We start from the raw sequence: 115343 nt of genomic DNA, 5'->3' as shown, positions 1-115343 counted from the left end.
CCGCCAGCCCCGCCGGCGTCATCATCTCCTTGTAGGTCCTCCCGGGCAGGTCGTACGGCCCGCCCGTGGTTCCCAGCGCCTGCCACAGCGGCACACCCAGGCCCGTCATGCGCTTCAGGCTCGTCGGCTCGAAGGACTGCACGACGCACTCGCGCCGGCCGAGCCGGTAGCGGCGGATCGCGGCCGCCAGCTTCGGCTCCAGCGGCAGCCCGACGGACCGGAAGTACGTCGGGTGCTTGGTCTCGGGGAAGACGGCGATCGTCCGGCCGTGGGTCCGCGACAGCCGCCGCGCCAGCTCCACGACCTCCTGGAAGGTCATCACCTGCTCACGGCCGTCGAAGACCGTGTTGCGGTCGCGGACCTGCGGCAGCCGCTCCACCGCCCGCAGCGTCTTCAGCTCGGCGAGGGTGAAGTCCTCCGTGAACCATCCCGTCACGGCCCGGCCGTCGACCGTCTTCGTGGTACGGCGGTCCGCGAACTCGGGGTGGCCGGCCACGTCGGTCGTCTGGGAGATCTCGTTCTCGTGCCGGACGACGAGCACATGGTCCTTCGTCGGCACCAGGTCCGGTTCGATCCAGTCCGCGCCCGTCTGCACGGCGTACGTGTAGGAGGCGGCCGTGTGCTCGGGGCGCCAGCCGGCCGCGCCGCGGTGGCCGATGACCACCGGGCGCCGCTGGGCGGGTGCCGCGTGGGCGGGTACGGCCGCGACCGCCGGCGTGGCGGCGGCCGCGAGCAGAAGAGATCGCCGTCTCAGGTGCATCCAAGTCCCTCTCGTCGTACGGGTGTTCAGGTCCTCGCGCGGGTCCGTGCCGCGGCGAGCCGGTCCAGGTGCTCCTCGTAGCCCTTCGTGTAGTACGCGGCCCGCCCCGGATCCGGCTCGACGACCTCCGTCGGCCGCGTCCACACCTCCGCCTCCAGCGGCACCCCGTACCGCTCCGCCGCCGCCAGGACCGCGCCCCGCGCGCCCACCTCGCCCTCGACGACCCGCAGGGGCCTGCCGAGCACGTCGGCGAGCAGCCGCATCCAGGCGGGGCTGCGGGTGCCGCCGCCGCAGACGGCCAGGTTCCCGTCGAGGCCCGCCGCCTGAAGGCAGTGCCGGGCCGCGTACCCGATGCCCTCGCAGGTCGCGCGGACCAGATCGCCCCGGGTCGACTCCAGGGAGACACCGAGGAGTTCGGCCCGCAGCCGTGGCTCCACGAACGGGGCGCGTTCACCGGAGGGTGCGAAGTACGGCAGCACCCGGACGCCGTTCGCGCCCGGCGGGGTCTCGGCCAGCAGGCCGTCCACCTCGTCGTGTGCCACCCCGGTCGTCGACAGCACCCAGTCCAGCGCCGCCGTGCCGACCATCGCGGGCATGGCGCGCAGCCAGTGACCGGGCCGGTCCGTGGAGATGTACAGACCCGCCGGCTCGCCGGTCAGGTCCAGCTCGGTCGTGGCGACCAGGCTGGCCAGACAGGTGCCGACGATCAGCAGACCGTCGCCCGGGGACGTCACCCCGGCGCCCAGCGCGCAGGCCGGCAGATCGTAGGGGCCGTTCGCGATCCGGGTGCCGGAGGGCAGGCCTTCGCCGAGCGCCTCGGCCGTCGCGACCGGGTCGCTCACCGGGGCGAGCAGACCGCGCCGGTGCGTCAGCCCCAGCAGCTCGACGACCCGGTTGTCGTAGGTCCGGGTGCGCGGGTCGAGGAAGGGCATCGAGGCGTCCGAGACATCCGTCGTCGGACCGGCCCCCGTCAGCCGCTGGAACACCATGTCCTTGCAGTACAGGGCGGCCTTCGCGGCATCCAGCGCCTTCGGTTCGTTGCCGTCCAGCCAGGCCAGCAGCGGCCCCGGACAACCCGGGAACATCGCGCTCCCCGTCCGCCGGAACACCGCCTCGAACGTGCCGTCCGCCAGCCACCGGTCGACCAGTTCGTGCGCCCGCCCGTCCATCCAGGAGGCCGCGGGTCGCACGGGCCGCCCCTCGCCGTCGACCAGCCACACCCCGTCGCCCTGCCCGGTGAGCCCGGCCAGCTCGACCGGTTCCGGGACCCGTTCGGTGACCTCGCTCAGGACGGCCACGACCGCCCCGTACACCTCCTCCATGTCCTGCTCGACGACCCCGCCCCGCAGCGACAGGGCCACCGACCGGGACGCCACGGCCAGTTGGCGGCCCGCGGAGTCGAAGGCCGCCGCCTTGACCATGGACGTGCCCACATCGATACCGACGTACATGCGGCTCTCCTCCCGGTCCTCAGGTCAGGCAGTGCGCGAGCGGCTCCCCGCGCACCCAGCGGCCCACCTCTTCGGCGGCGATCCGCGCGGCCTTCTCCGCCACCGCGCGCGACGCCCCGCCCAGGTGCGGGGTCAGCACGACTTGGTCACCCAGCCCCAGCAAGCGGGACTCGACGGGCAGCGGCTCCCGCTCGTAGGTGTCGAGCGCCGCCGCCGACAGCCGCCCGCTCTCCAGTGCGTCGCACAGCGCGCCCTCGTCCAGCAGCGGGCCCCGGGCCACGTTCACCACCACCGCGCCGGGCGGCAGCAGCCCCAGCTCCCGGGCGCCGATCAGCCCCCGGGTCTCGGGGGTGAGCCGGGCGTGCAGGGTGATCACCTGGGAGGAGCGCAGGAGATCGTCGAGGGAGTTCACACGCAGTCCGTGGATCTCCCCGTGCACATACGGGTCGTACACCATCACCCGCGCCCCGAACGCGCACAGCACCCGGGCGACCCGGCTGCCGACGGCCCCGTATCCGACCAGACCGACGGGCAGGTCCTCCAGCTCCAGACCGCTCCGCTCGTACGTGTAGTAGGTCGCGCCCTCCCAGCTGCCCTGCCGGGCCAGCGGCTCATGGGCCTGCGGGATGCGGCGCAGGGCGGACAGCATCAGGCCGACGGTGAACTCGGCGGTGGCGGCGGCGTTGCGGCCCGGCGCGAAGCACACCCGCACATCACGGTTCTTGGCCGCGTCCAGGTTGACGTTGACCGGCCCGCCCCGGCAGACCACGACCAGCCTCAGATCCGGGCAGGCGGCGAGCACCCGCTCCGTCACCGGCCCCATCTGCGTGACCAGGACCTCCGCCCCGGCCAGCGCCTCGATCATCTCGTCCTCGGCGTCACTGGCCTCCTGCACCTCGGCGACCGGCCCGAACGGCTCCAGCGGCCAGCCGAGTTCCAGCTCCTTGATCTGCGCCCGCTCCACCTCGTGCTCCACCGCCCGCGCGATCAGCGACGGCAGTACGAAGTGGTCACCGGCGGCCACGACACGCACGTTCTCTTCGGAGGTCATCGCAGTGTGGCTCCCGTCTCGGCGTCGAAGACATGGGTGTGCTGGGGATCGGCGGCGACCCGGACCCGCTCGTCGTGGGCGAGCCGTACCTCGGGGTCGGTGAGGACGACCAGATGCCGTTCGACCCCTTCCAGGGCGAGGGTCGCCAGGCCCGACTCCAGGAGCGGTTCGTGGGCGACGACCCGGGCGGGCAGGCCGCCCTCGGCGGTGAGCGAGACGTCCTCGGGGCGGATCCCGACGACCACCTCCCGGCCGGCCTCCACGGACACCGGCAGCGTGATGCGCACCGAGCCGGAGAGGCGGGCCTCGCCGTCGCCGGTGGCGATTCCGGGCAGCAGGGTGATCGCGGGCTCGCCGACGAAGTCCGCGACGAACAGGTTGGCCGGGCTGTCGTAGATCTCGTAGGGGGTGCCGAGCTGCTGGATCACGCCGTCCTTCATCACGGCGATCCGGTCGGCGAGCGAGAGGGCCTCCTCCTGGTCGTGGGTGACCAGGATCGTGGTGTGGCCCAGGTCCTTCTGGATGCGCTTGAGTTCACGGCGGGTGGTGTCACGCTGGGCCGCGTCCAGATGGGACAGCGGCTCGTCGAGGAGCAGCACGTCCGGTTCACGGATCAGGGCCCGGGCCAGGGAGACGCGCTGCTTCTGGCCGCTGGAGAGGCCTGCCGGGCGGGCACCGAGGAGGCCGGTCAGGCCCACCCGCTCGGCGATCTCCTTCACCTTGCGGTCGACGTCCCCCCTGGAACCCCGGGCGGCCTTCTTGCGCGCCTTCAGCCCGAACGCCAGGTTCTCCGCCACCGACAGCGGTGGATACAGCGCGTAGTTCTCGAACGCGACCCCGATGTTCCGCTGCTGAGCGGGCCGTTCGACCACCGAGTCCCCGCCGACCAGGATGTCCCCGCCGGTCACCGACTCAAGACCGGCGATCATCCGCAGCGTGGTCGACTTGCCGCACCCCGACGGCCCGAGCAGCCCCAGCAGTTCCCCGGACCGCAGGCTCAGGTCGATCCCGCGAACGGCGTCCACCGACGGCCGCCCCCGCGACTGATACGTCTTACGGAGTTCACGTAGCTCCAGTCCCGTTCCGCTCGCCATGGCCGCCCTTCGTCGCGCAAACCTCGTAACGGACCTTGTGCTCGTCCAGATCCCGCAGCGCCTCCGGCGACGCCCCGTCGTCCACCAGGAGCGTGTCGAAGCGGGACAGCGGGACGACCCGGTGCAGGGCGACCCGGCCGAGCTTGGTGTGGTCGATCAGCAGGACGTTGCGTGCCGCCGCGTCGAGCATCGCCCGCTTCACGGACACGATGTGCTGCTCCTGGTGGTAGGCGTAACCCCCGTGCACGGCCGACGTCGACGCGAAGCACACGTCCACGCGCAGCTGCTCGACCGCCTCCACGCAGGACACCCCGAGGAAGGAGGAGTGCAGCGGGTCGTAGTCGCCGCCGAGCGCCATCAGGTGGATGCCCCGCTGGTCGGAGAGGAGGTTGATGGCCTCAAGGAAGTTGGTGACGACCGTCAGCGGCGTGACCTCGCCCGTGCGCAGCCGCCTGGCTATCTCCAGGGTGGACGTGGAGTCGTCGAGCAGGATCGCCATGCCGGGCTCGACCATCCGCAGCGCGTGCTCGGCGAGGGCGGCCTTCTCGGCCCGCATGGTCTTCAGCCGGTACTGCACGTTCGACTCGAAGACCCCCGACGGCTGCGCGGTCACCCCGCCCCGGGACTTGCGTACGATGCCCTGCCGTTCGAGCTCGTCGAGGTCGCGGTGGATGGTCATCAGGCTCACCCCGAAGCGCTCGGCCAGCTCCGCCGCCGTCGCCGAACCGTCGGCCAGCACCTGCTCGGCCATGGCGGCCTGCCGTGCCGCGGGCCCCTGCTGTCCACCGCTGCTGCTCATGATCGTGTCTCTATCCGTCGTCCCGGGCGCTCCGGCCGGTCGGCCTCGAACAGCAGCAGGTTCTCAGGCCGGACCGCGAGCCGTACGGGATCGTCCGCACGAAGGCGTGCCGCGTCCGCCCGGGGCGCCACCAGCGACACCCGCTGCTCCCCGGTCCCGAGCCGGACGGTGACCTCGACGGACCGTCCGAGGACCTCGGTGACGTACACGGTCCCGGTGAGTTCGTGACCCTCGCCGCGCAGGGCGATGTCCCGGGGCCGCAGACCGACGAGGACGTCCGTGTCCGGCGCGGCCTGTGCCCGGACCGGCAGCTCCACCCCGCCGTCGGCCCGCACCCCGCGCTCCGTCACCACCCCGGGCAGGAGGTTGATCCGGGGCCGCCCGAAGGCCCGCGCGACCTCCGTGTCGTACGGCTGGTACCAGATCTCCTCCCGGGTGCCCGTCTGCACGATCCGCCCCTGACGGATGACCCCGATCCGGTCGCCGAGCGCCAGCGCCTCGACGGAGTCATGGGTGACGTACAGCGTGGTGGTGTGCTGCACGGCCCCGATCGCCTTCAGCTCGGCCCGCATCTGCTGGCGGAGTTTGGCGTCCAGGTGGGAGAGCGGCTCGTCGAGCAGGAAGGCCCGGGCGGGCCGGACCAGTACCCGCCCGAGGGCGACGCGCTGCCGCTGGCCGTTGGACAACTGGCCCACCGGGCGGTCCAGCAGTCCGGAGATGCCGAGCAGTTCGGCGACCGCGCCGATGCGCTGCTTGGCTTCGGCGGCGGGGAGCCGGTGCCGGGGGGAGCGGAGCGGCGAGGCCAGGTTGTCGTAGGCCGAGCGGTGCGGGTAGAGCGCGTAGCTCTCGAAGCACATGGCCACGCCCCGGTCGTAGGGCTCCACGCCCCGCATGTCCTTGCCGTCGAGCACGACCGTGCCGGAGTCGGGCGGTTCGAGCCCGGCGATCGTCTTGAGCGTCGTCGTCTTGCCGGCCCCGGACGGGCCCAGCAGACAGAAGAACTCGCCTTCCCGTACGTCCAGTTCGAGTTCGTCGAGCGCGACGGTCTTGCCGTACGCCTTCCGTATCCCGCTCAGCGTGATCACGATTTCACCGCCCCGAACGACAGGCCCCGCACCAGATACCGCTGGATCGTCAGCGCCAGCAGCAGCGGCGGTACGACGGACACCAGCGCGGCGGCGGCCGTCAGGTTGTACTTGGGCCGGTCCCCGCCGAGGAAGGACAGCGCGCCCACGGTCACCGTCTGGGCCTCGTTGGAGGTGAGGATCAGCGGGAAGACGAAGTTGTTCCAGGCGAAGATGAAGGCCAGCAGCGACACGGCCGCGATGCCCGGTTTGACCAGCGGCAGGGCGACGCGGAAGAAGGCCTGCTTGCGGGTGTAGCCGTCCAGCAGCGCCGCCTGCTCCAGCTCCGGTGTCAGATCGGCGAAGTAGGACCGCATGATCCACACGATCAGCGGCAGGGTGACCAGTTGCAGCACCCAGACCATGCCGACGTACGTGTCGAACAGGCCGAGCTTCTGGTACAGCACGAACAGCGGGATGATCACGGTGAGTTCGGGCGCGAAGCGGAACGACAGCAGGGTGAACATCAGGTTCTCGGAGCCCTTGAACCGCCACCGCGCCGAGGCGTACGCCGCCGGCAGCCCCACCACCAGCGAGAGCGCCACCGCCCCCACCGACACCACCAGGCTGTTGACGAAGAACCGCACGAACGGGATGCCCTCGCTGTCGCCGAGGACCGTCCGGTAGCCGTCGAGGGTGGGGGAGAAGGAGAAGTAGGTGGAGAAGAGCTGGTCGGTCGGCTTCAGCGACAGGATCACCATCCAGGCGATCGGGAACAGCGCGAAGACGAAGTAGAGGACGAGGGCGGTGTCGCACAACCACCCCACCAGGCGTTTCCTCACGAGGACACCTCCGCGGCCTTCCGCTGGATCTTCCCCAGGTGCTTCACCAGCACCATCGCGGCCAGATACACCACGGCCCACAGCACGATCGTGTAGCTGATCCCGAAGGAGTACCGCTGGAAGCGGATGGCCTCGAGATACGCCCGGATCTGGAGCACCACCGTCGAGTCACCCGGCCCGCCCTCCGTCAGGGCGTAGATGATGTCGAACACCTTCAGCGAGTCCATGAACCGGAAGATCACCGCGACCAGGACGTACGGCCACAGCATCGGCAGCGTCAGCCGCCGGAAGGTGTACCACCACCCCGCGCCGTCCACGGCCGCCGCCTCGAACGGGGAGGCGGGCAGCGACCGCAGACCGGCGAGGGCGAGGATCGCCACGAACGGGGTGTACACCCACACGTCCACGGCGATCGACGACAGCAGCGCGCCCGTCGGGGTGTCGGTCCACTGCACCCCGCCGAGACCGAAGGGCCTCAGCAGGTAGTTGACCACCCCGACCGACGGCTGGAGCATCAGCTTCCAGATGATCGCCGCGATCACCGGGGCGATCATCAGCGGCAGGATCAGGATCTTCTCCAGGACCCGGCCCAGCAGGGTCGAGCGGTGCAGCAGCAGGGCGACGGCCACCCCGAGCACGGTCTCGGCGAGGGCCGCCCCGACCGCGTACAGCACCGTCACCCACGCCGAGTTCCAGAACGCCTCCTGCGTGAAGACGGTCGAGTAGTTCTCGAACCGCACCATGTCCGGCTGCGGTTTGCTCGCCGAGAAGTCGAACAGCGTGTAGTACAGCCCGAGCCCGAACGGGTAGAGGATCCCGCAGGTCAGCAGCAGGGCCGGGACGATCAGGAGGTACGGGCGCAGGGCCAGGCGCATGCGCTACCCCACCTTGTCGGCGAGGTCGTCCGCCAGCCCGTCCAGGACGGACTTCGCGCCCTGGCCGCCGTAGATCTCCTGGAGGGCCGCCGCCCAGCTGGTCGTCGCGTCGAAGAACTGCGCCTGCGGGGTGAACTGGATCTTCGTCTGGTCGACGACCGTCTCGAAGGTCTCCAGGAAGCCCGGCAGATGCCGCATCTTGTCCTTGTACGCGGCGTCGTCGGCGACCGACTTGCGCACCGGGTCGATGTGGTTGTGGGTGATCGCGCTCTTGCGCAGATGCTCCTTGCCGGTCGCCCACTGCAGAAACAGCCAACTGGCGCTCTTCTTCTTGCTCTTGGCGTTCATGCCGAGCGACCAGATCCACATGTTGGTGGCCAGCGACCCGTCAGGACCCTTCGGCCCCGGGTGGAAGGCGATCTTCCCGGAGGCGGGGCTGGCGCCCTTCACCGCCTGGAAGTAGGCGGCCGTGTCGGCGTCGAACAGCATCCCGGCCTTCTTCGCGCCCAGGTCACTGGAGCACTGGTACCAGGTGTACGACGTCCAGGACGGCGGCCCGCCCCGCTTGACCATCCGCGCCCAGTCCTCGGTGAAGGCGACGGCCTCGGGGCTGTTCATGGCGGGGGTGAGCTTCCCGCCGTCGACCGTGAAGTCCTTCAGCCCGTTGCGCGCGTACATCGTCATGAAGCCGGGGTGGATGGTGGCCCAGCTCCTGGAGCCGCGTACGGCGATCCCGTACATGCCGTCGTAGCCCGCGCCCGGCGCCTTCCGTTTGATGGTCGCGGCGAGTTCGGTCAGCTCGTCGAAGGACTCGGCGGGCTTCACACCGAGCTTCCTGAACACCTCGGTGTTGTAGGCGACGACGTTGGTCTCCCAGCCCCACGGCAGCGCGTACTGCCCGCCCTGGCCCAGCGGCGCGCCCGCCTTCAGCGACCACTGGTCGGCCTGGAGCAGGTTCGGGAAGAAGTCCCCCTGGTCCCACTCACTGCCCGTCGCCGAGGAGTTGCGCATCCAGGGCCCGAGGTCCTCCAGCCAGTTCGGCGGCCCGTACTGCCACACCATGTACGCGCCGAGCATGAACACGTCGTAGGAGGCACGCCCGCTGGACAGGTCCACGGTGAGCTTGTCGAAGTAGTTGTCCTCGGGGAAGACGTCGTACTCGACCTTGATGCCGGTCTTCTCGGTGAAGGACTTCAGGTCGGCTATCAGGGCGTCCGTGTACGGGTGCTTGTTGAGCAGCGCCTTGACGGTGGTGCCCTTCTCCCGCTTCCAGTCGAAGGAACCGGTGATGTCGTGAGCGGCTGACCCGTCGCTCTTGCTGTCGTTCCCGCCGAACCCGGAGCCGCAGGCCGTGAGCAGCGGGGCAGCGGCAGCCCCGGCGGCGAGGGCGAGGAAGCGCCGGCGGTCGTGCACGTGCGTGTCCATCCGTACCTCCACGTGGAGCCTGGTTAACACGTCGAGTCGACTCGTTAACAGAGGGTGGAACGGCTGAAGTTGGGCGTCAATCCCTCGCGCACGGGAAAATCTCAGGGCAGAGTGTGAAGTTCACGGATTCGTATGTGCGGGAGGCCGTATGACGGACGAGCACGAGGGCTGGCTGGGGATCGACCTGGGCACGCAGAGCGTCCGCGTGCTGCTCGTCACCGCGGACGGCACGGTCCTCGGCAGCGGCTCGGCCGCCCTGGCCGGGCGGCGCGAGGGGGTGCGGCACGAGCAGGACCCGGAGCGCTGGTGGGAGGCGCTGTGCACGGCGTCCCGCACGGCGCTCGGCTCCGCCCCGCCGGGCCTGCCGATCGGCGGACTCGCGGTGTGCGGCACCTCCGGCACGGTGCTGCTCACGGACGGTTCGGGCCGTCCGGTGAGCCCCGCGCTGATGTACGACGACGGGCGCGCGGCCGCGGAGGCGGCGCGCGCCCGGGACGCGGGGCTCGCGGTGCAGGACACCTGGGCGCTGCCGAAGGCGCTGTGGCTGGTGGGGGAGTACGGCCCCGGCCTCCGCCTCGTCCACCAGCCCGACCTGATCGTCACCCGCCTCACCGGCGAACCGCCCCAGGCCGACTCCAGCCACGCCCTCAAGACGGGCTACGACCTCCACCGGGAGGCCTGGCCGGAGGCCGCCCTGGCCCAACTCGGCGTTCCCGAACGCCTGTTGCCCGACGTCGTACGCCCGGGCACTCGCCTCGGCGAGGTCGGCGCACAGGCAGCCGACGCCACCGGCATCCCCGCCGGCACCCCGGTGCTCGCCGGCATGACCGACGGCTGCGCGGCCCAGATCGCCTCGGGCGCGCTGCGGCCCGGCTCCTGGAACTCGGTGCTCGGCACCACACTCGTGCTGAAGGGAGCCGCCCGCGACCCGGTCCGGGACCCCAGCGGCGTGGTCTACAACCACCGCGCCCCCGACGGCACCTGGCTGCCCGGCGGGGCGTCGAGCGTGGGTGCCGGGGCCCTGGCGGCGCACTTCCCGGAGGCCGATCCGGCCGCCATGGACGAGCGGGCGGCGGCCTTCGAACCGTCCCGTGCGATCGCCTACCCGCTGGTGTCACCGGGGGAGCGGTTCCCGTTCCGGGCGCCCGAGGCCACCGGGTTCGTCCTCGGCGACACCGGGGACGACGCCGAGCTGTGGGCCGCCCTGCTCCAGGGCGTGGGCTTCGCCGAACGCCTCTGTCTGGACTACCTCCACCACCTCGGCGCCCCCCTCGACGGCCCGCTCACCTTCACGGGCGGCGGCGCCCGCAGCCCCTACTGGAACCAGCTCCGCGCCGACATCCTCGGCCGCCCCGCCCGCGTCCCGGAGCAGACGGAACCGGCCCTGGGAATGGCGGCGCTGGCCGCGTACGGGGTGTCGGGGGCGGAAGCGCTCGCCGCTGTCGCCGAGCGCATGGTCCGCGTCCGTACGGTGCTCGAACCCCGCGCCGACCGCACGGCGGCCTTCGCCGACCCGTACGCTCACCTCGTCGACGCACTGGAGCAGCGCGGCTGGCTGCCCGCTCCGGTCGCTGAACACGCCCGTACCCGCCTGCACCTGGACACCGGGAAGTCATGACCGCCACCACCCTTCTGCTGGCCCGCCACGGGCAGACCGTCTGGCATGCCGAGAACCGGTACGCCGGTGTCAGTGACATCGAGCTGACCGACACCGGACGCGCCCAGGCCGAGGCCCTCGGCCGGTGGGCCGCCGCCCACCCCGTCGACGCGATCTGGACGTCCCCGCTGTCCCGGGCCGGTGCCACCGCCGAGCCCGCCTGCCGCGCCCTTGGCCTCACCCCGGAGCGCGAACCCGGCCTCATCGAATGCGACTTCGGGGTGGTGGAGGGCCGCACACTCGCCGAGTTCGAGGCGGAGGACCCGGAGTGGGCCGCGGCCTACCGTGCCGACCCGGTGGCCCACTCCTTCCCCGGCGCCGAGGATCCGCTGGCGGCAGCGGCCCGGGGGACCCGTGCCCTGCGGGACATCGCCGCCGCCCACCCCGGCGGACGCGTCCTGGTCGTCGCCCACAACACCCTGCTGCGGCTGGTGCTGTGCACGCTGCTGTCCATCCCGCCCCGGGAGTACCGCAGAGTGCTCCCGCGGCTGCGGAACACCGCGCTCAGCGAACTGCGGATGAACTCCGACGGTTCCGCCGCACTCCTCTCACTCAATGTGCCCTGCGAGGCGGACATGCCATAGGGGGTGTTCGAGAGTCCCGCACAGCATCCACGGCGCCCGGCACGCACCCTCGCCCGGACACCGCGGGCACCGCACGGGACTCTCGAAACACCCCCTGGCACTATGGCCCCATGACGCAGATCGACACCTCGGTGCCGCACTCGGCCCGGATCTGGAACTACTGGCTGGGCGGCAAGGACAACTACCCCGTGGACGAGGCGGCCGGTGACGCCTACACCGCCGTGTTCCCCGGCATCGTCACCATCGCCCGCGGCAGCCGCGCCTTCCTCGGCCGCACCATCCGCCACCTCGTCCAGGAGGCGGGCGTACGGCAGTTCCTCGACGTGGGCACCGGCCTGCCCACCGTCGACAACACCCACGAGGTGGCCCAGCGCCTGGCCCCCGAGTCGCGTGTCGTCTACGTCGACAACGACCCCCTGGTCCTCGCGCACGCCCGTGCCCTGCTCACCTCGACGCCCGAGGGCGCGACGGCCTACGAGCCCATCAGCCTCTACGAGCCGGAGCGCATCATCGAGGCGGCCGGGAAGACACTCGACCTCACCCGCCCCACCGCCCTGATCCTCAGCGGCATCCTGGGCCACGTGGCCGACTACGACCACGCCCGCGACCTCGTCCGCCGCCTCCTGGCCGGACTGCCCGCAGGCAGCTATCTCTCCCTCAACGAGGGCTCCCGCGGCACCGACCCGGCCTACGAGCAGGCTCAGGACGCCTACAACGAGACCGGCGCGGTCCCCTACTTCCTGCGGCCGGTGGAGCAGATCGAGGCCTGCTTCGAGGGCCTGGACCTGGTGGCACCGGGCGTGGTCTCGGTGCCGCTGTGGCACCCCGAGCCGGGCGCCCCCACGGACCCGATCGGCCAGCACGGCGGTCTGGGCCGCAAGCCGTAGCCCAGCCCCTGCACGGGAAAGCCCCCGCGAGTCATGTCCTCGCGGGGGCTTCCTTCTTTCCGCCCGCCGCCGTGAAGGGTGAGAAGACGATCACGAGGCAGGACGCTTCATACGGCGGGCGGCCTCAGGGCGCCAGCAGCAGCACGTCCGCGCGGGACTTGGCGGCCTCGTAACGCCGGGCCACGTCCTGCCAGTTGACGACCTGCCACATCGCCTCGATGAAGTCGACCTTCTGGTTCTTGTACTGCAGGTAGAAGGCGTGCTCCCAGGCGTCGAAGACGAGGATCGGGGTGGCGCCCTGGCCGACATTGCCCTGGTGGTCGTAGACCTGCTCCACGATCAGCCGCCCGCTCAGCGGCTCGTAGGCGAGCACGCCCCAGCCCGAGCCCTGCGTGGTCGCGGAGGCCTTGGTCAGCTGCGCCTTGAAGTTCGCGTAGGAACCGAAGGACTCGGTGATCGCGTCCGCGAGGTCACCCACGCCGTCGGCGGCCAGCGGCTCACCGCCACCGTCCTTCGGGCCCGTCATGTTCTGCCAGTAGATGCTGTGCAGGATGTGCCCGGAAAGGTGGAAGGCCAGGTTCTTCTCCAGCCCGTTGATCGATCCCCACGTCTCCTTGTCCCGCGCCTCCGCAAGCTGCTCCAGGGTGTCGTTGGCGCCTTTCACATAGGCCGCGTGGTGCTTGTCGTGATGCAGCTCGATGATCTCGGGGCTGATCACCGGGGCGAGCGCGGAGTAGTCGTACGGGAGCTCGGGCAGCGTGTAGACGGGCAAGGCAAGATCCCTTCGAACCTCTTATTGCAATTAGCTTGCAAGTGCAGGCTAGCAGCATCAATGCGGCGGAGGTGGGAGGGTCGCAAGCGTTGCGTGAATGCGTTCGGCAGGGCCCGAGGGCGCGATCTACCATCGGTGTGTACGCGACAGGGGGATGCCGTGGGTCCGGAGATGGCCGAGCTCGCCAGAACGGCGGGCACGACGATGGTGACGCTGATGGCCACCCAGGCCTGGGAGTCCACGCGCGAGGGGGTGCTCGCCCTGTGGCAGCGCTTCCAGCCCGACCGCGCCGAGACCGTGGGCGGTGAACTCGAGGCCACCCGCGAGGACCTGCTCCTCGCCCGCGAGTCGGGAGACACCGACACCGAGGCCGAGCTCACCGCCGAATGGCAGGCGCGGTTGCGCCGGCTCCTGGTCGCCCGGCCCGAGGTGGCCGACGAACTCCGCCGGATTCTCGCCGAGTTGAACCCCGAGCCCGCTCAGACGCACACGGCGGTGGATGTCCGGCTGCGTGCCGAGGTCTCCGGCAGCGGCCGGGTCTACCAGGCCGGACGCGACCAGCACATCACCGAGCGATGAGCGAACTCGGCGCCCGGGCCTCGGGTCAGGGGCGGATCTTCCAGACCTCCGGCGATCAGTACATAGAGGAACACCACCATCACTACGACGCCGGCGCCGGCGGACCGCTCTTCGGACGCCTGGTCGTACCCCCGGCGGGGGCCGGGACGGCCGCTCCCGACTCCGTGCGGATGCCGCTCGTCGGCCGGGCGCCGGGCATCCTGCGCGACCGTGCGGAACTCCGCGATGCGCTCGGCGCGGCCGTCGCCGGACCCGGCGGCGAGGTCCACGTCGTGCACGGCATGGGCGGCTGCGGCAAGACCGCGCTGGCGCACTGGCTGTTCAACGAGGCGGTGCGCGAGCACGGCCGCGTCGGCTTCTGGGTCAACGCGTCCGAGCTGATGTCCCTGCGCGCCGGGATGCTGGCGGTGGCCGGGGACCGCGGAGCGGCGGCCGTCGAGCTCGCCGCCGCCGCTGCCGGGCAGCGCGCCGCAGCCGACCTCGTCTGGCACCACCTCGACCGCTCCGCCGACCCCTGGCTTCTCGTCCTCGACAACGCCGACGACCCGACGGTCCTGGAGGGCGGGGCGTGGCTCCGGTCCAGCGACCGGGGCACGGTTCTGGTCACGACCCGGCACGCCACGTCGCCGCTGTGGCGGGGACCCGGCGTGCACCGGCACGCGTTGGGTGTCCTGCCGCTGGAGGAGGCGGCCCAGGTGCTGTGCGACCTGGCGCCGGACGCCGGGGACCTGGAATCCGCACGGAAGGTCGCCGAGCGCCTGGGACGGCTGCCGCTCGCGCTCACGCTGGCCGGATCCCATCTCGCCCACCAACTCCTGGAGTCGTGGTCCATGGACGAGTACGACCGCAAGCTCGGCGAGGAGTCGACGGCGATCGTCGACCGGGGCGCGGCCGGGCACGGCAGCAGCCAGTCCCGTCAACTGGTGGGCCGCACCTGGCAGTTGTCGCTGGACGCGCTGGCGGACCAAGGGCTTCCCGAGGCGACGACGCTGTTGCGGCTGCTGTCGTTCCTGGCCGCGGATCCCCTGCCGCTGAGCGTGCTGGTGCCGGTGGCCCGGGGCGAGGTGACGCTCGACGGACTCGAACTGGCCCTGCGGGCAGAGCAGTTGGAGCCCGCGCTGAAGGGGCTGATCGACCACTCGCTGGCCGAGCTGGTCACCGTGGACGGGGCGCGCTGCGTGCGGGCCCACGGGGTGCTGCTGGACAGCGTGGCCGGGGGAGTGCCGCAGGACCGGCGGGCGATCGTCGCGGACACGACTGCCTCGCTCCTGGAGGCCGCGCTGCCCGACCAGGGCTCCGACTCTCCCGAGACCCGGAGCCGGCTCGCGCTGCTGGCACCGCACGCGACGAGACTGCTCGCGGTGGCCGCGGACGAACGGACCGCGTCCCTCGCGGTGCGGGTCCTGCGGCAGGTCTACGACTCGGGGGACTACGCGGCGGCACTGGCCCTCGCTCCCACGGTCGTCGAGGCCGTCCGGGGCGTCCTGGGCGCAGAACACAGACTGGTACTGGACGCCCGGCACCTGCGGGGCACGGCGCTGTTCCGGATGGGACGGTTCGCCGAGGCCGAGGCATCACACCGCGAGGTCTTCGAACGCCGGGAGACGCTGCTCGGCGCCGATGCCGTGGACACGCTCCACAGCTGTGCCGCCCTCTCCCAGTCGCTCGACCTGCTCGACCGGGACGAGGAGGCCGAGAGCTGGGGCAGGCGAGCACTCGACGGCTACCGGCGGGTGCTGGGCGAGGAGAGCGCGGAGGCGCTGTTCATCTGGTGCGGGCTGATCGAGATCCTGCCCCAGCTCGGCAAGGAAAGGGAGTTCGCGCAGGAGGGCCCCGCGCTCGTCGAGGCCGGTGAGCGCGCCCTGGGCCCGGACCATCCCACGACGGTGCTGGCCCGGCACGACTACGCCGGTGGCCTGTTCCATTTCGGCCGCTACGAGGAGGCCGAGCCTCTGGCGCGCCGGGTGCTGGCCGACCGGACCCGGCTCCAGGGCCCGGAGCATCCCCTGACCTTGTCGGCCACCTCCCTCACCGCCCGCGTCGCCCACGGTCTGGGCAGGACCGACGAGGCCATCGGGATCATGAAGGAGCTGTCCGAACGCCGGGCGCGGGTGCTCGGCCACGAGCACCCGTTCGCCGCCGCTGACCGGGCCAAGGTCGCCACCTGGCAGACCGAGGCCCGGGGCTGATCAGCCCTCGGTCCGGGCGCGCGCCTTCTGCCACGCGTACCCGACGGCCGCCAGGACCAGCGTCATCGCGCCCGTCGAGTACAACTGCACCCGCGTGTCCGGCTCCCGGGCCATCAGGACGAAGACCGCGGCCATACCGGCCAGGGCGACCCACGTCAGCCACGGGAACGCCCACATCCGGACGACCAGCTTCTCCGGCGTCTCGCGCTCCAGACGTCGGCGCAGTCGCAGCTGCGAGACGGCGATGAAGATCCAGACGACCAGGATCACCGCGCCGATCATGTTCAGCAGCCAGGCGAAGACGTCGTTCGGCCGCCAGTAGCTCAGCAGCACGCACAGGAACCCGAAGACGGAGGACGCCAGTACGGCGATCCGCGGTACCCCGCCCGAGACCCGGCCCAGCACCTTCGGGCCCTGGCCGCGCTCCACCAGGGAGTAGCCGATGCGCGAGGCGCCGTAGACGTTGGCGTTCATGGCGGACAGCAGGGCCACCAGCACGACCACGTTCATCAGCTGTCCGGCGCCGGGGATGCCCAGCTCGTCCAGGGCCGCGACGTACGGGCCCTTCTCGACGACCTCCTTGGAGTCCCACGGCACCAGGGTGACGATGACGGCCATCGAGCCGACGTAGAACAGCGCGATGCGCCACATCGCCGTACGGACCGCGCTCGCCACGCCCTTGACGGGGTTCTCCGACTCGGCCGCCGCGATGGTGACCGTCTCCAGGCCGCCATAGGCGAACACCGAGGCGAGCAGGCCGATGACGAGGCCCTCACCGCCGTTCGGCATGAAGTCGGTGAGGTGGCTCGTGCCCGGCGAGTCCGTGCCGGGCAGGACGCCGGCGATCGCCAGGACGCCCAGCACCAGGAACAGGGTGATCGCGCCGACCTTCAGGGCCGCGAACCAGAACTCGAACTCGCCGAAGTTCTTCACGGCCGCGAGGTTCGTGCCGCAGAAGACGACCATGAACAGTGCCACCCACGCCCACTCCGGGGTGCCCGGCAGCCAGCCGCTGACGATCTTCGCGGCCCCGATGCCCTCCAGGCCGACGGCCGTACAGAGGAGGACCCAGAACGCCCAGCCGACGGTGAACCCGGCCCAGGGGCCGATCGCCCGCTCCGCGTGCGCCGAAAACGAGCCCGACGACGGGTGCGCGGCCGACATCTCGCCGAGCATCCGCATCACCAGCATCACGAGGAGACCGGAGAGGGCGTAGGCGACCACGATCGACGGACCGGCGGCGGCGATACCCGCGCCGGAGCCGACGAACAGACCGGCGCCGATCACCCCGCCGAGGGCGATCATCGACAGGTGGCGCTGTTTCAGGCCATGGGAGAGGGAGGCGTCGTCCGTGCTGGGCGGCGTCCCGGTGGTGGTGCTGGGCATGGGCGCGGCTCGTCCAATGCGTGAGAGGCGAGAGAGGGCAAAAACGCCGCCAGTCTGGGCGGTCCCCTCACCCGGGAGGGAGGGTGTCCAGCATGCGGACACCCGGAACGCGCGCCGTGAGGCCCCGGGGACGGAGGGTGGACGCCCGTCGCGGAAGCCATCGGCACCCGTCCTGGCGGGCATTTGGCGAAACCCTACAGTCCGCTTCACCGTCGGGTCCGTGACCGAAGCCTCGCTGCCTCAGTGACCGGCATCACGTCGCGCTCGGTGTAGCGCCCATCCTTTGTCCGGAACCAACCAACCGTGCGTTCCCGCCTTTGTCGAGCGCTGACGGTGATCAGGGCGAGGGCGCTGGGATAGCGTCACCGTGTCCCGCCCGACCCTCACCCTCGCGGAGTCCCACATGAGCACCGCCGCCGTCCCCGCCCGCACCGGACAGGTCCTCGCCGACCTGCTCCCCGCCTCTCGTGTCCGGGACGCGGCCCTCGTGCTCGGTGGCGCCGCGCTCACCGGTCTCGCCGCCCAGCTCTCGGTGCCCGTGCCGGGCTCCCCGGTGCCGGTGACCGGCCAGACCTTCGCCGCGCTGCTCGTCGGCACCTCCCTCGGCGCCGGCCGCGGCCTCCTCGCCCTCGCGCTGTACGCCGTCGCGGGCGTCGCGGGCGTGCCGTGGTTCGCGCAGGGCACCTCGGGTGTCTTGCCCTCCTTCGGCTACATACTCGGCATGATCCTCGCCGCCACCGTCGTGGGCGCCCTGGCCCGTCGCGGTGCCGACCGCTCGATGCTGCGCATGGCGGGCACGATGCTGGTGGGCGAGGCGATCATCTACGCCGTCGGCGTGCCCTACCTGGCCCTGTCCACCGGCATGTCCGCCACCGCCGCGATCGCGGCCGGCCTCACGCCGTTCCTGGTCGGCGACGCGCTGAAGGCGGCGCTGGCGATGGGGGCGCTGCCGACGGCCTGGAAGTTCGCGAACAAGCGCTGAACCCATAGCCGTTACCGAGAGAGGCCCGCCGGGTGTGCTGCCCCGGCGGGCCTCTCGTGCGTGCTCAGAGCGGGCGGAGACTGATTCAGCCCTCCCGCGCTCCCGGCCGCCGCCGCTGCGCCCACCACATTCCGGCCACGCCCGCGGCGACCAACGACGCGCCCGCCGCACCCAGCGGCAGCAGATCGCGTACCGGACCGGTCTCCGCCAGCTCCTTGCCGCCCGGGGACTCCTTGCCACCCGGGGACACCGGCTTGTTGTCGGTGCCGAGCAGCAGGGGCGTGGCCGGGGCGTCAGGCGACGGGTTGGTCGTGCCGAACGGCACCGGGCCCTGCTGCCAGAACGTCTTCTTCCCGTCGGCGGTCTGGACGGGCAGACAGATCTTTCCGGCCTTGCTCAGGTCATAGGTCGCGTCGACGGCGTACGACTTCGACTTACCGGCCGCGAGATTGTCGACGGCGCAGGCGAAACCGCTGTTCGATCCCTCGGGAAGACCGTTCTCGGGTATCGCGGAACAACCCTCGACGTTCTTGACCACAAGCCCGTCGAATCCGACGACCAGCAGCCTGATCTTCCCGCTGTCCTTGCTTCCTTCGTTCTTCACGGTGGCGGTAATCGCCGTCTTTTTCGAACTGTTGTCGACGGAGATCTTCTCGGGCAGCAGCGTGGTGAGCTTCACCCCTGCCGGCGCTTCGTCAACCACCTTTCCACCCTCGCTGCTTGCGGGCCCTCCGTCCTCCGCCCCGGCGGTGCCGGAAAGGATCAGCACCGCCGAGAATGATGCCGCGACCAGCGGCCCCACGACCACGGCCGTACGACGAGAACTCATGTTCGCCCCCCCTTGTGTCCCCCTGGACTGCGCCTGAATTCGCAGCACTGAAAGAGGTACCACAAGATTTCACCGCACTATCCTGGTACGGCGCGAAGTGTGACCGTTGTGTTTCACTGGAGACGGTCGCGGCGTCGTGGAGGGGGTGCAGCGGATTGCCGGGGAATGCGAATAGCGGCGGTGTTCCAGGGATATTGGTGACGGGGCGCTATCGGTTGGTCGAAAGTATCGGCCAGGGGGGAATGGGGCGGGTGTGGCGAGCCGCCGACGAAATGCTCGACCGGCCGGTCGCGGTCAAGGAAATGCGGATCGACGGCATCGACGCGGAGGACAACAGGACGCGCCGCGAACGCACCCTGCGCGAGGCCAGGGCCACGGCCCGGATCGACCACCCCAACGTCGTACGGATCTACGACGTGGTCGACGAGGGCGAACGCCTGTGGATCGTGATGGAGTTGGTGGCCGGCCGCTCCCTCGAGCGGATCCTCGCGGAGGACGGCCCCCTGAGCCCCGGCGAGACGGCCAGAATCGGGCTCGGCCTGGTCGCGGCGCTGCGCCAGGTGCATGCGCGGGGCGTCCTGCACCGGGACATCAAGCCCGGGAACGTCCTGGTGGAGAACGCGGCCGGGTCGGTCGGGTCGGTCGGGCCGGCCGGATCGGCACGCCGCGGCGGCCCGGGTTCCGGTCAGGCCCCGGGCCCCGGCTCCCCTGAACGGCGCGTCGTCCTCACGGACTTCGGTATCGCCGCGATCCAGGACGCCAAGGCGCTCACGATGGTCGGGATGCTGGTCGGCTCGCCCGACTACATGGCCCCCGAGCGCATCTCCGGCCGCCCACAGGGCCCGCCCTCCGACAACTGGTCCCTCGGCGCGACCCTCTGCGCGGCCCTGGGCGGCCGCTCCCCCTTCACCCGCGACACCACGCTGGCAACCCTGCACGCGGTCCTCTACGAGGCACCCGAACTCCCCGCCGCCTCCGGCCCGTTGCACGACATCCTGACGGCCCTCCTGGAAAAGGACCCGTCGACCCGCCCGAACCTGGACGACCTGGAAACGGCCCTGGAGGCAGTGGCGTTCCCGGCTCCCCCATCGACGGTGTCAGTGGGGTGGGGAACGCCGGGCCTCGAGGAGACCTTGGGAGGAGAGGGCCTTGAGCAGGAACGGCCGGAGCGGGAACCGGATCCTGTTCCGGAACCGGATCCCGAACAGGACTTGGGCACAGAACCTGAACCGGACCAGCAAGGCACCCCGGGACCGGAACCCCGGACACCGGCCCTGACGACGGTGCCGCCACCCCTCCCCGCCCCCACCCCACAGCAATCACTCACCCCCACCTCCGCCCACGCGCAAGCCGGGCCGCCGGATCCCCGTCAACCCGCCCCCGTCCTGGACGCGACCCCACGCCAACTCCCCGCCCACCACCCCGCGGCCACCACCACTCATCACGGCCCGAGCCCCGTCTCCCTCACGCGCGCGCAGGCAGCACAGGCGGTCACCGAGTGCCGCCCTCACCCCACCCCGCAGCCCCCGATGCCGTCGGGTGAACTGCCCGGCCCCGCCGTCCCGGCGGTGTCCCGCCCCCGCGCAGGTCACCGTCGTACGGTGCTCGCCGCGGCGGCGGCCACGGTCGCGACCGCGGGTGCCGTCGTGGGAATCCTGCTGGCGACGTCGTCCGGCTCCCCGGACGACAAGAACACCCGCGCAGGCTCCTCGGCCTCCGCACCCCCCACCACAGGCACCGCCCCGAAGCCCGAATCCACACCCACCGTCGAGGGAACAGCCCGGCCGCAGAGCCTGCCGCCGGGCACGCACCGGGAGGCCGGTGGGTTCGCCTGGGCGACACCGGAGGGCTGGCGGCGGGACGTGAAGACGGGCGCTGAGGTGCACTACACCTCCCCGGACGGCGCCCAGGAACTGGTCGGCAAGTCCGCCCTGGCCCGCGGCGACCTCCTGGAGACCTGGCAGACCTCGGAACGCAACGCCCACCAGGGCCAGGACTACCGCAAGGTCCGCCTGGAGGAGACGACGTTCCGCGGCCACCCGGCGGTGGTCTGGGAGTACACCTTCACGCTGGAGGGCGTCCGCTGGCACGCCCGGCTGCTCGGCTTCAACGTGGGCGGCAAGTCGTACCAGATCAACACCTGGTACCAGTCGGGGATCGAGGAGGAGGCCCTGAGCACGTACGAGAAGGTCAAGGACAGCTTCGTGGTGCTGTAGGGACGTAAGAGGGATACATAAGAGGGATACAAAAGGGACCTGCGGCGCGCGTCCTGAAAGAGGAACACGCACCGCAGGCCCCGCACAACAAAGAGGCGAGCGCCCGCTGGTCAGCCGGCTGAGACCTCGTCCCGGTCTTCGTCCGGAACCTGGACCCGCGCGGCCTCGGCGCCCCGACGACCGCCGCCCCGGTGCTTCACGAAGGCGATGACGAGCACCACGGCCGCCACGAGCAGCGACAGCAGAATGGTCCGGCGCCCGTCGTGCTCGGTGTCGGTGAGCATGTAGCCGAGGATGAACACGATCAGTGCGGCCGTCGCGTAGGTCAGATACGGGTACAGCCACATCTTGACGACGAGCTTCTCCGGGGCCTCCGCCTGGATGATCTTCCGCATCCGCAGCTGGGAGAAGCAGATCACCAGCCACACGAACAGGGCGACCGCACCACTGGAGTTCACGAGGAAGAGGAAGACAGAGTCCGGGAACTTGTAGTTGAAGAAGACGGCGACGAAGCCGAACGCGACGGACGCGAGGATCGCCGTCCGCGGCACGCCGTTGCCGGTCGTGCGGGCGAAGGACTTCGGCGCGTCGCCGCGCTGGCCGAGCGAGAAGGCCATGCGGGAGGCGGTGTAGAGACCGGAGTTGAGACAGGACAGCACCGAGGTCAGCACGATGAAGTTCATGATCTGACCGGCGTGCGGAATGCCCAGGGAGTCGAGCGCGGCGACATAGGAGCCGTCGTCGGTGATGGACTTGCTGTCCCACGGCAGCAGGGCCACCACGACGAAGATCGAGCCGAGGTAGAAGACGGCGACTCGCCAGATGATGCTGTTGGTGGCCTTGGTGACGGCCTGCTGCGGGTTCTCGGACTCACCGGCCGCCAGGGTGGCGATCTCGCTGCCCATGAAGGAGAAGACGACGAGCAGCACACCGGTGAGGATCGCGCCGGCCCCATGGGGCAGGAAGCCCCCGTGCTCGGTCAGGTTGCTCAACCCGGCCTGCTCACTGTCCACGCCGGGCAGCAGCCCGAAGACGGCGAGCCCGCCGATGACGATGAACGCGGCGATCGCGACGACCTTGATCCCGGCGAACCAGAACTCGAACTCGCCGTACGAGCCGACGGAGACCAGGTTGGTGGCGGTGAGCACCAGCATCACGATCAGGGCCCAGGCCCACTGCGGCACGGCCGGGATCCAGCCCTCCAGGATCACGGCACCGGCGGTCGCCTCGACCGCGAGCACCACGACCCAGAAGAACCAGTACAGCCAGCCGATGGAGAAACCGGCCCAGGGGCCGAGCGCGCGGTCGGCGTGCGCGGAGAAGGAACCCGAGGTCGGGTTGGCGGCGGACATCTCACCGAGCATCCGCATCACCAGCACCACGAGCGTGCCGACGAGGGCGTACGACAGGAGAATGCCGGGGCCTGCGGTGGCGATACCGGAGCTGGATCCCACGAAGAGCCCGGCCCCGATGACACCGCCGATGGCGATCATCGACAGATGCCGGTTCTTGAGCCCGGCCTGCAGCCCGGAGCCGCCGCCGGGTTCTCCGGGGCCTCCAGGGTCGTTTCCGGTCGTCTTCAGTGTCGGCTGCGAGGTCATGGAACGGATTTCCTTTGCGCCGGGGAGCTGTTCTTCCGTACGGAGCCGCACCAGCCGTACGAACGGGGGTGTGTCGCGGCATGACGGTGTACGGGTCCTCGTACGAGCGGGTGTACGAGCCGGTCCAGTGAATCTGAGGCGAACGTTTTCGAGAACCTTTGAATCCAGATTGTTACTTGAGGTTTCCCTGAGGTTCCGTAATGCGGCTCACATTCGTCTCACGTTTTCATGAGCGCCACCCCGCGCGCCTTCCCCGAAACACCCGTGTCACACTCATCCCATGCGCGTGTACCTCGGCTCGGACCATGCCGGCTACGAACTCAAGAACCACCTCGTCGACTGGCTGAAGGCGGCGGGTCACGACCCCGTCGACTGTGGCCCGCACATCTACGACGCCCAGGACGACTACCCGCCCTTCTGCCTCCGCGCGGCGGAGCGCGCGGCCGCGGACCCCGACGCGCTCGGCGTGGTCATCGGCGGTTCCGGCAACGGCGAGCAGATCGCGGCGAACAAGGTCGAGGGCGTGCGCGCGGCCCTCGCCTGGAGCGAGGAGACGGCGGCCCTCGGCCGCCAGCACAACAACGCCAACGTCGTCGCCGTGGGTGCGCGCATGCACTCGCAGGACGAGGCGACGGCCTTCGTCGAGACGTTCCTCGCAACGCCGTTCTCCGGTGACGAACGTCACATCCGCCGCATCGACATGCTCGCCGAGTACGAGACGACCGGCGCCCTCCCCCCGATCCCGCCGCACCACCCGCAACAGGGACCCGACGCCTGACCCGACCCGGCCCGACCTCGCGGCACACCCGGGCCACACGGCCCCACTGCCCGAGCCCTGCGCGGCACGCAGGTACGCAGTCGCCGCCGGGCGGGACCCAGCGGCGAAGCCCCGCGTGGGGTGCAGGGGACGCAGCCCCCGCCGGGGCCCGGGGTGGAGCCCCGAGGTGTTTCGACTCCGGCCTCTTGGCCAACCGTTTCGGGCGGGTGGGTGGGAAAGCCCCCCCGAGGGGTGCAGGGGACGCAGTCCCCGCCGGGGCCCGGGGCGGAGCCCCGGTGTCTTTCGACGTCAACCTCTTGACGAACCGGTTCGGGCAGGCGGGTGGGCAAGGGTAACGATCACAGGGAGAACCCGTGCCAGAAGGCCACACCATCCACCGCCTGGCCCAGGACTACGCCGCCGCCTTCCTCGGCACAACCCCCCGAACCACCAGCCCCCAGGGCAAGTTCACCGACGCCGCCGCCCTCCTCACCGGCACGGAACTCACCCACACAGAGGCTCACGGCAAACACCTCTTCCTCGGCTTCCGCGGCACCGACTGGATCCACATCCACCTCGGTCTCTTCGGCAAGGTCACCCTCGGCCCGGCCCCCGCACCCCCACCCACCGACACCGTCCGCCTCCGCCTCGCGAACGACACCGCGTACGTAGACCTCCGGGGCCCCACCACCTGCGCCCTGATCACACCCCCGGAGAAGCAGGCGATACACGACCGCCTCGGCCCCGACCCCCTCCGCGAGGACGCCGACCCGGACACCGCGTACCGCCGAATCTCCCGCAGTCGTACGACGATCGCCGCGCTCCTCATGGACCAGAAGGTCATCGCGGGCGTAGGAAACGTCTACCGCGCAGAGGTCCTCTTCCGGCACAACATCGACCCGTACCGTCCCGGAAGGGACATCACTCCCACCGAGTGGGAGTCGGTCTGGACCGACCTGGTCGAGCTCATGCACGAGGGCGTCCGCAACAACCGCATCGACACCGTCCGCCCGGAACACACCCCGGAGGCGATGGGCCGCCCACCCCGCGTGGACGACCACGGCGGCGAGGTGTACGTCTACCGCAGGGCCAACCAGCCCTGCCACCTCTGCGGCGGCGAGATCCGCACCGCCGACCTCGCCGCCCGCAACCTCTTCTGGTGCCCGGCTTGCCAGGGCCGCCCCTGAGGAACCCCCCGCCTCAGAAGCCGTGCGGGAGCCACGGCGCCAGACCGGCCGCCCCGAACCCCAGCGACGCCTCCGCCAACGCCCCCCGCCGTACCTCCCGCACCCGCCCCGCCGCCCCCAACGAGGCCAGCGACACACCCCCGAGATACGCGGAACTCAACTCCCGTACGGACAGAGCGACATCCGCGGCGTCCGCCGTACGCTCACAGGACGCCCCCTTCGCGTCCCCGCTCAGCCGCCAACGCCCGGTGTTCCAGGGGCAGAACGCGTCCTCCACCTCGAACACCACATCCACCGGCGTCTGATACGTCCGCGCCTCCAGCGCGGCCCCCAGCTCCACCGGCCGTACGTACAGCGAATCCCGCACCCACGGCTTGCACCGCCGCATGTCGGACACCCAGTGCCGCCACGCGTCGTCCACCGGCCGCCCCCGCACCACCACCGACGACGTCAGGTCGATGCCGAACAGGAACCGCCACAGCGCCGCGTCCGCCGCGGGGTCCAGCGCGGCCGAGTCCTCCAGAGTCACCGTGCCCTCGGGCCCGGCGGTCTCCCAGCTCGGCTTGACGCGATACCGCGCGTATCCGACCGTCTCGCCGTCCCGCTCGGCGAGGACGCACTGCAGCGGCGACGCCCCCTCCCGGTCGCTCTCCGGATCGAGCAGCCCGAGCCGCTCCCAGCCGGGCCGCCGGGCGAGCATCCCGGGCCGCGACGGAACCAGCCGGGCGTACACCGCCTCGCACGCGTCGAGGACATCGGCCGGGACGGCGTACCGCACGCGTACGTCATCCGTGCCCGTCGGCAGCGATGTGAGCCGCACCCGGGTCGTGTCGATCTCGGCGTTCAACTGGAAGGTGGCGCACCCGTATCCGAACCGGCCGTAGATCGCCGGCTCGGAGGCCGTGAGCACGGCCAGCGGTTCACCCCAGGCACGGACGTCGTCCAGCTGCCGCCGCATCATCGACGTCAGAACCCCGCGCCGCCGATGCGTGGCGGCCACGCTGACCATGGTGACGCCCGCGGCCGGCACCGAGGCCCCGCCGGGCACCGTGAGCCGGAAACCGAACGCCCCGGTCGTCCCCACGCACTCGTCCCCGTCCCATACACCGAGCGAACGGTCGAACTCGGTCAGCGAGTTCCACAACTCCCGTTCCTCGGCGGACTCCGGCACCCCGCCGAAGCCCCGGATCAGGGTGTCGTACCACTTGTCCCAATCGTCCCGCCGCAGCACCCGCAGGTCGGTCGCGGAGCCGGTCGCGTCAGTCGCCATGGCCCATGCCTATCAGGGCAATGCGGGACGAGCGAGGGAATTTCTCCCAGGTGGCGGCGGGGCGGCGCGCGGTGAAGTTCACTGTGAAGTCTGCCCTCGGACGGGGGACAAGTGGGACCTCCCGTGCCAAGCGGCTGGTCCGATGGATAGGGTCCCGAACTAATGGCATCAGGACGAGAGCGGCGCGCGGAAGCCGACACGTTCACGGCCCGGTTGAAGAAGCAGTGGCACCGGGCCCGCGTCGGCGTGCGCCGAGCAGCCGTGGACTACTTCCGCGGGGACGGCTCCGACTGGATCGCCCTGGCCGGTCTGCTCCTGACCGTCCCGCTGATCGCGGCGGCGACGCTGGGGAACTCCGTGTGGTTCTCGCCGGCCGCGCTCGTCCTGCCCGTCGTCGTGGGCGGCCTGCTGCTGCGCCCGGCCAGCTTGCTCGGTCTGTACGCGGCGGCGGCCACGGCGCTGATCGTGGAGTCGGTGCAGCTGGGCCCGTACACGGAGGGGCCCTCCAGGGTCACTCCGGGCATCGTGCTCGTGGTCGCGGCCTGCGGTTTCTTCGGCCTGCTGCTGGCCCAGTTCCGCAGCAGGGTCGGTGTGCCCTGGCGGCGCGGCGGCACCATGCTCTTCGACCTGCGCGAACGCATCCGGGTGCAGAGCCAGCTGCCCGACCTGCCGGGCGGCTGGCACCAGGAGATGGCGCTGCGCCCGGCGGGCGGCCAGTCCTTCTCGGGCGACTTCGTGGTGGCGGCCCGTACCAACGGCGGCCGTACGCTCGAGGTCGTCCTCACCGACGTCTCCGGCAAGGGCATGGACGCGGGCTCCCGCGCCCTGCTCCTGTCAGGCGCGTTCGGGGGCCTGCTGGGCTCCCTCCCGCCGCACGCCTTCCTCCCCGCCGCCAACGGCTATCTGCTCCGCCAGGACTGGGACGAGGGCTTCGCGACCTCCATCCACCTGGTCCTCGACCTGGACTCCGGCGACTACGAGCTCTACTCCGCCGGGCATCCGCCGGGCCTGCAGCTCAGCGCGGGCACCGGACGCTGGGAGGAGAAGGCGGCCGAGGGCCCGCTCCTCGGTGTCTACGACGGCGCCCAGTTCGACCCCGTGAAGGGCTCGCTGCGCTCGGGCGATGTGCTGATGCTGTTCACGGACGGCCTGGTGGAGACCTCCGACCGCGACATCGTCGAGGGCATCGACCGCCTCACCGGCGAGGCCGACCGCTATGTGGCCGGCGGCTTCCACGGCGCGGCCTGGCACCTCATCGAGGCGGTGGCCAAGGACGTCAACGACGACCGGGCCCTCCTGCTGATCTGCCGAGAGGGCCCGACGGCGGCGTCCGCTCCCCGCTGAGCCGGAGTTCCCGGGCCCCGGGCCGGTTCGGCGGTCGTCCTGTGGACCCGGGCGGTGCTGCGCGGGGGACACTGGAGCGGTGACCGAGACACCGCGCATCACCCCGCTGCCCCTGGCCCAGGTCGAGGCCATCGCCCGCGCCGCGCACGACGGCCAGACCGACAAGGCGGGGCGGCCCTACGCCGAACACCTGCGGGCCGTGGCGGAGGGAGTACGGGAACGAGGCGGCGACGAGGACCAGATCGCGGCGGCCTGGCTGCACGACGCCGTCGAGGACGACGCCCTCTCACCCCAGTGGCTGCGCGAGGCCGCGCTGAGCGGCCGTACGAAGGACATCGTCCTCGCGGTCACCAAGCGGGCGGGGGAGCCGCCCGAGGCGTACGCCGCGCGCATCCTCGCCACGCCGGGCGCGCCGCTGGTGAAGGAGGCGGATCTGGCGCACAACGCGGATCCGGCCCGCCTCGCGGTCCTCGACGAGGCCACCCGCACACGACTGACCGAGAAGTACGCACGGATGCGCGCACTTCTCGGTCAGGGAGATGCGATCTGAAGAAGCGCCTAGGCGCTGACCTTCTCGCGGTCCTTCTCGCGCTCGCGCCGCTCGGCGCTCTGGCGCTCGCGGGCGAGCTCGGCCGCGTCCCGCTTGAAGGCCCAATCCATCTTCGGCTCCATCGCGAACCGGAACATGCGCTGCACCGGCTTGGTGCACAGCACCGTCACGACGGCGGCCGCGAGGACGGTCACGGCGATCTGCCCGGCCGGGTGGTGGAACCAGCTCGCCTCGAACCAGCCCTGGTAGTCGCCGGCCTTCACGAGGAAGCCGTGCAGCAGGTAGCCGTAGAGCGTGCCGGCGCCGAGCGCGGTGAACCACATGTGGCGGCGCGGCACCCAGGCGAAGAAGCAGGCGGTCAGCACCAGCGAGCAGCCGAACATCGCGAGCACCATCACCGGGCCGGCCCACCACGGCGCGCCCAGTTCCTGCGCGGAGTCACGGTGGTAGAACCACGCGGTGTTCATGCGCGGCACGGCCCACCAGCTGAAGGCCAGGGCGGCGGCGAACACCGGCACCGAGGCGATCCGCACCGAACGGCGGCGCACCATCTGGAAGTGCTCGGGCTTCATCACCAGGCCCAGCACGAAGAACGGCAGGAACTGCAGGACGCGCTGGAGGTCCAGGTCGTCACCGATCGAGGGCGTGACGGTCGCCAGCATCGCGAGGCCGAGCGCGAGCGGCAGCGGCCAGCGCACCATGTTCCAGATGGGGGTGGTCAGCCGCCAGATGAACAGCGCGACCAGGAACCAGGTCAGGTACCACGGGTCGAGGAGGCTGATGTCCTGCCCCGGGTCGTCGTCGATCCACCGCTTGAAGAGCGGGTAGGCCGTCTCGAAGATGACGTACGGCACCGCCACGCCGGTGAGCAGGCGCTTGAGCCGGTCCGGCCGCATGTCGAAACTGCGCGAGAAGTAGCCGGAGATGAGGATGAACGCCGGCATGTGGAACGCGTAGACGACCTGGTACGCGGCCTCGAGTATCCGGCTGTCGCCCTTGAGCGGCTCCCAGGCGTGGCCCATGGCCACCAGCACGATCGCGAGGTACTTCGCGTTGTCGAAGAACGCGTCGCGCTGCTTGCCGTTCTGCTTCTTCTGGGGGCTCTGCGGCGAGCGCGGGCTCGGCACTCCGCCTGCCGGCGACTGTGCCGGGGGAAGTGGCGCCTTGCGGTCGCCGTTCGGTCGCAGCGAGTTCGTCACAGACCCTCCCACCAGGAACTCGGGGAGACGATCCGGGACCTCGCTGCGCTTGCGGGGGACGAGGCAGCGTGGAACATCTGAGGCACCCTAGCCTTCCCTGCGGCTATTCGTAAAACGCCGGACGTGATTCCTGGCTATTCGCTGTGGGTACCCCGGATTTCGGGTAGTTGACGTCGCTGTCGGCGTGATGACCAACACATCTTCGGCGCCGAGTTGCGCCCGTCACAGGTGCCCTGCTTGTCAGGATACTTCCGGACTAAGCGGTGCATAAGACCAGCAGGCGACTCCAGTGGAATGTCCGCTTCAGCGCTCTTCGGGACTCTCTCCGCAGGGCTGTTGAGGAGCCTTGGGCGGCAATTCGAATTAGCTGCGAACGCGTTGTGTGGAGACGGAAACGATCCGACCGGAATTCCCGCGCGGGTGGCGCATCGAATTGCCGTACGAGTCCCGTCCGTCGGGTCCCCTCCGGCACGCGACGTACACCGGCCCGGACGACACCGGGAGGGATGATGCGTCACCGGCCGCATAGCCCGGCCGCGTTGGTGGCACGATGGTTCTGGCGGGGGTGCGCTGAGGCGCCCCCGGGCCGGGAGAGCGGACCGACCGAGGGTGTGATCAGTTGTGGCCATTTCACTGTCTGTGGTGCTGCTGTTGGCGATCATCCTTGTGGTGTTGCTGAGAGGGGGATCCATCAAGGCGGGCCCCGCGATCGTGGCGATCCTCTTCGGCTTCTTCCTCGCCTCGACCGGCATGGCCCCGTCCATCCAGCGCTTCCTCAACTCGATAGCGGAGACGGTCAACTCCATCAGCTTCTGACCGGCCGCGGTCGCACCCCTCCCGGGCCGGTGCCACGGGCCCGCGGGGCGTGCGGATACCCTCCTCCCGACGGGACGGTGCGTGACGGGGGGAACGTACGGGGATGGCGCTGCGCGATTCTGACCCCGCGGAGGTGGGCGGCTACCGCATCGAGGACCGCCTCGGCTCCGGCGGCATGGGTGTGGTCTACCTGGCCCGCTCGGCCTCCGGCCGGCGTCTCGCCGTCAAGGTGGTGCACGGCCAGTACGCCGACGACGACGAGTTCCGCGCCCGTTTCCGCCGCGAGGTGGCCGCGGCCCGCCAGGTCAGCGGTGCCTTCACGGCCCCCGTCGTGGACGCCGACGCCGACGCCCCCCGCCCCTGGATGGCCACGCTCTACATCCCGGGCTCGGACCTCGGCACCCACGTCCGCGAGCACGGCCCGCTCTCCGCGCCCCGGCTGCGTGAACTCGCCGCCGGCCTCGCCGAGGCGCTGCGCGACATCCACCGCGCCGGAGTCGTCCACCGCGATCTGAAGCCGGCCAACGTGATGCTCGCCGAGGACGGCCCCCGCGTCATCGACTTCGGCATCTCCCGTGCCGCCGAGTTCGCCGCCGCCGACGTCCTCACCCAGACCGGCCGCGTCATGGGCACCCCGCCCTTCATGTCGCCGGAGCAGTTCTCCTCCCCGCAGGACGTCGGCCCGGCGGCCGACATCTTCTCCCTCGGCTCGGTCCTCGCCTACGCCGCCACCCGCCGCGGCCCCTTCGACAGCCCGAGCCCCTACGAGACGGCCGTCCGGGTCGTCGAGGGCGAACCGGCCCTCGCCGGCGTACCGGACGAACTGCTCCCCTTCGTGCGCCTCTGTCTGGAGAAGCACCCCAAGTCCCGCGTGACCGCCCACGAACTCCTGACCCTGCTGCGCGACGGAGACCCGGCCGTCCCGCCCCCGGCCGCCGAGGAATCGATCCCTCTTCCGTCCCAGCGCGTCCCCGCGGCCACGCCGCAGCGCGACACCCCGCTCGCCGACCCGCCGCCCGAGCCCGCCCGGCCGCGAGGCAACCGAAGACGCCGCTACCTCCTCGCCGCGGCGGCCGGGACGGCCGTGGCCGCCGTCCTCGCCGCCACCACCGTCCTCCTCAGCGGCGCCCTCTCCCGCGACAGCGAGCCCGGCCCCGCGGGCTCCGCGGCCCCCAGCGACCTCCCTCACGGCTGGAAGCCCTGGGCCACCGCCGCGAAGGCCCCCGAGGGCCGAGAGCGCCTCGGCGGCGCCGACAGCGCTCTCGCGGGCTGCGCGGCCGTCGACACCTCCCTCGTGTGCGCGGGCTCCGGCCTCATGGCGACCCGCTTCGATCTCGCCGGCGGCCGCGCCACCTGGGGCCGGCCCGTCGACCCCACACCCGACGGCTCCTCCAGCAGCAGCGAGGGCGCGCTCGTCGGCACCACCGACAGCCACGTCTACGCCTACGAGGCGGAGGAGGGGGAGACGGCGGCCGGCCCCCGGTTCAGCTACGCGGTGTACGCCCTGGCCGCCGGCACGGGCAAGGAGCTCTGGCGGACCGTGACGGGCACCGGCGAGTCGGCGTCCGTCCCCGACAGCACGCAGGACGCCGCCACGGCCGTCCCCGAGGGCGTCGTCACCTTCTACGGATCGGCGGGCGACCAGTACGCCCTGCTCGACGCCGAGACCGGCGACGTCCGCTGGAAGCAGCCGAAGCCGGACACCCCGGACGCCCCGGCCGACTGCCTGCTGCGCTCCGCGGCCGACCACGCCTACCTCGTCTGCGTGATCGGTCTGACGGAACGAGGAGCCTCCCGTACCACCGTCTCCCAGATCGACGCGGCCACCGGAAAGGCCCGCTGGACCGTCGAGGCCAAGGGCGCCCAGTACCTGCTCGGACAGCACGACGGGCGTCTGGTCCTCGGGGACGCATTCGCCACGGACCGCGGCCTGACCCTGATCGACGTCTCCTCGCGCGCGCTCACCGTGCGCCGGCTCGCGCAGCCCCGGCCCGAGGACGCGGACGCGTACCTGGTACGCGGCACGGTCTACTTCACGCGCGAAAGCGGCGGCGTCCGCGCGGTCTCGCCCCGCACCGGCCGAACGCTGTGGGAATCCAACTCCACCGTGGAGCAGCAGGGGCCGCCGACCGCCTCCGCCACCCACGTGTACGTCGCGTCCCCCAGCGGCCGCCTGGCCGCCCTGGACGCGAGCACCGGCGAGGTCGAGGCCACCGTGGACGGCCGCGACGACGGCGGCAGAACCGACAGCATGCTCGTCACCTCGGGCGCCCCGCTCGTCCTCGTCGGCGACGCCCTGTACGTCCCGTACGGCGTCCGCTCCGTCTACACGGTGGACGTACGCGACCTCTGAATCCCCGGGAATCCCAGGAACCCCCCGAAATCTTTCAGGCACCGGAAAAACCCCTCGGGCCCGGTTCCGAAGAACCGGGCCCGAGCCGTTCAGAGCGGGCGACGGGAATCGAACCCGCGTAGCTAGTTTGGAAGACTAGGGCTCTACCATTGAGCTACGCCCGCACGGTGCGCGCCGCAGGTCGGGTGACCGCGGCACGCAAGCATCGTAGCGGGTTGTGCGCCCTCGTCGCACACCGCATTCGCAACCGGACCCTCCCGGCGCCGACGCAGCGGAAATGCGGCGGCCGTACGGCCTTGCGCCATGTACCCTACGTGTCGCACCAGACGGGGTGTGGCGCAGCTTGGTAGCGCGTCCGCTTTGGGAGCGGAAGGCCGTGGGTTCAAATCCCGCCACCCCGACCAGCCACCCGATCATCTCGACTCGCCTCGGGTGATCGCCTTCCGGTCACTCATGTGATCGCCTTTTGGGCGGTGTAGTCGCTGCCGTTACTATGCAAGCTGCCGTCCGTGTGTATCAGCGTCTGAAGTCTCCGGGCGGCGAAATCCGCCGGGCCGCTCTGGCCCCGGCAGAACCCAAGAAGTCAGCCACAAGGAGACCGAACCGTGAAGAGCGCCGTGGAGACCCTGAACCCGACTCGGGTTCGGCTCACTGTCGAGGTGCCCTTCGAGGAGCTCAAGGACAGCCTCGACGCGGCGTACAAGAAGATCAACCAGCAGGTCACGGTGAAGGGCTTCCGCAAGGGCAAGGTCCCGGCCCGGGTCATCGACCAGCGGTTCGGCCGCGGTGCGGTGCTGGAGGAGGCCGTCAACGACGCGCTGCCGAAGTTCTACACCGACGCGGTCAACGAGGCCGAGCTGAACCCGCTGGGCCAGCCCGAGGTCGACATCACGGAGCTGAAGGACGGCGAGACGCTGAACTTCACCGCCGAGGTCGACATCCGTCCCTCCATCGAGATCCCGGACTACTCCGGCATCGAGGTCGAGGTCGACGCGGTCGAGGTCACCGAGGAGGACGTCGACAAGGCGGTCGAGGAGCTGCGTGAGCGCTTCGCCTCCACGGCCCCGGTCGAGCGTGCCGCCGAGGACGGCGACGTCGTGACGATCGACCTGGAGGCCAAGGTCGAGGGCGAGGTCCTGGAGGACGGCGTCGCCGACGGCGTCTCCTACACCATCGGCTCCGGCGAGCTGCTGGACGGCATCGACGACGCCGTGAAGGGCGTGGAGGCCGGTGGCGAGGCCACCTTCACCTCCGAGCTCAAGGGCGGCTCGGCGGCCGGCAAGGAGGCCGAGGTCACCGTCAAGGTCACCCAGGTCGCCAAGCGCGAACTGCCCGAGCTGGACGACGAGTTCGCGCAGCTCGCCTCCGAGTTCGACACCATCGAGGAGCTGCGGGCCGACAGCCGCAAGCGCCTGGAGAACATGAAGCAGTACGACCAGGCCACGCAGGCCCAGGAGCGCGTCCTGGAGAAGCTGCTCGAGCTGGTCGAGGTGCCGGTCCCGGACAAGCTGCTCGAGGACGAGGTCAACACCCGCAAGCACAACCTCGAGCACCACCAGCTCGGCCAGATGGGTCTCGACCTCGAGAAGTACCTCGAGATCCAGGGCAAGACGGTCGAGGAGTTCGACGCCGAGACCAAGGAAGCCGCGGTCAAGGGCATCAAGACGCAGTTCGTGCTCGACGAGCTCGTCAAGCAGGAGAAGCTGAACGTCAGCCAGGAGGAGCTCACCGAGCACCTCATGCGCCGCGCCGCCTCCTCCGGCATGTCCCCCGACCAGTTCGCCCAGGCCGTCGTCGAGGGCGGTCAGGTTCCGCTCCTGGTCGGCGAGGTCGCCCGCGGCAAGGCCCTGGCCGTCGTGGTCGAGAAGGCCGCGGTCAAGGACACCAACGGCGAGGTCGTCGACCTGGACGACGAGGAGGACGAGACCGAGGCCTCCACCGAGGAGACCCCGGCCGAGGCCGCCGAGTCCACCGAGGAGAAGACCGAGGGCTGAGCCCCCGGCTCTGACTAGGTCATAGGGAAGGCCCTGGGGTGCGAACCCCAGGGCCTTCTTGCCGTCCGTGGGGCAGCGCACCTCGGGGGCGCGGGGAACTGCGCGACAAGCCCCACGGGCCCGCAGCCGTCCACGGGCGGACCCACCCACGGCGAGACCGCACGGCCCCCGGCGGAGCCCCGTCGCGCTACGCCCCCGGCGAACACTCCCATCTCCGGGATTCCCCGAAGGGACCCGCGCGTTAGGGTCCATGAATACGAGGGCAGTGGAGTCTGCGAACGGCTCCAGCCCCGCAGGGAAACGTGAGACGGCCCGGCGCCGTCGTAAGACGAGCAGGTGGATACGTGACGAATCTGATGCCCTCCGCCGCCGGCGAGCCTTCCATCGGTGGTGGCCTCGGTGACCAGGTCTACAACCGGCTGCTCAACGAGCGGATCATCTTCCTCGGCCAGCCGGTCGACGACGACATCGCGAACAAGATCACCGCACAGCTGCTGCTCCTTGCCGCGGATCCCGACAAGGACATCTACCTCTACATCAACAGCCCCGGCGGTTCGATCACGGCCGGTATGGCGATCTACGACACGATGCAGTTCATCAAGAACGACGTGGTGACCATCGCCATGGGTCTCGCGGCCTCGATGGGCCAGTTCCTGCTCAGCGCGGGCACCCCCGGCAAGCGCTTCGCGCTGCCGAACGCCGAGATCCTGATCCACCAGCCCTCCGCCGGCCTGGCCGGCTCGGCCTCGGACATCAAGATCCACGCCGAGCGGCTGCTGCACACCAAGAAGCGCATGGCCGAGCTCACGTCCCAGCACACGGGGCAGTCGGTCGAGCAGATCACCCGCGACTCGGACCGCGACCGCTGGTTCGACGCCTTCGAGGCCAAGGAGTACGGCCTCATCGACGACGTCATCCCCACGGCCGCCGGTATGCCGGGCGGCGGCGGCACCGGGGCCTGAGAGGTCCCCACGGGGCCTGTGGCGCCCCGTGAGGCCCCCGGAGCCCTCCCGGGCCCCAGCGACCCCAGACAGCCCCAGCCGACCGCCTCAGCCCTTCTCAGGAGACACCGTGAACCAGTTCCCCGGCAGCGGGATCTACGACCGTATGCACGCCGTGCAGGACATGAGCGGCTCGCAGGGCCGCTACACCGGCCCGCAGGCCGAGTCCCGCTACGTCATCCCCCGCTTCGTCGAGCGCACCTCCCAGGGCATCCGCGAGTACGACCCGTACGCGAAGCTCTTCGAGGAGCGCGTGATCTTCCTCGGCGTCCAGATCGACGACGCCTCCGCCAACGACGTCATGGCGCAGCTGCTGTGCCTGGAGTCGATGGACCCCGACCGTGACATCTCGGTGTACATCAACAGCCCCGGTGGCTCCTTCACGGCGCTCACCGCGATCTACGACACCATGCAGTACGTGAAGCCGGACATCCAGACGGTCTGCATGGGCCAGGCGGCCTCCGCCGCCGCCGTCCTGCTGGCCGCCGGTACGCCCGGCAAGCGCATGGCCCTGCCGAACGCGCGCGTGCTGATCCACCAGCCGTACAGCGAGACCGGCCGCGGTCAGGTGTCCGACCTGGAGATCGCCGCGAACGAGATCCTGCGGATGCGCTCGCAGCTGGAGGAGATGCTGGCCAAGCACTCCACCACGCCGGTCGAGAAGATCCGTGACGACATCGAGCGCGACAAGATCCTCACGGCCGAGGACGCGCTGAGCTACGGACTGATCGACCAGATCATCACCACCCGGAAGATGGACAACTCGAGCCTGCGCTGAGGCGAGAGGCTGTATCGTCTGCCGCCCCTTGGCACGGTTTGGCACGGTCCACGTCAAAGTGAACCGCGCCAAGGGGGGCCCGAACGAGGGGCCCGGCAAGGTACCGTCGGACATAAGGCTGCACCAGGAGCCGCTGGACGTGGACGTCCAGTCGTCTCCCAGGCGAAGGGGAAGCACACCGTGGCACGCATCGGTGACGGCGGCGATCTGCTCAAGTGCTCGTTCTGTGGCAAGAGCCAGAAGCAGGTCAAGAAGCTCATCGCAGGGCCCGGTGTGTACATCTGCGACGAGTGCATCGACCTCTGCAACGAGATCATCGAGGAAGAGCTCGCGGAGACCAGCGAGGTCCGCTGGGAGGAACTCCCGAAGCCCCGCGAGATCTACGAGTTCCTCGAGGGGTACGTGGTCGGTCAGGAGGCCGCCAAGAAGGCCCTCTCCGTAGCGGTGTACAACCACTACAAGCGCGTCCAGGCCGGTGAGAACGGCGGGGCGAACGGCCGTGACGACGCCATCGAGTTGGCGAAGTCCAACATCCTCCTCCTCGGCCCCACGGGCTCCGGCAAGACCCTCCTCGCCCAGACCCTCGCGCGCATGCTGAACGTCCCCTTCGCGATCGCCGACGCCACGGCGCTCACGGAGGCGGGATACGTCGGCGAGGATGTCGAGAACATCCTCCTCAAGCTGATCCAGGCCGCCGACTACGACGTCAAGAAGGCCGAGACCGGGATCATCTACATCGACGAGATCGACAAGGTCGCGAGGAAGAGTGAAAACCCCTCGATCACGCGCGATGTCTCGGGCGAGGGCGTCCAGCAGGCCCTGCTGAAGATCCTGGAGGGCACCACCGCCTCGGTCCCGCCGCAGGGCGGCCGCAAGCACCCGCACCAGGAGTTCATCCAGATCGACACGACGAACGTGCTGTTCATCGTGGGCGGTGCCTTCGCCGGCCTGGAGAAGATCATCGAGTCCCGGGCGGGTGCCAAGGGCATCGGCTTCGGCGCGCAGATCCGCTCCAAGCGCGAGATGGAGTCCAAGGACCAGTTCCAGGAGGTCATGCCGGAGGACCTGGTCAAGTTCGGCATGATCCCCGAGTTCATCGGCCGGCTCCCGGTCATCACCTCGGTCCACAACCTCGACCGCGAGGCCCTGCTGCAGATCCTCGTCGAGCCGCGCAACGCGCTCGTCAAGCAGTACCAGCGCCTCTTCGAACTCGACGGTGTGGAGCTGGACTTCGAGCGCGAGGCCCTCGAGGCCATCGCCGACCAGGCGATCCTCCGCCAGACCGGCGCGCGTGGCCTGCGGGCCATCATGGAGGAGGTCCTCCAGGGCGTGATGTACGAGGTCCCGTCCCGTAAGGACGTGGCCCGGGTCGTCATCACGGCGGACGTCGTCCAGTCGAACGTCAACCCGACGCTGATCCCGCGGGATGCGCGGGGCCGCGGTCCGGGCGAGCAGAAGACCGCCTAGTCACCCACTGCACGCGAAGGCGCCCGGCACAGCGTGTGCCGGGCGCCTTCGTCGTTGCCGGCGTCAGGCCTTGACGCGGACTTCCTCGCGGACCTTGGTGGTGAGGTCGATCGCCACGTCCTGGGTGACGCCCTGCGCCGCCTCAGCAGGCGACACGATGGCGATGGTGCTGTAGTCGGCCCACGCGCAGAACCAGTTGACCTTCTCCTTCTTGGTCAGCTGGTCCTGTGACTTGGCCGACTGGCACTTCATGGCCGCGCCGTCGAGGTCGGCCTCCTCGGGCTCCCCGATCAGTTCGGGCTTCGTGGACCCGGACGCGGCCTCCTTCTCGGACGACTTCTTGAAGTTGGCGAAGAACAGGTCCAGCGTCGCCTCCGGGTCGGAGATCTCACCGTAGGCACCCGCCACCGTCAGGGTCTTGGCCGACGCCATCTTCGCCGCGGACGAGGGATCGTCGGGGTCGTAGTTGCTCAGGTCCACCGTGGAGTAGAGGCCCGCAGCGGTCTTGGCGCCCTTGACGCCGCTCTTCTCCAAATCCGAGGCGTTTCCGGCGGTCTGCCCGTCCTTCGTGGTGCGCTTGTACTCGCTGAGCACCGTCGCCGGAGTCGACAGCTTGTGCGGCCCGTCGTCCTCCAGACCGCCACCGCCCCCGCCGATCACGAAGTACGCGCCCACGCCGATGGCCGCGACGACCGCGACCGCGCCGAGGATGATGCCCGTCTTCTTCTTGCCGCCGCCCGGCGCCGGGGGCTGCGGGACGCCGTACTGGGGCTGCTGACCGTAGGGCGGCTGAGGCTGCTGGCCGTACGGGGGCTGCTGGCCGTAGGGGCCGGGCTGCTGGGGCGGGGCGCCCTGCGGGTAGCCGTAACCGGGCTGGGGCGGAGGGGCCTGCTGGGGGTAGCCGTAGCCGGGCTGGGGCGCCTGCGGCGGCTGGCCGTACGGGCCCGGCTGGCCGTACGGACCGGGCTGCTGAGGCTGCTGCCCGCCGTACGGGCCCGGCTGGTTGTAGCTCATGTTCTGGGTTCCCCTCCAGATGCTTATGTGTTCCAGACATCCTGGCGCAGACCCGTCGTGTGCATGGCATCGGGCCCCCCACCGTTACAAAGCAAACGCGTTTCGGGACAGGGGAGTGACACCTCTAAACTGACCCCCGTGACCGAGAACGCTCAGCAGCAGCCACCAGCGCCCCGCACCGACCTGCCGACCCAGTACGCGCCGGCCGACGTAGAGGGGCCGCTGTACGAGCGCTGGGTAGAGCGGGGTTACTTCGAGGCGGACGAGAAGAGCGACAAGCCGCCGTACACCGTCGTCATCCCGCCGCCGAACGTCACGGGCAGCCTGCACCTCGGGCACGCCTTCGAGCACACCCTCATCGACGCGCTGACGCGCCGTAAGCGCATGCAGGGGTACGAGACGCTCTGGCAGCCCGGCATGGACCACGCCGGTATCGCCACGCAGAACGTCGTCGAGCGGGAGCTCGCCAAGGAGGGCAAGTCCCGGCACGACCTGGGCCGTGAGGCCTTCGTCGAGCGGGTCTGGCAGTGGAAGGGCGAGTCCGGCGGCCAGATCAGCGGCCAGATGCGCCGCCTCGGCGACGCCGTCGCCTGGTCGCGCGAGCGCTTCACCATGGACGAGGGCCTGTCCCAGGCCGTCCAGACCATCTTCAAGCGGCTCTACGAAGACGAGCTCATCTACCGTGCCGAGCGCATCATCAACTGGTGCCCCCGGTGCCTGACGGCCATCTCGGACATCGAGGTGGAGTACCAGGACGACGACGGCGAACTCGTCTCCATGAAGTACGGCGACGGGGACGACACCATCGTCGTCGCCACGACCCGCGCCGAGACCATGCTCGGTGACACGGCCGTCGCCGTTCACCCCGGGGACGAGCGGTACAAGCACCTGATCGGCAAGCTGGTCAAGCTGCCGCTGACCGACCGCTCCATCCCGGTCGTCGCCGACGAGCACGTCGACCCGGAGTTCGGCACGGGCGCCGTCAAGGTGACCCCGGCGCACGACCCGAACGACTTCGAGATCGGCCAGCGCCACGACCTCCCGGCCCTGACGGTCATGGACGAGCACGCGGTCATCACGGCGCACGGCCCCTTCCAGGGCCTGGACCGCCTGGAGGCCCGCTCGGCGATCGTCGCGGCCCTGCGCGCCGAAGGCCGGATCGTCGCCGAGAAGCGGCCCTACGTCCACTCCGTCGGCCACTGCTCGCGCTGCAAGACCACCATCGAGCCGCGTCTGTCCATGCAGTGGTGGGTCAAGGTCGGTCCGCTGGCGAAGGCCGCCGGTGACGCCGTCCGCGACGGGCGCGTCAAGATCCATCCGCAGGAGATGGAGAAGCGCTACTTCGACTGGGTCGACAACCTCCACGACTGGTGCATCTCACGGCAGTTGTGGTGGGGCCACCGGATTCCGGTCTGGTACGGGCCGAACGGCGAGGTCGTCTGCGTCGGCCCCGACGAGGAGCCGCCCGGCACCGAGGCCGAGGGCTGGCGCCAGGACACCGACGTCCTCGACACCTGGTTCTCCTCCGGCCTGTGGCCGTTCTCCACGATGGGCTGGCCCGAACAGACCGAGTCGCTCGCGAAGTTCTACCCGAACTCCGTCCTGGTCACCGGCTACGACATCCTCTTCTTCTGGGTCGCCCGGATGATGATGTTCGGCCTCTACGCGATGGACGGCACCCCGCCGTTCCACACCATCGCCCTGCACGGCATGGTCCGCGACCAGTTCGGCAAGAAGATGTCGAAGTCCTTCGGCAACGCGGTCAACCCGCTGGACTGGATGGACAAGTACGGCAGCGACGCCCTGCGCTTCACGCTCGCCCGTGGCGCCAACCCGGGCGTCGACGTCCCGATCGGTGAGGACTGGGTCCAGGGGTCCCGCAACTTCGCCAACAAGATCTGGAACGCGACGCGCTTCGCGATGATGAACGGCGCGACGGTGGACGGCCCGCTGCCTGAGCCGTCTGCGATGTCGTCGACCGACCGCTGGATCCTCTCCCGCCTCAACACGGTCGTCGCCGAAGTCGACGCGTTCTACGAGGACTACCAGTTCGCGAAGCTGTCCGACGCCCTGTTCCACTTCGCGTGGGACGAGGTCTTCGACTGGTACGTCGAGCTGTCCAAGACGACGTTCCAGGCGGGCGGCGAGGCGGCCGAGGTCAGCAAGCGCGTCCTCGGCGAGGTCCTCGACGTCACGCTGAGGCTGCTGCACCCGGTGGTTCCCTTCGTCACCGAGACCCTGTGGACCACGCTCACCGGCGGCGAGTCGGTCGTCATCGCCGAGTGGCCCGCAGACAGCGGCTTCCGGGACGCGGCCGCCGAGCGGGAGATCGAATCGCTCCAGTCGGTCATCACCGAGGTCCGCCGCTTCCGCGCCGACCAGGGCCTCCAGCCCGGCCAGCGGGTCCCGGCCCGGCTGACGCTGGACGGCACGCCGTTCGCGACCCACGAGGCCGCCATCCGGCAGCTGCTCCGGCTCCAGCCGGAGGGTGACGCCTTCACGGCCACGGCGACCCTCCCGGTCGCCGGCGCAGAGGTCGCCCTCGACCTCTCCGGCACGATCGACATCGCGGCGGAGCGCAAGCGGCTGGCGAAGGACCTGGCGGCGGCGGAGAAGGAGAAGGCCCAGGCGACCGGGAAGCTCGGCAACGAGGCGTTCCTGGCGAAGGCCCCCGACCACGTCGTGGACAAGATCCGCAACCGCCTCGCCAAGGCGGAGGAGGACATCACCCGCATCCAGGCACAGCTGGACCGCCTGCCGCAGGCATAGCGGTTCGTACGGTGTGTGAGGCCCCCGGAGCTGACAGGCCCGGGGGCCTCACTCGTAGCTCAGGGGCACGTACCCGCCTCTTTGGGGGCGCGGGGAACTGCGCGACAAGCCACGACGCACCCGCACAAACACCACGACACAAGCCACCCCCGACCATTGTCACTGCCCCTCCGTAGACTGGGCCCCGTGAGCGAGCTCCCTCCAGACCACAACGCCGACGACCAGCCCGACCCCCTCGACAGCTTCGACGAGATCATCGCGGAGGAAACCGACCGCGACCCCGACCTCGCGGTCATCGAGGCCGGCAGCCGAACCCTCCGCACCCAGGGCGGCCCGCCCGAGGCCGACATCCCCACCCGGCCCGCCGACCCCGAGGTGGACAAGGCCCTGCGCGAGGTCGAGGCGGAGCTCGCCACGCGCTGGGGCGAGACCAAGCTGGAGCCCTCCGTCAGCCGTATCGCCGCGCTGATGGACGTGCTGGGCGAGCCGCAGCGGTCGTACCCCTCGATCCACATCACGGGAACGAACGGCAAGACCTCCACGGCCCGCATGATCGAGGCCCTGCTCGGCGCCTTCGAGCTGCGCACCGGCCGCTACACCTCGCCGCACGTGCAGTCGATCACGGAGCGCATCAGCCTGGACGGCGCCCCGATCTCCGCCGAGCGGTTCATCGAGACGTACGAGGACATCAAGCCGTACATCGAGATGGTCGACGCGCAGCAGGAGTACCGGCTGTCCTTCTTCGAGGTGCTCACAGGCATGGCCTACGCGGCCTTCGCCGACGCGCCCGCGGACGTCGCCGTCGTCGAGGTCGGCATGGGCGGCTCCTGGGACGCCACGAACGTGATCGACGGTGACGTCGCCGTGGTCACGCCCATAGACCTCGACCACACCGACCGGCTCGGCACCACGCACGCCGAGATCGCCACGGAGAAGTCCGGCATCGTCAAGCAGGGCGCGACGGTCATCCTGGCGCAGCAGCCGGTCGAGGCGGCGCAGGTGCTGCTGAAGAAGGCCGTCGAGGTGGACGCGACCGTGGCCCGGGAAGGGCTGGAGTTCGGCGTCGTCGACCGGCAGGTGGCCGTCGGCGGGCAGCTGGTGACCCTGCGTGGCCTGGGCGGCGAGTACCCGGAGGTGTACCTGCCGCTGCACGGCGCGCACCAGGCGCACAACGCGGCCGTGGCGCTCGCCGCCGTCGAGGCGTTCTTCGGGGTCGGCGCGCAGCGGGCCGACGCGCTGGACATCGACGCGGTCCGCAAGGCGTTCGCGGCCGTGGCCTCGCCGGGGCGGCTGGAGGTCGTGCGGCGCTCGCCCACCGTCGTGCTCGACGCCGCCCACAACCCGGCGGGCGCCCGGGCGGCGGCCGAGGCGATCGGGGAGGCCTTCCAGTTCAGCCGCCTCATCGGCGTCGTCGGCGCGAGCGGCGACAAGAACGTACGGGGGCTGCTGGAGGCCTTCGAGCCGGTGTTCGCCGAGATCGTGGTCACCCAGAACTCCAGCCACCGCGCGATGGACGCCGACGAGCTGGCCGGTGTCGCCGTCGAGGTGTTCGGCGACGACCGCGTCCAGGTCGAGCCGCGGCTGCCCGACGCGCTGGAGGCCGCGATCACGCTCGCCGAGGAGGAGGGCGAGTTCGCGGGCGGCGGTGTGCTCGTCACCGGTTCCGTCATCACCGTCGGCGAGGCCCGACTGCTCCTGGGGAAGGGCTGAGACCCGTGCGTACGCTCTGTTCCTCGACCCTGATCGGCGAGTTCTTCGTCATCGGCTTCGCCGGCCTGGTCGCCATGAAGGACCCCGATCTGTCCATGGCCACGGTGTGGACGGTCAGCGGTGTCGCGATGTTCCTGTGCCTGGTGCTGTGCGGACTGGTGACGCGCCCCGGCGGGGTCGCGCTCGGCTGGGCGCTGCAGCTCGCGCTCGTCGCGTCGGGCTTCGTCGTGCCGATCATGTTCTTCCTGGGCGCGATCTTCGCGGCCCTGTGGTGGGCGTCCGTGCACTACGGGCGGAAGGTGGACGAGGCCAAGGCGCGATTCGCCGCCCAGGGGACCCAGGCGGGTCCTCCGGGTCCCTCCACACCTGACGCTGCGTAACGAGCGCCCCGACACGCCGGGTAATCTCGTCTTTCCGTAAAACCTTGACGCATACCTTGACGCATAGGAGCCCGTCGTGACCCAGCGCACCCTCGTCCTGCTCAAGCCCGACGCCGTCCGGCGTGGCCTGACCGGCGAGATCATCGGCCGCATCGAGCGCAAGGCGGGCTGGCGGATCACCGCGCTGGAACTGCGCACCCTGGACCAGGACACGCTGGAGCAGCACTACGGCGAGCACAAGGGCAAGCCCTTCTACGAGCCGCTGGTGGAGTTCATGGCCTCCGGCCCGGTGGTGGCGCTGATCGTCGAGGGTGAGCGGGTCATCGAGGGGCTGCGCGCGCTCGCCGGCCCGACCGACCCGATCGCCGCCGCGCCCGGCTCCATCCGCGGCGACTACGGCGTCATCGTCCGCGAGAACCTGATCCACGCCTCGGACTCGGAGGAGTCCGCCGAGCGTGAAGTGAAGATCTTCTTCCCGGGTCGCGCCTAAAGCGCGAAGGCCGAGCAAAGTCCGGGAGCGCCGCTCCCGGACTTTCCTGGCATATACGTGCCGATCGAGGGAACGATCGCCCCCGAACGCCCGTCTCCACAAGCGAACCCGCACAGCATCTGCTGACATTGGCGGAGACCCTCCCGCAGTGTTCGCGAAGGCGCGTCTACGATGGAAGCCTTCACGTCACAGCACCCACCTTTGCCTACCTGAAAAGCCCTCAAAAGCTAGTGGGAAGGCCAGACGAATCCTGATGGGGAACTCAATGTCGTTCATCGGCCGTGACATGGCTGTCGACCTCGGGACCGCCAACACGCTGGTGTACGTCAGGGGTCGCGGGATCGTACTCAACGAACCGTCCGTCGTCGCGATCAACACCAACACCGGTGGCATCCTCGCGGTCGGGGCCGAAGCGAAGAAGATGATCGGGCGCACGCCCGGCAACATCGTTGCCGTACGTCCTCTGAAGGACGGCGTGATCGCCGACTTCGAGATCACCGAGCGGATGCTCCGCTACTTCATTCTGAAGATCCACAAGCGGCGCTATCTGGCTCGTCCGCGGGTCGTCGTCTGTGTGCCCTCGGGCATCACGGGCGTCGAGCGCCGCGCCGTCATCGAGGCGTCGTCCCAGGCCGGCGCCCGCCAGGTGCACATCATCGAGGAGCCCATGGCCGCGGCCATCGGCTCCGGCCTGCCGGTCCACGAGGCCACGGGCAACATGGTGGTCGACATCGGCGGCGGCACCACGGAGGTCGCGGTCATCTCCCTCGGCGGCATCGTCACCGCCCAGTCCATCCGCGTGGCGGGCGACGAACTGGACAACGCGATCATCCAGCACATCAAGAAGGAGTACTCCCTCCTGCTGGGTGAGCGCACGGCCGAGCAGATCAAGATCACGATCGGTTCGGCGTACGACCTCGACGCTGACGAACACACCGAAATCCGCGGCCGGGACCTGGTGTCCGGGCTGCCGAAGACCGTCGTCATCTCCGCCGGCGAAGTCCGCAAGGCGATCGAGGAACCGGTCAACGCCATCGTCGACGCCGTCAAGACGACCCTCGACAAGTGTCCGCCGGAGCTGTCCGGCGACATCATGGACCGGGGAATCGTTCTGACCGGCGGCGGGGCGTTGCTGCGGGGTCTGGACGAGCGGCTGCGCCGGGAGACCGGTATGCCGATCCATATCGCCGAGGATCCGCTGGACAGCGTGGCGCTCGGTTCCGGTAAGTGCGTCGAGGAGTTCGAGGCACTCCAGCAGGTGCTGGACGCCCAGCCGCGCAGATGACATAACTCTTCGATTCCGCCGTACGGGACGATCTCCTCTCGTACGGCGGATCGTTGATATAGAGGCATAAGCTCCCACAAAGCAGCCCCTCGGGTTTCCCTGGGGCTCCCCGAATTCCTATGAGGAAGGGCACGGCCGCCGCACGTGAGGGACACACGAGAGAGTCGGCTGCTCCTGGTGCTGCTGATCGCCATCGCGTTCGCTTTGATCACGGTGGACATCCGCGGTGGAGAGGACTCGCCCGTCGACGGCGCCCGGCAGGGCGCGGCGACGGTCTTCGGCCCGATCGAGAGCGGTGTCTCGGCCGCGGTCGACCCGGTCGGCAACGCGGTCTCCGCCATCCGTGAATCCGGCGAACGGCACGACCGGCTCGCCGTGCTGGAAGAGGAGAACGCGGCCCTCAAGGCGAGACTCGGCAGCGACGACCGCAGCCGCAGCCGCCTCAAGCAGCTCGACAAGATGCTGAAGGTCGCGGGCACCGGCCAGTACGGCATCAAGGGTGCCCAGGTCATCGCGATAGGAGCCGCGCAGGGCTTCTCCTGGACCATCACCGTCGACGTCGGCGCCAACGACGGCATCAAGCGCGACATGACCGTCCTGAACGGGGACGGGCTGGTCGGCCGCGTCACCACCGTCGGGCCCAACACCGCCACGGTCCTGCTCGCCAGCGACCCCGACTTCACCGTCGGCACCCGGATGGAGTCCGGCGACGAGCTCGGCTTCGCCTCCGGGCAGGGCGACCGCCCGCTGCGCGTGGAACTCCTCAACGGCAAGGCGGAGGTGAAGAAGGGCGACCGTCTGGTCACCTTCGGCTCGCAGGCCGACCGGCCGTTCGTGCCCGGCGTGCCCGTCGGCGTGGTCTCGCGCGTCGACCCGTCCGGCGGCGGCCTGACCCGCACGCTCTATGTCACGCCGTACGCGAGCTTCACCAAGCTCGACATCGTCGGTGTCGTCGTCGACGTCCCGAAGAAGGACCCGCGCGACACGGTGCTCCCGCCCAAACCCAAGCCCACCCCCACGCCGACGGTGACGGTGACCGTGACGCCGTCCGCCGAGGCCCCCGCAGACGGCCAGAACCAGCAAGAGCAGTAGGAGCTGTCACCTCATGCGCGTCAACCGGATCCTGCTCTCCTCCGCCCTGGTCGTCGTCGCCCTGGTGATCCAGGTGAGCGTCCTCGCCCGTCTGCACCTGCCGGGCGCCGTGCCCGACCTGATGCTCCTCACCGTCCTCGGCCTCGCCCTGGTGTACGGCCATGTGGGTGGCGCCCTCGTCGGCTTCGGCGCGGGACTGCTGGCCGACCTCGCCCCGCCCGCCGACCACGCCGCCGGGCGGTACGCCCTCGTGCTGTGCGTCATCGGCTATCTCGCCGGCCTCGCGAAGCCGGAGACGGGCCGGCTGAAGTCCGCCACCGGCCCCATGGTCGTGGTGGTCGCCGCCGCCGTCGGCACGACCCTGCTGTACGCCGGGGTCGGCGCCCTCGTCGGGGACACCGCCGCCCGCCATGTGGGCCTGGGCAGCCTGCTGTTCACCGCCGCCCTGTACGACCTGCTGCTCGCCCCGTTCGTGGTGCCGGGGATCATGGCCCTGGCCCGGCGCGCCGAGAACGATCCGCTCGCCGACACCGGCTCCGGTGGCAAGGCCACCGACATCTCCTCCGGCTGGCTCTCCGGCGGCACGGGCCTGAGGATCGGCAGCCAGCGGAACGGGCTGCGGGTGAAGGCGGCCCGGGCCCGGATGGCGCGGGCCGGGCGCATCAAGGGGGTCAAGCGGCTGTGAACGCAGGGAAGTTCACCCGAACGAGGGCCTCCAGTCGGAACGCCGACTCATGGGCCGGCCGTTCATCACTCGTATCCGCACACACGTGCCCGGACATGCCGTCGCACCCGCTGTTCCGTACGCGCGCTGAGAGGGGGAGGCAGCACCCGTGACCAACATTCCCGAGACCGGTCGGAACACACGGGTCCAGATCCGGCTCGTCGTCATCCAGGTTCTCGTCCTCTCCCTCCTGCTCACGCTCGGCGGACGCCTGTGGTACCTCCAGATCCGTGAGGGCGCGGCATACGCCAAGGAGGCGTCCGGGAACCACGTCCAGCAGGTCGTCCAGCCCGCCGTCCGGGGTTCGATCCTGGACGCGCGCGGAGTGGCCCTCGCCGACAACGAGACCCGGCTGGTCGTCTCCGCCTCCCGCACCGACCTGCTGAAGATGCCGGACGACGGCAAGGACGTCCTCGCCAAGCTCGCCAAGGTCCTGGGCATGAAGCCCAAGGAGGTCATGGCGAAGGTCCGGCTGTGCGACTCCGAGACGCCCCAGCCCTGCTGGAACGGCTCGCCGTACCAGCCCATCCCCATCACCGACGAGGCCACGCCCAAGCAGGCCCTGCAGATCCGCGAGCGCGCCGAGGACTTCCCCGGCATCACCGCCGAGCCGGAGGCCATGCGCCGCTACCCGAGCCCGGGCAAGGCCAACACCGCCCAGGTCCTCGGCTATCTCTCGCCGGTCACCGACGAGGAGATCAAGCAGGCGCAGAACACCAACTCGCCGTATCTGCGCTCCGACCAGGTCGGCCGCTCGGGCCTGGAGCGCCAGTACGACAAGGCGCTGCGCGGCAAGGCCGGCGTCACCCGCTACGAGGTCGACAACCTCGGCCGTGTCATCGGCCAGGCCGAGGCCGACCCCACCCACCCGGGCGACAACCTCGTCACCAGCATCGACTCCCGCGTCCAGCGGATCGCCGAGTACCAGCTGAACGAGGCCATGAAGGAAGCCCGCAAGCAGCACGACCGGAACACCGGCGTCAACTACAAGGCCGACTCCGGTGCCGTCGTGGTGATGGAGGCCAAGACCGGCCGCGTCGTCGCCATGGCGTCCAACCCGAACTACGACCCGAACGCCTGGGTCGGCGGCATCTCCGCCAAGGACTACGCGCGGCTCACCGGCAAGAGCTCCAACTACCCGCTGCTCAACCGCGCGATCCAGGGCCAGTCGGCGCCCGGCTCGATCTTCAAGGTCGTCCCGACGGCCGCCGCGATCAACGCCGGCTACTCCTTCGACGGCCCCTACCAGTGCTCCAGCTCGTTCAACCTCGGCGGCCAGGTCTTCAAGAACTTCGAGTCCAAGGGATACGGCCCGATCAGCCTCGGCCGCGCCCTGGAGGTCTCCTGCGACACCGTCTTCTACCGGCTCTCCCACGAGGAGTGGAAGCGCGACGGCGGCGCCAAGCCCAAGAAGAAGACCAACGACTGGTTCTACAAGACCGCCCACCAGTTCGGCCTCGGCAAGGAGACCGGCATCGACCTCCCCAACGAGGTCACGGGCCGCATCCCCGACCGCCAGTGGAAGCTGGACTACTGGAAGGCCAACAAGGACGTCTGGTGCCGCACCGGCAAGCGCAACGGCAGCTACGCCGAGAAGATCGCCTACGAGAACTGCCTCGAAGGCAACCGCCTGCGCGCCGGTGACTCCGTCAACTACTCCATCGGCCAGGGCGACACCCTCGTCACCCCGATCCAGATGGCCACCATCTACGGGGCCATCTCCAACGGCGGCACCCTCTACGACCCCTCCGTCGGCAAGGCCGTCATCAGCGCCGACGGCAAGACCGTCACGCCGATCAAGCCCAAGTCGCACGGCAAGCTGCCGATGACGCGGGAGACGCGCGACCGCATAGACGACGCCCTCGCGGGAGTCGCCACCCGCGGTACGGCCGCCTGGAGGTTCGGCGGCTGGCCGCAGGACAAGATCCCGATGCACGCCAAGACGGGTACGGCCGAGGTCTACGGCAAGCAGACGACCTCGTGGTTCGCCACCTACACCAAGGACTACGCGATCGTCATGACCATCGCGCAGGGTGGTACGGGCTCCGGCGCCTCGGGCCCCGCCGTCCGCAACATCTACAACGCGCTGTACGGCGTCTCCGAGGACGGCGAGATCAACAAGAAGAAGGCCCTGCTGCCCACCCCGCAGGAGGCCCTGCCGAAGGTCAGGACCGACGGCACCATCTCCTCCCCGAAGGTCTCCAAGGACCCGGCCAAGGACCAGCGGGCCGAGAAGAAGGACCCGAACGCCCCGGCCGACCCGCTTCAGCCGGCGACGGCGGCCCCGCCCACGCCGGAGAACCGTGACACCCGAAGGCGGCGGCGCCGCAGGGGAAGCCGGAGGCCGACGACATGACCGGCGGTGTGAACAGCTTCCAGGTATCCGGCTACGGCCCCGAGCGCTCCGGCTGGACGCGGCTCCTCGCCCGTGACTCGGTGGTGCGGCGACTGGACTGGCCGATCCTGCTGTCGGCGCTGGTCCTGTCGCTGCTCGGCACGCTCCTCGTCTACTCGGCGACCCGCAACCGTACGGAGCTCAACCAGGGCGACCCGTACTACTTCCTCATCCGGCACCTGCTGAACACCGGCATCGGCCTCGCCCTGATGGCCGGCACGATCTGGCTCGGCCACCGCGCCCTGCGCACGGCCGTGCCGATCCTGTACGGCGTCTCGGTCCTGCTGATCCTGCTGGTGCTCACCCCGCTCGGCTCCACGATCAACGGCGCCCACTCCTGGATCAAGCTCCCCGGCGGCTTCTCCCTCCAGCCCTCGGAGTTCGTGAAGGTCACGATCATCCTGGGCATGGCCATGCTGCTGGCGGCCCGGGTCGACGCGGGCGACAAGCAGTACCCCGATCACCGCACGGTCGTACAGGCCCTGGGCCTGGCCGCCGTGCCCATGCTGATCGTGATGCTCATGCCCGACCTCGGGTCGGTCATGGTCATGGTCATCATCGTGCTCGGAGTGCTGCTCGCCTCCGGCTCGTCCAACCGGTGGGTGTTCGGCCTGCTCGGCGCGGGCACCCTCGGGGCGGTCACCGTCTGGCAGCTCGGGGTGCTTGACGACTACCAGATCGCCCGCTTCGCCGCCTTCGCCAACCCCGAGCTCGACCCGGCGGGCGTCGGCTACAACACCAACCAGGCCCGGATCGCCATCGGCTCCGGCGGACTGACCGGCTCCGGCCTCTTCCACGGCTCGCAGACCACCGGCCAGTTCGTCCCCGAGCAGCAGACGGACTTCGTCTTCACCGTGGCGGGCGAGGAACTGGGCTTCCTCGGCGGCGGCCTGATCATCCTGCTGCTCGGCATCGTCCTGTGGCGGGCCTGCACCATCGCCCGCGACACCAGCGACCTGTACGGCACCATCGTGGCCGCCGGCATCGTTGCCTGGTTCGGCTTCCAGACGTTCGAGAACGTCGGCATGACCCTCGGCATCATGCCGGTCACCGGCCTGCCGCTGCCCTTCGTGTCGTACGGCGGTTCGTCGATGTTCGCCGTGTGGATAGCGGTCGGGTTGTTGCAGTCGATCCGGGTGCAGCGGCCGATGTCGGCCTAGCCGCCTGAACGGGGGAGGGGAATGTCCGGGGAGTATGTGGCCCAGTGCCCGGTGACCGAGGAGGTGGCGGGTCAGCTCCTCGCGCTGGCGGAGCTGGACCTGACCGACGACGACGCCGTCGAGACGAGGATGCGCGAGGCCGACTGGCCCGACTGGTCGCGGGCGGTGCGTGGACCGGCGTACGAGGGCGCCCCCGATGTCCCCGACGCCACCCACGTCACCCCGCAGGGCCACTTCGTCACCTGCGACGGCGACGGCTCGCTCTACCTGCCGTTCGCCTACCTCTACTCCGTCGACGGCGGTCTGCTCGACGAGGACTGCTGGGGCACCCTGCCCGGCTGGACCAGCGAGGAGGGTGCCTGGCGGCCGGAGTTCGACGCCCACTTCGCCACCGTCGTGCGGCGCTTCACCGAGCGGCTGGGCCTGCCGGACCACGACATCCGGCAGCCCAGGTACGACACCCGGTACGTGAGCTGGCGCCTGGAGCACAACGTGCTGATCGTCGGACAGGGCCCGGAGCCGCTGTCGTACCACCAGTTCGAGGACGCCCACGTGTATCTCGTCTCCCGGACGGCGAAGGACGCGCCGTTCCCGGACGGCGATGAGCTGCGGGCCCTGCTGACGACCTGAACACGACGACCCTTTCGGAGGCGCACACCACTGCTGTCCCGGCTGGTCAGCCACTAGATTTGATTCATGGCGGAGACGAAACGCGAGATCGAGCGCAAGTACGAATCCGAGGACAGCGGGCTCCCCGACCTGACCGGCGTCGCCGGGGTCGTGGCCGTTGCCGACAAGGGGGTCGTCCACCTCGACGCCACCTACTACGACACAGTCGACGAACGCCTCGCCGCGTCGTCCGTCACCCTGCGCCGCCGCACCGGCGGCTCCGACGCGGGCTGGCATCTGAAGTTCCCGATCGCCCCGGGCGTCCGCGACGAGATCCACGCCCCGCTCTCCGACACCCTCCCCGACGAGCTCGCCGGGCTCGTCCGCTCCCGCGTCCGTGACGGCGAACTGCTGCCCGTCGTCCGGCTGCGCTCCGAGCGTGACGTACGCCACCTCGTCGACGCCGACGGCGGGCTGCTCGCCGAGGTCGCCGTCGACGCCGTACACGCCGAGCGGCTCACGCCCGGCGGCGGCGAGACACAGTGGACCGAGATCGAGGTGGAACTCGCCGACGGCGGCGACCCGGCCCTGCTCGACAAGGTGGAGAAGCGGCTGCGCAAGGCGGGCGTCCGCCCGTCGGCGTCGGCGTCGAAGCTGGCCCGCGCCCTCGCGGAGACGGCGCCGGGGAAGAAGCGCCCGTCCGCCTCCGCCGGGGACCCGGTGACCGCCGGGGACCATGTGCTCGCCTACGTGCGCACTCAGCGCGACGCGATCGTCGAGCTCGACCCGGCCGTCCGCCGGGACGCCGAGGACTCCGTGCACAGCATGCGCGTGGCCACCCGACGGCTGCGCAGCACCTTCAAGTCGTTCGGCGCGGTCCTCGACCGGAAGGTCACCGACCCGGTCGGCGACGAGCTGAAGTGGCTGGCCGGCGAGCTGGGCCTGGACCGGGACCGCGAGGTGCTGACCGAGCGGCTCACGGCCGCCCTCGACGAGGTGCCCGCCGATCTGGTCCGCGGCCCGCTGTCCGAGCGGCTCCACTCCTGGTCGAGCGCCGAGCACGGCGGCGCCCGCGGCAAGCTCCTCGGCGTCCTGGACTCCCACCGCTATCTCGCCCTGCTCGACACCCTGGACGCGCTGATCGCCGACCCGCCGCTGCTCAAGGCGGCCGGCAAGAAGCCCCGCAAGGTGATCGCCAAGGCCGTGAAGAAGGACTTCCGCAAGGTCACCGGGCTGGTCCAGCAGGCACGGGAGCTGGAGCCCGGCACCGATCGGGACGTCGCGATCCACGAGGCCCGCAAGAAGACCAAGCGCACCCGCTACGCGGCGGAGGCCGGCAAACCGGCCCTCGGCAAGCCGGCAAAGAACCTGGTCAAGTCCATGAAGGCGCTGCAGAACCTGCTCGGCGAGCACCAGGACAGCGTGATGGCCCGGGGGACCCTCCGCGAACTGTCGGCGGTGGCCCACGCGGCGGGGGAGAGCGCGTTCACCTACGGCCTGCTCCACGAGCGCGAGGCGCAGCGGGCCGCGCGCGTGGAGGCCGAACTGCCCGGGTTCTGGGACGGGATCAAGGACGGGACGGCGAGCCTCTGAGCCTCGGGCGTACGAGGACGCCCCGCGGTCACGTTAGGCTGGATGGTCACCCCTGTCAGTACAGTCCAGCTCACGAAGGTGCGCGACATGCCTGCCGAAGTCGCTGCGTCGGTGTTCCCGCAGCTCGAAGCTCTGCTCCCGCATGTGCAGAAGCCGATCCAGTACGTCGGCGGAGAACTCAACTCCACGGTCAAGGACTGGGACTCCAGCGACGTCCGCTGGGCGCTCATGTACCCGGACGCCTACGAGGTCGGTCTGCCCAACCAGGGCGTCATGATCCTCTACGAGGTCCTGAACGAGCAGCAGGGCGTCCTCGCCGAGCGCACCTACAGCGTGTGGCCGGACCTCGAGGAGCTCATGCGGGAGCACAGCGTCCCGCAGTTCACGGTGGACAGCCACCGGCCGGTCAAGGCCTTCGACGTGTTCGGCCTGTCCTTCTCCACGGAGCTGGGCTACACGAACATGCTGGCCGCCCTGGACCTGTCCGGCATCCCGCTGGAGTCCAAGGACCGCGGTCTGGACGACCCGATCGTCATGGCCGGCGGGCACGCCGCGTTCAACCCCGAGCCGATCGCCGACTTCATCGACTGCGCGGTCATCGGCGACGGCGAGCAGGCGGTCCTCGAGGTCACCGCGATCATCCGAGCCTGGAAGGCGGAAGGCCGCCCCGGCGGCCGCGAGGAACTCCTCTTCCGCCTCGCCCGGACCGGCGGGGTGTACGTCCCCGGCTTCTACGACGTCGAGTACCTGCCCGACGGCCGGATCGCCCGTGTCGTACCGAAGCGCAGCGGCGTCCCGTGGCGGGTCTCCAAGCACACCGTCATGGACCTGGACGAGTGGCCGTACCCCAAGCAGCCCCTGGTCCCGCTGGCCGAGACGGTCCACGAGCGCATGTCGGTGGAGATCTTCCGCGGCTGCACCCGCGGCTGCCGCTTCTGCCAGGCCGGCATGATCACCCGCCCGGTCCGCGAGCGCTCCATCACGGGCATCGGCGACATGGTCGACAAGGGCCTCAAGGCGACAGGCTTCGAGGAGGTGGGCCTGCTCTCCCTCTCCTCGGCGGACCACACGGAGATCGCCGACGTCGCCAAGGGCCTGGCGGACCGCTACGAGGAGGACAAGATCGGTCTGTCCCTCCCCTCCACCCGCGTGGACGCCTTCAACATCGACCTGGCGAACGAACTGACCAGGAACGGCCGCCGCTCCGGCCTCACCTTCGCCCCCGAGGGCGGCTCGGAACGCATCCGCAAGGTCATCAACAAGATGGTCTCCGAGGACGACCTGATCCGCACGGTCTCCACCGCGTACGGCAACGGCTGGCGCCAGGTGAAGCTGTACTTCATGTGCGGCCTGCCCACGGAGACCGACGACGACGTCCTCCAGATCGCCGACATGGCGACGAGGGTGATCGCCGAGGGCCGCAAGGTCTCCGGCCAGAACGACATCCGCTGCACGGTCTCGATCGGCGGTTTCGTCCCCAAGCCCCACACCCCCTTCCAGTGGGCCCCGCAGCTCTCCGCCGAGGAGACGGACGCCCGGCTGCAGAAGCTGCGGGACAAGATCCGCGGCGACAAGAAGTACGGCCGCTCCATCGGCTTCCGCTACCACGACGGCAAGCCCGGCATCGTCGAGGGCCTGCTCTCCCGCGGCGACCGCCGCATCGGCGCGGTCATCCGCGCGGTCTACGACGACGGCGGCCGCTTCGACGGCTGGCGCGAGCACTTCTCGTACGACCGCTGGATGGCGTGCGCCGAGAAGACGCTGCCCGCCTTCGGCGTCGACGTCGACTGGTACACGACCCGCGAGAAGACCTACGAGGAGGTCCTCCCCTGGGACCACCTCGACTCCGGCCTGGACAAGGACTGGCTGTGGGAGGACTGGCAGGACTCCCTCGACGAGACCGAGGTCGAGGACTGCCGGTGGACGCCGTGCTTCGACTGCGGGGTGTGTCCTCAAATGGACACGGAGATCCAGATCGGCCCGACGGGGAAGAAGCTGCTGCCCCTGTCGGTCAAGAACGCCGGTCCGGCGCCTGCTTCGAGTGGGCACGTGCACTGAGTGTGTCGTCGGCGGCTGCCTCCGCGAGGAGGAGGTAGCCGGCGGCGGTCCACGTGTAGGCGCGGTCCCGTAGGCCCGTGCCGGTCAGGGCGTCGAAGTTCTCGGCGAAGCCGTGGGTTTCGCACAGGGCGCGGAAGCGGGCGCTGATGTCGGCTGCCAGGCGGTGGTGGCCGGCGCGGCGCAGGCCGTCTTCGATGAGGACCGTGGCGGGGGCCCAGATCGGGCCGCGCCAGTAGCCGTCGGGCAGGTAGTGCGGCGAGGCCGGCAGCTCCGTGGCCAGGCCGTGCGGGGTCAGGTGGGTCGCGATGCGGTCGGCCAGGACGGTGCTGATCTCGGCGGGGAGGTGCTCGCCCAGCACGATGGGCATCAGGTCGAGGAGGCTGGAGCTGGTCCAGGCGTTACCGCTGTGGACGCCTCGGGTCGTGAATCGGTCGCCGGTCCAGAGTTCGTCCAGGAGGGACGCCTGGGTCGTCTCGGCGGTCCGTGTCCAGCGGTGGGCGTCGTCGGGTCTGTCCAAGTGCTCTGCCAGGGCGGCCAGTTCGTGCAGCTGGAGGATGAGGAAGGCGGCCAGGTCCGCGGTGACGACCAGGCGTTCGGGGTCGAAGGTGGTGGCGTTGTCCCAGCCGCTGTCGTTGCCGTGGTGGTAGTGGGGGAGTGCCGCGCCGGGGGTGCGCCGGGCGGTGAGCCAGAAGGTCGTCCAGCGTTCCAGCCGGTCGTAGGTGCCTGCCAGTTCCGTGCGGTCGGGGGGTGTGGGCAGACGGCGGCGCAGATGGCCGAGGGCCCAGCCGTGAACGGGCGGTTTGACGAAGTTGTGCAGGACCTCGGAGTGGGTGACCGAGTCGGGGAGCGCCCCGGTCTCGTCCTGGTGGTCGAAGGGCAGCTGGTACTGGTCCCAGGCCAGTCCGGGGCAGCCGGGTGCCAGGGCCAGGGCGTTGAAGCAGTGGTCCCAGCTCCAGACCTTGTCCATCCAGTGCTTGGACATGAGGACGGCGGGGCGGGGGACCAGTCCGGCCGGTCGTACGGTCGCGGACCAGACCACGTAGGCGGCGAGTTCGGCGGCCGGGGTGGCCGGGGAGCGCCAGGGGGCCACCGCGTCGAGGAAGTCGGTGAAGGCGTTCCGCGCCGCCTCGACGATCTTGCCGAACTGTGCGGTCGACACGTACGGCGGGCGGGCCGTGTCGAGTTCCTCGACGGCGATCTCCCAGGAGCCGTCCGGGTCGGCGGTGATCGTGAGGCCGCGGTCGGCGGTGCCCAGGGCCTGGTCGCCGTAGGTGTGGGTCACCGTGCCGGACAGGACGGTGACGCGGTAGCGGCGGCCGGTCTCGTATGACGTGAAGACGTAGGCCTCGGTGGCCGCGTCGCGGAAGAAGTACGTGCCGCTGAAGGGGGTCAGGGCGGGGGCTGACGCGGAGACGCGCAGGGACAGTGCCGTGCCGCGCAGGCGCATGGTGTCCGGCGACTCGTAGGCGAGGTCGACGCGGCCGGTGCTGCTGGGGCTGGTCCAGCTCAGCAGGGCCGGGCTGGCCTCCACCTGGGTCTCGGCCCGCTCGCCCGTCGCCCGGTCGAGGGGTGTCAGGCGCAGTACGGGGTGCATGCCGTTCTGGTGCGAGACGAGGTGGAGGTCGTCGGCGTACGTCTTCTCCGCCACCACGGGGGAGATGCCGAACCACGACCCGTAGGTGCTGAAGGGGATGTCCTGGACGGAGAAGGCCGGGCCGGAGCGGTCGGCGGTCATGAAGGGGCACTCGTTTCTCGAGCAGGGGTGGTGCGGAGGCCGGTCCTCGGCCGCGCCGGGGCAGTCCTTGACCGCGCCGGGTCAGTCCTTGACCGCGCCGGCTGTCACACCGGCGGCGACATAGCGCTGGGCCAGGACGAGGATGACCGCGGCCGGCAGCGAGGCCACGACGGCGGTGGCCATGATGGCGTTCCACTCCTGGTTGTTGTTGCCGATGTAGTGGTAGATGCCGAGGGTGATCGGCTCCCGCGGGCCGCCGTTGACGAGGGTGCTCGCGAAGACGAAGTCGGACCAGGACCACAGGAACGCGAACAGCGACACGGTGACGACGGCGTTGCGGCTCATCGGCAGGACGATCGAGCGGAAGGTGCGCCAGGGCCCGGCACCGTCCGTCCGCGCGGCCTGGAGCAGTTCGTCGGGGATGCCGGACATGAACGCGGTGAAGATGAGGACCGCGAAGGGGACGGCCAGGGTGGAGTCGGCGACGATCAGGCCGGGGACGGACTGGAGCAGGCCGAGCTGGAGGTAGATGGCGTAGAAGCCCATCGCCATGATGATGCCGGGGATCATCTGGGCGGTCAGGAGGAGGAAGCTCAGTGCTCCGCCGCCGCGTGGGCGCAGTTTGGCCAGTGCGTAGCCGGCGGGGGCGGCGAGGGCCACGGTCAGGGCGACGGTGCCCAGGCCGATGACGAGGCTCGTGCCGAGGTAGGGCAACTGCTCGTCGAGGACGGTGCGGTAGCCGGACAGGGTGCCGTGGACGGGGAAGAGGTCCGGTGGGGTCTTGCGCATGTCCTGGTCGGGGGTGAGGGACACGTTCAGCATCCAGTAGACCGGGAAGAGCATGATCCCGGTCAGCAGGACGCCGATGGTCGTCCTTCCCCAGGTGCGTGTGCCGTTCCGGCTCATGAGAGGGTCTGCTTTCTCTGCGCCCGGGCGTAGACCAGGCCGAACACCAGGGCGGCCAGCACCAGCAGGTTGCCCACGGCCGCGCCCGGGCCGAAGGCGGGCAGCAGGTTGCCGAAGCCGAGCTGGTAGGACCAGGTGGCGAAGGTCGTGGAGGCTCCCGCCGGGCCGCCCTTGGTCATGATCCAGATGATGTCGAAGACCTTGAGGGTGTAGACGAGCCCGAGCAGCAGGGTGATCGCGGACACCGGCCGCAGCAGCGGGAAGGTGATGCTCCAGAAGCGCCGCCAGGGACCCGCCCCGTCGAGGGCGGCGGCCTCGTACAGGCCGGGCGGGATGGACTGGAGGCCGCTGTGGAGCACGACCAGGTTGAAGGGGATGCCGATCCAGACGTTGGCGATGATCACGGAGGTGAGTGACCAGGACGGCGAGGTCAGCCAGTTCACCGGGTCGGCGCCGACGGCGCTCAGCAGCGCGTTGACCAGCCCGGAGTCGCTGTTGAGCAGCCACGACCAGGTGGAGGCCGACACGATCAGCGGCAGCAGCCAGGGCACCAGGAACAGCGCCCGCAGGGTGGCGGAGAGCCGGAAGTGCTGGTTGAAGAAGACGGCGAGCGCCAGGCCGATGACGTACTGGAGGACCAGGCACACGGCGGTGAACACGAGGGTGTGGAGCAGAGCCGGGGTGAAGGCCGGGTCGTCGAAGACGGTCCGGTAGTTCGCGAGGCCGGTGAAGGGCGCGTCGCCCTGGACGAAGGAGCGGACGGTGTAGTCGCGCAGGCTCAGGTCGAGGTTGCGGTAGAGCGGATAGGCGTAGAAGAGGACGAGGTACAGCGTCACCGGGGTGAGGAAGGCCCAGGCGGCCCACTGTCTCGTGTGGATCGTCGGAAGGCCCCGGCCCATGGTCACTTGGCCGCGGACTGGGCGGTGGTGAGCGCGTCCTTCGGCGACTTGGAGCCGCTGAGGGCGGACTGCACGGCCTTCCACAACTGTTCGGAGATCTTGGGGTACTTGGTGCCCAGGTCGTCGCTGGTGCGGCCCTTGGCGGACTTGACCGCGTCCACCCAGGGCTTGAGGTCGGGGTCGGCCGCCACCTGCTTCTTCTGGACCTCGGCGGTGGGTGCGACGTAGGACAGGGTGGTGTCGGTGTCGTACAGGTTCTTGGTGCTGGTCAGGCAGGTCGCGAGCTTGCGCGTGGTGGTGTAGCGGCCGGTGTCGCCCTGCACCGGGACGGTGACGAACTCGCCGCCCGTCGGGGCCGCGGCGCTGCCTCCCTCGGCGGCCGGGACGGGCAGGACACCGAAGTCGAAGCCGGCCTTCTTGGCGGCCGCGAGCTGCCAGGTGCCGTTCTCCGCGAAGGCGTAGTCGCCCGTCGCGAACTCCTGCCAGCTGGTGGTCTGGGTGTTGTTGAGCACCGAGTTGGGGGCGTAGCCCTTGTCCAGCCAGTCCTTCCAGAGGGAAAGCGCGGAGACGCCTGCGGGCGAGTCGACGTCGGTCAGCTCGGCTCCTGAGCCCCAGAACCACGGCAGGAACTGGAAGCTGCCCTCCTCGGTGCCGATCGCGGAGAAGGTGATGCCCTTCTTTCCGGCGTCCTCGACCTTCTTCAGCGCCGCCGTCAGCGACTGCCAGTTCTTGACCGTGGCTATGTCCACCCCGGCTTCCTTCAGGACCTCCTTGTTGTAGTAGAGGGCGAGCGTGTTGGCGCCGATCGGGGTGCCGTAGGTCTTGCCGTCCGACTGGCCGGCCGCGAGCAGGTTGGGGTCCACGCCGGAGGTGTCGAGCTCGCTGTCGTCGGTGGTGGTGAGCACACCCGCCTCGGCCAGGGTCGACACCACCGGGTTGTCGACGATGAGGACGTCGGGGGAGTTGCCCTGCTGGGCGGCGAGCAGCGTCTTGTTGGCCAGGTCGCTGGTGTCGAAGCCGGTCCGCTTGATCTTCACTCCGGCTTCGCTGCCGCAGGCGTCCAGCAGCTTCACCCACGCGGAGCCCTTGGCGAACTGCGGGTACGGGTCCCAGATCGTGTACGTGCCGTCGTCCGCGGCCTTCGTCCCGGTGCCTGCCGAGCCGGATCCGCAGGCGGTGGCGCTCGTGGCGACGGCCAGGGCGGTCAGGGCCGCGGCGGTCAGGCGGCGCCGTCTGGAGAAGCTGTTCATCGCGGGGTCCTTTGTGTCGGGCATGCGGGTGCCGAGGTGTGGCGGGCAAGAGGGTGCCGAGGTCTGTCGGGCATGCGGGTGCCGAGGCGAGGGCGCTTCTTGAGGGTGGGCACACCGAACGGCGTGGCCGTCAAGGCGTGTGACGGGACGGGAAGAGGGGTGTCAGGGCGTGTGACGGGACGGGAAGAGGGGCGTCAGGGCGTGTGACGGGACGGGAAGAGGGGCGTCAGGGCGTCGTAGCGGCCCCGGTGCCCGCGGCGGGCGTGACACCCGCGGGCCCGGTGCTGGCCCGCAGCGAGATGGGCGGGGTGAGGAGGTGGTGCCGGGGCGGGGCGCCGGGGTGGTCGAGCCGCTCCACCAGCAGGTCGACGGCGAGCCGGCCCAGGTCGGCCGCGGGCACGTCCGCCGCCGTGAGCTGCGGCGTCACAGTCTCCGCCCAGCGGGCGGCCACGACCCCGGTGACGGAGAAGTCGCGCGGGACATGGCGGCCGGCCTGGGCCAGCCCCCGGTACAGGCCGCCGAGCGCGGCCTCGTTCAGCGTGACCAGGCCGGTGGTGGCCGGGTCGTCGTGCAGGATCCGTGCCACACAGGCCTGGCCCGAGGCGGCGTCGTCCCCGCAGCAGTACGCCCGGACGGTCAGCCCACGCTCGGCCGCGGCCTTGGTGAAACCGTCCAGGCCGCGGTGCGCGGACTCGTACCCGGCCCGCAGCAGCTGCTCGGGACGGTTGACGAAGGCGATCCGGCGGTGGCCGAGATCCGCCAGGTGGTGGACGCAGGCCTCCACGAGCGTGGTGTGGTCCAGGCCCACCCACCAGCTGCCTTCGGCACGAGCCGTACGGCCGATGGCGACGGACGGGAAGTCCAGGGCGGCCAGATGGTCGGCCCGGTCGTCCTCCAGCCTGATCTCCATCAGGATCGCGCCGTCGACCCGCCGCTCACCCAGCAGTCGCTGGAAGGAGCGGTCGCTGTCCACGCCGCTGGGGGACAGCAGCACGTCGTAGTCGTAGACCGCGGCGGCCTCGACGACGCTGCCGATGAAGTCCAGCTGCATCCCCGTGTAGTGGTTCCCGGCGGGCGGGAAGACCAGGCCGAGGGTGCTGGTCCGGCCGTTGGCCAGGGCGCGGGCACTGGCGCTGGGCTGGTACCCCAGCTCGTCGACGACCTGCTGGATCTTGCGGCGCGTGTCCTCCGACACCGGGCGCTTGCCGCTCAGCGCGTAGGACACGGTGCTCCGCGAGACTCCGGCCCGGCGTGCGATCTCACCGATGTTCACGGCCACTCCTTGCTCGGATGTGCTCGAACCGGTTCGACGCTGACCGGTCGTCGTCGAACCGGTTCGCATGAAGGGAACGTAGGAAGTGCCCCGGGGTCTGTCAATACCCGGACGGAACTTCGCAGGCCGGGTGTGGAGGTCGGCGAGATCCCTGTGCCGGAGGGATTGTCGGCCCGGTGGTCCGGTGCTAGCTTCCCGAACCGGTTCGATACGGCGATCCACTTCCCGGGCCCTGCCCTGTCCGTTCGCAGGCCACTGCCGTCACCCACGTCTGCCCCTGCGCGTGCCCATCGAGTCGAACCGGTTCGACGGCTGTGCCACGACCGCCCTCCCCGACGATTGAGGACGCTACCCATGCCATCCGCTGACAGATCCACCCGGCGCCGGGCCCCGGCCGCCGTGGCACTCACCCTCGGCGCCGGTCTGCTGGCCGCACCGGCAGCCCCCGCGCACGCGGCGGAGCCACCCCGGCCCGCCGCCCGGTACACCTTCGACCAGGACGACATGGCCTCCGGGAAGATCACCGACAGTTCCGGCAACGGCCTGACGGCAGACCTGGTGAACGCCTCCACCGCCCGGTCCGTCGAGGGCACGGCCGGGGGCAAGGCCCTCGCCCTGCCCGGCGGCGCGGCCGGTTCCAGTGGCGCGTACGTCCGCCTGCCCCGCGAAGTGGTCGGCGACGCGGCCGACCTGACGGTCTCCGCGCGAGTGAGATGGAGCGGCGACAAGTCGCCCTGGCAGCGGATCTTCGACCTGGGCACCAACACCACCAAGTACCTCTTCAGCACCCCGTACAACGGCAGCGGACTCTTCCAGACCTCCGTGACCACCGGCGGAGGCGGCGCGGAGGCCCAGGTCCGCGGTTACGCGCCGCTCCCCGCGGACGGGTGGCGGACCGTCACCGTCACCCTCGACACCTCCGCCGGCCGGCTCACCACCTACCTCGACGGCGTGCCGGTCTCCACCGCCGAGACCGGCGTCAAGGCCAAGGACCTGCTGGAGAGTTCGGCCACCGCGGCCGGCTACATCGGCAAGTCCTTCTACCCGGACCCCCTCCTCAAGGGCGCGATCGACGACTTCACCGTGTGGCACACGGCGCTGAGCGCCGAGCAGGTGGCCGGTACGGTCGGTGCCGTGCCGACCGTCCAGGAGCTCTCGAAGACGTCCTTCGAGGTCCGTACCACCACCGGGACCGCCCCGTCCCCCCCGGCGGCCGCCCGCGCCTCCTTCTCCGACGGCTACGACCGGGACGTACCGGTCACCTGGGACGCCGTACCGTCTGAGAAGTACGCGAAGCCCGGGACGTTCACCGTCGCCGGGACCGCGGCCGGACGCGCGGTGAAGGCCACCGTCACCGTGGTCCGCGAGGGGCAGCTCACCGTCGACCTCGGCTCGGACACCGGCGCGTTCCACGGCGGCGCCTCCGGCACCCTCTACGGCGTGTACGGACCGGACGTCCCCACCAACAACCTCATGGAGGGCATGGGCCTGCGCACGGTCTCCACCAAGGCCCAGGACGGCCCGCAGCACCCCGGTGCGGACGCGCTGGAGGTGGTCAAGCCGCTGGCCGACTCCACCGACGGCGATGTGTACATCTACATGACCGACATCCACCGCGGCTTCCCGTACCAGTGGCCGGGCGACACCCCCGAGGAGAAGCTCAAGCTCTACCGGGAGAAGATCGCCCAGCAGGTCGACCAGGTCCTGAAGCTGCCGAAGCAGTACCAGGACAACATCGTCTTCGTGCCGTTCAACGAGCCCGAGGGCAACATGTTCGGCACCGGCGAGTGGAGCTACGACAAGGTCAGCTGGCTGAACGACCCCGACGACTTCTTCGCCGCCTGGGACGACTTCCACCAGCTCATCAAGGGCAAGATGCCCGAAGCCCGCATCGCGGGACCCAACACCAGCGTCCTGTACGACCAGGTGAAGGGCTTCCTCACCCACACCCTGGCCGCCGGCACCCTCCCGGACGTCATCACCTGGCACGAGCTGAGCCACCCGGAGGCGGTTCGCGCGAGTGTCGCCAAGTACCGGGCGTGGGAGAAGGACCTGTTCGAGGGCACCGACAAGGCGGGCACCGAACTCCCCGTCAACATCAACGAGTACGCCTTCAACTACCACACCTCGGTGCCCGGCCAGATGATCCAGTGGGTGTCCGCGATCGAGGAGTCCAAGGTCGACGCCGACATCGCCTACTGGAACATCGACGGCAACCTCTCCGACTCCGCGGTGCAGTCGAACCGCGGCAACGGCCAGTGGTGGCTGCTCAACTCGTACGCCTCGATGAGCGGGCACACGGTGAGGGTGACCCCGCCGTTCCCCGGCGAGAACTACACGATGCAGGGCGTCGCCACGCTCGACGAGAAGAAGAAGCAGTCCCGGCTGGTCTTCGGCGGCTCCACGGGCAAGGGGCACATCACCTTCGACAAGGTTCCGAGGAAGCTCTTCGGGGACCGCGTCCACGCCTGGGTGAAGGAGATCGAGTGGAGCGGTCAGCTCGGCGACAACTCCGGCCCGAAGCTGCTCGCCGAGCGGAATCTGAAGGTCGGTGACGACGGCACGGTGGTCGTCGACTTCGGCGACGGCGCTTTGCCGAAGCTGAAGGAGTCCTCGGCCTACGAGATCGTCCTCAGCCCGGCCGGGAAGGCGAGGAGCACCCAGTCCCCGCCCGTGCGCTGGCAGGGTTCGTACGAGGCGGAGGACGCCGCCCACACCGGGTCCGGCTGGTCGAAGAACGGCCCGGAGGGCTCACCCAAGGACGTGTCGAAGTTCTACACCTCCGGCGGCCACGACGTGGGCGGTCTGCGCACCGGCTCTGACGTCACGCTGGACTTCACCGTGGACGTGCCCGAGGACGGCACCTACGACCTGAGCGTCTTCGCCAACTCCCTCAACACCTTCGACAAGGTGAAGGAACAGGGCCCGGCCAACGTCTTCCTCCGGGTGGACGGCGAGGCGGACAGCGAGCAGCAGCTCCACCTGCCGCTCGGCTACAAGTGGGTGGTCTGGGACCACACCGACACCGAGGTGAAGCTCACCAAGGGCAAGCACACCCTGACACTCGCCGCGAAGAGCCTCGACGGCGAGCGCGCCACCAAGGGTGACGCCATCGTCGACCGCCTCACCCTGTCCTTGCCGGACGCCTCGGCCGGCACCCAGGTGTACGAGGGCGAGCTGGCCTGGCCGGCCGGCGGGGCACGGCCCGTCTACGACCTGCCGAGTCAGTCGGGTTCGGGCGCGGTACGGCTCGCGAAGGGCCAGACGGCCACGTTCTGGGTCTACTCACCCGCCGACCGCGAGGCCACTCTGCGGGTCGACACCCTCGGCGGCACCGGCGCCCGGCTCTCCGTCAACGGGCACGACGTCCTGCGCCTGGCCAAGAAGCGCAGCGAGGTGGCCGTGTCCCTCTCGGGCGGGGTCAACAGGGTGACCGTGACCGGCGGCCCGGCCACGACCCTCGTCGACCGCCTGACGGTCACACCGACCGAGGGCAGACTGCCGGCGCGTACATACGAGGCCGGGGATGCCGAGCTCGCCGGCTCGGCCACGTTGGCCCCGCTCTCGCTGGCCACCGACGGCACGGCGATCACGGGCATCGGCGGCGCCCCCGGCAACGGCAACACCGCGACGTTCACCGTCACGGCCGACCGCGCCGGCCTGTACGCGCTGCGCGTCCGCTACTCCAACCCGGAGCAGTCCGAGGCCACGCACTACAACCCGGACCCGCTCGCCCGCCACGCCGACATCAGCGTCAACGGCGGCGAGCCGCGGCGCGTCGGCTTCCCGCACAGCTTCCACCAGAACAACTTCTGGGAGCTGACCGTCCCGGTCCAGCTCAGGAAGGGGAAGAACACGATCGGCTTCCGCTCCGAGGAACTGCCGAACCACGACGGCACCACCTACGCCTCGGACACCTTCCCCGGGGTGCTGCTGCGCTCCCGCTACGCGCCGCTGGTCGACCGGATCACCGTCGTGCCGTACGCGCGGGAAGACTGAGAAGACCGAGGGGTGAGGTCGGTCCTCAGGGGGACCCGCTGAGAAGGGCGGGGTCGGTGGCGCTCCCCCGGGGGACCGGCCCGGCCCAGGTTCCCCCGGTTCAGCCACGAGCTGGGGGAGCCGTCAGCTCAGGCGGCCCTGTTCACAGACCCGCCGGGCGACCTCGCGGAGCTTGATGTTCCGCTCCTGGGAGAAGCGGCGGAGCACGTCGAAGGCCTCCTTCTCGTTGAGGCGGTGGCTTCCCATGAGGATGCCCATGGCCTCGCCGATGAGATGACGTGTGGCGACGGCCTGCTCCAGCTGGGCATGACTGCGGGCGCTGGAGAAGGCGATGGCCGCGTGCGAGGCCAGCAGCCAGCCGGCGGTCTCGCTGTCCTCCGTGAAGGCTCCCGGGTGGTGGGAGTAGATATTGAGTGCGCCGAGCTCCTCGTCATCGGTGTACAGCAGGAAGCCCATCATGCTGCCCACGCCCAGGCCACGGGCCTGCTCGGCGTACGCGGGCCAGCGCGGCTGCTCTTTGGTGAAGTCGGTGATGCGGAAGACCCGCTCTCCCGTGTCGCTGCGGGCCGCGTCGAAGCAGGGGCCCTCCGCGAGTCGCTCCTGGAGCTGGTCGCTCTTGACGACCAGGTCGGACGTGGGAGCGAGCGTCTCCACTCGTTTGCCGTGCAGGAGAAGGATGCCGGCCGCGTCGCACCCCGGCACGAGTGTCGTGGCCGAACCGGTGATGTGATCGAGGGTGGCGTCGACCGACTCCTGGGCGAGCAGGACCCGCGCCATGGAGGCCATTTGCTGCGCGAACACGCGCCATTCCACGGTGATCCTCCCTCGGTCGTCGCTTCGGCGTCCTCTCTGCCCACGTTGCCACGTTTACCCAGGGAGGGCTGCCTCATTGCGTCATCTATCGAGTTTCGATAGATTTCCATCGTGGCTCGATCGAAGGAGTGGTGATGGGGAAGCTGGCCGTGGCGGCGTTGCGTGGGGTGCTCGGGGTGCTGCTCGCCGGGTCGTTGTTCGTGCAGACGGTGATGGTGCCGCTGCTGGCCATCGACATGGAGGGGCTCAGGCCCGAGTACGCCCACCTCCGCACCCCGATCCTCGTGATCGCGATCCTGGGTATCGTGACGGCCCAGGTCGTTGTGGTCTGTGTGTGGCGGCTGGTGACGATGGTGCGCCGCGGGACGGTGTTCTCCACCGCCGCCTTCCGATACGTGCACATCGTGATCGGCGCGTTCGTGGCGGCCGCCCTGCTGGTCTTCGCGCTCGCGGTCGTTCTCGCGCCCGGCGAGGCCGTCGCCCCCGGGGTGGTCCTGCTGCTGTGCGGGGTCGTCGTGGCCGTGCTGGGTGTCGCGCTGGTCGTGCTCGTGCTGCGCATGCTGCTCGCGCAGGCCGTCGCACGCGACATCGAGGCGGCCCGGATGCGGGCCGAGTTGGAAGAGGTCATCTGATGGCGATCGCCGTCGACATCGACGTGATGCTGGCCAAACGGAAGATGTCCGTCGGCGAGCTCGCGGAACGCGTCGGCATCACCCCCGCCAACCTGGCGGTCCTCAAGAACGGCCGCGCCAAGGCGGTCCGTTTCTCCACACTCGCCGCGCTCTGCGAGGTGCTCGAGTGCCAGCCGGGGGACCTGCTGCGCTGGGAGGCGGACGGAGCCGGCGACCCGACAATGCCCTGATGGAGAACATCGACGTCCGCCCGGCTCGATCCGGCGAACTGGCGGCCGTGGCCGCACTGCGATGGGACTGGCTCGTCGAGCACGGCGGCGAGGCCGTCGGCGAACGCGGGGAGTTCGTGGCGCACTTCGTCGAGTGGGCCGGGGAGAACGCCGGGTCGCATCGATGCATGGTGCTCGTCCGCGACGACGTGGTCATCGGCATGGCCTGGCTCGCGGTGGTGCAGCGCGTGCCCACACCGCGGGCACCGCTGCGGGCCTCCGGCGACGTCCAGTGCGTGTACGTCGTACCCGAGGCTCGGGACGGCGGGCTCGGCGGGCGGCTCATCCAGGCGGTCCTGGACCGGGCCCGGGAACTCGGGCTGGAACGGGTGACCGTGCACTCCAGCCCGCGAGCGATCCCCGCCTACGCCCGGTGCGGTTTCCAGGAGTCGCCCCGGCTGCTGCAGACCCGGGTCACAAGCGGGTGAGCCGGCTCTGGATCCGGACGGGGCGCTGAGGCGTCTACGACGGTATGGATCTGGAGAAGCCGGCCCGAGAGAGGCCCGAGGAGCGAGTCGACCTGCGGAAACAGGTGCCCGCACCGCCCGTACCCGGGGCGTCGGCGCCGGAGGGATGCCTCGCCGTCGCGATCCGGATTCCCGTGCGGATCGTCGTACTCGTGCTGGTCGTCCCCGTGCGGATGCTGTGGGACGCGCTCGTCGTGGCCGGGCGGTTCCTGAACGACACGGTGTTCAGGCCGGTGGGGCGGGCCCTGCTGTGGCTCGGCCGGGCGGTGTTCGTCTGGCCCTTCGTCGGGCTGTGGCGGTACGTCGTCGTGCCGGTGGGCAAGGCCCTCGGGTGGCTCGGGAACGTCCTCCTCGTCGTTCCCCTGGTGTGGCTGTACCGGTATGTGCTGACCCCGGTCGGGCACGGGATCGCCTGGGTCGCGCGGGGTGTCGGGGCGGCGTTCGGCTGGGTGTACGCCCACCTGCTCACGCCGGCCGGGCACGCCGTGATGTGGGTCCTGAGGGGCCTCGGTGCCGTGCTCGCCGCGATCGGCACCGGGCTCTGGACAGCCCTGGCGTGGCTCGCGAAGTACCTTCTGGTCGTACCCGGCGTATGGCTGTACACCTGGGTGCTCGCACCCGTCGGGCGCGCGATCGCCTGGTGCGCCAAGGGGCTGGTGTGGCTGGTGAGCGCGATCGTCACCGGCATCGGAGCGGCCCTCTACTGGATCACCCGGATCCTGCTCGTCCTGCCGGCGCTCGCGCTCTGGCGCTGGGTCCTCGCCCCCGTCGGCCGGGTCCTCGCCGTCATCGGACGCGAGGTGTGGGACGCCCTCGGGCACGCCTGGCGCGTCGCCGGGCACATCTCGCTCGCCGTCGGGCGGTTCCTCGGCACCCTCTTCCGGTGGATCTTCGTCGAGCCGGTGCGGTGGATGTACCGCGGCGTGCTGACACCGGTCGGACACGTCGTACGGGACACCGTCCTGCGGCCCGTCGCCGAGGCCGCCCGCAGCGTGGGGCGCGCCACCCGGCAGGCCCTGGCCACCGCCCGGGAGTCCGTACGGCAGGCGCGTGCCGACTTCCGGCGGATGCTCCTGGGCGAGCCGAGGCCGCCGCGGCCTGTGGACCGCGGGGAACCTTCGGGGCGCGGGACACGTACTCTTGGTAGCAGTACGACCGCTCTCACGAAGGACTGAACGACACTGGGCAAGCGACAGCCCGAAGGCCCGCCGCCCGCACCCGCGGTGCAGCGCATCCGACTGCGCTACACCAAGCGCGGCCGCCTCCGGTTCACCAGCCACCGTGACTTCCAGCGCGCCTTCGAGCGTGCGTTGCGCCGTGCCGAGGTGCCGATGGCCTACTCGGCGGGCTTCACACCGCACCCGAAGGTGTCGTACGCCAATGCCGCACCCACCGGCACGGGCAGTGAGGCGGAATATCTGGAGATCGCGCTCACCGCACCGCGCGATCCGGAGCAGCTCAGGGCCCTCCTCGACGCGTCGATGCCCACCGGGCTCGACATCGTCGAGGCGGTCGAGGCCCGCACCTCGGGACTCGCCGACCGGCTGACGGCTTCCGTGTGGGAGCTGCGGCTGGACGGTGTGCCGCCGGAGGAGGCCCGCCGCGCGGCGGACACCTTCACCGCGGCCGAGGCCGTCGAGGTCCAGCGCCAAGCCAAGAACGGCGTCCGCACCTTCGACGCCCGCGCCGCCGTCGTGAGCCTGGAGATCCCAGACCTCACGGAAACGCACAGTTCGCAGCCCGCCGCAAGCGTCGGCTCCACCGGAGCGGCTGACGTCGCGCTCCTTGCTGGGCCGACCGACCAGCCCTGTGCGATACTGCGGCTGGTTGTTCGGCACGTGACGCCTGCCGTACGACCCGACGACGTCCTGTCCGGTCTCCGCGCCGTGGCCGACCTGGCGCCGCCGGTCCCCGCTGCGGTGACCAGGCTGGCGCAGGGGCTGTTCGATGAAGAGACCGGCACGGTGACCGACCCGCTCGCGCCCGACCGCGAGGCAGCGGAGGCCCATTCAACGGCCGAACCGACTGCCGCCGCGACGGCGCCGGCGTAAGGAAGGTTCCGCGAAGGGACGGACGTCGTAGCGCCGCCCTCGGACTCGGGAGCCACCTGGGTCGGGCAGCGTACCGACCAGCAGACTTTCGCCAGGCCGTACGCATTCGGCGTACGGAACCGGCGAGACAGGACACGGAGAGCTCCCGTGCGGCGCCCGCGCCCCGGACGGCGGCGACGCGCACAGCGCGAGCCGCGGACGTCACCGGCATCGCCGGACCAGGCGCGGCGCCCGGGAGCCTGACGGGAGAAAAGCCCGCATGCTCGAACCGACCGAACCCACAGAGTCCTCAACGGGCTCCGAACAGAACACCCCCAGCGACACCCTGCCGCCTCGCCGGCGGCGCCGTGCCGCGTCCCGCCCGGCGGGTCCCCCCGTCGGCGGATCCTCCGACGCCCCGGTGGAGACCGTCGCGCCGGCCATACCGGCCGCAGATCCCGACGAACTCGCGACCGAGGTCGTAGCAGCCGGCGAGGAGGCCGCCGCCGAGGCGGACGAGACCTCCGAGGCCGCGCAGGCCGTTGAGGCCGCCGAAGCCGCCGAGAGCGCCGAGGAGGCCGCGCCCGCCGTTCGCAAGCGGCGCCGCGCCGTCCGTCGCGCATCCGCACCTGCCGGGACTCCTGAGGCCACGGAGGCCGCCGAGACCGTGGTCCCGGTGACCGCCGCCGCTCCGGCCGGCTCCGAGGCGTCGGAGCAGGCCGAGGTCCCCGCCCCCGCCGCGTCCGCCGCGGTGTCCGAGGACGCCGCTCCCCGGCGTACCCGGCGTCGTGCGACGCGCACGGTGACCTCGCCTGCTGCGGCTCCGGCGGAGACGTCCGAGACGGCGCAGGCCGCGTCCGGTGATCAGGAGACGGCGGCCGTGACCGGTGGGCCTGCCGAAGAGCCCGAGGTCGCCGCGTCCGCCGAAGAGGCCGTGTCCGCCGCGCCCGCCGAGGCCACCGAGGACGCCGCTCCCCGCCGGACCCGTCGCCGTGCCGCGCGGCGGGTGTCCGCGCCTGCCGGAGCGCCGGAAGGCAACGCCGAGGAGGCGAAGGCACCAGTGACCGAGAACCCCGCCGCCGAGCCCGCCCGCGTCTCCGAGGCCCCCGCCTCCGAGGCCGCGCCCGCGCCCGAGGCCCCCGCCGAAGCCGCCCCTGCCGCGGAACCCGCCGAGGCCGTCGAGGATGCCGCTCCGCGGCGTCGCCGCCGGGTCGCCCGCAGGGCCGCCGGCGGTTTCGCCGAGCCCGCCCAGTCCCCGAGGTCGTCGAAGTCCTCGAAGTCCGCCGCGGCCACCGACACCGCTGACAGCGAGTCGGCCGTGCGCCCCGCGCGTCCGGCCGTCGCCGTGTTCCAGGCGCCCGTGTTCACCGAGCCCCAGTTCCAGACTCCGGAGCGGGCCGCCGCCGCTGCCGCCGCCGAGGCGGCCGTGGTCGAGGAGCCCGAGGAGACCGAGCAGTCCACCGAGCCCGCTGAGGCCTCCCGGGACGATCAGTCCGGCGGGTCGCGCCGCCGTCGTCGCCGCCGGGGTGCCGGCGACGAGTCCGAGGCCCCGGCCGCCGAGGCCGCCGCCGCGCAGAGCGCCGACGACGAGCCGGAGGACGCCGAGGACTCCGCCGACGGCGAGGAGCAGGAGGAGTCAGAGGGGAGCGGCTCGCGCCGCCGCCGTCGCCGGGGCGGTCGCCGCCGTCGGCGTGGCGACTCCGCCGACTCCGACGAGACCGCGGACGACGAGTCCGAGCAGGGCGCCGGCCAGGACGCCGAGGACACGGCCGAGGAGGACGAGGAGTCCGACGAGGCCGCCGACCGTGAGGAGTCCTCCGGCGGGGGCGGCTCCAGCAGCAGCCGCAGGCGCCGTCGCCGCCGTCGCCGTGCCGGTGACAGCGGCACCGAGTCCGAGGCCTCCGAGGACGACCCGGAGCGCACGGTCGTCAAGGTCCGCGAGCCCCGCCCCCCGAGGGAAAAGGGTGGGGAGCCGTCCGACGAGGTGCAGTCCATCAAGGGCTCGACCCGTCTTGAGGCCAAGAAGCAGCGCCGCCGCGAAGGCCGCGAGCAGGGCCGCCGGCGCGTCCCGATCATCACCGAGGCCGAGTTCCTGGCCCGGCGCGAGGCCGTCGAGCGCGTGATGGTCGTCCGCCAGCACGGCGACCGCACACAGATCGGCGTCCTCGAGGACAACGTGCTCGTCGAGCACTACGTCAACAAGGAGCAGTCGACCTCGTACGTCGGCAACGTCTACCTGGGCAAGGTCCAGAACGTGCTGCCGTCGATGGAGGCCGCCTTCATCGACATCGGCAAGGGGCGCAACGCCGTCCTGTACGCCGGTGAGGTCAACTTCGAGGCGCTCGGCATGGCCAACGGGCCGCGGCGCATCGAGTCCGCCCTGAAGTCCGGTCAGTCCGTGCTCGTCCAGGTGACGAAGGACCCCATCGGGCACAAGGGCGCCCGTCTGACCAGCCAGGTCTCCCTGCCGGGCCGCTACCTCGTGTACGTCCCCGAGGGCTCCATGACCGGCATCAGCCGCAAGCTGCCCGACACCGAGCGCGCCCGGCTGAAGACCATCCTCAAGAAGATCGTCCCCGAGGACGCGGGCGTCATCGTGCGCACCGCCGCCGAGGGTGCGAGCGAGGACGAGCTGCGCCGGGACGTCGAGCGACTGCAGCAGCAGTGGGAGGACATCCAGAAGAAGGCCAAGAGCGGCAACGCTCCGACGCTGCTGTACGGCGAGCCGGACATGACCGTCCGGGTCGTGCGCGACATCTTCAACGAGGACTTCTCCAAGGTCGTCGTCAGCGGTGACGACGCCTGGTCGACCATCCACGGGTACGTCTCGCACGTCGCCCCCGACCTGGCCGAGCGGCTGTCGAAGTGGACCTCCGAGGTCGACGTCTTCGCCACGTACCGGATCGACGAGCAGCTCGCCAAGGCCCTCGACCGCAAGGTCTGGCTGCCCAGCGGCGGCTCGCTGGTGATCGACCGGACCGAGGCGATGGTCGTCGTCGACGTCAACACCGGCAAGTTCACCGGCCAGGGCGGCAACCTCGAGGAGACCGTCACCAGGAACAACCTGGAGGCGGCCGAGGAGATCGTGCGTCAGCTGCGGCTGCGCGACCTCGGCGGCATCATCGTCATCGACTTCATCGACATGGTGCTGGAGTCCAACCGGGACCTGGTGCTGCGGCGCCTGCTGGAGTGCCTGGGCCGGGACCGGACCAAGCACCAGGTGGCGGAGGTGACCTCGCTGGGCCTCGTCCAGATGACCCGCAAGCGGGTCGGCCAGGGCCTGCTGGAGTCCTTCTCCGAGACCTGCGTCCACTGCAACGGCCGCGGTGTCATCGTGCACATGGAGCAGCCCACCGGCGCCGGCGGCGGAGGCGGCGGCAAGCGCAAGAAGCGCGCGCGTGCCGGTGCCGCCGAGCAGCCGCACGTCCACGAGGCGGCCGCCGTCGAGACCGCCGAGGAGGAGGCGGAGACCGAGGCGGAGGTCGGTGCCGAGATCGCCGAGCCGATCGCCCTGCCCGAGCCGTCCTTCGAGCCCGACGAGGAGCTGTACAGCAGCGCCGCCGAGGCGGAGGCCGCGGCCTCGCGTGGGCGTACCCGGCGCCGGGCGAGCCGGCGGGCGTCCGCTCCGGCGGGTTCGCCGCGCGGTGAGACGGCCGAGCCGAAGGCCAGGAAGGGCAGGGGCAAGGCCGAGCAGGCCGAGGCCGAGGTGCCGGCGGTGCCGACGGCTCAGGACGTGACCGCCGCCGAGGAGGCCGCCCGTCCGGTGCAGCCGGAGCCGGCCACCGAGGCGCAGGCCGAGCCGATGGCCGTCGAGGACCCGGTCGTCGAGGTCCCGGCCGCCGCTGCCGAAGGGGCCCCGGCCGCCGAGGAGGCCGCGCCCAAGGGCCGTGGCCGTCGGCGGGCGACGCGCAAGGTGTCGGCGCCGGCCGGTTCTCCGGCGGGGGCGGAGGCGACCGTGGTGACGGTCTCCGAGACCGCGCCCGCCGCGTCCGGGGCCGCGGAGGCGCCCGAGCAGGCCGAGCAGCCCGAGCCGGCCGCCGAGGCGCCCGCCGAGAGCGTCGCCCCGGCCCGTCCGCGGCGCCGCGCCGTGCGCAAGCCCACCGCGTCCACCGCGTCCGAGGAGGCGGCCGTCGTGGTCGTGTCGTCGGCCGCGGAGGAGACGCCTCAGGAGGTGGCGACCGCCGAGGCCGCCACCGAGGCGACCGCGGAGGCCGACGGGACCGCCGAGGAGGCGGCTCCGGCCAAGAAGACGGCCCGCAAGACGGCCAAGAAGGCCACGGCGAAGAAGGCCGCCACCAAGAAGACCGCGGCGAAGAAGACCGCGGCCAAGAAGACGACGGCCAAGAAGGCGGCGACCACCAAGACCGCCGCGAAGAAGACCGCGTCGAAGAAGACCGTGGCGGCGGAGCAGACGGTGTCCTCCGCGGCCTCCGTCTCCGCCTCCACCGACGAGGGCTGACCTCCCGCCGCCTGTGCGACCGGCGTGACCGGTCGCACAGGCGGCGGACCGGCCTCGGTTTGACCCTCTTGGCCGGGGCCCCGTAACCTTGACCGTCGGCGTGTCGAATGACTGACGCGTCACATCCCCGTAAACCTCACCCTCCGGGCGCCGGGCGCCCAGGAGAGGCTGCTCGCTGAGTCGGGCGGCTGGCCTGCGGGGGTGCCGTTTCCCGAGCGAGAGAGAGTTCCGCGTGTACGCCATCGTGCGCAGCGGTGGTCGCCAGCACAAGGTTGCTGTCGGCGACATCGTTGAGGTTGACAAGATTTCCACTGCCAAGGTTGGCGACACGGTCGAGCTCTCGACCCTGCTCGTGGTCGACGGCGACTCCGTGACCAGCGACCCGTGGGTGCTGGCCGGCATCAAGGTCCAGGCTGAGATCGTGGACCACCACAAGGGCCAGAAGATCGACATTCTGCGCTACAAGAACAAGACCGGTTACCGCCGTCGCCAGGGCCACCGCCAGCAGTACACGGCGATCAAGGTCACTGAGATCCCCGCGGCTGCGAAGTAAGGGACTGAGGAGAAATGGCACACAAGAAGGGCGCATCGTCCACTCGGAACGGTCGCGACTCCAATGCCCAGCGGCTCGGCGTGAAGCGCTTCGGCGGTCAGGTCGTCAACGCTGGTGAGATCCTGGTCCGTCAGCGTGGCACCCACTTCCACCCGGGCTCCGGCGTCGGCCGTGGCGGCGACGACACGCTGTTCGCCCTGGCCGCCGGTTCGGTGCAGTTCGGCACCCACCGTGGCCGCAAGGTCGTGAACATCGTTCCGGTCGCCTGACCGGAAGCTTTCGCGAGGCGGACCTCACTTCCCTCACGGGAAGCGGGTCCGCCTTTCGCGTGTTGGGCAGAGAACAACCCCGTACGACCCGTACGGATACGTACGCAACTGGAGGCACACACCATGACCACCTTCGTGGACCGCGTCGAGCTGCATGTCGCCGCGGGTAACGGAGGCCACGGCTGTGCCTCCGTCCACCGCGAGAAGTTCAAGCCGCTGGGCGGCCCGGACGGCGGCAACGGCGGTCGCGGCGGGGACGTGATCCTCACCGTCGACCAGTCCATCACCACGCTTCTCGACTACCACCACTCCCCGCACCGCAAGGCCACCAACGGCAAGCCCGGCGAGGGCGGCAACCGCTCCGGCAAGGACGGGCAGGACCTGGTGCTCGCGGTGCCGGACGGCACGGTGGTGCTGGACAAGGCGGGCAACGTCCTCGCCGACCTGGTTGGGCACGGCACGTCCTTCGTCGCCGCGCAGGGCGGCCGGGGCGGGCTCGGCAACGCGGCGCTGGCCTCCGCGCGGCGCAAGGCGCCCGGCTTCGCGCTGCTCGGCGAGCCCGGGGACCTCCAGGACGTCGTCCTGGAACTGAAGACGGTCGCGGACGTGGCGCTCGTCGGGTATCCGAGCGCCGGTAAGTCGTCCCTGATCTCGGTGCTGAGCGCCGCCAGGCCGAAGATCGCCGACTACCCCTTCACCACGCTGGTGCCGAACCTCGGTGTCGTCACGGCCGGTTCGACCGTGTACACGATCGCCGACGTGCCCGGGCTGATCCCCGGGGCCAGCCAGGGCAAGGGCCTTGGCCTGGAGTTCCTGCGCCACGTGGAGCGGTGCAGCGTGCTCGTGCACGTCCTGGACACCGCCACGCTGGAGTCGGACCGCGACCCGGCCTCCGACCTCGACATCATCGAGGAGGAGCTGCGGCAGTACGGCGGGCTGGACAACCGCCCGCGGATCGTCGTCCTGAACAAGACCGACGTACCGGACGGCAAGGACCTGGCCGAAATGGTGCGGCCCGACCTGGAGGCGCGCGGGTACCGCGTGTTCGAGGTGTCGGCCGTGGCGCATCTGGGGCTGAAGGAGCTGTCCTTCGCACTCGCCGATCTCGTGGCCACGTCCCGGGCGGCGAAGCCGAAGGAAGAAGCCACGCGGATCGTGATCCGGCCCAAGGCCGTGGACGACACGGGCTTCACCGTCACCCGCGAGGCCGACGGCCTGTTCCGGGTGCGCGGCGAGAAGCCCGAGCGATGGGTGCGGCAGACCGACTTCAACAACGACGAGGCGGTCGGCTACCTGGCGGACCGGCTCAACCGGCTCGGTGTCGAGGAGTCGCTGGTGAAGGCGGGTGCCCGGGGCGGCGACGGCGTCGCCATCGGACCCGAGGACAACGCGGTCGTCTTCGACTGGGAGCCGTCCCTGACGGCCGGGGCGGAGATGCTGGGCCGACGGGGCGAGGACCACCGGTTCGAGGGTGAGCGCCCGGCCGCGCAGCGCCGTAGGGACCGGCAGGCCGAGAGGGACGAAGCGCAGCAGGAGTTCGACGACTTCGAGCCGTTCTGAGTTAACAAAGAGCAAATTCGCGACCGACTTTGATGCAACCAAGTCGTTCTCCGGGGTGTCGTACAGGGCAGAGCGGATGAGGATCTTGTTCCTTGCCGCGTAGCAACTGCCCATGCGATCAACGGAGTTGACGTACGTGCCCCAGTCCACGAGCAAGCGCAGGGTCAGCCGAGGTCTCGGAGTCGCGGCGGCGATCGCCGTCGTCGCCGCCGTCACCGCCCCGGTGGCCGCGCAGGCCGCCGGGGCGGCCGACGCCACCCCGGCCGCCGCCTCGAAGCTCCACGACGACTTCAACGGCGACGGCTACCAGGACCTGGCAGTCGCCGCCCCGTACGGCAAGGTCGACGGGAAGGCCCAGGCCGGATACGTGGCCGTCGTGTACGGCTCGGCCAAGGGCCTCGACCTCGGTCACAAGCAGGTCATCAGCCAGAACACCCCGGGCATACCGGGTGCGGCGGAGGCCGGCGACTACTACGGCGAGGGCATCGCCGCCGGTGACCTCGACGGCGACGGCTACGCCGACCTGGTCGTGGGGGCCCCGAGCGAGGACGTCGGCGAGGTCACCGCCGCCGGCACGCTCGCCGTGCTGTGGGGCGGCAAGCAGGGCCTGTCCGGCGGTACGGCCGTCGCCACCGGCACCGAGGAGGACCGGGTCGACTCCGAGACCCCGGCGCTCGGCGACTTCGACGGCGACGGCAACCTGGACCTCGCCACCGGCAACCGCCTGCTGTCCGGGCCGTTCGACCGCACCACCGGCGCGGCGAAGAGCCGGACCCTCGCCCTCGAGGCCGAGTACGTCACGGACGACGTGGCCGCCGGCGACGTCGACCACGACGGCATCACGGACCTGGTCGCGCTCATCCACGACCGCAGCGACGACGACACACACGACCCGGACGCCAAGCAGCGCCGCGCGGTCTACCTGCGCGGTACCTCCGAGGGCCTGAGCGCCCCCGCCCCGGTCAGGAACCCCGACGGCACGCGCACCCGCGGCGGCGAGAGCCTCGGCATCGGCGACGTGAACAAGGACGGGTACGGCGACCTCGTCATCGGCCGGCCCGTCGACGGCTCCGGTGAGGTCGAGGTCGATCCGCAGCTCAAGGGCGGTCAGATCGGCGTCGTGTACGGCTCTGCCGACGGCCCCGACACCTCCCGTACGACGGTCGTCACCCAGGACACCCCGTACGTGCCCGGCGCTTCGGAGTGGGGCGACGGGTTCGGCCGGGGCATCTCGGTCGCCGACATCAACAACGACGGCTACGCGGACGTCTCCACCGGCAGCCCGAGCGAGAGCATCGGCGAGGTGTACGCGGCCGGCCAGATCACCGTCCTGAAGGGCGGCAAGTCCGGGCTGACCGGTGACGGCTCGTACAGCATGAGCCAGAACACCAAGAACGTCCCGGGCGACGTGGAGCAGAACGACTTCTTCGGTGCCGACACCAAGCTCCTCGACGTCAACGGCGACGGCCGGGCCGAGTTGTTCGCCGGTGCGACGGGCGAGAACCGGGACGGGGGAGTCTGGGCGTTCCCGAACCCCGTCAACGCGCCCACCAACACGGGCTCGGTCAGCTTCGGCGCGGGCACCCTCGGCACGGTCGCGGACGGCTCCGCCCTCGGCTCGGGCTTCGCCCGATGACCGCCCGGTACCGGTCCCACCGCGGACGGCTCGTGCTCGCCACCGGCGTCGCCCTCCTGGCCGGCGCCCTGGTGGTCCCCGCCGCGCCGGTGAGCGCCGCACCTGCCGCCGCCGAGCGTCCGGGCGACGACTTCAACGGTGACGGCTACGCCGATCTCGCCGTGGCCGCGCCGACCGCGACCGTCGGCGGCAAGAAGGGCGCCGGCTATGTCGCCGTGGTCTACGGCACGGCGAACGGGCTGAACACCACGAAGCGGCAGGTGTTCAGCCAGAACACGGCCGGCGTGCCCGGCAGCGCCGAGACGGACGACGCCTTCGGCAGCACCCTGGCCACCGCCGACGTCGACCGCGACGGATACGCGGACCTGGTCGTCGGCGCGGGCCGCGAGGACACGGCCGACGGCGGTGTCGACTCCGGTCTCGCCGAGGTGCTGTGGGGCGGCCCGAAGGGGCTGTCCGGCGGTGCCGTACTGGCCACGGGGAAGGAGCACGACCGGCTCGGCGCCGAGGGGCGTCTGGCCCTCGGTGACGTCGACGGCGACGGTGCCGAGGACCTGGTGACCGTGGAGAACCAGTTCAACCTGCGGGTGCTGGGCGGCCCGTTCGCCCGGGACGGCTCCACGCCCCGCGACGAGCAGATCCTGCGGGACGAGTTCGACACCCGCGTCCTCGACCTGGCCACCGGCGATGTCAACGGCGACGGTGTCACGGACGTCGCCGCCACCCAGAACGACGGCGACGAGTGGGACGCCCGCCGGGTCGTGTACTGGCCGGGCTCCCGGCAGGGACTGAAGCCCTACCTCACCGTGGAGGGCGCCGACGGCTACCGGATCCAGGGCGGCGAGAACCTCGACGTCGGGGACATCGACCAGGACGGTGTCGACGACATCGTGGTCGGCCGGGCCGTCACCGGCTACGACAGCGACCTCGACACCCCCGCCGCCAAGGGCGGCAGGGTCACCTGGATCCCGGGCACCTCGAACGGGCCGGACGGCACCAAGGCCACGCACCTCAACCAGGACAGCGCCGGCGTGCCCGGCAGCGCCGAGGCGGGCGACGGCTTCGGGACCGATGTCCGGGTCGGCGACGTCGACGGCGACGGCTACCCGGACGTGGCGACCGGCCTGCCCGGCGAGAACCTGGGCAGTGTCGCCGACGCGGGCGCGGTCGTCGTCCTGCGCGGCACCGCGAAGGGGCTCACCGGCGCCGGCGCCCAGGTCGTCACGCAGAACACGCCCAATGTGCCGGGCGCCGCCGAGAAGGGCGACACCTTCGGCAAGGCCGTCCATCTCGCCGACGCGAACGGCGACGGTCTGGCCGACCTGGCCGCCGGCGCGCCGGGGGAGAACGGCAACGCCGGGTCCGTCTGGTACTTCAGGTCCGGTCCGACGACCGTCGTGAGCCCGAACGGCACCACGACCTTCGGGAACACCCTCCTCGGCACCACCGCCACAGGCGCCCGGCTCGGCACCGGATTCGCCGGCTGATCACCTGTCAGACTCGCCCCAGCAACGGCTTGTTCCGATGCTGGCGGCGAGTCTCTTTTTGTCTGCTTAGTTGTCATGTACGTGAACCCCGGCGTTCAGCGGGCGGGTCGCCCGCGAGCGTGAAGCTTCCCAGTGTCCAAGTGGCCAGCGAGGTAAGGGAGTCAGCCGATGACAGCAGGATCGCCCGACCGACGCCGCTTTCTGACCGCCGGCGCCGCGGTGCTCGGCGCCGCCGCCTCCGCCCAGCTGTGGCTGCCGGCCGCCGCCCGCGCGGCCGAGACACCGCTGCCCGACGGTGTGTTCAGCCTCGGCGTCTCCTCAGGTGACCCGCTGCCTGACGGCATCGTGCTGTGGACCAGGCTCGCCCCCGACCCGCTGAACGGCGGGGGCATGCCCGACCGGGTGGTGCCGGTGGAGTGGCAGCTCGCGGAGGACCCGCGGTTCAGAAAGCTCGTCCGCCGGGGCACCGCCCAGGCCCGGCCCGAGTACGGGCACAGCGTTCACGTGGACGTACGCGGGCTGCGCGGGGACCGTACGTACTGGTACCGCTTCCGCACCAGCGGGCAGCTCTCGCCCGTCGGCCGCACCCGCACCGCGCCCCACCCCTACAGCTCCGGTGGCTCCCTGCGCATGGCCCTCGCCTCCTGCCAGAACTGGCAGCACGGCTATTTCACGCCATACGCAGACATGCTGGATCAGGACCCCGACATCGTGGTGTTCGTCGGCGACTACATCTACGAGTCCACGCCCTCGGCGACGGGCGTACGACGGCACGAGGGCACCGGCGAGCCGTTCAGCCTCGCCCAGTACCGCAACCGGTACGCCCAGTACCGCACCGACCCGGACCTCGCGGCGATGCACGCGAACGCGCCCTTCGTGGTGACCTTCGACGACCACGAGGTGGACAACGACTTCGCGGGCGATATCCCGCAGGACCCCGACAAACAGCCGCACGACGCGTTCGTGGCCCGGCTGACCGCGGCCTACCAGGCGTTCTACGAGCACATGCCGGTCCGTGCCACCGCCGTCCCCGACGGCCCGCACATCCGGATGCACCGCCGTCTGGAGTTCGGCCGCCTGGCCCGGCTCAACGTCCTGGACACCCGGCAGTACCGCAGCGATCAGGCCACCAGCCAGGCCGGGGCCCAGGACCCGTCGCTGACCATGCTGGGCGCGCAGCAGAAGCGGTGGCTGCTGGACGGGCTCCAGAACTCGCCCGCCCGCTGGAACCTGATCGCCTCCCAGATCATGATGGCCGAGACGGATCTCAAGGTCGGCGAGGGCAAGCTCTGGTTCTACGACGCCTGGGACGGCTACCAGGCCGAACGCAACCGGTTCCTCCAGGAGTTCAAGCAGGTCCGCAACCCCGTGGTGCTCTCCGGCGACCGGCACCTGACGATGATCAGCGACCTCAAGGAGGACTACGCCGACCCGGACTCCGGGGTCGTCGGCGCCGAGTTCGTGGGCACCTCCATCTCCAGCAACGGCGACCAGGACCAGGAGGCGTTCCGCAAGGAGTGGGACCCGCGGCGCCCGGACAACCCGCACTGGAAGCTGCTCGACGCGTACCGCGGCTACCACCTCTTCGACGTCCGCCGTGACGGCATCGACGCGCAGGTGAGGGTGGTCGACACCGTGCGGCAGCCGACCTCGACACCGAGGACGCAGGCGAGGCTGCGGGTCGAGGCGGGCCGGCCGGGCGTCGAGGTGGTCTGACGGTCCTTTTGACCACGGAGCGAACGGGAGCCTGGGACTCATCGGAGTCCCAGGCTCTTCCCTTACCCCCACCGAGATCGAAATGCTGCGGAATCTTTACCGAGAATTACGCGGCAATGGGCGGCCGGCGAGCGGTATTCGGGACTTGCCCGCGACGGCGCCGCGACGCTTATGGAGAACGCGTGCCGTCCCCTGCCCGGGAAGGTGAAGACCGGACCGCGGCCACCGGTCCGTGACGACCGCCACGGCCATCGGATGCCACGCGACACCGGCAAGACGCGTACCGTGCAGCAGACACCGTCCATGGAACTCGTGAAGGCTTCACGGAGTCGCCCCACCAATCACCGGCACCTCAAGGTGAATGGCAGGTTGCGCGCACATATGTGGCGAAGGTCGCTCACCTTGCACTGCGGTAACCACAAGTGGGACCATTTCCAAGTTCCCTGTCGCCCCGAGGTAGGTCACCTGTGTCCCAGCACATAGCCAAGCCCCGTACCACCGCAGTGATCCTGGCTGGTGGTACCGGTCAGCGCGTTGGTCTGTCGATCCCCAAGCAGCTGCTGAAGATCGCCGGCAAGGCAGTCATCGAGCACACGCTGACCACCTTCGAGAACGCCGACTCGATCGACGACGTCATCGTGCTGATGGCGCAGGGCTATGTGCCCGACGTCGAGAAGATCGTGGCGAAGGCCGGATTCAAGAAGGTCTCGAAGGTCATCGAGGGCGGCTCCACGCGGAACGAGACCACCGAGCGCGCCATCGCCGCGCTGGGCGAGGGCCTGGCCGAGGGCGAGGACGCCAACGTCCTCTTCCACGACGCCGTGCGCCCCCTGCTGTCCCAGCGCGTCATCGACGACTGCGTCGTGGCGCTGGAGCGCTACCAGGCGGTCGACGTGGCCATCCCCTCCGCCGACACCATCATCGTCACGCGCACGCACGGCGAGGACGGCGAGTTCATCACCGAGATCCCGGACCGCTCCCGGCTGCGCCGCGGCCAGACCCCGCAGGCCTTCAAGCTGTCCACGATCAAGCGGGCCTACGAGGTCGCCTCGAACGACCCCAACTTCCAGGCCACCGACGACTGCTCCGTCGTGCTCAAGTACCTGCCGGACGTGCCGATCCACGTCGTCGCGGGTGACGAGTACAACATGAAGGTCACGCAGCCCGTCGACGTCTTCATCGCCGACAAGCTCTTCCAGCTCGCCTCGACCGCCGCGCCGGAGCAGGTCTCCGAGGAGGCCTACCGCGAGCTCCTCACCGGCAAGACCATGGTCGTCTTCGGCGGCTCCTACGGCATCGGCAAGGACATCGGCGAGCTCGCCGAGTCCTACGGCGCCAAGGTCTACGCGCTGGGCCGCTCCACCACCGGCACCCACGTGGAGAACCCGGAGGAGGTCGACGACGCCCTGTCGAAGGCGTACGCCGAGACCGGCCGTATCGACTACGTGGTCAACACCGCGGGCGTGCTGCGCATAGGCAAGCTCGCCGAGACCGACAACGCCACCATCGAGGAGGCGCTGAAGGTCAACTACCTGGCACCGGTGCAGATCGCCCGTTCGTCGTACAAGTACCTGTCCGAGACCAACGGTCAGCTGCTGCTGTACACCTCCAGCAGCTACACCCGCGGTCGCGCCGAGTACAGCCTGTACTCCTCGACCAAGGCCGCCATGGTGAACCTCACCCAGGCCCTGTCCGACGAGTGGGCCGGCGACGGCGTCCGCGTCAACTGCATCAACCCCGAGCGCACCGCCACCCCCATGCGCACCAAGGCGTTCGGCCAGGAGCCCTCGGGTTCCCTGCTGTCCTCCGAGGCCGTGGCCCGCACCTCGCTCGACGTGCTGCTGTCCGAGCTGACCGGCCACGTCATCGACGTCCGCCAGCAGGACCCGACGGCCGGCGCGGCCCGGGCGTCCGGCTTCGAGGGTGCGCTCGCCTCGGTACTGGACCGGCAGGACGGCGTGTAATAATTGGCGCCAAATAGACTCCGGTAATTCAGGCCTCTGCGCTCTCCTGTTAACGAAGTTCGTCGACAGGAGTGTTCGCAGGGGCCTGAATCCATACCGTCCCGCGAATATTCACAGACCAGCCGCATTTTCGAACCAGACCGGCACACCCCTCCCAAGAGCAGGTTTCTCCGTGATATCCACCGCTATTCGCGTCGCCCGGGTGGGCAGTGCGGCCCAGCTGGCCGCGGCGGTCCTCATGATGGCGGGCTACCCCGCCCTCATGCTGGCCGCGCTCGTCCCGAGCGTCCCCGCCTTCGCGGCAGCGGCCGCCGTGACGTACCTGGCGGACCACTATCTGCACCGCAAGGGCAGCTATCTGATCAACCGCCTCAGCAAGGTGCGGGCCGGCCTGTCGATCCGCTTCCTGATCCGGCAGCTGCTCCTCGTCCTGCTGCTGGCCCGGCTGTCCCTGGCGGACAACCTGATCTACTACGGCGCGATCGCCTGCTTCATCGCCTTCTACGGTCTTCAGGCCCCGCACGGCGCGCTGGTCCAGCTGATCCGCAACCGCCGCCGCATGCCGGTCGCCACCCGCAACGTGGACCTGAAGTCCCGCATCCGCATCCCGGACGCCCCGCCGCGGGGGCTGCTGCACCGCTCCGCCGAGAAGATGCTCCACCTCGACCTCTTCGCGGTCGCCGGCATCCTGCTCGCCTCACAGGTGAAGTCCGCCCTCGTCGGCTTCGTCGGCATCGGCATCACGGTGGCCCTCGGCACGCTGTACGTGCTGGCGCTCGTGCCGTACGTGCGCGGCCGGAAGATCCCGCCGAACGCGGAGCGGGTCCTGGCCGCCGTCGACGACTGGCTGGGCGAGTACAAGCCGGAGACGGTCCTGTACTTCTCCGGTTCGAAGGACTCCGCCTACCAGGTCAACATGTGGCTGGACACCATGGAGAACCTGGACTCCAAGCCGCTGATCATCCTGCGTGAGCGGGCCATCCTGAACAATCTGGCGCCCACCACGGTCCCCGTCGTCTGCGTGCCCGGAGGGGTGCACCTGATGAACCTGGACCTGTCCACGGTGCGTGTCGCGCTCTACGCGGCCAACGTCGGCAAGAACATCCACATGCTGCGCGTGCCCACGATCAAGCACGTCTTCATCGGCCACGGCGACAGCGACAAGCTCGCCAGCGTCAACCCGTACAGCAAGGTCTACGACGAGGTGTGGACGGCCGGCCGCGCGGGCCGCGACCGCTACGCCATCGCCGACGTCGGTGTCCGCGACGACGACATCGTCGAGGTCGGCCGCCCGCAGCTCGCCCCGATCCAGACCTGGCAGGGCGTGCCCGACAGCCGGATCCCGACGGTGCTCTACGCCCCCACCTGGGAGGGCTGGGACGGCAACCCGGGCAACACCTCGGTCGTACTGGCCGGCGAGAACATCGTGCAGCAGCTCGTGCAGGCCGACCCGCCGGTCCGCGTCCTGTACAAGCCGCACCCGTTCACCGGCAACGTCAGCAAGGAGGCCGGCGCCGCGCACCGGCGGATCGTCGCCCTGGTCCAGAAGGCCGCCGCCGAGCGCGCCATCGACACGCGCTTCGTCGCCGACACGGCCGTTCAGGCCGACGCCAAGGCCGAGCTGGCCCGTATCGAGGCCCGGCTCGCGCAGCTCTCCGGCTCCGGCGGCGAGCGGCGCGACGAGGCCGAGGCCACCCGTGACGGGCTGGTCGACGTCGCCCGGCACGAGGAGGTCGCCCGGCTGCGCGCCGAGTGGAACGACGCCTACTGGCGTTCCTTCCCCGCCTGGGAGCACCGCGTCATCACCGGCGCCGACCCGCGGCTGTACGACTGCTTCAACGTGTCCGACGCGATGGTCTCCGACATCTCCAGCGTGGTCTCCGACTTCATCGCGAGCGGCAAGCCGTACGCGGTCACGGACTCCGCCGAGGTGGGCGTCGAGGAGTTCAAGCGGAACAACACGGCGGTGCGCGCCGCGGTGATCCTGTCCAACAGCGCGGCCGAGCTGGGCGAGCTGCTCGGCGCCGTCCGTGACCGGGCCGCCGATCCGCTGGCCGAGGACCGCAAGGAGCTCAAGCAGTACCTGCTGGGCCCGGACGAGCCGACCTCCCTCGTCCAGTTCAACACCGCCGTCGCTGACCTCGCGCTCAAGGCCGAGACGCGCAACGTCGGCCAGGAGTCACGGGTGGCGGCCGCCCTGGCGGACGCCGAGGTGGACGCCGAGGCCGATGCCGAGCTGGCGAACGCCGTGCCCGGGCAGCGGGCGTCCGCGGCCGGTGACACGGACGGTGTCGGCGCCGGCTGACCCGAGCCGCCTGCATCAGGGCTCGGCCCCGAGGAGTCTCCTCCTCGGGGCCGAGCCCTTTCGTGTGCCCGCTGTCTGTCAATTCATTGTGTGACGTGTCCCACTAACACGTGCGTGCGAGGCAACCGCTTGCCTCGATCACCCGTCTACCAAGTAGCGAATGAGGCGATACGGGGGGAATATCCCATTGACTAGGGGGAAACGTGACCGTTGCGCAGCCTGATGTGAGTGTGATCATCGGGGCGTACGAAGCGATGCCGTATCTGATCGAGTGCCTCTCGTCCGTCGAGGCACAGACCATCGATCCAGAGCGCGTCGAGGTCATCGCGGTGGACGACGGATCGACGGACGGTACGGGGGAGTACCTGGAGAAGTTCGCCGAGCGCGCTCCCATGCGCGTCCTGGTGGTCCGGCAGGAGAACTCCGGCGGCCCCAGCGGCCCGCGCAACGTCGGCCTGTCCAAGGCGACCGGGCGTTATGTCTTCTTCCTCGACGCCGACGATCGGCTGGGCCCCGAGGCCCTGGAGCGGATGGTCGGCATGGCCGACCGCGCGGGCACGGACGTCGTCCTCGGCAAGGTCGAGGGCGTCAACCGCTCCGCGCCGAAGTCCATGTGGGGCAAGACGGTGGAGCGGACCGACGTCTTCTCCTCCAACATCAAGTTCACGCTCAGCGCGCAGAAGCTGTTCCGCCGCGAGCTGCTGGACCGGCACGGCATGCGGTTCGACGAGTCGCTGTTCACCGGCGAGGACGCGCTGTTCACCATGGAGGCGTACCTCCGGGCGGACGGCGTCTCGGTGGTCGCCGACCACACCTGCTACTACCTGGTCGGCCGCGACGACGGCAAGCACGTGACCAAGAGCGGCAGTTACGCGCTGCGTTTCGACTCCGCGCGTGCCCTGATGAACCTCATCGCCGAGCACGTCCCCGCGGGCGCGCAGCGCGACCAGCTGATGCTCCGGCCCTTACTCGTCACGCTGCTCCCGCAGTTCGGGCCCAAGTACCTCACGGACAGCGAGGAGATCCGCCGGCACAAGTTCGAGCTGGCCAAGCCCCTGCTGGACGCCCACTGGACCGAGGGCGCGGCCCAGCGCCTCAAGGTCCACGAGCGGCTGCGGCTGCACCTGGTCGCCGAGCAGCAGCCCGAGCTGCTCATCGAGGTCGTGAAGTTCGTCAAGGCCAAGAAGCAGGCGGCGGCGCTCCTGGAGCGCAAGGGCCGCCGCGTCTACCTGGCCTACCCGCACTTCCGCGACCGCGCCGCCGGCATCCCCGACTCGGTGTATCTCGCCGAGCCGCGCGAGGCCCGCGCCTTCCCCGGCTACCGCGAGGGCGGCGCCCACACGTTCGTACGCCGGGCGGTACGCAAGGCGCGGCGGGTGCTGACGTCGCGCGAGGTGCGGCCGGCGGCGTGAGCACGGCTGCGGGGGCCGGCTTTCGCACGGCCCCCGCGTTCACCTCTCGTTGGCTGCTGTCGCCGCTCAGCGGGGCGCGGTCGGGACCGCTGTCCCGGTGCGCTGGCTGGGCAGCGCCGTCAGCCGTTCCGCCACCCGGGCCCGGTGTTCCCCGGCCGACCGGCACAGCTCCCGTACGGCCGCGTTGAAGCGCTCCTGTGACGACGGCTCGGCCGGGCCCAGCAGACGCAGCTTCAACGCGGCGCGCGCGTCGGCCAGTTCGTCCTTCTCCGGGTGCCGGACCGATTCCAGCAGGGCCGGCACGCCGCCGGCGTCCGGCGTCAGCACCGTCGCCGCCACCACCGTCGGGAACGCAGCGCGGAAAGCGTCCTCGCTCAGTCCGCTGGTGTTCGCCACCGCGTACGGCTTCTCGCTCGCCAGGAAGTCGCTGATCACGCTGGACACATCACTGACCAGCAGGTCGGCCGCATCGAAGCAGGAGTACAGGGCGGGCCGGACATCCGTGATGATCTGGTGCTCGCCCTCCGGCAGCGAGGCCCAGTACGCCTCCTCCCAGGCCGCCGTCGCCCGGGCCACCGCCTCGGCCCGGCCCGGCTCCGGCGCCGACTGCGCCCGCATGCGCTCCGCCGTGTCGGCCCCGGCGCGGAAGTCGGTCGTGGTGAGGCGGTCCAACTCCCTGGTGAGACGGTCGAGCTCGACGTCGCTCGGGGGGCGTGTCCCTGTCCGCTCCCGGTTCGCCGCCCGGATCAGCTCCCGGATCCGCAGATCGGCAGCGCCCGCGCGCGGGTCCACCGACCCCGTCAGCGGATGCGGCTTGTACAGCAGCCGCACGCCCGGGTCGGCGAGCAGCGCCCGCACCAGGTTCTCCCCGGCCGCGATCACCGAGGTGTTGCCGGGGTTGCCGTCCCAGCCCTCCCAGGTCGGCGCGTACAGGACCGTCGTAGACGCACCGGCCGGCGGGCCCGCGTACGGCCGTACGGCGTCCAGCTGCGGGCGGCCGGTCTCCACCACGTCCTTGTCCTCGACACCCACCTCGGCCAGCGCGTACCGCTCGCGTGCGGCGGGCCCGGCCACCCACACCTCGTCGTAGGCCTTCGCGTACGGGTTGCACGAGGACAGCTTGTCGCTCTCGCCGTGGTTGACGAAGGTGTGCTTGATCGTGGGGATGCGCAGCACCTGGGAGGTCTTGCCGGAGTTCGACGGGTGGATCAGTACCTGCAGCGTGGAGTGCTCGAGACGCATCAGCGTCGACACCTTCGGCAGGCAGACGACCGGGATGTCCGTCGCCGCGAGCTTCTGCACCATGAACCGCTCGCGCAGCACGATGACCGGCCTGCCCTCCACCCGCGCGAGGGGCTCCAGCCACATGTTCGCCTGGTAGGCCGAGGCGGCGCCGCCGGAGAAGTACAGGCCGACGGTCGGCCGGTACGCGGCCAGCCACGCGTCGAACCACTCGAGCACCTCCTGCTCACCGGCCGGGCGGCGGCCCGGCAGCAGCCGGAGCAGCAGCGCGCCGAGGCCGGTCAGCGCGAGGAGGAGGGAGAGCCCGATGCCCGCCGCCGCGTACACCGGCTCGTCACCGGGCGCGGCGGCCAGCAGCCCGGCCGTCGCGGGCAGGCCGAACACCAGCAGCCGGTGACCGGGGCGGCGCAGCAGCAGGGCCGGGGCCGGGGACAGCCGCAGTGCCGAGGCGTCGATGTTCCGGGTCACCACCGGCAGGGTGCGGGTACGTCGCACCAGTACGGAGAACGCCTGGATCGCGCAGTGCAGCACGTAGAAGGCGAGCAGCCCGGCCACCAGCGGGGCGTACACCGTCTCCCGGTCCTGCTCGCCGAGCCGCAGCAGACCCACGACCAGCAGCAGGTCGCGCAGGACGTGCCGCACGGTGATGTCCGCGTGCGACTTGGCGAACAGCGACAGCACCCCGCGCTGCCACCGGTACAGGGCGCCCTCCGTCATCAGGGAGACGGCGGTCGCGGCGAGCAGCAGCGGTACGTGGGGCAGCAGCGCCGCGACCGCCTGAGCGGCGAACGCGGCGGCCAGGACGACGGTGACCAGCCCCTTCAGCAGGGCCGGTGGACGGGGAAGAGGTAGGGGCACTGCGGTCACTCCAGGAGCGTCGGGTGTCGGCGCAGGTCGGCCGTCCGGGTTAACGCGCGGCGACCTCCTGACGACACGCGCGTGTCGCCGGAGCGTAGGGGGCCTGTCGGTCCGCTGTGTCGTCGGACCGTAGCGGAAGATCGCGTTCCTGTCGTGGGGTGGGACGGAAACAGCGCGGCTGCCGTCCCGTGACGTGGGCGGCACCGTCCGTAGCGTGGACCGGCGCCGCGGCGTGCCTCGCCGTCCCGTAGATTTCCTGGTGAGGGACCGAATCGACGCGAGGGGCGGACGGGGACGTGGCAGGGGCAAGGCAGGCCGTGGGCGAGGCCCGCAGAATCGTCGTCAAGGTCGGTTCCTCCTCGCTGACCACCGCCTCGGGCGGCCTGGACGCGGACCGCGTGGACGCGCTGGTCGACGTGCTCGCCAAGGTCCGCAGCGGCGGGGAGCGGGAGATCGTCCTCGTCTCGTCCGGCGCCATCGCCGCCGGCCTGGCCCCGCTGGGGCTGCGCCGCCGCCCCAGGGACCTGGCCCGGCAGCAGGCCGCCGCCAGCGTCGGCCAGGGCCTGCTCGTCGCCCGCTACACCGCCTCCTTCGCCCGCTACGGCGTCCGCGTCGGCCAGGTGCTGCTGACCTCCGACGACATGAGCCGCCGCGCCCACCACCGCAACGCCTCACGCACCCTCGACAAGCTGCTCGCGATGGGTGCCTTCCCGATCGTCAACGAGAACGACACCGTCGCCACGGACGAGATCCGCTTCGGCGACAACGACCGCCTCGCCGCCCTGGTCGCCCACCTCGTCCACGCCGACCTGCTGGTCCTGCTGTCCGACGTGGACGGCGTCTACGACGGCGACCCCGCCAAGCCCGGCACCTCCCGCATCGCCGAGGTGCGCGACCCGTCCGACCTCGCGCATGTCGAGATCGGCAGCGCGGGCAAGGCCGGCGTCGGCACCGGCGGCATGGTCACCAAGGTCGAGGCCGCCCGGATCGCGGCCGCCGCCGGAGTCCCCGTCGTGCTCACCAGCGCCATCCACGCGGCCGACGCCCTGACCGGCCAGGACACCGGCACTTTGTTCCACCCCACCGGCAAGCGCTCCGCCGACCGGCTGCTGTGGCTTCAGCACGCCTCCACCCCGCAGGGCGCCCTGACCCTGGACGACGGTGCCGTCCAGGCCGTCGTGGACCGCCGCAAGTCCCTGCTGCCGGCCGGGATCGCCGCCGTCGAGGGCGAGTTCAGCGCCGGCGACCCGGTCGAGCTGCGGGACGGCACGGGACGGGCGGTGGCCCGCGGGCTCGTCAGTTTCGACGCCAAGGAGATCCCCCGGCTGATCGGCCGCTCGACCCGCGAGCTGGCCCGCGAACTCGGGCCCGCGTACGAACGCGAGGTCGTACACAGGGACGACCTGGTGGTCCTCCACCCGTAATAGGCCGAAACATCCGCCCCCGGTGGTGGACGTTCCGCAAAATCGCCACGCGATCCCTTGCGGCCTGCTGAACTTTGTCCCAGGGCAATATTCCGCAGGAGCACCACTGTGCAAAGGAGGCCGTCGTGAGACGAGTGCGCCCTGGGGCCACGGCGTCCCGTGGTGGTGCCGGCTCCCGCGCGGCCGGTGACGAGCGCGCCCTCACCAGTGTGGCGGCCGGGGACCGGTTCCAGGGAGAGGAACCCGGGGACATCCCGCGCCTGTGGCACGTCACCCTCAGCGTCTCCGGCCGGGAGGCCCCGCTCACCGAGGTCCGGCGCGCCCTCGAACAGCTCGCCCACGACCACCCCTTCCTCCTGACCAGCCGCTACGCGGTCGACCACGCGGAGATCCGCTACTGGGAGGAGGCCCGTGACCTGCACGACGCGGCCGCCGTCGCCCTGCGCCTGTGGGGCGAGCACCGGCAGACCGCCGGGCTGCCGCCCTGGGAGATCGTCGGCCTGGAGGTCATCGACCGCGCGACCTACCACCAGCGCATCGCCGAGGGGTACGGACCGCCCCCGGCGTCCCCGGTCGGAGTTCATCCGTTCTGACCCCTCCAAGGGGTGTCTCGGGAGGGCCCCGGGGGTGTCTCGGGGGTGTCTCGGGGTGTGAAACGAACGATGAACGGACCGGCCCGGCGCACTACGCTTCTTTCATGACCACGCTTTCGCCGTACGACTCGATGTCCCCGGTCACCGAGGCCGCCTACCGCGCCAAGGCCGCCGCCGCGAGCCTCGCGCCGCTGCCGCGGGCCGACAAGGACGACGCGCTGCTCGCCATCGCGGACGCGCTGGAGGTCCGTACGAGCGAGATCGTCGAGGCCAACGCCAAGGACGTCGCCAAGGCCCGCGAGGCCGGCATCAGCGAGGGCATGATCGACCGGCTCACCCTCACCCCCGAGCGGGTCCGCGCCATCGCCTCCGACGTGCGCGACGTCGCCGCGCTGCCCGACCCGGTCGGCGAGGTCGTCCGCGGCTCCACGCTGCCCAACGGCATCGACCTGCGCCAGGTCCGCGTGCCGCTCGGCGTCGTCGGGATCATCTACGAGGGCCGGCCGAACGTCACCGTCGACGCCGCCGCCCTCTGCCTGAAGTCGGGCAACGCGGTCCTGCTGCGCGGCTCCTCCTCGGCCTACCAGTCGAACTCCGCCCTCGTGCGCGTCCTGCGCGACGCCGTGGGCGGGGCCGGGCTGCCCGCCGACGCCATCCAGCTCGTCCCCGGCGAGAGCCGCGACAGCGTGCGCGAGCTGATGCGCGCCCGTGGCCTGGTGGACGTGCTCATCCCGCGCGGCGGCGCCTCGCTGATCAACACGGTCGTGCAGGAGTCGACCGTCCCGGTCATCGAGACCGGCACCGGCAACTGCCACGTCTACGTCGACGCCGCCGCCGACCTCGACATGGCCGTCGACATCCTGATCAACTCCAAGGCCCAGCGGGTCGGTGTCTGCAACGCCGCCGAGACCCTCCTGGTCCACCAGGACATCGCCGCCGAGTTCCTGCCCCGCGCCCTGGAGGCCCTGGCCGGCGCCGGGGTGACCGTGCACGCCGACGAGCGTGTGCAGGCCTTCGCCAAGGACTCCGAGGCGACCGTAGTCGAGGCGACGGCCGAGGACTGGGAGACGGAGTACCTGTCGTACGACATCGCCGCGGCCGTCGTGGACTCCCTGGACAAGGCCGTCGAGCACATCCGGCTGTGGACCTCCGGCCACACCGAGGCCATCGTCACGACCTCGCAGCAGGCCGCCCGCCGCTTCACCCAGCTGGTCGACTCGACCACCGTCGCCGTGAACACCTCCACCCGCTTCACCGACGGCGGCCAGTTCGGCTTCGGCGCGGAGATCGGCATCTCCACGCAGAAGCTGCACGCCCGCGGCCCGATGGGCCTGCCGGAGCTGACCAGCACCAAGTACATCGTGACCGGGGACGGGCACGTGCGCCGCTGAGCGCCAGCGGAGCCGCTCCTTATGCAGCGCGCCAGCGCGCTGCCGCGTGGGTATGTGAAGTGGCGCATATGCGTGCGGCAGGGGCGGACCGGCCGGGCGTGCGCCGTGTGGAGCCTCGTGAACGCCGTCTCAACCGGCGGATGAATTTCCATACCGTCTGCCCAAATTGACCCCCCAGGTCTACTCTGGATCCGTGCCGGAGGACGTGGGGGGCACGCCGTTTCCGGACGGCTGGGAGCCCGACGACGACCACGACCGCGGGGTGTCGGACGAAGAGTTCGCCTCCGTGGTCTTCGACGAGGCCTTCGTACGCGCGGCCGTGGTGCACGAGCCGACCGCCGTGGAGCGCCTCCTTGCCGCCGCACAGGCGAGAGCCGAGGCCTCCGAAGCGGAGGCGCGCCGCACCCACACCAGAGGCGAGCGCTACGACGACGGGTACGGCACCGAGGGACATGGCGATTTCGGCCATGATCCCGACCTCGACGAGCTGGACGACCCCGACATCCTCGAGGACCACTACGGCGGCACGGGCCCGTACGGCAAGCAGGTCCGCTGGCACCGCCCCGTCGCCTGGCTGCTCGCCCTCGTGATGGGCATCGGCATGGTCGCGCTGGCCTTCACGGCGGTCTACCGGGGCGCGTCCTCGAACCGCCAGGAACCCCTGCCGGCGCCCACCTCGACCGGGCTGGAACAGAGCGGTGGCGCGACCCCCTCCGCGTCCGCCGACTACACCGGACCCGCCGTCTCGGTGATCCCCCGCACCCCCTGACCGGAACCCGCCTGTCCTGGTGAGAACCTGTCAGAACTTGTCATGGAGCGGGGCGTTTACCTGACCTGCCGGAGACCTACCCTGAAGATATGGGCGGGCCTGGCGACCCACCTGAGGGGGCCCCCGAGGGCGCTCCCGGAGGTGGAGAGGACGAGTATCGATCCGTCGTCTTCGACGAATCGTTCATCCGTGCTGCCCGCCTCCAGGAATTCTCCGCCCAGGAGCGCATCGCCGACCACGCGCCCGCCGTGCGCCGCCGCCCGCCCATGCGCCGGGGCCTGTCCCGGCAGGCACTGGTCCTGGTCCTGCTGATCGCCATCGCCTTCGGCACCGCGATCTACATGGGTGTGCGCCACCCCTACCAGACCCCCGCCGCCCAGGAGCCCGCCGAGCCCCTGCGGATGACCGTCATCCCGCTCGCCCCCGAGGGCAAGGTGCCCGGCACGGCCGACTCGGACTATCTGTACGAGCACAGCCCCGCCGCACAGTTCAAGAGCGGCGCGGAGGGCGTGCCGCTGCCCGCCTCGCGGCGCACCGCGCACTTCTCGGACAGCCAGGTCGTCTCCGCCCTGTCCACCGCCAAGGACTACATCGTCCGCTCCGCCCTCGACCCGGACGTGCTCACGGGCGGTGAGGTCCGCGCGGTCCGTGTTCTGCTCGACCCCGATCAGCTGGGCCAGTTCGACCAGAGCTTCTCCCGCCCCACCGCGGACGGACGCCACGCGCCCACCGGCTGGCTCGTCCGCTTCGACCCCACCCGCGCGGAGCTGGCCGACCGCAAGGTGCGGGTCCAGGGCACGCTGCAGGCCGCCGAGGCCGACTCCTCCACGCTCGAGGTCACCGCCGACCACACGTTCGTCTACGCGCTGCGGCCGGCCGGGGCCGACGACAAGGCCGAGGTGTCCCTGTTCACCGTCCGGCGCGAGCTGCACTTCCGCTTCGACCGCGACGACCTGCGCCTGCACCAGGGCCAGCTCGTCGTCTCCTACGTCCAGGCCGGACCGCTCTCCTGCGCCGAGGACTCCACGAACCACCTCCGCCCCCTCCTGTCCGGCCAGACGGCCAAGGAGGGCGGCCCCGCCGGCACGGACCCCTATGCCACGGGCAGTGCGACGGCCCTGTGCGGGTCCTTGGCGACGAGCGCGCAGCCGAAGGTGTGAGACGGGGCTGCTCGGGCGCCTCAGCTGTTGTCGCGCGGCGGCTGGTCGTCCCCGGGAGAGTCCGTCCCCGGGGAGCCGGGCGTACCCGGTGCCTCCGGGCCCTGCGGTGGCTTCGGGGCCGAGTTCGTGAACCCGCCGAAGCCGCGGCGCACCCGGTCGCCCAGATCACCGGCGCCGCCCGCGAGGTCCGTGACCAGCTTCATCAGCGGGTCCTTGGAGCTCTTCACATGGCTCGTGTAGTGGTTCGCCGAGTCTCGCCAGGAGTCCCTGACCGAGGTGTCCTTGTCCTCGTCGCGCCGCGGGTAGTGGCCGTCCATGATCCGCTGGTAGTCCCGCGACTCGGCCCACTTCTTCAGCTCGGCCGCCCGCACGGTGGTGAACGGGTGGGAGCGGGGCAGCACGTTCAGGATCTTCAGCACGGAATCCCGCAGGTCGCCCCCGGCCTCGTACTCCTCGGCCTGCGCGAGGAACGCGTCCACGTTCATCTCGTGCAGGTGGTTACCGCCCGCGATCTTCATCAGACCCCGCATGGAGGCCGTCAGATCCTGCCCGACCAGCAGCCCCGCCCGGTCCGCCGACAGCTCCGACTTGCGGAACCACTCCCGCAGCCCGGTCACGATCGCCATGATCGCGAGGTTGCCCAGCGGGATCCAGGCGACCCGGACGGCGAGGCTGGTCAGGAACAGCAGGATCGTCCGGTAGACCGAGTGGCCGGACAGCGCGTGCCCCACCTCGTGCCCGACGACCGCCCGCATCTCCTCCTCGTCGAGCAGCTCGACGAGCCCGGTCGTGACGACGATGATCGGCTCGTCCAGGCCGATGCACATCGCGTTCGGCACCGGGTCCTGGTTCACGTACATCGGCGGGACCTTCTCCAGGTCCAGGATGTAGCAGGCGTCCCGCAGCATCACGTTCAGATGGGCGAACTGCTGGTCCGAGACGCGCACCGAGTCGGACAGGAACAGCAGCCTCAGACTGCGCTCGGGCAGCAGACCGCTGAGCGCCTTGAACACCGTGTCGAAACCGCTCAGCTTGCGCAGCGCCACCAGGGCGGAGCGGTCGGCCGGATGCTCGTACGTACGCGAGGAGATTCCGGGGAAGCGCCTGCGCTGCCTGCTGGGCACGTGCTCGTGCCCGCTGTGCTCGTGGCCGTCGGACATGTCTTCCCCCATGCGTCTGTGTGACCTTTGCGGCCCCTTGTGCGGCCTTTTGCTTCCCCGAGGCAGAGCCCAGCCTAGGCGGAGTTACGGTGGTCGGGCAGTACAGCGAAGGGAACCACCGTCATGGAGCACCACCCCGCGTCCGCCTGGCTCACCGAGGCCGCGAGCGCCGCCGAACGGCAGGGACCGGGGATGCTCCGGGTCGTCCTCATCGTGATGATCCTGGGCTGTGTGCTGACCGCGTGGTTCCTGCTGCGTGGCTACAGACGGAAGGACGACTGAGGCACCGGGAAGGTTCCCCGCCGGGCCCCGGGACCGGGTCCGGCGGCGGCAGGCGCCGCCTCCGCGTCGCGAACATGCGGAGTCGGGGTGATCGCGCCGGGGGCGCCCGCTTACGATGAGCCGACGTCTTTATGCCGCCCACACGCGATAGGTCCTGCCGAAGATGAGCTTCCACAGCACCGCTGCCCAGTTGGTCACCCTCGCCGCCGAGGGCGAGGAGCACGGCGGAAACCACGAGAGCCTCAACCCCTACCTCACCGGTGGCGGCGCCCTCTTCATCCTGCTGCTCCTGCTGTGGATCACCACCCGCTTCAACCGCGACCGCTGAGCCCGGCCGGGTGCCCCGCACAGGGCATCCAGGGATCATGGGGGCGGCCGGAGCCCCCAGACAGGGCCGGTAGGGTCTGCACGCATGGGAGAGCAGGACATGCCTACCGGTCCGGCGAACGAGACGCCGCACGACCCGGCACAGGACACGGCGAGCGGTACCGAGCGACACTCGGAGCCCCGCCGTGCCGCCACGGAGCCCCGCCAGGCCGCCTCGGAGCCACGCGGCACCGACGGCCCGGGAGACGGCCCGTCGCGGCCGGGCAAGCGCCGCCTCGGCGTCATGGGCGGCACCTTCGACCCGATCCACCACGGGCACCTGGTCGCGGCCAGCGAGGTCGCCGCGGCGTTCCACCTCGACGAGGTGGTCTTCGTCCCGACCGGACAGCCCTGGCAGAAGAGCCACCGCAGCGTCTCCCCGGCCGAGGACCGCTATCTGATGACGGTCATCGCGACCGCCGAGAACCCGCAGTTCTCCGTGAGCCGCATCGACATCGACCGCGGTGGTGCCACCTACACCGTGGACACCCTGCGTGACCTGCGCGCGCTCAACCCGGAGACGGACCTCTTCTTCATCACCGGCGCCGACGCGCTCGCCCAGATCCTCACCTGGCGGGACAGCGAGGAGCTGATCTCCCTCGCGCACTTCATCGGGGTCACCCGGCCGGGCCACCATCTGAACGACCCCGGACTCCCGGAGGGCGGCGTCTCCCTCGTCGAGGTTCCCGCCCTCGCCATCTCCTCCACCGACTGCCGTGCGAGAGTCGCCAAGGGCGACCCGATCTGGTATCTGGTGCCGGACGGAGTCGTGCGCTATATCGACAAGCGCGAGCTGTACCGCGGCGAGTGAGCCGAGAGGGGCCACCGGTGAACGACCGATACGACCCGGGGTACACGGGCGACCAGTACGAACTCGTCGGCTACGACGAGTACGGCCAACCTGTCTACCGCCAGGTCCCGGCGCAACAGACCCAGACCTACGACCCGTACGCCCAGCCGGGACATCAGGGGCAGCAGGGCCAGCAGGGTCAGCAGGGCCAGCAGCAGGGCTACGGCTACGACCCGTACGCGACGGCCGGGCAGCAGCCTCCGTCGTACGACTACGGGCCCGGCCGGCAGCAGCCAGGCCCCTCCTACGGCTCCTACGACCCCTACGCCACCGGCACCCACCAGGGCGGCCCCGCGTCCCACGACCCCTACGGCCAGCACGCGGCCGGCGCCGGCACGGACCGGCAGCCCCGCGTCGCCGAACAGACCGCGCACATCCCGCAGCAGGCGGGCCCGGCCGACGAGGAGGCCCCCGGCCGGACGGAACCGGAGTACCACACCGAGCAGTTCGCCTTCGTCGAGGAGCCCGACGCCAACTCCGAAGACGTCATCGACTGGCTGAAGTTCACCGAGAACCGCACCGAGCGCCGCGAGGAGGCCAAGCGCCGCGCCCGCAGCCGGATCGTCGCCCTGGTCGTCGTCCTCGCGCTCGCCGCGGCCGGAGGCGTCGGCTACCTCGGGTACGCCGGGAAGCTGCCCGGCCTGTCGTCCGACGACTCCACGACGGGCACCGCGACGGCGGCGGGCGCCCAGAAGCGCGACGTGATCGTCGTCCACCTGCACGACACCAAGGGCGGCGGCACCTCCACGGCCCTCCTCGTCGACAACACCACCACCAAGCGGGGCACCTCCGTCCTCGTGCCCAACTCCCTGGCCCTGACCAGCGACGACGGCACCACGACGACACTCGCCAAGTCGGTCGAGGACGACGGCTCCGACGGCACCCGCGACGCGCTCGACTCGGCCCTCGGCACCGACATCCAGGGCACCTGGCGCCTGGACACCCCCTATCTGCAGAACCTCGTCGACCTCGTCGGCAACGTCGACGTCGACACCGACGCCGACGTCCCTGACCCCGCCGCCAAGAAGAAGGGCACGGCCCCCCTGGTCAGCAAGGGCCAGGACCAGACCCTCAGCGGCAAGATGGCCGTCGCCTACGCCACCTACCGCGCCCCCGGCGAGGCCCAGAACGCCCAGCTGGAGCGCTTCGGGCAGGTCATGCAGGGCGTCCTGCGCAAGGTGTCCTCCGATCCGGGGGCCGCGACGACCACGATCCAGACCCTGGCGCAGATCCTGGACCCCTCCCTGACCGACAAGGACCTCGGCTCCTTCCTCGCCGGGCTCTCCGACCTCGCCAAGGGCGGCGACTTCAGGACGGATCTGCTGCCGGTCCAGACCGACGGCACGCTCAGCGCCCAGGCGAGCGCGAGCGTCGTCAGGAACGTCCTCGGCGGCACCGCCAAGAGCCCCGACAAGGACGCAGCCGTCAGCGTCTCCGTCCGGAACGCCACCGGTGTGAAGGACAACACGGAGAAGGCCCGCGTCGTGCTCCTCAACGGCGGCTTCACCTTCCTGGAGGGCGGCACGGCCGGCGCCCAGGCCACGTCCGAGGTCGTCTACGCCGACGCCGGCGACAAGGCGAACGCCACCGAGGTCGCCAAGACCCTGGGCCTGCCCGCGGGCTCGGTCGGCAAGGGAAAGATCTCCGCGAACGCCGACGTCGCCGTGGTCCTCGGCCAGGACTACAAGCCGTAGCCCGGCCGGGAGGCGGGTGCCCGCCCCTCACGTGATCCCCGTAATCACGTGGGGGGCCCACGGCGGTCCGTGAGACCCTTGGTGGCAAGTGTCCGCCGATCGAAAGCCTTGTAGTGACCGCGACCGACCGCTCTCACGAGCTCATCATCACCGCCGCCCAGGCGGCCGCCGACAAGCTGGCGCACGACATCGTCGCCTATGACGTCAGTGACGTGCTGTCCATCACGGACGCCTTCCTGCTGGCCTCGGCTCCCAACGACCGCCAGGTCAAGTCGATCGTCGACGAGATCGAGGAGCGGCTCCAGAAGGAACTCGGCGTCAAGCCGGTGCGCCGCGAGGGCGACCGCGAGGCCCGCTGGGTCCTGCTCGACTACGTCGACATCGTCGTCCACGTCCAGCACAGCGAGGAGCGCGTCTTCTACGCCCTGGAGCGGCTGTGGAAGGACTGCCCCGAGCTCGAGCTGCCCGAGGACGCCAAGGCCACCCGGGGCAAGGCCGAGGAGCACGCCAAGCTGCAGGCGGCCGAGGAGGCGGCGGAGCTGGACGGAGACTGGCGGTGAGCTTCAGCGAGGCCGGCAGGCCGGGCCGGGGACGCCGCGTCATCCTCTGGCGGCACGGCCAGACCTCGTGGAACGTGGAGCGCCGCTTCCAGGGCACCACGGACGTCGAGCTCACCGAGGCGGGCCTCGCCCAGGCCCGCCGCGCCGCCCGGCTGCTGGTCGCCCTGAAGCCGGACACGATCGTCGCCTCCGACCTGAAGCGGGCCGCGAACACGGCCGCCGAGCTCGCCACGCTCACCGGCCTCGACGTGACCCACGACGAGGCCCTGCGCGAGACCTATGCGGGCGTCTGGCAGGGCCTGACGCACGAGGAGATCATCAGCCGCTACGGCGACGAGTACGCCGCGTGGAAGCGCGGTGAGCCGGTGCGCCGCGGCGGAGGCGAACTGGAGACCGAGGTCGCCGACCGCGCCGCTCCCGTGGTGCTCCGGAGCGCCGAGAAGCTCCCCGAGGGCGGCACGCTCGTCGTGGTCAGCCACGGCGGCACGATCCGCACCACCATCGGCCGCCTCCTCGGCCTGGACCCCCGCGACTGGGAGAGCCTCGGTGGGCTCTCCAACTGCTGCTGGTCCGTCCTCGGCGAGGGCGCCCGCGGCTGGCGCCTGCTGGAGCACAACGCCGGCACCCTGCCCGAACCGGTGCTCGGTGACGACGACTGACCTCGGATTTCACTTTCCGGCAGGTCGCAGGCTAAAGTTCTTCTTGTTCGCCCCGCCAGCGGGGAGGCAGAATCATCATGCGGCTCCGCCGCGTGGCGAGGGGCTATAGCTCAGTTGGTAGAGCGCCTGCATGGCATGCAGGAGGTCAGGAGTTCAATTCTCCTTAGCTCCACGTCAAGATCCCGTTCCCGTCCTGGGGGCGGGATTTTTCGTGCCCCGGGTTGAGTCACTCGGGCCTGCTGAGGCGTATACCTCTACGGTCACGACGCGTGCCGTGTCCGGACTGGTGCTGAGGCGTCGCTGACCGTATTGGTCCGGCCGTGGCAGAATCAAACGGCCGGAAGGGAGCGCGGCCCGACGGGAGGAGTAGCGATGCCTGCGAGCATCCTCGAGGAGGTCGACCACCTCCTCGGAGCAGCGTTGACACAGCAGATGTCCACCCGCCTCAGCTGCCCTTCCTGCGGTTCCGGGCATGTGGCCCAGATGCTCGGCGACAACGGCGGGATCTCCTACGTGTGCACGGCCTGCGGCCACAGCTGGAGCTGATCGATGGGTGCACACAGGCGGAAGTGCGACTGGTGTGGCAGCGGGACTCCGATCGTCCGTGACATGGAACCGATCAATCCCGACTACCAGTACTGGTGCGAGGAGTGCGCGCGGGCGCTGATCATAAAAGGCGACCCGATCGAGACCTACCGTGAGTTGGAGGGCGAGCCGATCTACGGTCGGCTTCTGGAGGAGCACTGCACGCTCAAGAGGTTCTATTCGTTCGTCACGGCCTGAGAATCGACAAAACGGTCATTTCGGGCAAGGCGAAACCGATTTGGTGTTGGACCCGATGGGCCAGTAATGTTGGCGTCGCCGCCAGGGAAACCCGGCGGAAACGTCACACGGGGCTATAGCTCAGTTGGTAGAGCGCCTGCATGGCATGCAGGAGGTCAGGAGTTCAATTCTCCTTAGCTCCACAGAAGTTGAGAAGGCGGGTCATCCGATCGGATGACCCGCCTTCTTGTTGTGTGTATGAGTACGGCGGGCTCCCCCGGAGGGGAGCCCGCCGTACGTCTGCTCAGCGGCCGAGAGCGCGCCGTCCGCGGCCCTGGGAGAGGACCGGGAGGTTGCGGGACGACGGCGCGCCCTGGGAGCGCGTGTCCTCCTCCAGGCGCAGGGCCAGCGCCGGGCAGCGGCGCACCGCGCGTAGAGCCTTGGCCTCGGCGTACCGCGGCACCTGTGCCTGCGCCACGGTGGGGAAGCCGTCGGCGCCGAGCTGGAACACCTCGGGGAGGATGTCCGCGCACAGGCCGTGGCCCCGGCACAGCGTCCAGTCGACGTAGATCTTCTGGCGGCTGGGGCCGTTCTCCTCGGACTCGCCGCCGCCCGGGATGCCCGTAGGGGCCCTGCCGCCCTCGAACAGCGGCAGCACGCCCTCCACGGGCCTGCCGCAGCCGTTGCCGAGGACATGGGCGGCCAGGTCGTCCGTGAACGCCTTGATGGTCGACTCCAGGAACATCGCGGAGCCGTCCGGGTGCGAGCACGCGCCGCGCCGCTTCACGTTCTTGGCGACCTGCTTGACCGCCTCCAGGGCGGCCGGTCCGCCGCCGTTGAGGATGTCCTCCAAGCCGCGTGCCGCGGCCGGCAGGCCGAGGTAGCAGGGGCCGCACTGGCCCGCGCTCTCCTCGGCCAGCCACTGGGCGACCCGCAGCGACTCGCCCAGCGGGCAGGTGTCCTGAGTGATCGGCAGGATCGCTCCGGCGCCGAGCGCGCCGCCCACCGCGTCCAGCGAGTTGCGGGAGACGATCGCCTCGTTGACGGTCGCCGCGTCGATCCACTTGCCGTGGTAGCCGCCGGTGAGCACACCCTGCGGCACCGGCGGTGCGCCGGCGAGTTGCAGGACGTAGCGCAGCGGCACGCCCGTCGGGACCTCGATCACCATGGGGCGGGCCACCGCCCCGGAGACCGTGAGCATGACGGTGCCCGGCTCGTCGTACAGGCCGGTGTTGCCGTAGCGCTCCGGGCCGATGCGGGCGGCGATGGCCAGCTGGGCGAAGGTCTCGGCGTTGGACAGCAGCGTGGGGGCGCCGCCGACGCCGTTCTGCGAGGCGCTGACCTTGCGGCCGGGAGGGACGGCGGGGCCGCCGTCGATCGAACGGATCAGCGACGCGGCGGCACCGGTGACCATACGGACCGGATTGCGCTGCACGCGCGCGCGTAGTGCCGACCGGCGGCCGTTGTTCAGGCCGCGTTCGGCGAGTGCCGCCTCCATGGATCGCTGTGTCGACTCACGGGTGACCCCCACCACGAGCGTGCGGGCACCCAGAGCCTCGGCGCACAGCAGCGCGCCGTCCAGGATCAGATGCGGGGCACGGTTGATCAGCACCGTGTCCTTGCGGCAGGCCGGCTCGTCCTCGCTTCCGTTGACGACGACGACCGGCCGGATGCCGCGCTTGATCGCCGATTCGGCGACCGAGCGCAGCTTTTTGTGGAAGGGGAAGCCCGCGCCGCCGCGGCCCTTCAGGTTGATGCGTTCGGCGAGTTGTGCGAGCTGCTCGCCGCCCATCGGCTCGAGCGGCCCGTGCACCTTCAGATGCATGGGCAGATCGAGCCGATCGACAAGGTCGAAGCCCGACGTGAGCTGAGGAAGTCCGACCACGCGGACTTCGGGTACGTCGGGCAGAGCCTCGTTCACTTAAAGCCTCCGGAAGGCGTGTTCCAAGGTTCGCCCGATCCCGGCGCGTCGAAGTCGTAGGACGCACCGGGCAGTGTTTCAGTGGCGGGACCGCTGTTGTACGTGTCGTTCGGGTAGTACGTGTCGAAGGCGGCGTTCGACTCACCCGTGTCGTACACGTCACTCGATCCATAGCCGGCGGCGCCTGGATTGCCATAGGCCGGGATGTTTTGTCCGGTGTCCTGCATGGGGTCGTAGGGCGGGATGTTGAAGCCCGTGTCCTGGAGGGGGTCGTAGGCCGACGGCGGGGCCTCGCCGACCGGGGGCGGGGACGGGATCGGCCAGTTGCCCGAGGTGCTGGAGGGGCCGTCCACGAGCGGCATGTTCTGGGTGGGCTGCATGTCCAGCGGCAGTTCCGTGCGGGTGCTCGGCCCCGGCGCGAAGGCCTGCTGGCCCGTGGGAGGGCCGGAGACGGCCCGGTAGGCGGCCGCGAATCCGTTGGCGGGCTCCCTGGCCGCGGGGCGTTCCGCCTTCTCGTACAGCGGCCCCGACGGGGACGCCGCGGCCCTCCGGGGCGCGTCCCGGCTCTCGTAGCCGGGCAGCGTGGAGCCACCGGTCGCCCGGGCCCGGCTCTCCTCCAGGTCCCGGCGGGCCGAGGACTCCCCGGGGCCTATGAGGTCGGCGAACTTGTCGGCGATCTTGCGCTTGACCGGGCGCGGAGCGGCGCGCAGGGCGAGGGCGGCGGCCACTGCGACCAGGGAGAGTCCGTACAGGATGACGAAGATCGGCTTGGCCGCGCGACCCGCGTAGAGCCCGTGGACGAGGGCGGCGCACCAGGCCGGGTAGGCCAGCATGTGCATGGCCCGCCAGCGGGCGGCGACGGGTGCGGGGGAGGCGAAGCGGTTGCGCAGTGCGCCGGTGACGCCCACAAAGATCATGAGCATGCTGGCCACGGTGCCGAGGCCGATGAGGACCGACCTGCCCAAGCCGACCTCGTCCCCGGTCAGGAACAGCCCGAAGGGGATCACGGCGGCGATCCACGAGGTGTGCTCCAGCGCCAGCTTCACCCCGATGTGGACCAGGAGGAAGGCGATCGAGGCGACCGCCGTGGTCCGGTGCACGGCCTGCGCCAGGATGCGCCTGCGCGTGTCGAGCAGGATCCGGTCCTGGGCGACGAGTCCCCAGATCACCGAGCAGGAGAGGCATACGAGGGACAGCACGCCGGCGCCGAAGTTGAGGAACTCGGCGAACGAGTCGTCCACCGTGGAGTCGTAGGGATTCACGGCCTGCCTCCCCACATCCCGGCGACCGGGGGGAGTGAGGGGTTACTGCGATGAGGGTTCATGGGGGCAACTCCGAGCGGTTCGGGAAAGCGGTCCCGCTGCCGCACTCTAAGCGGAGCCATACCGATGGGTACGAGGTTTGAGTTATTGCGTTGTTATCAAAGGACAATATGGATGCTGTGATGTCCCTTAGTGACTATTACGCGAAGTAACCTTTGACCCTGGTTCAGCTTTTCGGGCACCGAGCGGCCCTCCGGAAGCGCGTCGCGGCGCGCTGGGGGCCTGCGGTACCCTAACGCCATGCGTGCCGTACGCCTTCTGCTTAGCGGGCCGCGCTGATCAGTCCCGGCCACCGGACGAGTCGAGTGGCCGGAATCGGCGCGGCGTCCCCTCCTGTGCGAGGGGATTTTTCGTTTCTCGAACCCACAGCCGCAGGCAGAGACGATCGATGGAGCTTTGAGGATCATGAGCGAGACGAACCCCGCTGCCGCCGCCGAGGTGGCGGCGCCGCACCGCTACACGGCCGCCATGGCAGCCGACATCGAGGCACGCTGGCAGGACTTCTGGGACGCCGACAACACCTACGGCGCGCCCAACCCGAAGGGTGACCTGGCGGGCGAGCCCGAGGCCGTCGCCAAGCCCAAGAAGTTCATCATGGACATGTTCCCGTACCCCTCCGGTGCGGGTCTGCACGTCGGCCACCCCCTGGGCTACATCGCCACGGACGTGTTCGCCCGCTTCCAGCGGATGACCGGCCACAACGTCCTGCACACCCTGGGCTTCGACGCCTTCGGCCTGCCCGCCGAGCAGTACGCGGTACAGACCGGCACGCACCCGCGCGTGTCCACCGAAGCCAACATGGAGAACATGAAGTCCCAGCTGCGCCGGCTGGGCCTGGGCCACGACAAGCGCCGGTCGTTCGCCACGATCGACCCGGACTACTACAAGTGGACCCAGTGGATCTTCCTGCAGATCTTCAACTCCTGGTACGACCACGACGCCCGGCGGGCCCGCCCGATCGCCGAGCTGATCGAGCTGTTCGCCTCCGGTGAGCGGCCCGTTCCGGGACACACGCGCGCGTGGAGCGAGCTGAGCGCCGCCGAGCAGGCCGACGTCCTGGGCGAGTTCCGGCTGGCCTACGCCTCCGACGCGCCGGTCAACTGGTGCCCCGGACTGGGCACCGTGCTGGCCAACGAGGAGGTCACCGCCGAGGGCCGCTCCGAGCGCGGCAACTTCCCGGTCTTCAAGGCCAAGCTGCGCCAGTGGAACATGCGGATCACGGCCTACGCCGACCGGCTGCTGGACGACCTGGAGGAGCTGGACTGGCCCGAGGCCATCAAGCTGCAGCAGCGCAACTGGATCGGCCGCTCCGAGGGCGCCCGCGTCGACTTCCCGATCGACGGCGAGCGCATCACCGTCTTCACCACCCGCCCCGACACCCTGTTCGGCGCCACCTACATGGTGCTGGCCCCCGAGCACCCGCTGGTCGAGAAGTTCACCCCGGCCGCCTGGCCGGAGGGCACCCACGAGGTGTGGACCGGCGGCCACGCGACCCCCGGCGAGGCCGTCAGCGCCTACCGCGCGCAGGCCGCCTCGAAGTCCGACGTGGAGCGGCAGGCCGAGGCCAAGGACAAGACCGGCGTCTTCATCGGCGCGTACGCGACCAACCCGGTCAACGGCGAGCAGGTCCCGGTCTTCATCGCCGACTACGTGCTGATGGGCTACGGCACCGGCGCGATCATGGCCGTCCCGGCCGGCGACCAGCGTGACTTCGAGTTCGCGCGCGCCTTCGAGCTGCCGATCCACTGCATCGTCGAGCCGACGGACGGTCGGGGTACGGACACCTCGACGTGGGAGGACGCCTTCTCGTCCCACGACGCGAAGATCATCAACTCCTCCGGTGAGGGTGTCTCCCTGGACGGCCTGGGCGTCGCCGAGGCCAAGGCGCGCATCACCGAGTGGCTGGAGCGGTCCGGCGTCGGCGAGGGCACCGTCAACTTCCGGCTGCGCGACTGGCTGTTCAGCCGCCAGCGCTACTGGGGCGAGCCCTTCCCCATCGCCTACGACGAGGACGGCATCGCCCACGCGCTGCCCGAGTCGATGCTGCCCCTGGAACTGCCCGAGGTCGAGGACTACTCGCCCCGCACGTTCGACGCGGACGACGCCGACACCCAGCCCGAGACGCCCCTGTCCCGCAACGAGGACTGGGTCAACGTCACGCTGGACCTGGGCGACGGCCGTGGCCCGCGCAAGTTCCGGCGCGAGACCAACACCATGCCCAACTGGGCCGGTTCCTGCTGGTACGAACTGCGCTACCTGGACCCGCACAACAGCGAGCAGCTGGTCGACCCGGAGATCGAGCGCTACTGGATGGGCCCCCGCGAGGGCCAGCCGCACGGCGGTGTCGACCTGTACGTCGGCGGCGCCGAGCACGCCGTACTGCACCTGCTGTACGCCCGCTTCTGGTCCAAGGTGCTGTACGACCTGGGGCACGTCTCCTCGGCCGAGCCGTTCCACAAGCTGTTCAACCAGGGCATGATCCAGGCCTACGTCTACCGCGACAGCCGCGGCATCGCGGTGCCGGCCGCCGAGGTGGAGGAGCGCGACGGCGCCTACTTCTACCAGGGCGAGAAGGTCTCCCGGCTGCTGGGCAAGATGGGCAAGTCCCTGAAGAACGCCGTCACTCCGGACGAGATCTGCGCCGAGTACGGGGCCGACACGCTGCGCCTGTACGAGATGGCGATGGGCCCGCTGGACGTCTCCCGGCCGTGGGACACGCGCGCGGTGGTCGGCCAGTTCCGGCTGCTGCAGCGGCTGTGGCGCAACGTCGTCGACGAGGCCAGCGGTGAGGTGACGGTCGTCGACGCCGAGCCCGACGAGGAGACGCTGCGTGCCCTGCACAAGGCGATCGACGGGGTGCGCGGTGACCTGGAGGGCATGCGGTTCAACACCGCCATCGCCAAGGTCACCGAGCTGAACAACCACCTGACCAAGGCGGGCGGCGCCGTCTCGCGTCCGGTCGCCGAGGCCCTGGTGCTGATGATCGCCCCGCTGGCCCCGCACGTCGCCGAGGAACTGTGGCGCCGGCTGGGGCACACGGACTCGGTCGTCCACCACGACTTCCCGGTGGCCGACCCGGAGTACGTGGTCGACGAGACCGTGACGTGCGTCGTGCAGATCAAGGGCAAGGTCAAGGCCCGGCTGGAGGTCTCCCCGGCCATCTCCGACGACGAGCTGGAGAAGGTCGCGCTGGCGGACGAGAAGGTCGTCGCCGCGCTGGGCGGGGCCGGGATCCGGAAGGTGATCGTGCGGGCACCGAAGCTGGTGAACATCGTCCCGGCGTAGGCGCGGGGTCCGACGGCCTTCCGTCGGGGTGCTCCCCTACGGGGAGGTTCGGGGTTCTTCTACGGGCAGGTTCGGGGTTCTTCCGGAACTCCGGACCTGCCTGTTGCGTTTACCGTTGAAGAGCGACGCGAGGTGTGCCGCGATGTCTGGAGGAGGAGCCGGTGGAAGCAGTGATCGCAGTGTTCGCCCTGCTCTTCGTGCTCTTTCTCGGGCTCGGCGTCTACGCGACCGTGAAGGTGGTCGGTGCCGCAAAGCGTGGTGTGGACCGCGGCCTCACCCAGGCCCGCCGCACCGTCGAGGACCACACCCTGCGGGCCAAGTCCTTCGCCCAGCCCGGCGCCGCGGGCGAAATCGCCCAGCTGCGGCTGAAGCTGCGCACCTCGATGCGCGCCACCCAGGACGCGCTGAACGCGGCCGTCGCCGAGGACGCGTCCCTGAAGGAGTCCATCGGCCTCTTCCAGCGGCTCAGCGCGCACGGCCATGAGCTGGACGACGAGCTGAAGCGCCTGGAGACCGAGCCGGACCGCGGCGCGCTGACCCAGCGGCTGCCCGGGCTGCGCGAGCGCACCGAGCGCATCACGCAGTCCGCGGACGCCCTGCGCTGGGCGGCACGCGACCGGGCCCGTCGCTTCGCCGAAGACGACCTGGACACGCTCAGCGCCCAGATCGACGTGGAGGCCGGGGCGCTGCGGCACTGGACGACGCCGGAGTCCGAGCCCACCTCGCAGCCCTGGCCCGAAGCGCCCGCCGCCGACGCCACCACAGCCGGGCAGACCTGGCCGGAAGCCCCGCAGCCGAGCCCCGAGCAGGAGCCGGCACGGCCCGCCATCACCCCGCCGGGACCGCGCCCCACCTACCCCTGGCAGAAGAAGGCCCGCCCCGAGAGCACCACTTGATCCGGCCACTCGCGCCACGGGGCACCGGGGCCGGGCTGCCACACGGGCACTACGGCAGGTAACCTCCAGCTCATGTCCCGCCATGTCGCGATCGTCACCGATTCAACGGCCTACCTGCCGGCCCGGACGATGGAGCGCCACGGCATCACAGCGGTACCCCTGACGGTGGTCCTCGGTGACCGGGCGCTCGAAGAGGGCACCGAGATCTCGACCCGTGCTCTCGCCCAGGCTTTGCAGAAGCGGCGCCCCGTGACGACCTCGCGGCCCAGCCCCGCCGTCTTCGAGGAGACCTACCGCAAGGTCGCCGAGTCCGGCGCCACCGGCATCGTCTCGCTGCACCTCTCCGCCGAACTCTCCGGCACCTACGACGCCGCCGTCGTGGCCGCCCGGCAGGCGCCGGTGCCCGTGCGGGTGGTGGACACCGGCATGATCGCGATGGCGCTCGGGTTCTGCGCGCTCTCCGCCGCGGAGACCGCGGAGTCGGGCGGCACGGTGGACGAGGCCGTCACGGCAGCGGAGAAGCGGGCCGCGGGCACCTCCGCCTACTTCTACGTCGACACCCTCGACTACCTGCGCCGCGGCGGCCGTATCGGTGCCGCGCAGGCCCTGCTGGGGTCGGCGCTCGCGGTGAAGCCGCTGCTGCAACTGGCCGACGGCCGTATCGAACCGCTGGAGAAGGTGCGGACCGCGTCCAAGGCGATCGCCCGCCTCGAGGAGATCGCGGCCGACCGGGCGGCCGACGCGCAGGTCGATGTCGCGGTCCACCATCTCGCCGCCCCGGACCGGGCGTCGGCCCTCGCCGACCGGTTGCGGACACGGTTGACCGGGCTGGCCGATCTGCATGTCAGCGAGGTCGGGGCGGTGATCGGGGCGCATACGGGGCCCGGGCTGCTGGGAGTTGTGGTTTCGCCGCGGTGAACGTTGCTGTGGGGCTCCGAGTACCGGTTGCGATCACCCGTGTGAGTGGCGGAGTTGTCCACAGCGGGGCGGTTGTCCCCGGGAATTGACCAAGATCATCGCGGGTGGGCCGAGGTGGCCGATCCTCGTCGCATGGCACTTCGATCACGTTCACGTACAGCGACTGTGACCAGCGGCCCGGGCCGGGGGTCCACGTCCGACGGCCGCGTCCGGCACCGTCCCCGCCGCCCGCCCGTCGCACACGGCCGGGCCCGGCACCGGCACGCTTCGGCGGAGGAACTGCGGCGGCGGGCGGAGGCGCTGTTCGGGGAACATGGCGCATGGGCCGGGCCTGCCGAGCGGGATCGGCCTGCCGAGCGGGACGGGTTGGCTGAACGGGTCGGGGAGCGCCGGGAGTCGGGGCAGGGGCCGCCGGCCCGGGGGCGGCCTTCCTGGGCTGTCGGGGAGACGGCTGATACGGAGACGGTTGTCGGGGAGACGGCTGATACGGAGACGGCTGTCGGGGACCGTGCTTCGCGAGGACGGGACCGGCGTGAAGCCGTTGGGGAGCCAGGCCTGGGACCCGACGCCGTCCCCGTCGAGTCGGACAGCGGGGGCGGCCGCGTCGCGGAAGGGGCCTGGCGGGAGCGGGCCGGGCTCGCGCTGCGGGAGCGGATGCCGCTGTGGTTGCAGGTCAGGTGTGGGCTGGAGCGGCGGAGCGTGCTCGCCCTGAGCCTGGTGGTCATCGTGGCCGCGGCGTTCGCCGTGCAGCACTTCTGGACCGGCCGGACCCAGTCCGTGCGGCCGCCCGACGTGGTGCGAGCGGCGGCGCCGTTCGGGGAGCAGGGACAGGGCGGGCAGACCGAGCGGGAGCGAGGACCGGGCGTGCCCGCGGGGGCGGCGAAGGCGACAGGTGCCGCGGGGCCGCCCGAGATCGTCGTGGACGTCGGCGGCAAGGTCCGTGAACCCGGAATCCATCGGCTGCCGAGCGGTTCGCGCGTCGCGGACGCCCTGCGCGCGGCGGGCGGCGTGAAGCCCGGGACGAACACCGACGGACTCAACCGTGCCCGCTTCCTCGTGGACGGCGAACAGGTGGTCGTCGGAGGACCGGCCCCCGTCGCGGGAACCGGGGCAGGAACCGGGGCGGGCGGTACGGCTGCCGGAGGCCCGGCCGGTGCGGCGGCCGGCGGCGCGATGCCGGCGGCTCCGGTATCCCTCAACACGGCCACCGCCGACCAGCTCGACACCCTCCCGGGCGTGGGCCCGGTGCTGGCGCAGCACATCATCGACTACCGCACGCGGCAGGGCGGCTTCCGTTCCGTCGACGAACTGCGCGAGGTGAACGGCATCGGCGACCGCCGCTTCGCCGACCTCCGCAATCTCGTACGGCCATGAGGACGGCCGCTGACCCGCCTGCGCGGCGGGACGATGCTGCCCCTGGGGCCGTCCCTGGGGCCGTCCCTGGGGCCGTCCCTGGGGCCGTCCCTGGGGCCGCTCCCAGGTCCGTCCCCGACGCCGCTCCTGAGCCTGCCCGGTCCTCCGTGCACGCCTCGTCGGGGCAGCGGCTCGGCACCGCCCGCCCGCGCCAGGAAGGGCCCACCGACCTACGGCTGGTGCCACCCGCCCTCGCGGCCTGGGGGACGGCGGCGCTGGTGCTGAACGCATCAGCGGGGTGGGCCGCGGGCATCGTGGCCGGTTGTCTGCTCGCCGTCGGGCTGCTGCCGCTGGCCCGGAGATCCGCGACGGCGTCATGGCCGCGTGCGTCGGCCGCCGCCGTGCTGCTCTGCGTCGCCGCTGCCGCCGCCTCGGCAGGGCTGCACGGGGCGGATCTGCGCCGGGGGCCCGTGCCCGGCCTGGCGCGGGAGTACGCGACGGTGACCGCCGAGGTCGAGCTCACCTCCGACCCCCGCCTGACCCGTCCGAGAGTCCGGGGCGATCACGTGGCTCCCACTGCCGTGCTGATCGATGCCGAGGTGCGGCGGGTCCACGAGGCGGGCGGCACGGCAGCGGTGACGCGGACACCGGTGTTGATGATCGTCGACGTGAGGCCGGCCCGCCGAGGTACAGGGGGTGATCAGCCGTCGTCGTCGGCCGGTGAGCGGGTGCGGTCGCCGTGGCTCGCGCTGCTGCCGTCGACGCGGCTGCGGGTCAGCGCGCGGCTGGCGCCCGCGATGACGGGCGGTGACCGGGTCGCGGCCGTGCTGCGAGTGCGGGACCAGGGCGTACCGCAGGTGGTGGAAGAGCCCTCGGGGGCTCAGCGGCTCGCGGGGCGGTTGCGCGCCGGGTTGCGGGAGGCGACCGGCGGGCTGTCGGCTGATGCGCGGGCCCTGTTGCCGGGGCTCGTGGTGGGAGACACCTCGCGCATCACTCCGGAACTGGAGGAGGCCTTCAAGGAGACCGACCTCACGCACACACTCGCCGTTTCCGGGGCCAACTTCACGATTCTGCTCGCCCTGCTCCTCGGGCCGCCGGGCCTGGCGCAGCACGTCGAGCGGCGGGGGATCGCGCCTCGCCTCGGTATCTCCCTGCGCGAGACGGCGGTGCTCGGGGGCGCGCTCTCCCTAGGGTTCGTCGTGGTGTGCAGACCCGACCCGAGTGTGCTGCGGGCCGCGGCCTGCGGAGCCGTCGCGCTGTGCGCCCTCGCGACCGGCCGCCGGAGGTCTCTGATCCCGGCGCTGGCGACGGCGGTCCTGCTGCTGGTGCTGTACGACCCGTGGCTGGCGCGGAGTTACGGATTCCTGCTGTCCGTCGTGGCCACCGGGGCGCTGCTCACGCTCGCGCCGCGCTGGAGCGCCGGGCTGCGCCGGCGCGGGGTGCCGCCCAGGCTCGCCGAGGCGCTGGCCGCCGCAGCCGCCGCGCAGGCTCTGTGCGCACCCGTGGTCACCGTGCTGTCGGCGCGGGTGAGTCTGGTCGCGGTGCCGTGCAATCTGCTCGCGGAGTTCGCGATCGCGCCCGCCACCGTGCTGGGCTTCGCGGCCCTGGCCACGGCACCGGTGGCGATGCCCGTGGCCAAGGCCCTGGCGTGGTGCGCGCATTGGCCCGCCGAGTGGATCGCCGAAGTCGCCCGGACCGGGGCGGCGCTGCCAGGCGGGGGCGTGGACTGGCCGGGCAGCTGGGCGGGTGCGGCGCTGCTCGCGGCCGTGACCCTGGTGGTGCTGCTGGTGGGGCGGCGACTGCTCGGACATCCGTGGTGGTGTGGGGTCTGCGGGCTGCTGCTGGCGCTGGCGGTGGTGCAGCCACCGCCGCTGACCCGGGTGATCACGGGCTGGCCGCCGCCGGGCTGGCGGCTGGTCATGTGTGACGTGGGGCAGGGCGACGCCATGGTGCTCGCGGCGGGCGAGGGCACCGGAGTGGTGGTGGACGCGGGGCCCGATCCGCGGCTCGTCGACCACTGCCTGCGCACGCTCGGCATCACCAGGATCCCGCTCGTCGTGCTCACCCACTTCCACGCCGATCATGTGGCGGGGCTGCCCGGTGTGCTGCGCGGACGGGCCGTGGGCGCGATCGAGACGACGGGATTCGCGGAGCCCGCGGACCAGGCCGCGTTCGTCCGGAGACAGGCGGCGGCCCGGCGGGTGCCCGTGACGAGCGCCGCCGCCGGGGAGCAGCGCCGCGCGGGCGGGTTGTCCTGGCAGGTGGTGTGGCCGCCACCGAGCCCGCCACCGCCGCCGGCCGGCTCGCCGCCTGGTTCGCATCCGCAGGTGCTCCCGGCCCAACCGGTGCCGGAGGGGCCGAACGACGCCAGTGTGGCCATGCTGGTCCGGACGGCGGGGCTGCGGCTGCTGCTCCTCGGGGACCTCGAACCCCCGGCCCAGCGGGCGCTGGCCAGGTCACCGGCGGCCGAGGCGCTGGCCGGCGTGGACGTGCTGAAGGTCGCCCATCACGGCTCGGCCTACCAGGACCCCGGACTCATACGCCGGGCGGCCCCGAGGCTTGCCCTGATCAGCTGTGGCGCGAACAACACCTATGGGCATCCGGCGCCCGGCACGGTGGCGGCACTGCGCGCCGGGGGTGCGACGGTGCTGCGGACGGACCGGGACGGCGCACTGGCGGTCGTAGGAGAGGGCGGAGAGCTGAGGGTGGCGCGAGACTGAGGGCATGAACTCAGCACAGGTTGATGCCTATCTCCGCCGCCTGGGGGCCGAGCCCCCGGCGTGGCCCACCGTCGACGCGCTGCGCGAGCTGCACCTGCGGCATCTGCGGACCGTGCCGTTCGAGAACCTCTCCATCCATCTCGGCGAGGAGATCGTGCTGGAGGAGAAGCGGCTGCTGGACAAGGTGGTGGGTGCCAGGCGGGGCGGGTTCTGCTACGAACTCAACGGATCCTTCGGGGCGTTGCTCGCCGCGCTGGGGTACGAGGTGGCGTTGCTCGCGGGGCGGGTGTACGGGGACGAGGAGCGGCTCGGGATCCCGTACGACCATCTCGCGCTGCGGGTGCGGACGGTGGACGGGGGCGACTGGCTGGCCGACGTCGGATTCGGGGCGCACAGCCACCTTCCGCTGGCGTTCGGGGAGCGGGGAGAGCAGGAGGACCCGGGGGGCACGTTCCGGATCGTGGAGGCGGGGCCGGACGCGGCCGGGGTGCGCGGCGGACACGACAGGGTGGAGGCGGCGGACCTGCGGGTCATCCGGGACGGCAGGCCGCAGTACCGCCTGGAGGTGCGGCCGCGGGCGCTCGGTGACTTCGTGGCCGGGGCGTGGTGGCACAGTACGTCGCCGGAGTCGCACTTCACGCGGTCGCTGGTCTGCTCGAGGGTCACGGAGGACGGAGGGAGGATCACGCTCAGCGGACGCAAGTACACGGTGACGGCGGCCGACGGGACACGGGAGGAGCGGGTGCTGGAGACGGACGAGGAGGTGCTCGGGGTGTACCGGGACCGGTTCGGGATCGAGCTCGATGCGGTGCCGGAGGTCCGGGGCACCGGACGGGAGGGCTGATCCGAACCGGACGGGAGGGCTGTTCCGGACCTGCCGGGAGGGCTGTTCCGGACCCGCGGGGAGAGCTGTTGCGGACCCGTCAGGAAGGCCTATTCGGTCCAGAAGGTACACACCGTCCACACATGGTTCACATGGTTCCAGTCGGTTCTACTCGGGAGTAGTCCCATCACATGTGCTGGATTCCCGTGATGTGGTCGCGTGTTGCCTCGAAAGCCTCATCGGTGGTCGAATGCGTCTTCGGTGAACAGTGATCAAACCGCTGACTTCGAGTCGCACGAGGTGTCCAGATGATCGGCCGCTGGCTGGGAAGCCGAACGAACCGGGTACACCGGACGAGCCCTCTGGCGGCGGTGCCGACGCCGCCGAGTGCGGGGGTGCTGAGCTGCAGAGTGCTCGACCCGGTCAACGAGCCGGTCAGACACGCGGAGTTCGCGGTCACCGACGCCATGGGGCGTGCGGTGGTCAGTGGCGGCGCGGATCCGTTCGGGTCGTTCGTGACGACGGTGCCGGCGGGGGAGTACCGGCTCGCGGTGTCGGCGGAGGGCTACACGCCGTACCGGGCGACCACACAGGTCGCCGAGAACACGCTCGCGTCGCTCGGGGACGTGACGCTGCAGGTGGCCCGGCCGCCGGAGCTGCCCGAACCCGGCGACTGGGAGATCGAGTCGGCGCACTCCTCGCTCGCCTTCACCGCGCGGCACATCGGACTGGCCCGGATCCACGGGCAGTTCAAGTCGTTCGCGGGTGTCATCCGGGTCACCGACCCGTTGGAGCGGTCGGCGATGCACGTGGTGATCGACGCGGCGTCCATCGACACCAACGTGAAGATGCGTGACGACCATCTGCGCTCGGCGGACTTCCTGGACGTCGCGAAGTTCCCGACGCTGGAGTTCTACAGCGACCGGTTCGTGCACAAGGGCGCGAACCGCTGGGCCGTCACGGGGGCGCTGTCACTGCACGGCGTCACGCGGACCGTCACGCTGGACACGGAGTATCTGGGGCTGGGCAACGGCATGGAGGGCGAGCTGAGGGCGGCCTGCCGGGCCACGACCGAGCTGCACCGGGACGACTTCACCGTGAGCTGGCAGACGATGCTGGCGCGGGGCATCGCGGTGGTCGGACCGAGCATCAGGATCGACCTCGATGTGCAGGTCGTCCGCAAGGTCTGAGCCGGGGATCCGGCGGACCGGGCCGCGACGCGGTGTCGGACAATGTCCGGCGTGAGTGATGTGCGACATGTGCTGGTGCTGCCCGACCGTGATGCCGCGGAAGAGGTGGTCGAGGCGCTCGGGGAGAGGTTCGGGATCGTCGAGGAGCCGCAGCTGGTGCGGGACGCGCTGGCCGGTGAGGACGATGCCGAGGACGCGCAGTGGCTGGTCGTCCTGAGGGACGAGGGCGGGCGGCTGGACGCCGGGGACCTGGACCGGTTCGCCGGGGAGTGGGACGGCTGGCGGGAAGAACCGTAGGGCCGGGGCACCCTCCGGTCCGTCCGGACCCGTTGTCAGTGCCGCGTGGGATGCTTGTCGCGATGGCCAGGAAGACTGCGAATGACGACCCTCTCGCCCCGGTGACGCTAGCCGTGGGCCAGGAGGAGCTGCTGCTCGACCGTGCCGTGCAGGAGGTGGTGGCAGCGGCGAAGGCC

93 protein-coding genes and 4 tRNA genes (2 of these 97 only partly in view) are annotated in these 115343 nt (G+C 70.8%); 70 read left to right on the top strand and 27 right to left on the bottom strand.

What is annotated here, in order from left to right; genetic code table 11:
* The 9 genes in view from ACIBK5_RS29090 to ACIBK5_RS29050 are tightly spaced (at most 26 nt apart) and all read right to left on the bottom strand, a layout consistent with a single transcriptional unit that may run on beyond the window.
* Positions 1 to 760 carry the 5' portion of a glycerophosphodiester phosphodiesterase family protein gene (locus ACIBK5_RS29090; RefSeq protein ID WP_399023996.1) on the bottom strand. Its footprint begins 269 nt before the window's first position, so only the first 760 of its 1029 coding nucleotides appear in the window; it begins with the start codon at positions 758 to 760; the stop codon falls past the left edge of the window.
* 26 nt (positions 761 to 786) lie between these two features.
* The gene (locus ACIBK5_RS29085; protein WP_399023994.1) at positions 787 to 2211 is read right to left on the bottom strand and encodes an FGGY family carbohydrate kinase; all 1425 of its coding nucleotides are present in this window, start codon (positions 2209 to 2211) and stop codon (positions 787 to 789) included.
* Positions 2212 to 2230: 19 nt separating this feature from the next.
* Entirely contained in the window at positions 2231 to 3262 is a 1032-nt protein-coding gene (locus tag ACIBK5_RS29080; protein WP_399023992.1) for a 2-hydroxyacid dehydrogenase, read from the bottom strand.
* On the bottom strand, positions 3259 to 4356 hold the full coding sequence (locus tag ACIBK5_RS29075) for an ABC transporter ATP-binding protein (protein WP_399023990.1): 1098 nt from the start codon (positions 4354 to 4356) through the stop codon (positions 3259 to 3261). The genes ACIBK5_RS29080 and ACIBK5_RS29075 overlap by 4 nt, the downstream gene beginning before the upstream one ends.
* Positions 4325 to 5155 carry a DeoR/GlpR family DNA-binding transcription regulator gene (locus tag ACIBK5_RS29070; protein WP_399023988.1) on the bottom strand — a complete coding sequence of 277 codons (831 nt, stop codon included), beginning with the start codon at positions 5153 to 5155 and terminating at the stop codon, positions 4325 to 4327. Before ACIBK5_RS29070 ends, ACIBK5_RS29075 begins: the two co-directional genes overlap by 32 nt.
* Entirely contained in the window at positions 5152 to 6240 is a 1089-nt protein-coding gene (locus ACIBK5_RS29065; RefSeq protein ID WP_399023986.1) for an ABC transporter ATP-binding protein, read from the bottom strand. Before ACIBK5_RS29065 ends, ACIBK5_RS29070 begins: the two co-directional genes overlap by 4 nt.
* Positions 6237 to 7061: a carbohydrate ABC transporter permease gene (locus ACIBK5_RS29060; RefSeq protein ID WP_382493786.1), complete on the bottom strand. Its 825-nt coding sequence runs from the start codon at positions 7059 to 7061 to the stop codon at positions 6237 to 6239. Before ACIBK5_RS29060 ends, ACIBK5_RS29065 begins: the two co-directional genes overlap by 4 nt.
* Complete coding sequence (locus ACIBK5_RS29055; RefSeq protein WP_399023983.1) at positions 7058 to 7936, bottom strand: carbohydrate ABC transporter permease; 879 nt, start codon at positions 7934 to 7936, stop codon at positions 7058 to 7060. Before ACIBK5_RS29055 ends, ACIBK5_RS29060 begins: the two co-directional genes overlap by 4 nt.
* A 3-nt stretch (positions 7937 to 7939) precedes the next feature.
* Positions 7940 to 9361, bottom strand: a complete 1422-nt coding sequence (locus ACIBK5_RS29050) for an ABC transporter substrate-binding protein (protein WP_399023981.1) — start codon at positions 9359 to 9361, stop codon at positions 7940 to 7942.
* Positions 9362 to 9509: 148 nt separating this feature from the next.
* Between ACIBK5_RS29050 and ACIBK5_RS29045 the strand changes: the two genes are divergently transcribed.
* From ACIBK5_RS29045 to ACIBK5_RS29035, 3 genes are all read left to right on the top strand, one after another.
* Entirely contained in the window at positions 9510 to 10979 is a 1470-nt protein-coding gene (locus ACIBK5_RS29045) for an FGGY-family carbohydrate kinase (protein WP_399023979.1), read from the top strand.
* Positions 10976 to 11602: a histidine phosphatase family protein gene (locus ACIBK5_RS29040; RefSeq protein ID WP_399023977.1), complete on the top strand. Its 627-nt coding sequence runs from the start codon at positions 10976 to 10978 to the stop codon at positions 11600 to 11602. Before ACIBK5_RS29045 ends, ACIBK5_RS29040 begins: the two co-directional genes overlap by 4 nt.
* Positions 11603 to 11712: 110 nt before the next feature.
* A complete protein-coding gene (locus ACIBK5_RS29035; RefSeq protein ID WP_399023975.1) occupies positions 11713 to 12489 on the top strand; it encodes an SAM-dependent methyltransferase in 777 nt (258 codons plus the stop codon).
* A 124-nt stretch (positions 12490 to 12613) separates the two neighbouring features.
* On the opposite strand, the gene ACIBK5_RS29030 is transcribed toward ACIBK5_RS29035, so the two are convergent.
* Positions 12614 to 13261, bottom strand: a complete 648-nt coding sequence (locus ACIBK5_RS29030) for a superoxide dismutase (protein WP_399023973.1) — start codon at positions 13259 to 13261, stop codon at positions 12614 to 12616.
* 159 nt (positions 13262 to 13420) lie between these two features.
* Between ACIBK5_RS29030 and ACIBK5_RS29025 the strand changes: the two genes are divergently transcribed.
* Together ACIBK5_RS29025 and ACIBK5_RS29020 are read left to right on the top strand one after the other, a co-directional pair.
* Positions 13421 to 13840 carry a hypothetical protein gene (locus ACIBK5_RS29025; RefSeq protein WP_399023971.1) on the top strand — a complete coding sequence of 140 codons (420 nt, stop codon included), beginning with the start codon at positions 13421 to 13423 and terminating at the stop codon, positions 13838 to 13840.
* Positions 13837 to 16029 (top strand): tetratricopeptide repeat protein, encoded by a 2193-nt coding sequence (locus ACIBK5_RS29020; RefSeq protein WP_399023969.1) that lies wholly within the window; start codon positions 13837 to 13839, stop codon positions 16027 to 16029. The genes ACIBK5_RS29025 and ACIBK5_RS29020 overlap by 4 nt, the downstream gene beginning before the upstream one ends.
* On the opposite strand, the gene ACIBK5_RS29015 is transcribed toward ACIBK5_RS29020, so the two are convergent.
* Entirely contained in the window at positions 16030 to 17415 is a 1386-nt protein-coding gene (locus ACIBK5_RS29015; RefSeq protein WP_399023967.1) for an amino acid permease, read from the bottom strand.
* Positions 17416 to 17818: 403 nt separating this feature from the next.
* On the opposite strand from ACIBK5_RS29015, the gene ACIBK5_RS29010 reads away from it, so the two are divergent.
* Complete coding sequence (locus ACIBK5_RS29010) at positions 17819 to 18397, top strand: biotin transporter BioY (RefSeq protein ID WP_399023966.1); 579 nt, start codon at positions 17819 to 17821, stop codon at positions 18395 to 18397.
* Between the two features lie 85 nt (positions 18398 to 18482).
* Here the strand turns inward: ACIBK5_RS29010 and ACIBK5_RS29005 are convergent, their stop codons facing one another.
* On the bottom strand, positions 18483 to 19226 hold the full coding sequence (locus ACIBK5_RS29005; RefSeq protein ID WP_399023964.1) for a hypothetical protein: 744 nt from the start codon (positions 19224 to 19226) through the stop codon (positions 18483 to 18485).
* A 194-nt stretch (positions 19227 to 19420) separates the two neighbouring features.
* Between ACIBK5_RS29005 and ACIBK5_RS29000 the strand changes: the two genes are divergently transcribed.
* The gene (locus ACIBK5_RS29000) at positions 19421 to 21442 is read left to right on the top strand and encodes a protein kinase (RefSeq protein ID WP_399023962.1); all 2022 of its coding nucleotides are present in this window, start codon (positions 19421 to 19423) and stop codon (positions 21440 to 21442) included.
* Positions 21443 to 21552: 110 nt separating this feature from the next.
* Here the strand turns inward: ACIBK5_RS29000 and ACIBK5_RS28995 are convergent, their stop codons facing one another.
* Positions 21553 to 23043, bottom strand: coding sequence for an amino acid permease (locus ACIBK5_RS28995; protein WP_399023960.1), 1491 nt, complete (start codon positions 23041 to 23043; stop codon positions 21553 to 21555).
* Between the two features lie 280 nt (positions 23044 to 23323).
* Between ACIBK5_RS28995 and ACIBK5_RS28990 the strand changes: the two genes are divergently transcribed.
* Positions 23324 to 23821: a ribose-5-phosphate isomerase gene (locus ACIBK5_RS28990; protein WP_399023958.1), complete on the top strand. Its 498-nt coding sequence runs from the start codon at positions 23324 to 23326 to the stop codon at positions 23819 to 23821.
* 353 nt (positions 23822 to 24174) lie between these two features.
* Positions 24175 to 24987, top strand: coding sequence for an Fpg/Nei family DNA glycosylase (locus ACIBK5_RS28985; RefSeq protein ID WP_399023956.1), 813 nt, complete (start codon positions 24175 to 24177; stop codon positions 24985 to 24987).
* Positions 24988 to 25000: 13 nt separating this feature from the next.
* Here the strand turns inward: ACIBK5_RS28985 and ACIBK5_RS28980 are convergent, their stop codons facing one another.
* Positions 25001 to 26257: a GNAT family N-acetyltransferase gene (locus tag ACIBK5_RS28980; protein ID WP_399023954.1), complete on the bottom strand. Its 1257-nt coding sequence runs from the start codon at positions 26255 to 26257 to the stop codon at positions 25001 to 25003.
* 162 nt (positions 26258 to 26419) lie between these two features.
* On the opposite strand from ACIBK5_RS28980, the gene ACIBK5_RS28975 reads away from it, so the two are divergent.
* A complete protein-coding gene (locus tag ACIBK5_RS28975; RefSeq protein WP_399023952.1) occupies positions 26420 to 27601 on the top strand; it encodes a PP2C family protein-serine/threonine phosphatase in 1182 nt (393 codons plus the stop codon).
* A gap of 79 nt (positions 27602 to 27680) precedes the next feature.
* Complete coding sequence (locus ACIBK5_RS28970; protein ID WP_399023950.1) at positions 27681 to 28151, top strand: HD domain-containing protein; 471 nt, start codon at positions 27681 to 27683, stop codon at positions 28149 to 28151.
* Between the two features lie 8 nt (positions 28152 to 28159).
* Here ACIBK5_RS28970 and ACIBK5_RS28965 read toward each other — a convergent pair whose 3' ends face one another.
* Positions 28160 to 29350, bottom strand: a complete 1191-nt coding sequence (locus ACIBK5_RS28965; RefSeq protein WP_399023948.1) for an acyltransferase family protein — start codon at positions 29348 to 29350, stop codon at positions 28160 to 28162.
* A 621-nt stretch (positions 29351 to 29971) separates the two neighbouring features.
* Here ACIBK5_RS28965 and ACIBK5_RS28960 point away from each other — a divergent pair.
* The gene (locus ACIBK5_RS28960; RefSeq protein ID WP_142163958.1) at positions 29972 to 30166 is read left to right on the top strand and encodes a hypothetical protein; all 195 of its coding nucleotides are present in this window, start codon (positions 29972 to 29974) and stop codon (positions 30164 to 30166) included.
* 103 nt (positions 30167 to 30269) lie between these two features.
* Positions 30270 to 32519, top strand: coding sequence for a serine/threonine-protein kinase (locus ACIBK5_RS28955; protein WP_399023946.1), 2250 nt, complete (start codon positions 30270 to 30272; stop codon positions 32517 to 32519).
* Between the two features lie 93 nt (positions 32520 to 32612).
* On the opposite strand, the gene ACIBK5_RS28950 is transcribed toward ACIBK5_RS28955, so the two are convergent.
* A tRNA-Gly gene (locus ACIBK5_RS28950) sits at positions 32613 to 32683 on the bottom strand.
* A 163-nt stretch (positions 32684 to 32846) separates the two neighbouring features.
* Here ACIBK5_RS28950 and ACIBK5_RS28945 point away from each other — a divergent pair.
* The 5 genes from ACIBK5_RS28945 (at position 32847) to clpX (ending at position 37759) form a co-directional block, all read left to right on the top strand.
* Positions 32847 to 32923, top strand: a tRNA-Pro gene (locus ACIBK5_RS28945).
* A 201-nt stretch (positions 32924 to 33124) separates the two neighbouring features.
* Positions 33125 to 34513, top strand: a complete 1389-nt coding sequence (tig, locus tag ACIBK5_RS28940; RefSeq protein WP_399023943.1) for a trigger factor — start codon at positions 33125 to 33127, stop codon at positions 34511 to 34513.
* A gap of 356 nt (positions 34514 to 34869) precedes the next feature.
* Positions 34870 to 35475, top strand: a complete 606-nt coding sequence (locus tag ACIBK5_RS28935; protein WP_030818448.1) for an ATP-dependent Clp protease proteolytic subunit — start codon at positions 34870 to 34872, stop codon at positions 35473 to 35475.
* A 109-nt stretch (positions 35476 to 35584) separates the two neighbouring features.
* Entirely contained in the window at positions 35585 to 36292 is a 708-nt protein-coding gene (locus ACIBK5_RS28930; protein WP_399023941.1) for an ATP-dependent Clp protease proteolytic subunit, read from the top strand.
* Positions 36293 to 36472: 180 nt separating this feature from the next.
* On the top strand, positions 36473 to 37759 hold the full coding sequence (clpX, locus tag ACIBK5_RS28925) for an ATP-dependent Clp protease ATP-binding subunit ClpX (RefSeq protein ID WP_010041898.1): 1287 nt from the start codon (positions 36473 to 36475) through the stop codon (positions 37757 to 37759).
* 63 nt (positions 37760 to 37822) lie between these two features.
* Here the strand turns inward: clpX and ACIBK5_RS28920 are convergent, their stop codons facing one another.
* A complete protein-coding gene (locus ACIBK5_RS28920; protein ID WP_399023939.1) occupies positions 37823 to 38773 on the bottom strand; it encodes a hypothetical protein in 951 nt (316 codons plus the stop codon).
* Between the two features lie 138 nt (positions 38774 to 38911).
* Here ACIBK5_RS28920 and ACIBK5_RS28915 point away from each other — a divergent pair, with 138 nt between their 5' ends.
* The 12 genes from ACIBK5_RS28915 (at position 38912) to ACIBK5_RS28860 (ending at position 55038) form a co-directional block, all read left to right on the top strand.
* Positions 38912 to 41542: a valine--tRNA ligase gene (locus tag ACIBK5_RS28915; protein WP_399023937.1), complete on the top strand. Its 2631-nt coding sequence runs from the start codon at positions 38912 to 38914 to the stop codon at positions 41540 to 41542.
* A gap of 186 nt (positions 41543 to 41728) precedes the next feature.
* Positions 41729 to 43252, top strand: a complete 1524-nt coding sequence (locus ACIBK5_RS28910; protein ID WP_399023935.1) for a bifunctional folylpolyglutamate synthase/dihydrofolate synthase — start codon at positions 41729 to 41731, stop codon at positions 43250 to 43252.
* Positions 43253 to 43257: 5 nt separating this feature from the next.
* Positions 43258 to 43632 (top strand): DUF4233 domain-containing protein, encoded by a 375-nt coding sequence (locus tag ACIBK5_RS28905; RefSeq protein WP_399023933.1) that lies wholly within the window; start codon positions 43258 to 43260, stop codon positions 43630 to 43632.
* Between the two features lie 76 nt (positions 43633 to 43708).
* Complete coding sequence (gene ndk / locus ACIBK5_RS28900) at positions 43709 to 44122, top strand: nucleoside-diphosphate kinase (RefSeq protein WP_184592637.1); 414 nt, start codon at positions 43709 to 43711, stop codon at positions 44120 to 44122.
* A gap of 265 nt (positions 44123 to 44387) precedes the next feature.
* A complete protein-coding gene (locus ACIBK5_RS28895) occupies positions 44388 to 45407 on the top strand; it encodes a rod shape-determining protein (protein WP_005479350.1) in 1020 nt (339 codons plus the stop codon).
* A 144-nt stretch (positions 45408 to 45551) separates the two neighbouring features.
* Positions 45552 to 46499 carry a rod shape-determining protein MreC gene (gene mreC / locus ACIBK5_RS28890; protein ID WP_399023930.1) on the top strand — a complete coding sequence of 316 codons (948 nt, stop codon included), beginning with the start codon at positions 45552 to 45554 and terminating at the stop codon, positions 46497 to 46499.
* A 13-nt stretch (positions 46500 to 46512) separates the two neighbouring features.
* The gene (mreD, locus tag ACIBK5_RS28885) at positions 46513 to 47184 is read left to right on the top strand and encodes a rod shape-determining protein MreD (RefSeq protein ID WP_399023928.1); all 672 of its coding nucleotides are present in this window, start codon (positions 46513 to 46515) and stop codon (positions 47182 to 47184) included.
* Between the two features lie 148 nt (positions 47185 to 47332).
* Complete coding sequence (gene mrdA / locus ACIBK5_RS28880) at positions 47333 to 49579, top strand: penicillin-binding protein 2 (protein WP_399023926.1); 2247 nt, start codon at positions 47333 to 47335, stop codon at positions 49577 to 49579.
* Positions 49576 to 50778 (top strand): rod shape-determining protein RodA, encoded by a 1203-nt coding sequence (gene rodA, locus ACIBK5_RS28875; RefSeq protein ID WP_399023924.1) that lies wholly within the window; start codon positions 49576 to 49578, stop codon positions 50776 to 50778. Before mrdA ends, rodA begins: the two co-directional genes overlap by 4 nt.
* A gap of 21 nt (positions 50779 to 50799) precedes the next feature.
* A complete protein-coding gene (locus tag ACIBK5_RS28870; RefSeq protein WP_399023922.1) occupies positions 50800 to 51408 on the top strand; it encodes a hypothetical protein in 609 nt (202 codons plus the stop codon).
* A 66-nt stretch (positions 51409 to 51474) separates the two neighbouring features.
* Positions 51475 to 52980 (top strand): CHAD domain-containing protein, encoded by a 1506-nt coding sequence (locus tag ACIBK5_RS28865; protein ID WP_399023920.1) that lies wholly within the window; start codon positions 51475 to 51477, stop codon positions 52978 to 52980.
* A gap of 87 nt (positions 52981 to 53067) precedes the next feature.
* Entirely contained in the window at positions 53068 to 55038 is a 1971-nt protein-coding gene (locus tag ACIBK5_RS28860; RefSeq protein WP_399023919.1) for a TIGR03960 family B12-binding radical SAM protein, read from the top strand.
* Here the strand turns inward: ACIBK5_RS28860 and ACIBK5_RS28855 are convergent.
* The 5 genes from ACIBK5_RS28855 to ACIBK5_RS28835 form a co-directional block, all read right to left on the bottom strand.
* A complete protein-coding gene (locus ACIBK5_RS28855) occupies positions 54992 to 56773 on the bottom strand; it encodes an amylo-alpha-1,6-glucosidase (RefSeq protein ID WP_399023918.1) in 1782 nt (593 codons plus the stop codon). The genes ACIBK5_RS28860 and ACIBK5_RS28855 overlap by 47 nt on opposite strands.
* Before the next feature lie 81 nt (positions 56774 to 56854).
* Positions 56855 to 57679 carry a carbohydrate ABC transporter permease gene (locus tag ACIBK5_RS28850; protein ID WP_399023916.1) on the bottom strand — a complete coding sequence of 275 codons (825 nt, stop codon included), beginning with the start codon at positions 57677 to 57679 and terminating at the stop codon, positions 56855 to 56857.
* Positions 57676 to 58578, bottom strand: coding sequence for a carbohydrate ABC transporter permease (locus tag ACIBK5_RS28845; RefSeq protein ID WP_399023913.1), 903 nt, complete (start codon positions 58576 to 58578; stop codon positions 57676 to 57678). Before ACIBK5_RS28845 ends, ACIBK5_RS28850 begins: the two co-directional genes overlap by 4 nt.
* A gap of 2 nt (positions 58579 to 58580) precedes the next feature.
* Positions 58581 to 59828: an extracellular solute-binding protein gene (locus tag ACIBK5_RS28840; protein ID WP_399023911.1), complete on the bottom strand. Its 1248-nt coding sequence runs from the start codon at positions 59826 to 59828 to the stop codon at positions 58581 to 58583.
* A gap of 226 nt (positions 59829 to 60054) precedes the next feature.
* The gene (locus tag ACIBK5_RS28835) at positions 60055 to 61101 is read right to left on the bottom strand and encodes a LacI family DNA-binding transcriptional regulator (protein WP_399023909.1); all 1047 of its coding nucleotides are present in this window, start codon (positions 61099 to 61101) and stop codon (positions 60055 to 60057) included.
* A gap of 354 nt (positions 61102 to 61455) precedes the next feature.
* Between ACIBK5_RS28835 and ACIBK5_RS28830 the strand changes: the two genes are divergently transcribed.
* Positions 61456 to 65100 carry a LamG-like jellyroll fold domain-containing protein gene (locus ACIBK5_RS28830; RefSeq protein ID WP_399023907.1) on the top strand — a complete coding sequence of 1215 codons (3645 nt, stop codon included), beginning with the start codon at positions 61456 to 61458 and terminating at the stop codon, positions 65098 to 65100.
* Between the two features lie 123 nt (positions 65101 to 65223).
* Here ACIBK5_RS28830 and ACIBK5_RS28825 read toward each other — a convergent pair whose 3' ends face one another.
* Positions 65224 to 65913, bottom strand: a complete 690-nt coding sequence (locus tag ACIBK5_RS28825; protein WP_399023905.1) for a GAF and ANTAR domain-containing protein — start codon at positions 65911 to 65913, stop codon at positions 65224 to 65226.
* Positions 65914 to 66047: 134 nt separating this feature from the next.
* Between ACIBK5_RS28825 and ACIBK5_RS28820 the strand changes: the two genes are divergently transcribed.
* The 15 genes from ACIBK5_RS28820 to ACIBK5_RS28750 all read left to right on the top strand — a co-directional run bounded on the left by ACIBK5_RS28820 (position 66048) and on the right by ACIBK5_RS28750 (position 86672).
* A complete protein-coding gene (locus ACIBK5_RS28820; protein ID WP_399023903.1) occupies positions 66048 to 66545 on the top strand; it encodes a DUF2975 domain-containing protein in 498 nt (165 codons plus the stop codon).
* Positions 66545 to 66775, top strand: coding sequence for a helix-turn-helix domain-containing protein (locus tag ACIBK5_RS28815; protein ID WP_399023901.1), 231 nt, complete (start codon positions 66545 to 66547; stop codon positions 66773 to 66775). Before ACIBK5_RS28820 ends, ACIBK5_RS28815 begins: the two co-directional genes overlap by 1 nt.
* Positions 66775 to 67242, top strand: a complete 468-nt coding sequence (locus ACIBK5_RS28810; protein ID WP_399023899.1) for a GNAT family N-acetyltransferase — start codon at positions 66775 to 66777, stop codon at positions 67240 to 67242. The genes ACIBK5_RS28815 and ACIBK5_RS28810 overlap by 1 nt, the downstream gene beginning before the upstream one ends.
* A gap of 44 nt (positions 67243 to 67286) precedes the next feature.
* Entirely contained in the window at positions 67287 to 68456 is a 1170-nt protein-coding gene (locus ACIBK5_RS28805; RefSeq protein WP_399023897.1) for a hypothetical protein, read from the top strand.
* Between the two features lie 48 nt (positions 68457 to 68504).
* Complete coding sequence (locus ACIBK5_RS28800; RefSeq protein ID WP_399023895.1) at positions 68505 to 69332, top strand: TIGR03936 family radical SAM-associated protein; 828 nt, start codon at positions 68505 to 68507, stop codon at positions 69330 to 69332.
* Positions 69333 to 69591: 259 nt separating this feature from the next.
* Positions 69592 to 73770, top strand: coding sequence for a ribonuclease E/G (locus tag ACIBK5_RS28795; protein WP_399023893.1), 4179 nt, complete (start codon positions 69592 to 69594; stop codon positions 73768 to 73770).
* A gap of 232 nt (positions 73771 to 74002) precedes the next feature.
* Positions 74003 to 74323, top strand: a complete 321-nt coding sequence (rplU, locus tag ACIBK5_RS28790; protein WP_382493651.1) for a 50S ribosomal protein L21 — start codon at positions 74003 to 74005, stop codon at positions 74321 to 74323.
* Between the two features lie 14 nt (positions 74324 to 74337).
* On the top strand, positions 74338 to 74592 hold the full coding sequence (gene rpmA, locus ACIBK5_RS28785; protein WP_031130899.1) for a 50S ribosomal protein L27: 255 nt from the start codon (positions 74338 to 74340) through the stop codon (positions 74590 to 74592).
* A 123-nt stretch (positions 74593 to 74715) separates the two neighbouring features.
* A complete protein-coding gene (gene obgE / locus ACIBK5_RS28780) occupies positions 74716 to 76152 on the top strand; it encodes a GTPase ObgE (protein WP_399023890.1) in 1437 nt (478 codons plus the stop codon).
* A 136-nt stretch (positions 76153 to 76288) separates the two neighbouring features.
* Positions 76289 to 77788, top strand: a complete 1500-nt coding sequence (locus ACIBK5_RS28775; RefSeq protein ID WP_399023888.1) for an FG-GAP-like repeat-containing protein — start codon at positions 76289 to 76291, stop codon at positions 77786 to 77788.
* The gene (locus ACIBK5_RS28770) at positions 77785 to 79275 is read left to right on the top strand and encodes an FG-GAP-like repeat-containing protein (protein ID WP_399023887.1); all 1491 of its coding nucleotides are present in this window, start codon (positions 77785 to 77787) and stop codon (positions 79273 to 79275) included. Before ACIBK5_RS28775 ends, ACIBK5_RS28770 begins: the two co-directional genes overlap by 4 nt.
* A 168-nt stretch (positions 79276 to 79443) precedes the next feature.
* Positions 79444 to 80991, top strand: a complete 1548-nt coding sequence (locus ACIBK5_RS28765; protein WP_399023885.1) for an alkaline phosphatase D family protein — start codon at positions 79444 to 79446, stop codon at positions 80989 to 80991.
* A gap of 467 nt (positions 80992 to 81458) precedes the next feature.
* A complete protein-coding gene (locus ACIBK5_RS28760) occupies positions 81459 to 82955 on the top strand; it encodes a D-ribitol-5-phosphate cytidylyltransferase (RefSeq protein ID WP_399023883.1) in 1497 nt (498 codons plus the stop codon).
* A gap of 202 nt (positions 82956 to 83157) precedes the next feature.
* Positions 83158 to 85260, top strand: coding sequence for a hypothetical protein (locus tag ACIBK5_RS28755; RefSeq protein WP_399024057.1), 2103 nt, complete (start codon positions 83158 to 83160; stop codon positions 85258 to 85260).
* Between the two features lie 203 nt (positions 85261 to 85463).
* Positions 85464 to 86672, top strand: a complete 1209-nt coding sequence (locus tag ACIBK5_RS28750) for a glycosyltransferase family 2 protein (RefSeq protein ID WP_399023881.1) — start codon at positions 85464 to 85466, stop codon at positions 86670 to 86672.
* Positions 86673 to 86738: 66 nt separating this feature from the next.
* On the opposite strand, the gene ACIBK5_RS28745 is transcribed toward ACIBK5_RS28750, so the two are convergent.
* A complete protein-coding gene (locus ACIBK5_RS28745) occupies positions 86739 to 88772 on the bottom strand; it encodes a hypothetical protein (RefSeq protein WP_399024055.1) in 2034 nt (677 codons plus the stop codon).
* A gap of 317 nt (positions 88773 to 89089) precedes the next feature.
* Between ACIBK5_RS28745 and proB the strand changes: the two genes are divergently transcribed.
* From proB to ACIBK5_RS28720, 5 genes are all read left to right on the top strand, one after another.
* Positions 89090 to 90196, top strand: a complete 1107-nt coding sequence (proB, locus tag ACIBK5_RS28740) for a glutamate 5-kinase (RefSeq protein ID WP_399024053.1) — start codon at positions 89090 to 89092, stop codon at positions 90194 to 90196.
* A 134-nt stretch (positions 90197 to 90330) separates the two neighbouring features.
* Positions 90331 to 90789, top strand: a complete 459-nt coding sequence (locus tag ACIBK5_RS28735) for a hypothetical protein (RefSeq protein WP_229845472.1) — start codon at positions 90331 to 90333, stop codon at positions 90787 to 90789.
* A 104-nt stretch (positions 90790 to 90893) separates the two neighbouring features.
* A complete protein-coding gene (locus ACIBK5_RS28730; protein ID WP_399023879.1) occupies positions 90894 to 92180 on the top strand; it encodes a glutamate-5-semialdehyde dehydrogenase in 1287 nt (428 codons plus the stop codon).
* Between the two features lie 166 nt (positions 92181 to 92346).
* Positions 92347 to 92949, top strand: a complete 603-nt coding sequence (locus tag ACIBK5_RS28725) for a hypothetical protein (RefSeq protein WP_399023877.1) — start codon at positions 92347 to 92349, stop codon at positions 92947 to 92949.
* A gap of 89 nt (positions 92950 to 93038) precedes the next feature.
* Positions 93039 to 94109 carry a hypothetical protein gene (locus ACIBK5_RS28720; RefSeq protein WP_399023875.1) on the top strand — a complete coding sequence of 357 codons (1071 nt, stop codon included), beginning with the start codon at positions 93039 to 93041 and terminating at the stop codon, positions 94107 to 94109.
* Between the two features lie 20 nt (positions 94110 to 94129).
* On the opposite strand, the gene ACIBK5_RS28715 is transcribed toward ACIBK5_RS28720, so the two are convergent.
* On the bottom strand, positions 94130 to 95269 hold the full coding sequence (locus ACIBK5_RS28715) for a M48 family metallopeptidase (RefSeq protein WP_399023873.1): 1140 nt from the start codon (positions 95267 to 95269) through the stop codon (positions 94130 to 94132).
* A 123-nt stretch (positions 95270 to 95392) separates the two neighbouring features.
* On the opposite strand from ACIBK5_RS28715, the gene ACIBK5_RS28710 reads away from it, so the two are divergent.
* The 10 genes from ACIBK5_RS28710 to ACIBK5_RS28665 all read left to right on the top strand — a co-directional run bounded on the left by ACIBK5_RS28710 (position 95393) and on the right by ACIBK5_RS28665 (position 100645).
* On the top strand, positions 95393 to 95551 hold the full coding sequence (locus ACIBK5_RS28710; RefSeq protein WP_399023871.1) for a hypothetical protein: 159 nt from the start codon (positions 95393 to 95395) through the stop codon (positions 95549 to 95551).
* 163 nt (positions 95552 to 95714) lie between these two features.
* Positions 95715 to 95879, top strand: coding sequence for a hypothetical protein (locus tag ACIBK5_RS28705; RefSeq protein WP_175432503.1), 165 nt, complete (start codon positions 95715 to 95717; stop codon positions 95877 to 95879).
* 84 nt (positions 95880 to 95963) lie between these two features.
* Entirely contained in the window at positions 95964 to 96728 is a 765-nt protein-coding gene (gene nadD, locus ACIBK5_RS28700) for a nicotinate-nucleotide adenylyltransferase (RefSeq protein ID WP_399023869.1), read from the top strand.
* Between the two features lie 17 nt (positions 96729 to 96745).
* Positions 96746 to 98461, top strand: coding sequence for an LCP family protein (locus ACIBK5_RS28695; protein ID WP_399023867.1), 1716 nt, complete (start codon positions 96746 to 96748; stop codon positions 98459 to 98461).
* 113 nt (positions 98462 to 98574) lie between these two features.
* On the top strand, positions 98575 to 99021 hold the full coding sequence (gene rsfS, locus ACIBK5_RS28690; RefSeq protein WP_184592576.1) for a ribosome silencing factor: 447 nt from the start codon (positions 98575 to 98577) through the stop codon (positions 99019 to 99021).
* The gene (locus tag ACIBK5_RS28685; protein WP_399024051.1) at positions 99012 to 99680 is read left to right on the top strand and encodes a histidine phosphatase family protein; all 669 of its coding nucleotides are present in this window, start codon (positions 99012 to 99014) and stop codon (positions 99678 to 99680) included. The genes rsfS and ACIBK5_RS28685 overlap by 10 nt, the downstream gene beginning before the upstream one ends.
* A gap of 99 nt (positions 99681 to 99779) precedes the next feature.
* Positions 99780 to 99852, top strand: a tRNA-Ala gene (locus tag ACIBK5_RS28680).
* Positions 99853 to 100052: 200 nt separating this feature from the next.
* On the top strand, positions 100053 to 100226 hold the full coding sequence (locus ACIBK5_RS28675; protein ID WP_399023864.1) for a hypothetical protein: 174 nt from the start codon (positions 100053 to 100055) through the stop codon (positions 100224 to 100226).
* A gap of 3 nt (positions 100227 to 100229) precedes the next feature.
* Entirely contained in the window at positions 100230 to 100463 is a 234-nt protein-coding gene (locus ACIBK5_RS28670) for a hypothetical protein (protein WP_006136074.1), read from the top strand.
* 109 nt (positions 100464 to 100572) lie between these two features.
* Positions 100573 to 100645, top strand: a tRNA-Ala gene (locus ACIBK5_RS28665).
* Between the two features lie 101 nt (positions 100646 to 100746).
* On the opposite strand, the gene ACIBK5_RS28660 is transcribed toward ACIBK5_RS28665, so the two are convergent.
* Together ACIBK5_RS28660 and ACIBK5_RS28655 are read right to left on the bottom strand one after the other, a co-directional pair.
* Positions 100747 to 102363 carry an NADH-quinone oxidoreductase subunit NuoF family protein gene (locus ACIBK5_RS28660; RefSeq protein WP_189723533.1) on the bottom strand — a complete coding sequence of 539 codons (1617 nt, stop codon included), beginning with the start codon at positions 102361 to 102363 and terminating at the stop codon, positions 100747 to 100749.
* Complete coding sequence (locus ACIBK5_RS28655; protein ID WP_399023862.1) at positions 102360 to 103625, bottom strand: cytochrome b/b6 domain-containing protein; 1266 nt, start codon at positions 103623 to 103625, stop codon at positions 102360 to 102362. Before ACIBK5_RS28655 ends, ACIBK5_RS28660 begins: the two co-directional genes overlap by 4 nt.
* A 465-nt stretch (positions 103626 to 104090) precedes the next feature.
* On the opposite strand from ACIBK5_RS28655, the gene leuS reads away from it, so the two are divergent.
* The 9 genes from leuS to holA form a co-directional block, all read left to right on the top strand.
* Complete coding sequence (gene leuS, locus ACIBK5_RS28650; RefSeq protein WP_399023860.1) at positions 104091 to 106970, top strand: leucine--tRNA ligase; 2880 nt, start codon at positions 104091 to 104093, stop codon at positions 106968 to 106970.
* A 161-nt stretch (positions 106971 to 107131) separates the two neighbouring features.
* On the top strand, positions 107132 to 107866 hold the full coding sequence (locus ACIBK5_RS28645; RefSeq protein WP_399023859.1) for a hypothetical protein: 735 nt from the start codon (positions 107132 to 107134) through the stop codon (positions 107864 to 107866).
* A 72-nt stretch (positions 107867 to 107938) separates the two neighbouring features.
* Positions 107939 to 108784: a DegV family protein gene (locus tag ACIBK5_RS28640; RefSeq protein WP_399023857.1), complete on the top strand. Its 846-nt coding sequence runs from the start codon at positions 107939 to 107941 to the stop codon at positions 108782 to 108784.
* 132 nt (positions 108785 to 108916) lie between these two features.
* A complete protein-coding gene (locus ACIBK5_RS28635; protein ID WP_399023855.1) occupies positions 108917 to 110158 on the top strand; it encodes a helix-hairpin-helix domain-containing protein in 1242 nt (413 codons plus the stop codon).
* Between the two features lie 146 nt (positions 110159 to 110304).
* Positions 110305 to 112857: a ComEC/Rec2 family competence protein gene (locus ACIBK5_RS28630; protein WP_399023853.1), complete on the top strand. Its 2553-nt coding sequence runs from the start codon at positions 110305 to 110307 to the stop codon at positions 112855 to 112857.
* Between the two features lie 4 nt (positions 112858 to 112861).
* A complete protein-coding gene (locus ACIBK5_RS28625) occupies positions 112862 to 113701 on the top strand; it encodes an arylamine N-acetyltransferase (RefSeq protein ID WP_399023851.1) in 840 nt (279 codons plus the stop codon).
* A gap of 287 nt (positions 113702 to 113988) precedes the next feature.
* Positions 113989 to 114870, top strand: coding sequence for a YceI family protein (locus ACIBK5_RS28620; RefSeq protein WP_399023849.1), 882 nt, complete (start codon positions 113989 to 113991; stop codon positions 114868 to 114870).
* A 51-nt stretch (positions 114871 to 114921) separates the two neighbouring features.
* Positions 114922 to 115167, top strand: coding sequence for a hypothetical protein (locus tag ACIBK5_RS28615; RefSeq protein ID WP_399023847.1), 246 nt, complete (start codon positions 114922 to 114924; stop codon positions 115165 to 115167).
* A 62-nt stretch (positions 115168 to 115229) separates the two neighbouring features.
* Positions 115230 to 115343: the start of a DNA polymerase III subunit delta gene (holA, locus tag ACIBK5_RS28610; protein WP_399023845.1), read on the top strand. It continues 876 nt past the right edge of the window; only the first 114 of its 990 coding nucleotides appear in the window; it begins with the start codon at positions 115230 to 115232; its stop codon lies beyond the right edge, outside the window.

This window comes from Streptomyces sp. NPDC050546 (assembly GCF_044457425.1).
Classification (GTDB): Bacteria; Actinomycetota; Actinomycetes; order Streptomycetales; family Streptomycetaceae; genus Streptomyces.
This window is presented reverse-complemented; position numbering and strand designations above follow the sequence as displayed.

Excerpts from the sequence above, each read along its gene's own strand:
- ACIBK5_RS29085 (WP_399023994.1), bottom strand. The coding sequence starts at position 2,211 with ATGTACGTCGGTATCGATGTGGGCACGTCCATGGTCAAGGCGGCGGCC.
- ACIBK5_RS29080 (WP_399023992.1), bottom strand. The coding sequence starts at position 3,262 with ATGACCTCCGAAGAGAACGTGCGTGTCGTGGCCGCCGGTGACCACTTC.
- ACIBK5_RS29075 (WP_399023990.1), bottom strand. The coding sequence starts at position 4,356 with ATGGCGAGCGGAACGGGACTGGAGCTACGTGAACTCCGTAAGACGTAT.
- ACIBK5_RS29070 (WP_399023988.1), bottom strand. The coding sequence starts at position 5,155 with ATGAGCAGCAGCGGTGGACAGCAGGGGCCCGCGGCACGGCAGGCCGCC.
- ACIBK5_RS29055 (WP_399023983.1), bottom strand. The coding sequence starts at position 7,936 with ATGCGCCTGGCCCTGCGCCCGTACCTCCTGATCGTCCCGGCCCTGCTG.
- ACIBK5_RS29050 (WP_399023981.1), bottom strand. The coding sequence starts at position 9,361 with ATGGACACGCACGTGCACGACCGCCGGCGCTTCCTCGCCCTCGCCGCC.
- ACIBK5_RS29045 (WP_399023979.1), top strand. The coding sequence starts at position 9,510 with ATGACGGACGAGCACGAGGGCTGGCTGGGGATCGACCTGGGCACGCAG.
- ACIBK5_RS29040 (WP_399023977.1), top strand. The coding sequence starts at position 10,976 with ATGACCGCCACCACCCTTCTGCTGGCCCGCCACGGGCAGACCGTCTGG.
- ACIBK5_RS29035 (WP_399023975.1), top strand. The coding sequence starts at position 11,713 with ATGACGCAGATCGACACCTCGGTGCCGCACTCGGCCCGGATCTGGAAC.
- ACIBK5_RS29020 (WP_399023969.1), top strand. The coding sequence starts at position 13,837 with ATGAGCGAACTCGGCGCCCGGGCCTCGGGTCAGGGGCGGATCTTCCAG.
- ACIBK5_RS29015 (WP_399023967.1), bottom strand. The coding sequence starts at position 17,415 with ATGCCCAGCACCACCACCGGGACGCCGCCCAGCACGGACGACGCCTCC.
- ACIBK5_RS29010 (WP_399023966.1), top strand. The coding sequence starts at position 17,819 with ATGAGCACCGCCGCCGTCCCCGCCCGCACCGGACAGGTCCTCGCCGAC.
- ACIBK5_RS29005 (WP_399023964.1), bottom strand. The coding sequence starts at position 19,226 with ATGAGTTCTCGTCGTACGGCCGTGGTCGTGGGGCCGCTGGTCGCGGCA.
- ACIBK5_RS28995 (WP_399023960.1), bottom strand. The coding sequence starts at position 23,043 with ATGACCTCGCAGCCGACACTGAAGACGACCGGAAACGACCCTGGAGGC.
- ACIBK5_RS28990 (WP_399023958.1), top strand. The coding sequence starts at position 23,324 with ATGCGCGTGTACCTCGGCTCGGACCATGCCGGCTACGAACTCAAGAAC.
- ACIBK5_RS28980 (WP_399023954.1), bottom strand. The coding sequence starts at position 26,257 with ATGGCGACTGACGCGACCGGCTCCGCGACCGACCTGCGGGTGCTGCGG.
- ACIBK5_RS28975 (WP_399023952.1), top strand. The coding sequence starts at position 26,420 with ATGGCATCAGGACGAGAGCGGCGCGCGGAAGCCGACACGTTCACGGCC.
- ACIBK5_RS28955 (WP_399023946.1), top strand. The coding sequence starts at position 30,270 with ATGGCGCTGCGCGATTCTGACCCCGCGGAGGTGGGCGGCTACCGCATC.
- ACIBK5_RS28935 (WP_030818448.1), top strand. The coding sequence starts at position 34,870 with ATGCCCTCCGCCGCCGGCGAGCCTTCCATCGGTGGTGGCCTCGGTGAC.
- ACIBK5_RS28920 (WP_399023939.1), bottom strand. The coding sequence starts at position 38,773 with ATGAGCTACAACCAGCCGGGCCCGTACGGCGGGCAGCAGCCTCAGCAG.
- ACIBK5_RS28895 (WP_005479350.1), top strand. The coding sequence starts at position 44,388 with ATGTCGTTCATCGGCCGTGACATGGCTGTCGACCTCGGGACCGCCAAC.
- mreD (WP_399023928.1), top strand. The coding sequence starts at position 46,513 with ATGCGCGTCAACCGGATCCTGCTCTCCTCCGCCCTGGTCGTCGTCGCC.
- rodA (WP_399023924.1), top strand. The coding sequence starts at position 49,576 with ATGACCGGCGGTGTGAACAGCTTCCAGGTATCCGGCTACGGCCCCGAG.
- ACIBK5_RS28870 (WP_399023922.1), top strand. The coding sequence starts at position 50,800 with ATGTCCGGGGAGTATGTGGCCCAGTGCCCGGTGACCGAGGAGGTGGCG.
- ACIBK5_RS28865 (WP_399023920.1), top strand. The coding sequence starts at position 51,475 with ATGGCGGAGACGAAACGCGAGATCGAGCGCAAGTACGAATCCGAGGAC.
- ACIBK5_RS28860 (WP_399023919.1), top strand. The coding sequence starts at position 53,068 with ATGCCTGCCGAAGTCGCTGCGTCGGTGTTCCCGCAGCTCGAAGCTCTG.
- ACIBK5_RS28855 (WP_399023918.1), bottom strand. The coding sequence starts at position 56,773 with ATGACCGCCGACCGCTCCGGCCCGGCCTTCTCCGTCCAGGACATCCCC.
- ACIBK5_RS28850 (WP_399023916.1), bottom strand. The coding sequence starts at position 57,679 with ATGAGCCGGAACGGCACACGCACCTGGGGAAGGACGACCATCGGCGTC.
- ACIBK5_RS28845 (WP_399023913.1), bottom strand. The coding sequence starts at position 58,578 with ATGGGCCGGGGCCTTCCGACGATCCACACGAGACAGTGGGCCGCCTGG.
- ACIBK5_RS28840 (WP_399023911.1), bottom strand. The coding sequence starts at position 59,828 with ATGAACAGCTTCTCCAGACGGCGCCGCCTGACCGCCGCGGCCCTGACC.
- ACIBK5_RS28830 (WP_399023907.1), top strand. The coding sequence starts at position 61,456 with ATGCCATCCGCTGACAGATCCACCCGGCGCCGGGCCCCGGCCGCCGTG.
- ACIBK5_RS28820 (WP_399023903.1), top strand. The coding sequence starts at position 66,048 with ATGGGGAAGCTGGCCGTGGCGGCGTTGCGTGGGGTGCTCGGGGTGCTG.
- ACIBK5_RS28815 (WP_399023901.1), top strand. The coding sequence starts at position 66,545 with ATGGCGATCGCCGTCGACATCGACGTGATGCTGGCCAAACGGAAGATG.
- ACIBK5_RS28810 (WP_399023899.1), top strand. The coding sequence starts at position 66,775 with ATGGAGAACATCGACGTCCGCCCGGCTCGATCCGGCGAACTGGCGGCC.
- ACIBK5_RS28805 (WP_399023897.1), top strand. The coding sequence starts at position 67,287 with ATGGATCTGGAGAAGCCGGCCCGAGAGAGGCCCGAGGAGCGAGTCGAC.
- ACIBK5_RS28795 (WP_399023893.1), top strand. The coding sequence starts at position 69,592 with ATGCTCGAACCGACCGAACCCACAGAGTCCTCAACGGGCTCCGAACAG.
- rpmA (WP_031130899.1), top strand. The coding sequence starts at position 74,338 with ATGGCACACAAGAAGGGCGCATCGTCCACTCGGAACGGTCGCGACTCC.
- obgE (WP_399023890.1), top strand. The coding sequence starts at position 74,716 with ATGACCACCTTCGTGGACCGCGTCGAGCTGCATGTCGCCGCGGGTAAC.
- ACIBK5_RS28770 (WP_399023887.1), top strand. The coding sequence starts at position 77,785 with ATGACCGCCCGGTACCGGTCCCACCGCGGACGGCTCGTGCTCGCCACC.
- ACIBK5_RS28765 (WP_399023885.1), top strand. The coding sequence starts at position 79,444 with ATGACAGCAGGATCGCCCGACCGACGCCGCTTTCTGACCGCCGGCGCC.
- ACIBK5_RS28730 (WP_399023879.1), top strand. The coding sequence starts at position 90,894 with ATGACCACGCTTTCGCCGTACGACTCGATGTCCCCGGTCACCGAGGCC.
- ACIBK5_RS28720 (WP_399023875.1), top strand. The coding sequence starts at position 93,039 with ATGGGCGGGCCTGGCGACCCACCTGAGGGGGCCCCCGAGGGCGCTCCC.
- ACIBK5_RS28715 (WP_399023873.1), bottom strand. The coding sequence starts at position 95,269 with ATGTCCGACGGCCACGAGCACAGCGGGCACGAGCACGTGCCCAGCAGG.
- ACIBK5_RS28710 (WP_399023871.1), top strand. The coding sequence starts at position 95,393 with ATGGAGCACCACCCCGCGTCCGCCTGGCTCACCGAGGCCGCGAGCGCC.
- ACIBK5_RS28705 (WP_175432503.1), top strand. The coding sequence starts at position 95,715 with ATGAGCTTCCACAGCACCGCTGCCCAGTTGGTCACCCTCGCCGCCGAG.
- nadD (WP_399023869.1), top strand. The coding sequence starts at position 95,964 with ATGGGAGAGCAGGACATGCCTACCGGTCCGGCGAACGAGACGCCGCAC.
- ACIBK5_RS28675 (WP_399023864.1), top strand. The coding sequence starts at position 100,053 with ATGCCTGCGAGCATCCTCGAGGAGGTCGACCACCTCCTCGGAGCAGCG.
- ACIBK5_RS28670 (WP_006136074.1), top strand. The coding sequence starts at position 100,230 with ATGGGTGCACACAGGCGGAAGTGCGACTGGTGTGGCAGCGGGACTCCG.
- leuS (WP_399023860.1), top strand. The coding sequence starts at position 104,091 with ATGAGCGAGACGAACCCCGCTGCCGCCGCCGAGGTGGCGGCGCCGCAC.
- ACIBK5_RS28640 (WP_399023857.1), top strand. The coding sequence starts at position 107,939 with ATGTCCCGCCATGTCGCGATCGTCACCGATTCAACGGCCTACCTGCCG.
- ACIBK5_RS28635 (WP_399023855.1), top strand. The coding sequence starts at position 108,917 with ATGGCACTTCGATCACGTTCACGTACAGCGACTGTGACCAGCGGCCCG.
- ACIBK5_RS28625 (WP_399023851.1), top strand. The coding sequence starts at position 112,862 with ATGAACTCAGCACAGGTTGATGCCTATCTCCGCCGCCTGGGGGCCGAG.
- ACIBK5_RS28620 (WP_399023849.1), top strand. The coding sequence starts at position 113,989 with ATGATCGGCCGCTGGCTGGGAAGCCGAACGAACCGGGTACACCGGACG.